The sequence below is a fragment of the Nesterenkonia haasae genome (genome assembly GCF_010119385.1).
Lineage (GTDB): Bacteria > Actinomycetota > Actinomycetes > Actinomycetales > Micrococcaceae > Nesterenkonia > Nesterenkonia haasae.
The window spans coordinates 57,672-143,621 of record NZ_VFIE01000022.1; the positions used below are offsets into that span (position 1 = coordinate 57,672).

Sequence of the window (85,950 nt, forward strand, 5' to 3'; positions counted from 1 at the left end):
CCATCGCGGCGTAGTGCTCAACGTCAACCTCCAGGGTCTTCAGGTTACGAACATTGACGCCGACGATCTTCGCCCCTACCGCCGCAGCTCGTTCAATTTCTTCTTCGGTATGGGCCTCCACCAGAGCGTTCATCCCAAGTTCGTGAGTCATGGCGAGGAAGTCCCGCAACTGCTGATCGTCGAGTGCGGCAACGATGAGAAGCACCAGGTCGGCGCCATAAGCCCGGGCCTCGTGGAACTGGTACTCGTCCACCATGAAGTCCTTGCGCAGCACGGGAATGTCCACGCGTGCACGCACAGCTTCCAAATCTGCCAAAGATCCCCCGAATCGGCGTGACTCGGTCAACACTGAGATGACACTGGCACCACCGGACTCGTATGCAGCAGCCAGTGCAGCAGGATCCGGGATATCGGCCAGCGCTCCCTTAGAAGGGGAGGACCGTTTCACTTCGGCAATGATCCGGACACCGTGCGGATCGTGCCGTCCAGACGTCAGGGCGGTGTGAGCGTCGAGAGCCGGAGCCGCGGCCGCAGCCTGCGCCCTGACATCACGCAGCGGAGTCTTACGGGTGCGCGCCGCGAGGTCTTCGCGGACTCCTTCAATGATTGAGTCGAGGACTGTGGTCATTCACTACGGCTTCAGGTAGTGCTGGCATCGGGCTGACGCTTCTCCGCGCCGCCCTGAGTGTTGTCAGGGGTGGCCGGACCTGAGTAGTCCCGTGGATCTCGTCCGCGGCTCAGCACCGCTGCGGAATCCATCTCCACGCCGTAGCCGGCCTTTTTCAGCACGAGGCCCAGAATGAGCGCGACGGGGATTAGTGCTGCTCCGATGGCGATCGCGATCCACCAGGCATCGGACCAGGCCAGTCCGATAAAGCCCACACCGGCGATGATACTGCCGAGAACGATGGTTCCCGAAAGCGCCCACGCGGCAGGTGTGGAGCCGTGGCCGATGTGGTCATGGTGGATGTACTCGTCATTCGCGGTGGGTTCCTGCTCCACGTCACGAACGGGCCTCTGAGCCTGTGCTGTCGCCTGGCTGGCAGCCATAGACCTACTCCTCTACACGATGTCGAAATCCTTGAGACCTATTCTGCCAGATCAGCAGTCGGCGTTCTGCACGGCCGTCATAGTCAGCGTTTGTCGGTGGGGTCGTCCCCATCAGAAAGATCGTCCCACAGGTCGATCTCATCGGGGTTCTCCGCTTGCGACTGCCCGCGAGAATACTTCTTTGCTGCCTTCTCATCACTCCAACCGGGGGAAAACAGCAACATGCCCAGAGCGCTGAGTACGAGCATGCTGGCCCCCAGAACAGCCAACCAGACGGGGAAACCTGCGCTGTATGTGGCCGCAGGGTCCGTAGTTCCCGTGAACTCTGCCAATGCCGGCGCGGCAGTCGCTGCCGGGTCAATGAGAGTGAGTACTGCACCGATCAGTGAGATCACCCCTGCCCCCAGCAGAACCGCTCCGATGAGGCCCCGCACCCATTTGCGTGCGATCGTGGCGGCCACACCGCCGGCCACTCCGACAAGCCCCATCGCACGGACTGCCGGCGACATATCGCCGCCGAGCAGACCGACTTCATCCACAGCCGCGGTGTCCGGCAGGCCGGTGGCTGTCACCCAGGTCAACGCCGTGGAGATCAGCACGAGCACCGCCCCGACCTGGATGATGAGTATGGTGTTCCGTCGTTGAAAGATAAATGCGAGATGGCCCATCAGTGGTGCAACCTATCAGTAGGAGTTTCGGCGCCCGGTACGTCCCCGTCACCGGGAGGATGCGCAGCGCTGCTTGAGCCGTGGTGGCCTTCAAGCGGGACCAATCGTGCTGCGGCCAACACTGCTCGCAGGGGCGCCGCCGCTTTGCTCACGGTCTCTTTGCGTTCGGTCTCGTCGTCAGAGTCAGCCACGATTCCGCCTCCTGACTGGACGTAGGCGCGGCCGCCGGCCAGTACGGCTGTGCGGATCGCGATCGCTGCGTCCATCCGTCCGGAGAGGTCAAAGTACCCCACCACCCCTCCGTAGATGCCGCGACGCGTCGGCTCCCACTCATCCAGTAGTTGGAGCGCCCGCGGTTTGGGCGCGCCAGACAGGGTCCCCGCCGGGAATGTCGCTGCCAGAACGTCATATGGTGATGACGACGCCGCCACCTTCCCTTGGACGTGCGAGGTCAGGTGCATCACGTGGCTGAAGTGTTCCACCCCCATGAACTTCGTGACTTCCACCGAACCGGGGGTACAGACCTTGGCCAGGTCGTTGCGTGCCAAATCGACGAGCATGATGTGCTCCGCACGCTCTTTCTGATCGGCGAGGAGATCTTCCGCGAGGGTGATGTCCTCCGCAGGCGTCGTTCCACGCGGCCGGGTACCTGCAATGGGGTGGGAGACCACATTGCGCTGGGCGTCCATGGTGACCAGGGCCTCCGGGGAGGCGCCGACCACCTGGTACGGCTCGCCGTCGGGGGTCTGAAAGTGCATCAGGTACATATAGGGGCTGGGGTTCAACAGGCGGAGCATTCGATAGACGGCCAAGGCGTCCACGTCGGTCTCGACTTCGAAGCGTCGGGAGACCACAATTTGAAAGACCTCACCATCGACGATGGCCTGCTTCGCTTTGCTCAGCGTTGCCAAGTACTCGTTCTGATCCCAGCTGTGCTTGACCTTATCCTGCAGGTCCTGCTCCACGGCCTGAGTCCAGTCCCCCTGGGCGGCCGAGAGTCCGGGCTGCACCGGCTGTGCAAGCTGGTCTCTCATGGCATCGAGCCTTGCTGCGGCGTCGTCGTAGGCCTGTTCCGCTCCGGTGGAGCGACCATCTGTATTGATGGCATTGGCGATAAGCGTCACAGTTCCGTCACGGTTGTCGTGGACGGCCACATCGGAGATCAGGTTCATGGCCATGTCCGGTAGGCCGAGCGCATCGGCAGGGGGGTGTGGAAGCCGCTCCCAATTGCGGACCACATCCCAGCCTACGTATCCCACCAGACCGCTGCTCAGGTGAGGAATCTCCTCGGCGAACGCACGGCTGCCCAGGAAATCCAGAGTGTCGCGCAGCACCTCTGCGGTGCTCCCCTGAGCGGGGGCTCCGGCGGGTGGGGCACCGAGCCAGTGGGCCTGTCCGTCTTTTTCCGACAGCGTAGCTAGGGAACTGACCCCGATGAAGCTGTACCGTGACCATGCGGCCCCAGGAGCGGCCGACTCCATAAGAAATGTTCCGGGCTGACCGGTGCCATGCTCATCGGCCGCCAGGGCACGATAAATGCTCAGCGGAGTATGTCCATCAGCGAGCAGCTTCATCGTCACTGGGATGACGCGGTGGCTGCGGGCCAGGTGGATGAACTCATCTTTGGTGGGGGTGACGATACCCAGGGCGTGCATCAGCCGATCTCTCTTCCTGTGAAGCACGTGTCGGATCCTGTGTGGCAGGCCGGGCCAGTCTGGTCTACTACGAGGAGCACGGTGTCGCCGTCACAGTCCAGAGACACGGACTTCACATGTTGGACGTTCCCGGAGGACTCGCCCTTGACCCATAAGGCCTTGCGCGAGCGCGACCAGTAGGTGCCGCGCCGGGTCTTCAGGGTGGCCATCAAAGCCTCCGCGTTCATCCACGCCAGCATCAGCACTGATCCGGTCTTCGTATCCTGGGCGATGGCGGGGACTAACCCATCGGCGTTGTACTTCACATTCTCAAGTGTCGTCATCGGAGCTTCTCCTTCATCGGACGCTGTGTCCGGCCTGGCGGAGCACATCCTTGACCCGGGCGATCATGTCCACCGGCCCAAAGTGGAACATGCTGGCTGCCAGGACGGCATCCGCACCGGCGTCGATGGCTTCAGGGAAGTGTTCGGGTTTTCCGGCGCCGCCGGAGGCGATCAGCGGCACCCAGGTCACCGCGCGTGCTGCTGCGATCATCTCGATGTCGAATCCGTCTTGAGTGCCGTCAGCATCGATGCTGTTCAGCAGGATCTCGCCGACCCCCCGTTCGGAGGCCTCTGCAATCCAGTCCAAAGCGTCAATTCCGGTTCCTTCGCGTCCCCCGTGAGTGGTGACTTCGAATCCAGAATCCGTTGTCAGGCTGCGCCGGACATCTGCAGAGAGGACGAGCACTTGATTGCCGAAACGCGCCACGATCTCATTGATGACCGATGGACGGGCTACGGCGGCCGTATTGATTGAGGCCTTGTCGGCGCCGACCTTCAGGAGCCGGTCCACGTCTTCGACGCTGCGCACTCCTCCACCGACCGTCAGCGGGATGAACACTTCCTGCGCCGTCTGTGTGACGACATCGTAGGTGGTCTCGCGGGCGGAAGAGGAGGCTGTGACGTCGAGAAACGTCAGTTCGTCGGCGCCGGCTAGGTTGTACCTGTGCGCAAGCTCAACCGGGTCACCGGCGTCGCGGAGCTTTTCAAAGTTGACGCCCTTGACGACCCTGCCAGCATCCACATCTAAGCAGGGGATGACCCGTACAGCCAGAGACACGGTACTCCTTCTTGTTTCAACGTCGAGCGCGCTGCTTCCGTCGGTTCAGACGCGGCAGGCGTGAATGGTGGTGACCAGGATAGCCCGGGCGCCCAACTCATAGAGGTGATCCATCAACTGGTTGGTTCGTTTTGCCGGGACCATGGACCGCACAGCCACCCAATCAGGGTCTGCCAGTGGCGAGATGGTCGGCGATTCCAGTCCGGGAGTGATGGCGGTGGCAGCATCCAGATCGGAGCGACGAATGTCGTAGTCCATCATCACGTATTGGCGTGCCACTAGGACGCCCTGCAGTCGACGGATCAGGCGCTCCGTATCCCTTTGGATGACGGTGTCGTCGTCCTGTTCTGCTCCCCTGCCAGAGATGAGAATGGCTTCCGAGACCATGACTGGCTCGCCGAAGGTTTCCATTCCTGCAGCTTTGAGCGTGTTGCCGGTTTCAACGACATCGGCGATGGCATCTGCGACGCCGAGCCGCACCGCAGACTCAACTGCACCGTCAAGGTGTACTACCTCCACATTTGGGATGCCTTGGGAGGCGAACCAGTGACCCAACAACGCGTCGTATGAGGTCGCTACGCGTTTGCCCGCGAGGTCTGCGGCAGCACTGTAATGTCCTTTCGGACCGGCTAGCCGGAAAGTGGAGCGGCCGAAGCCGAGTCCCATGATTTCTTGGGCACCAGTATCAACTCGGGCGTCCTGGAACAGGTCACGGCCGGTGATGCCCACGTGCAGTATGCCGGAGCCTACATACACGGCCACATCACGGGGACGGAGGTAGAAGAACTCGATGCCGTTCTCCTCGTCCACCATCACCAGCTCCTTGCGGTCGCGGCGCTGAAGGTAACCGGCTTCAGAGAGCATGGACATGGCAGCTTCGGAGAGAGCGCCCTTATTGGGCACCGCGACACGAAGCTTCTGGCCGTCCCGTGGCCCAGGGACGGTGGTGGGCTCAGCGGAAAGCTCAGACATTTTTTGGGGCCTTTCTTACAGGTAGCGGTAGACGTCTTGGGGGCTGATTCCCTTGGCGAGCATCATGACCTGCAGATGGTAAAGCAATTGGGAGATCTCTTCTGCGGCTGCGTCGACCGATTCGTATTCGGCAGCCATCCAGACCTCGGCGGCTTCCTCGACGACCTTCTTGCCGATCTGATGGACCCCCGCGTCCAAGGCAGCGACAGTGCCGGAACCTTCAGGTCGTTCGGCGACTTTGCGGGACAGTTCGGTGAAGAGTTCGTCAAAGGTTTTCATCGCCCCCAGCTTACTCTGAGCAATCAGCCGATGGCGCCGATCTGCACAGCTGTGGCAACGGCTGCGTGTGCAGCCTCGTAGCCTTTGTCCTCACGAGAACCCTCAAGTCCGGCTCGGTCAAGTGCCTGCTGCTCGTCGTCGCAGGTCAGCAGCCCGAATCCCACCGGCGTTCCGGTCTCCACCGATACTTGGGTCAGACCGTTCGTGGCTGCGGAGCAGACATAGTCAAAGTGCGGGGTCCCGCCACGAATCACCACCCCTAGTGCTACCACGGCGTCGTGGCTTCGGGCAGCCCGCGCAGCGAGCACTGGCAGTTCGAAGCTGCCGGGGGCAGCGAGCCGGGTGACGGCGTCGTGCTCGATCCCGATCTCCTCCAGAAACCTGTCTGCGCCAGCCGTCAAACCATCCATGATCCGGGTATGCCAGCGCGACGCTATCACCGCCACGCGAAGGGTATTGGCCGATTGGCGAAGAGCCTTCATCTCTTCAGAATCGATGCTCAGCGCTCCTGCTCCACTCATGGTGTCTCCTTCGTCACAGTGCTCTTGTCGGATTCGTTCTGTTCATTGAGCGCCAGATGGTCGAGCATATGGGCCATCTTGTCGCGCTTAGTGCGCAGATAGCGTTCGTTGTCCGGGTGGACCACACCATTGCTGGGAACCTGGGTGACCGTCAGTCCGGTGGCAGCGAGCGCATCAACTTTGGTCGGGTTGTTGGTCAGCAGTCGCAGGTCGCTGATCCCGGCTGCGTGCAGGATGGCTGCTGCCCCGGTGAAATCCCTCAGCTCTGCGGCCAGGCCGAGCATCTCGTTGGCCTCTACAGTGTCGGCGCCCTTCTCCTGGAGCTTATAGGCGCGCAGTTTGTTCGCCAGGCCGATACCCCGACCTTCATGGCCCCGAAGGTACAGCAGGTATCCGCCAGCTTCGTGGATGGTGTCTAGGGCCGAGGCCAACTGTGTGCCGCAGTCACAGCGATGGGAGTGGATGACATCTCCGGTGACACATTCTGAGTGCAGGCGCACCAGCGGCTGATCAGAATCAGGGTTCTGGGCCGAGAGCAAGAGGTGTTCGTGACCTGTGGTGTGCTCGGTCCACACCTGAGCGTTGAAGACGCCGAAGTCGGTGGGAAGGGTGACGACAGGGCCGCCGCTGACGAGCTTAGCCGCCTCATCCTTGGGAGCCTCCCAGGAGGTGAGGTATGACTCTCTGACGGCGTCAGGGCGTGGCGTTCCACCGCGGTACTCGATGAGATCGGCGATGCTGATCAGAGCGAGCTCATGAGTGTCGGCAAACTCACGGAGGGCAGGCAGCCGCATCATCGAGCCGTCGTCGTGGACCAGTTCGGCGATGACCCCCACCTCCGACTGCCCTGAGAGCCGGCACAGATCCACTGCGGCTTCTGTATGGCCGTCGCGTCCGAGTACACCACGTGCGTCGGCGATAAGCGGAAACATATGGCCGGGGCGGGTGAGATCTGCCGGCTCGGTGTCCGAACTGGCCAATACATTCGCGGTCAACGCCCGATCGTAGGCACTGATACCGGTGGAATCCACCGACTGTGCGTCGCAGCTGACAGTGTAGGCGGTGCCTTTCGGATCCTGGTTGCTGGTGACCATCGGCGGAAGATCCAGGTGGCGCGCACGCTCTGCCGTCATCGGCACACAGAGCACACCGGAACTGTGCCGGATGGTGAATCCCATCAGCTCCGCGGTTGCCGCAGAGGCAGGGAAAATGAGGTCACCTTCGTTCTCTCGGTCAGCGTCGTCGACGACCACTACGGGGCGTCCCGCAGCGAGGTGATTCAGCGCCACCTCAATGGGATCCAGCAGGGGTGCCGGGGTCGCAGGTTGCGGGATAGTGGGAAGCGCAGGCCCACGTGAATGAGCGTCCTCGAAGACCGCTGAGCTTGCCGCCTGGGTCTCGAATGTGAGCATGCGACGGACGTACTTGGCCAGGACGTCCACCTCAAGGTTGACGTTGCTGCCCAGCTCCTTGCGCCCCAGCGTGGTGTCCGCAAGGGTCGCCGGGATGAGACCGACCTCGAACCACGCGTGCTCGCTGGCTGGGTCACCACCCGTGGAATCACCGGCGAGGCTGGCAGCTGTGACGGTCAGTGACACTCCGTCGATAGCGATTGAGCCCTTCTCCGCGATGTACTCGGCCAAGTCGGCTGGGATAGCGAACCGGTGCCGACCGTCGTTGAGGTCGCGGTCTACCAAAGTACCGATGCCGTCTACATGCCCCTGGACCACATGGCCGTCCAGTCTTGCTCCCGAGGGCAGGCAGCGCTCCAGGTTCACCGCATCCCCTGACCCGAGTTCACCAAAGGTCGTCCGCTTCAAGGTCTCTGGGATCAGCTCGGCGGTGAGTCGTTCACCGCGGATTTCGACGGCGGAGACACACACCCCGTTGACCGCGATGGAGCCGCCCAATGCTAAATCGTCCACATGGCCCGGTGCCGAGAACACCAGACGCTCCACCCCCTTGGCGGGATCGGGGATGCGGTCGATGACGCTGCCAATGCCGGTAATGATGCCCGTAAACATTTAGCGCGCTCCTTTCGGCTCCGGCTGCAGGTGGATGCAGACATCGTTGTCCATAATGGTCGTAGGTCCTCCGTCAGCGACGTCGAGTGTGTAGCGGCGGGCCTCGGTCAGCGTGCTTACGCCGAGGTCGGCCAGGCTTGACCGACCCGATCCTAGAATCAGCGGGGCCGTGTAGAGAAAAATCTCATCCACCAGATCGGCGGCGAAGAATGCGGAGAGAATGGACTGGCCGCCCTCCACCAGCACATGTTTGACCGGGTGGCCATTGTGCTGGGTGGTGGCCAGATTCTTCAGTGCTGTCAAAGGGTCACGGGTGCGCAGATGGATCCACCCTTCGCCTTCGGGACGTCCCTGTTTGAGCTGGGCCTGATCGGGGATGTCACTCAGTCCCATGACGGCGCGCAGGGGCTGAGCGGGGGTCAGCAAACCCCGTTCGTCTCGGGCTGTGAGGCGCGGGTCGTCCGTTGTCACGGTGTTGGTGCCCACCAGAATGGCGTCGACGCGCTGGCGAATCATGTGGGTGTGTTCACGTGACACCTCAGAGGTGATCCACTGGCTGGTGCCATCTGCCGCTGCGATGCGGGCATCGATGCTCTGAGCGAGGTGGACGGTGACGAAGATTCGCTGCTGTTCGGCCGCTTCATTCCACCGATGGTTGAGCTTTTCGCACTGTTCCTTGAGGACGCCGTTGATGACCTCAGTTCCTCTGGTGCGCAGCACTTCGACTCCACCACCGTTGGGCGATGGGTCTCTGGCCCCTACAAGCACAGTGCGGACGCCCGCCTCGGAGATGAGGTCAGTGCAGGCTGGCTGACGCCCGTAGTGCGTACACGGTTCCAGGGTTGTGTAGAGCGTGGTGGAGGAGAAGTCCGTCACTCCGGCTGCGAGAGCTCTGGTGAGGCAGTCGCGTTCGGCGTGATAGGTGCCAGCTCCCCGGTGATGGCCTGTCGCGAGAATGCGTCCATGAGCATCAACGAGCACTGATCCGACCAGGGGGTTCGCGCCTCGGGGACCCAATATTGCGGCATCCAGGGCAGTCTGCATGTTTTCGTCGCCGCAGGACGGGTGGGCAGTGCCCAATGGACAGTCTCCTTCTGTGCTACTCCCATCCAGACTCTAACTGTCGGTACCGGAATTTCACCGGTTCAACCGGCGCAGTGGGCGCCGGGTCGCGGACTATCACCGCCGGTTCGGACTTGCACCGATCCCGTAAGCACGTGGCATCTATGGTGCCACAAAACAATGACGCCCGGTATCCGAGGAAACCGAGCGTCATATGTGTCGTTCTGAGCGGATGACGAGATTCGAACTCGCGACCCTCACCATGGCAAGGTGATGCTCTAGCCAGCTGAGCTACATCCGCCTTGCTGACCAAAGTCAGCTGTGCGTGATACTGGGATCGAACCAGTGACCTCTTCCGTGTCAGGGAAGCGCGCTACCGCTGCGCCAATCACGCGTACTGCCCGGCCGTGGGGCCGGTGCGAGGTGGGGACGGGAATCGAACCCGCGTTAACGGCTTTGCAGGCCGCTGCCTCACCACTCGGCCACCCCACCGGGGTTGCTCGGGTTATTTCCCTCGCGAGCGGATGACGAGATTCGAACTCGCGACCCTCACCATGGCAAGGTGATGCTCTAGCCAGCTGAGCTACATCCGCTTGTCTTGCTGCCGAAACCGGCAGGTCAACGACATGAAACTCTAACCCACTCCAATGCAGACCGTCCAATCGCCGCGTGGTCTCTGCCGTGTCGAGGCCTCATGGCAGACTGAATGACTATGACAGATCCGCGGCTTGCCCACGCTACAGACTTCGGTCGAATGTACTCTCGCTCCCTGTCGGAACCACCTCTGGTGCCTTCGATCACCACGATAATCGCTCAGGAGTCTCAGGATATGACGGGCTGGTCAGGCCATATGGCGGCAACTGAGCTCATCAATGACGCACGGCTCTCAGGATCGGTCGGGTCCCCGGGTGATCTTCGGAAGCTCGCTCGCGATGCCTCATCCGCCGCGGAGAGGTTCCGTGATGCCGCCGCCGCCCGGGGTGATCGAGTCCATCACTACGCTGAACAGGTCGCGCTCAGCGCTCTCGGCGAGGGGACCGATCCCGACGCCGCCCGCGCCGTCCTTGCCGAACACGGCGAGTCACGGTTTGCCGACCGTTTTGACGAATGGTGGGAGCTGTATCAGGTAAAGCCGCTGGCAGCCGAGGTCACGGTGTGGAATCACACCGTCGGCTACGCCGGCACCTTGGATCTGCTGGCTGAAATTGGTGGCAGGACGTGCATCCTGGACTTCAAGACAAAGGGACTCGGCCGTGACGGGCGTGCGAAACCGGTCCGTGACTCTGTAGTGATGCAGCTCGTCGCCGGAATGCGAGCTGAGGAGGTACTGGTTGACGCGTCAGCCGGCATATGGGAGCCGTGGCCCCACCGCGGTGACGACGGTAATCTGCCGCTGCTGATTGCCGTGGCCGTCTCAGAGGCTGAGGTAGTCCCGGTTCAGGCACAGTCCTCGGCACTTCGGGCACATTGGCGAAAGTTCTGGGCCCTCCGACAGGTCTGGGAGCATTCTCGGTCGGTCTCTGAACAAGGTCACGCGCTGAGACCCATAGGCCCGCCGCCTACCGCTGCTGCCCCGACTGGCTGAGCGAGCACCGGCAGGGGCATTGTGATCAGTGATGAAAGAATGGAGCACATGTCTGTCCTCGGAATCCGGCAGATCGGTGATCCGGTCCTGCGCAGCCCAGCTTCTCCCGTACCGCTCAGCGATGGAGCCCCGGACCAACGCATCAGCCAACTCGTCCACAACATGAACCATACGATGAACTATGTCAACGGTATCGGGCTCGCCGCACCGCAGGTGGGAGTGAGCCTGCGCATCTTTACCTGGCACGTGGAGGAGAACCGGGGCGCGGTCATCAACCCCGAACTCGAGTTGTCCGGGAGTCCCGGATTTGTTCCCCGTCCTGAGAGTGACAACGGCGAGGCGGTACTTCGGGAGGGCTGCCTCTCCATTCCAGGGGGGATATACGCCCCAGTGACGCGCTTCCCGCATGCTGTCCTCACCGGGGTGGGCCCCGACGGCCATAGCCTGCGGATCGAAGCCACCGGCCTGCTGGCTGCGTGCTTTCAGCATGAACTTGATCATCTGGACGGAAAGCTCTTTCTGGACCGTCTGACCGGGGAGCACAAGAAGCAGGCCTATCGAGAACTACGGAATGGAGTGATGGCATGAACGGAATAGTCTTTGCCGGCACCCCGAAGATTGCAGCCGATGTCCTGATGAGCCTTATCACCTCTGATGTTCCGATAGCGGGCGTGCTGACTCGGCCTGACGCCCCGGTGGGCCGGCGCAAAGTTCTCACCCCCTCCCCCGTTGCTGAAGTCGCCAGAGAAGCGGGGCTGCCGCTGCTGAAGGCCTCGAAACTCGATCAGGAAGTCACCGAAGCCGTTCGCCGGCTGAAACCTGATCTCGGGGTGGTCGTCGCCTATGGTGCGCTCTTGCCCGAAGCGGCCCTGCAGGCTCCCCGCCATGGGTGGGTGAACCTTCACTACTCAGAGTTGCCCAAGTATCGCGGAGCATCGCCGGTTCAGCACGCCATCCTCAACGGAGAACGCACCACGGCAGCTACCATTTTCCAACTTGAGAAGGGCATGGATTCGGGTCCTATTCACGCAGCGCGGACATATGAGATCCCTGAGCTAACTTCCGCAGGCAGAGTGTTGGAAGACCTCACGACCTTGGGCGGCCGGATGCTGTTGGATCTGCTTCCAGGCTTGTTGGAGGGAACCGCGAGTCCTGTTCCGCAGGCTGGTGAACCGTCCCTCGCACCTAAACTGACACGCGATGACGCCTTCATCGATCCAACGGCGGCAGCACCCCAGGTTGCTGATCGAATTAACGCAACGATTCCTGAACCCGGTGCATGGACGCTCAACGGTGAGGCGCGTGTGAAACTTGGGGTCGCCCGCACTTTCCACGGTCGTCCGGGCGGTGAGCCCGGGCAGGTTTCTCTGCTGCCCTCCGATCGGCACTCGGGAGACCAGGTCGTCGTGATGAGCACCGGAGACGGGGCTGGTGTGGTACTCACCGAGGTGCAGCCGGCTGGAAAACAGATGATGCCCGCTGCTGACTGGTTGCGCGGCCAACAAGATCGTGTGCGGCTTGGAGGCCAACGGTGAGCGAACATCCACAGCGCCGCAATGACAAAGGTCGACAGCGGCACCGGGGAGGGCCCCGGCAGTTCAGCCAATCAACTCCGTCCAACCGCTCCCGACGTGCCGACCCAGCTCGGCTGACCGCGTTCCGCGTGCTGCGGGCAGTGGCTCTCGACGACGCCTATGCCAACCTGGTGCTGCCCACGGAGATACGCCGCGCCAAGCTGAACAAGCGTGACGCAGCCTTCGCCACAGAACTCACGTACGGCACTCTGCGCGCCCAAGGAACCTATGACACGATTCTCCGGCAGAATGTGGACCGAGGGTTGGAGCAGTTGGATCCCCCGGTGCTCAATGCTCTCCGTTTAGGCACTCACCAGCTGTTGGCTATGCGTGTTGACGACCACGCTGCGGTGAACGAAACCGTAGCGCTGGTCCGCGACCAGGTCGGGGCAGGGCCTTCTGGATTGGTCAATGCCGTTCTGCGGAAAGTCGGGTCAAAAACTCTGCAGGAATGGTTAGACCAACTCACCGCAGAACTTGCGGACCTGGATGCTCTCGCACTGCGCCACGCGCATCCACGATGGATCGTTCGTGCGATGCGTCAATCGTTGAAACTCCACGGCTACGAGGATCAGTTGGTAGAGCTGTTGGAAGCTGATAACGCCGCCCCAGAGGTACACCTGGTGGGCATTCCGGCCGGGGCGGAGCCCAATGGTCTCGAAGCCCTGCAGCAGGCCGTTGAATCCGGTGCAGTGGGCTCTGAGCTCATTGATGGGGCCGCGGTCTTCCGCGGCGGGGACATCGGCCGACTCAGCGGAGTCAGGGAAAACGTGCTCAGGGTCCAGGACATCGGCTCTCAGTGGATAGCCCGGGCCCTCGCTGAACCGACCGTATCCTCCGCAGAGAAGTGGCTCGACATGTGCGCCGGGCCCGGCGGTAAGGCGGCGCTGCTGGCAAGCCTCGCCGCAGAGTATGAGGTCCATCTGACCGCCAACGAGCCTGCACCGCATCGGGCTGAACTGGTCAGAAAGGCTCTGCAGCCGATCAGCCCAGACTTCTGGGACGTCCGCACTGGAGATGGCCAGAGTATCGGTGAGCTGGGCAAGTCCTTTGACCGGATCATAGTTGACGCTCCCTGTACCGGATTGGGTGCGCTGCGGCGTCGTCCTGAATCCCGATGGCGCAGGCAGCCCGGGGATTTGGCTCAACTGACCATACTCCAGGCTGAGCTGATTGACGCCGCTGTCGGCGTGCTTGCCGAAGATGGTCTGCTGGCATACGTGACGTGTTCGCCGCACCCTGCTGAGACTCTGGTTCAAGTAGAAGACGCGCTGAAGAGGCACCCTGAACTCGAGCTGTTGGACGCTCATGAGGTCATGGAGGACCTAGCGCTTCCTGCCGGCAGGAACCTGATCCGGAAGCGTCCCACCGCCGGCGGGGAGACGGCCGCAAAATGCGTGCAGCTGTGGCCCCATACCCACGGAACTGACGCCATGTTTTTTGCCCTGTTGAGGAAAGAGGCCCCATGACCGCTATCCACCCCAGCATTCTCAGCGCCGACTTCGCCAACCTTGCCACAGAGCTTTCGCGCATCCCCTCCGCCGATGCCGTCCATGTGGACGTGATGGACAATCATTTCGTGCCCAATCTGACGCTCGGGCTGCCAGTCGTGAAGGCCATCCGTGCAGCGACGAGCCTTCCGTTGGACGTTCATCTGATGATTGATGACGCCGACCGCTGGGCGCCTGCCTACGCCGAGCTTGGGTCTGAGTCGGTGACCTTCCATGTCGAGGCTGCAGCTCGGCCGGTCCAAGTAGCACGGGATCTGCGCTCTCATGGAGCCAGAGCGGCTATGGCGATGAAGCCCGGGACGCCTCTGGAGCCGCACTTGAGCCTGCTGAGTGAGCTGGACATGCTGCTCATCATGACTGTGGAACCTGGTTTCGGCGGGCAGTCGTTTATGGATGAAATGCTGCCGAAGATCGCGGCTGCCCGTAAGGCCTCGGAGGACCTCGGTGGCCGCATTGCCGTTCAAGTAGACGGCGGTATCAACCGTGAGACCATCATGCGGGCGGCAGAAGCCGGCGCCGACACCTTCGTTGCGGGTTCAGCCGTCTACTCCGCAGATGACCCCGAAGCGGCAATCGCGGGGCTCCGCCGCCTCGCGGGGTGTTAGAGCAGCACCTTCACTGGGTCCCCGCGCATAACAAAACCGGCGGTGGTCTCAACCTTCCCCTGAAGAGACCACCACCGGTGTGTATGAAAGTCTACCTGAAACCGAAACGCGGCTGAACAACTTTCGCCGCGCCGCCCTCTGGTTCAAGTTCTTCGCGACGAAGCTCTTCCACGGCTGCTTCGAAATCGTCAAGATTTTCGAAGCCCCTGTAGACGGAGGCGAACCTCATATAGGCGACGACGTCGAGCCGCTTGAGCGGGCCGAGAATAGCTAGGCCTACGTCATTGGCATCGATTTCTGCATTACCGGACGCGCGGACAGTTTCCTCCACTTCCTGCGCGAGTACGGCGAGATCATCAGGTGTCACGGGCCTGCCCTGGCAGGCCTTTCGCACACCATTGATGACCTTGGAGCGGTCGAATGGTTCAGCGGCACCGGACCTCTTGATGACGCTCAGACTGGTGGTTTCTACAGTGGTGAACCGTTTGGAACACTGCGGACACTGCCGGCGACGGCGTATTCCGGATCCATCTTCCAGCGTCCTCGAGTCCACTACACGAGATGAGTCGTGACGGCAGTACGGGCAGAACATACGTGGGCCTCCTCTCCCTCATCCCAGTGTAGCCACTACATATTGTGTCCAACAACTCGTTCAGATCAACATCTTGTGGTGAGGCGCCTGAAGCGTTCAGCTCTCCAGGCAGGAAGGACCCAGTAGGACTTTTAGGTCACCGTACAGCGAGGGCGAAGGTGAAACCTGGTAGGCCACTCCGAGCTTCATGACTTCGACCTTCTCACCGGTCAGGAGCCTGATGTGAACATCCGAGGTACCCCGGTGCGCCTGAAGTGTAGACCCCAGTTCGGTGACGATGCGCTCTGTTGCCTTCTGCACCGGCATCGACACAACGACGGGGCCCGACGCTCCATCCTCGGTGATCTCCGGGACGGTGACATCCATGGCCTTAAGCACCACTCCCCCGTCTTCCCGACGGTCCACCTGGCCCTTCACTGCAACGATCAGATCCTCAGCAAGAACCATTGACACTGCCTGGTAGGTCTTTCCGAAGAACATCACCTCAATAGATCCGGTGAGGTCCTCGATTTCAGCGCGGGCGTACGGGTTGCCGGATTTGGCGATCTTGCGGGCCAGGGAGGTGATCATGCCGCAGACGGTGACTGTGGCACCGTCAGGGGGGCCGTCCTCGCTCACCACACTGGGCACCGAACGGTCTGCATGGGAGGCTAGCGTGCGCTCCATGCCGGAGAGCGGGTGATCAGAGACGTAGAGCCCGAGCATCTCACGCTCAAAATTGAGCTTGTCCTTCTTCTCGTACTCAGGCAGCTCGGGAACCTTGACGGCTTCGAAGCCTCCTCCGGCCTCGTCATCGGCTTCCGCGAAGGCACCGAAAATATCTGTCTCGTACTGCTCAGAATCTTTTTTCTGCCGTATCGCCTGGTCGACCGCCAACTCGTGGATGGTCACCAGAGACCGTCGCGAATGGCCGAGATCGTCGAAGCCTCCGGCCTTGATCAACGAATCCATCGTGCGCTTATTGCAGACCTGAGCAGGGACTTTTGTGAAGAAGTCCACGAAGGATGTGTACTTTCCCTTCTCCTGACGGGCATCAACGATGCCGGCCACTACATTGGCCCCCACGTTACGAACCGCCCCCATGCCGAACCGGATCGTATCGTCACCGACAGGGGTGAAAGTCAGCGCTGATTCGTTGATGCTCGGCGCGGTGACAGTGATCCCCATATGTCGACATTCGGAGAGATAGATCGCCAGCTTATCGCGGTTCTCACCCACGCTGGTCAGGAGTGCTGCCATGTATTCAGCCGGGTAGTTGGCCTTCAGATAGGCCGTCCAATACGCGATGAGTCCGTAGGCTGCGGAGTGGGCCTTGTTGAACGCGTAGTCGGAGAACGGCAGCAGGATGTCCCAGAGCGTCTGGGCTGCCTGTTCGGAGTAACCGTTGGCTGCCATGCCTTCGAAGAAGCCGACTTTCTGCTTGTCCAGCTCGGACTTCTTTTTCTTGCCCATGGCACGACGCAGAATATCCGCCTGGCCGAGGCTGTAGCCGGCCACTCTCTGGGCGATGGCCATCACCTGCTCCTGGTAGATGATCAGACCGTAGGTGGTGTTGAGAATCTCCGCGAGTGGCTCTTCAAGCTCCGCGTGAATCGGAGTGACTTTCTGCTGCCCGTTCTTGCGCAGAGCGTAGTTGGTGTGTGAGTTGGCGCCCATCGGGCCGGGTCGGTAGAGAGCGATCGTTGCGGAGATGTCCTCAAAGTTGTCGGGACGCATCTGGCGCAACAAGGAGCGAAGCCCCGAACCATCCAGCTGGAAAACACCCAAAGTATCGCCGCGGGACAGCAGCTGGTATGACGGGCGGTCGGTCAGATCCAAAGTCTCCAGATCGATCTCGACACCCTTGTTCAGCTGAATGTTCTCCAGGGCGTCGGAGATGATGGTGAGGTTCCGCAACCCCAGGAAGTCCATCTTGATGAGACCCAGCGACTCGCAGATCGGATAGTCGAACTGCGTGATGATCGCCCCATCCTGCTCGCGGCGCATGAGAGGGATGATGTCAATCAGCGGGTCAGAAGACATGATGACGCCGGCGGCGTGCACACCAGGCTGGCGCTTGAGACCTTCCAGCCCGATGGCGACTTCAAAGATCTCTTTCAACCGGGGATCGGAGTCGACCATTTCGCGGAATTCGCCAGCTTCGGCGTACCGCTTGGAGTCTTTGTCATGAATGTCGGACAACGGGATTGGCTTTCCCTGCTGATCCGGAGGCATTGCTTTGGTGAGCGTCTCACCGGTCTGGAAGGGCTCCCCCATGACGCGGGCCGCGTCCTTCAGCGCCTGTTTGGACTTGATGGAACCATAGGTGACGATCATCGCCACGCGCTCATCGCCATACTTGTTGACCACGTAGTCGATCACTTCGCCGCGCCGACGATCATCGAAGTCGACATCGAAGTCGGGCATGGACACGCGGTCGGGGTTCAGGAACCGCTCAAAAATGAGCCCGTGCTGCAGGGGGTCGAGATCCGTGATGCGCATGGCATACGCCACCATGGACCCAGGTCCGGAGCCACGGCCCGGACCCACTCGAATGCCGTTCTCTTTGGCCCAATTGATGAAGTCAGCGACGACCAGGAAATAGCCGGGAAAGCCCATCTGGGTAATCACGCCGATTTCATAGCGGGCCTGTTCGCGAGCCTCATCTGAGACGCCATCCGGGAAGCGGTAGTGAAGACCTTTCTCCACCTCCTTAATGAACCAAGACTCCTCCGTCTCACCCTCCGGCACAGGGAACCTCGGCATATAGGAAGCGTTCTCATCGAAGGCGACTTCGCACCGCTCGGCGATCGCAAGGGTGTTGTCGCATGCCTCGGGCACTTCGCGGAACAGGTGGCGCATCTCTGCCGGGGACTTGAGGTAGAACTCCTCAGCGTCGAACTTGAACCGGTTGGGGTCGTCAAGGGTGGCACCGGTCTGCAAGCACAGGAGGGCTCCGTGCGCTTTGTGGTCATGCTGGTGTGTGTAGTGCAGGTCATTGGTGGCTACCAGTGGAAGGTTGAGGTCTTTCGACAGCCGCAGCAGGTCCTGTCGCACTCGACGCTCGATCGGCAGGCCGTGATCCATGAGTTCACAGTAGAAGTTGCCTTTGCCGAAGATTTCCTCAAATTCGCCGGCGGCGCGCTTGGCCTCTTCATACTGGCCCAGATGCAGCCTGGTCTGAATCTCGCCGGAGGGACAACCCGTAGTTGCTATGAGACCGCTGCCGAAGTCCGAGAGCAGCTCTCGGTCCGCACGCGGCTTGTAGAACGTCCCTTCCATGGAGGCCCGGGACCCGAGCCGGAAGAGGTTATGCATCCCTTCGGTGTTCCGCGCCCACATCGTCATATGGGTGTAGGCGCCACCGCCGGAGACGTCCTTCTCCCCCACTGATCCTTCACCCCACCGCACGCGCTTTCGCTCCGAGCGGTGAGTGCCAGGGGTCAGGTAGGCTTCAAGCCCGATAATGGGTTTGACATCGTAGTTCTGCGCGGTCTTCCAGAACTCGTAGGCACCGAACAGGAAACCGTGGTCGGTCATGGCCACCGCCGGCATACCGAGTTCTTCTGTACGCGCGAACAGGTCATCGATTTTGGCGGCACCGTCGAGCATCGAGTACTCGGTGTGGTTGTGCAAGTGCACGAAGTTCTCAACCATGGTTCTCCTAGCCCTCTAAGATGCGCAGTGCCTCAGTAAGATCCTGCGGGTAGTCACTGCGGATGGTCAGCCGCTCCCCGCCGACGGGATGATCGATACCCAGCTCATAAGCGTGCAACCACTGCCGGGTGAGCCCGAGATCGGCGGCCAGATGCGGATCAGCACCATACGTCAGATCACCTGCGCACGGGTGCCCGAGAGCTGCGAAGTGCACTCGGATCTGGTGCGTTCGTCCGGTCTCCAGACGAATATCCAGCAGGCTGACGCGTCCGTACGCCTCAATGAGTTGGTAGTGGGTGCGAGCCTCTCGGCCGCCTTCCATGACGGCGAACCGCCAGTCGTGTCCGGGGTGGCGACCAATGGGCGCGTCGATCGTCCCTTCATGCGGGTCCGGAAGCCCCTGAACCAGTGCATGGTAGGTCTTTTCCGGTGTGCGGTTGCGGAAGGCATCTTTGAGGACACTGTAGGCCCGCTCCGTCTTCGCCACCACCATGACTCCTGAGGTTCCAACATCCAGGCGGTGCACGATCCCGCGGCGCTCTTGAGCTCCTGAGGTGGATATCTGCACACCCTGCGCCAGCAGCCCCCCGATGACCGTTGCACCACGCCACCCTGGTGAGGGGTGCGCTGCCACGCCAACCGGCTTGTTGACGGCGACCAGATCATCGTCCTCATACAGCAGCGTCATATCCTGCACAGGTTCCGCCTTAATGTCGGTCAGGTCGACTGGATCTGGCTCATGGACCGTGATCCTCGCGCCTTCGTGGAGCTTCTCCGACTTCTTCACCGGCACACCGGCTTCCCTGCCTTGGGTCCGGTACTGAGCCCAGGTGACTCTGCCATCGGCGATCCACCCAGCTGCCTCAGTCCGCGAAACACCGCTGACGCCCGCAACGACGGCGTCGGCCCGTTTCCCGGCCAGCTCTGCTGGAATGGAGTATTCAGTCATCAGTTCGCCTCTGTGTCTTTTGTTGCGGATGTGTTCTTGGCGTCTCGGGTGCCGTCAACGTTCAGACCAAAGAGCATCAAGGCGCACAGGCCAATGATGGAGCAGACGATAAAACTGTCGGCAACATTGAATACCGCAAAGTGCGGCACTGCGATCATATCCACCACGTGCCCCTGGCCGAACTGCTCAAAACTGCCATCAACTAACGACGGAGCTCGGAACAGTCTGTCCGTCAAATTTCCGGCCACTCCCCCGATCAGTCCGCCCAGTCCCAGAGTCCAGAGCCACGAGCCACCCAGACGGGACAGGTAAAACAGACCGACGGCTAGGACGAGGGCCTGAATGATCGTGAAGACCCAGGTGTGATCAGTCCCCATCGAGAACGCCGCACCGGGGTTGAGGTGGTAACGCCAGAACAGAACCGGCGGTATCGCGTCCACCTGCTGGCCGATCTCCATGGTTCGCTCTACCCAGAGCTTGGTGCCCTGGTCCAGCAGCCACGCGCTGAGAGCGAGGAGACAAGCCACGCCGACGGCTAATCGGCGGCGGGGCCCCTTGGTTTGAAGCTGAGGGGACGTGGGGCGTTCTGGTTCAGGCTGTGAGGGAGTTTCGGCGGATGGCACCTGTCGAGTCTACAAGCACGCCCAGTACCTCAGCACGCAAGAAGGGAGCCCCCAAATATGGGAACCCCCTTCTTGCGTAGTCCAGAGTGCAGACTCAGCCGGACGTCTCTTTTTCGATCGTCCCCTGCGAATTCAGCTCCGCCAGCTGATTCTCAATGTAATCTTTCAGCCGCGCGCGGTAGTCGCGTTCGAATCCGGTGAGTTCGCTCACGCGAGCCTCCAGATCGCCCTTCTTACGCTCCAGTGCGTTGAGAGTGCGAGTGGAGGTTAGCTCAGCCTCTTCGATCATCGACTCAGCACGAGTCTCAGCATCAGTAATCAGCTCGGAGCGCTTTGCTTCACCTTCGGCAATGTACTCAGCTCGGGTTTGCTCACCATCTGCTATCAGTTCAGCGCGCTTGGACGTGCCCTCGTTGATGAGTTCGTCCTTGGTGGTTTCACCCTCGTGGATGAGCTCAGCCCGTTTGGACTCGCCTTCCGCGATCGAGGCCGCACGGTTCTGTTCACCCTCTGCTACATACTGATCGTGAAGCTTCTGCGCCATGGCAAGCACACCTGCTGCCTCAGCCGCTGGGCCGCCTGCTGATGAAGCTGGTTCAGGCTCGGGCCTCTCCTGCGCTGGGCGGGTGCCCAGTGCGTACTCGGGGTAGGCCGTGACATTGGGATCACCCTGCGGCGTCACCGACTGTGTCTGGTCTGGCTCAGACTCTGGAGTCTCAAGACCGGCCGCTGGGTCGTCTGCGATGGATTCGAATGTTCCAGTCACCTCTGAAGAGGTACCGGCATAGCCGGAGAGACCGGCATCTTTGAGTTCGTCGGGCTCCACGAAATCACTGCCGTCAAGCTGCTCTTGCAGCGTGGCGTTCTCTGCCCGGAGCTCTTCGTTCTCCTGAATCAGACGGCGCCATTCGACGACCACCTCATCGAGAAAGTCGTCGACCTCGTCCTTGTCGTACCCAGGGCGGAATTTGGTCTCCGGAAACTCCTTGTTCAGGAGGTCATCTGGCATCAGAGCCATGGAAAGCGTCACCTCATCGTCAGTGGCAGGTTGTGGCATAAAAGCGTCTCATCCCACACAATACCCAGCCAACTTTGGACGCTTCGACCCGAACCTTCAAGTCAGGCTTCACTGGGATTGCGTGGGGCACAGATCAGGCGAAGCCGGCGATCAGCGACTTTGCGATCACAACCGCCAAGAACACGATGATGAACGCCATATCCAGCGAGACACCACCGAGGTTCAATGGCGGAATCTTGCGATTTAGCCAGCGCAACGGCGGATCAGTCACGGCGTAGATACCCACCGCAAGCATGAGCACTAGTCCCTTCGGGCGCCAGTTCCGCGCGTAGGACTCCGTGATGTTGAAAATGATCCGAATAATCAGGGCAAACTGATATACGGTCAGTATGAGATAGAGGGGTGCAGTGATGAGGTCCACGGGTGCTCAGGCTACCTCAGCGAACCAGTTTGATCCATCTTCACGAGCTCGTGTCAGGACTGGTTGAAGAACTTGGCGTTCGTTTCCGGCGCAGCTGCCGCCTTTTCCTCCGCCACAACTTCCACATTCCGAGGCGTCAGCAGGAACACCTTGTTGGTGACTCGTTCAATGGACCCACCGAGGCCGAAGACGAGACCCGCTGCGAAGTCCACGAGTCGCTTGGCTTCACCCTCGCCCATCTCCGTGACGTTCATAATGACCGGTATGTCCTCGCGAAAGGACTCCCCGATGATTTTGGCGTCATTGTAGGAGCGGGGGTGAACAGTGGTGATCTTTCGCATTTCTGAGCTTTCGTCCCGAGAGGAGGGTGCACGCTTGATGGGGGTCACTGGTGCCCGGTAATCCGGGGCCACCGCGAGGTTTGTGCTGTTGTACGAGCCTGCCGGGTCAGCATCGTCGCTGCTTTCGGGCGCTGTCGCCGCGGCGCGGTCCGCCAGCGAGACCACAGCACCTGTCGACTGAGCGCCTGTCGACTGAGCAGCTGCGGGCGCCGGTCGGGTTTTGGTGGCAGTACCACCGGATGATGCTGCGTGGCGGGAGGAGGATCGCTCCTCGCTGCCGAAGCTGTCTTCGTTGTAGTCGTCACCGTCGGCTAAACCGAGGTAGATCATTGTTTTCTTGAATGCACCGGCCATGGTTCAAGCTCCTGGGGAAGGTTTTGGTTGTGTCGCGATTCCGACATTACTAGTGGTGGGGCCGCTCACCCAGGACATCGCGTCCGATCCTCAGGCGTGTCGCTCCACAGTTGACCGCCGCTTCCAGGTCCTGACTCATGCCCGCAGAGATCTGCGTCGCCTCCGGATACTCTGCCGAGAGCAGCTGCGAAAGTTCACCCAGTCGTGCGAACGCAGGTTCCGGGTCCTCGTCCAATGGAGCCACCGCCATCAGACCCCCAAGGTGAAGTTGCTCAGCAGAGGCGATGAGCTCGGCCAGGCTCAGCACGTCGGTGGGGGCTGCTCCCCCGCGGTGGTCATCAGGCAGCGGGCTGCGTAGGTCCACTTGAAGGAGGACTTCCAGCGGTCGGCTGCGCGTCCCCTCATCGGCTGCTCGCACCGCAGCATTGTTCAGTGCATTAATCAGCTTAGAACGGTCTGCCGAATGGACGGAATCAGCGTAACGGACAACGGATTTGGCTTTGTTGGTCTGTAACTGCCCAATGAAGTGCCACCGCAAGGCTGTCTCGGTCTGAGCGGCGCCTGGTGTACTGGGGTGGGCATCGTCGAGCAGCTCTGTCACGGCAGCGGCTTTGGCTGCTGCTTCCTGGTCCTTGTTCTCTCCTACATCCCGCACACCGAGTTCAAAGAGGCGCTGGACATCTTCAGGAGGGAAGTACTTGGTGACCACAATGAGCTCCGGCCGGTCTGCTCGGCCGGAAAAGCCCACCGCCTTATCGATTCTCTCGTGCACGGCTGCGAGGTTCAGCGCCAGCTGGCGGGTGCGAGCATCGTCGGCGTTGTCCGCCGCGGAACGAAAAGCAGTTGTGAAATCCACGCTGCCCAGCCTACTTGGAGCATGGGAGAGCCCCAATGCGGTTAATCGGCTTTCCAGATGAGTGCCGCGATGCGGCCTTCCGGGGTTCCGTTCTTCTGGCTTACTCGGTGCGAGAACAGCGTCGGGTTCTCGATCGTGCAGCCAGCTACGTCAACAACTGCAACGTGGTGCGACTCCAAGATAGCGCGAGCCTCCGAACGCAGGTCCAAAGCAGGTGTGCCCCAGCTTGTCGTGGCGGCCAGGGCTGGACGGTCCACCGTGAGCTCGTCGAACATGGCCTGCGGGACCTCATAACACTCTCCACAGGCACCTGGGCCGATCCAGGCGGTGATGTTGCGGCCGCCGTGGTGCTGCAATGCTGAGACAGTGTTGTGAAGTACTCCACTGATGAGCCCGGGGCGGCCGGCATGCGCAGCGGCGGTCAACACGCCGCCCCCGCGGCTGCTGGCGGTGAACAGCACGGGTAGGCAGTCGGCGACCATGATGGCCAGCGATCGGGACCCGTCAGTGGAGATCCAGGCGTCACCGGTCGGCGTCACGTCACCGCTGTCGGCATCTACCACGTCCGCCGAATGGACCTGGTTCAAGTACCTCAACGGCCTATGCGCCAGACCAAGCTGGTCTTCGAGCCGCCGGCGATTTCCCTCGGCCTCGCCGCCGTCCCCCACATGGTGGGCCAAGTTGCCCGCCGTCACTGAGGTGAAGCCCAGGCGGACTCGCCCGACCTGTTCCTGCCACCAGAGCATCAGCCCGTCTCCCCGGCTTCGGGAGTTCTACTTCAGGAAATCGGGGACATCGAGGTCGTCGTCGTTCTTTCCCGTGTAATCAGACTCGACGATCTCGGGCAGCTTTTCTTCCGACCGCTCTTGAGCTGTTTCTGGGGGGGTGCGCTGGGGCGCGGTGTCCTGAGATCCTGCAGATGCGGCGTAGGCACCTGCGGTGGCTCCAGCAACGGGGGCCACCGGCCGCTGTGGCTGCGCCGGGGCAGCCGGGGCCGCGGGCTTGGACGTCACATCTGCCTGATCGAAACCGGCGGCGATTACGGTGACCCGGGCCTCATCTCCCAGGGCGTCATCAATGACGGCACCAAAGATAATGTTCGCCTCGGGGTGCGCGACCTCTTGGACCAGCCGCGCAGCCTCGTTGATCTCGAAGAGACCGAGATCCGAGCCGCCCTGGATGGAGAGCAGCACTCCGTGGGCACCGTCAATGCTGGCTTCCAGCAGCGGTGAGGCAATAGCGAGCTCGGCGGCCTTGACGGCGCGGTCCTCCCCATTTGCGGAACCGATGCCCATCAGAGCCGAACCAGCGCCCTGCATGACTGACTTGACATCAGCGAAGTCTAGGTTGATAAGCCCGGGAGTCGTGATCAGGTCGGTGATGCCTTGGACACCGGAGAGCAGCACTTGATCTGCGGAACGGAATGCATCCAGAACGGAGACATTCTTGTCCGAAATCGACAGCAGGCGATCGTTCGGGATCACGATAAGCGTGTCGACCTCGTCACGCAGGCCCTCAATGCCGGTCTCGGCGCTGCTGGCACGCCGGCGTCCTTCAAAGGTGAACGGCCGGGTGACGACGCCGATCGTCAGCGCACCCAGGCTCCGCGCGATCCGGGCCACGACAGGGGCGCCGCCTGTGCCGGTGCCGCCTCCCTCTCCTGCGGTGACAAAGACCATATCGGCTCCGCGGAGAACTTCTTCGATCTCTTCGGTGTGGTCCTCTGCGGCTTGCCGGCCCACCTCAGGATTGGCTCCCGCACCGAGACCGCGGGTCAGCTCGCGACCCACATCAAGTTTGACGTCGGCGTCGGACATCAGCAGCGCCTGGGCGTCTGTGTTGATCGCGATGAACTCCACGCCGCGCAAACCGACTTCGATCATGCGGTTGACGGCGTTAACGCCGCCGCCGCCTATGCCGACGACCTTGATCACGGCGAGGTAATTGCTCGGTGTAGCCACGTGTGTTTGTCCCTTAGCTGTTGAAAAGTCACAGATGCACGAAGACCCCCGCCGGTGAGCGAAGCCGAGAACGACTCCTCACTGTCTCCCCGTCCCCAGTACGTCCGATACCTACCGAGACAGTTCGCGGGTGCCTCGGGAAGCTCATCCACCGGAGACGTCGACTCGACATGCCTCTCACCGGCCGGGAGTCTTCGTAACAGGTCTCATTCTTCTGCTCCGCTGGTACCGTCAGCAAGGTTCAAGTTGAGCTTGAACCTTAGCTGATCTGGGGTGCGGCGATCTTCAGTTGTGGCCCCAGCCTACCCGCGAGGTCAGCTCTCACCGCGTAACCGGAGTTGACGGCGTGGATATGTCGATGATGTCCGCCCCCTGAAAGGCTTCCTCCGGTGAACCGAGGATAGCCTGCAAGACCACGGCCTTCTCCTCACCGCGATCATCAGAACCCCAGACCACGGTGCGTCCATCGGCTAGTTGAAGTTGCACCGAGTCGATGGAGTCGGCTGTTGCGGAGTCCAGTTGGGAGCGCGCATCGGGGGGCAGCTCGCCGAGGACAGAAACGATGGTCCCGAACACTGCCTCATCCTCCAGGGCTGCCTCGGAGGAAATCTCCGGGGTGGCATAGTCCTCTGCCTCGAGTTGTTCCGCGCCGGCGAAGGTCCGGATGACTTCTCCATGATCTGAGTACAGCAGGACATCACCGTCGCGGTGCACCTCCGCAACTGGTGGGTGCTCCACGACCTCGACATGCAGTGTTTCGGGAAGCTCGATTCGGCTCGAGACCTCCGCGACCACATTCTCTCCACGGAGCCGTTCGTGGACTGCTCCGCTGCCGACTTGGGCGATCGGCTGACCGTAGAGATCGGCCAGGAGCTCATCTGCCTGCTGGTCGGTGAGCAGCTCATTGCCGTGAACTTCAATGGTGCGCAGGGGTAGGAGCGGTGAGAAGTAGATCGTGGCGACTACGGCTAGCAGCCCGAGGAAGGCAGCTGCCAACGCCATGAGAGAACGACGACGCCGTCGCCTAGCTCCGACCGCCTCGGGTTCAGGAAACTCGAGAGCGGCCTCAGAGTCCACAGTCACCGGTTAGGCTCCTGCAGCTCTTTCACGATCTCGGTTGCCAAGTACGTGACATCCCCAGCTCCTATGGTGAGGACTATGTCTCCCGGCTCTGCGGCGGCGGCAACAGCGGCTGCAGCTTGGGTGCGGCTGAGCACCTGATGGCCGAGCAGTTCGGCGGTGACTCCGACGATGGGCTTCTCGCGAGCTGGGTATATGTCCAGCACGATCGCCGTGTCGGCGGCGTCGAGGGCGAGACCGAATTCTTCGGCGAAGTCGCGTGTGCGGCTGAACAGGTGAGGCTGGAAAATGGCGTGCACCTTGCCTGTCGTAGCGCTGCGGGCGCCACTGAGGACTGCCGCGACTTCTGTGGGGTGGTGGGCGTAGTCGTCGTAGACGGTCACACCGTTGCCCTCTCCGCGAAGCTCGAACCTTCTGGAGCTGCCGCTGAAGCGGCCCAGCGCGGCAGTGCACTCTTCAAGCTCGAGTCCTGCGGCAAGCCCTACGGCAACCGCGGCGGTGGCATTGAGGGCATTGTGCAGACCCGGGACCTGCAACACCATTGTGGAGCTGTACGGCTCAGGCTGGTCATCTCCTTCGCGAAATGTCAGGACGCCTTGTTGCCGAAATCCTGCGGGAGTGACCGCACTCAGCGTGAGGTCGGCGTCTTCCACCGTGCCGTAGGTGATGATGCGCACGCCTCGTTCGGTAAGCGGCTGCTGGACCCGATGGAGGAGTGCGCGGGCTCCTGAGTCGTCTAGGCAGAGCACAAGCGCTCCTGATTTTTGTATGCGCTCGGTGAAGTCGATGAAGACTTGTTCGACTGCTTCAGCGGTTCCGTAGTGGTCCAAATGGTCGGGCTCTACGTTCGTGACAACGGAGATCGTCGGAGAGTAGTTGAGCAGGGACCCGTCCGATTCGTCAGCCTCAGCAACGAACCACTCCCCCGCCCCGAGTCGGGCGTTCCTTCCGAAACCGGCCACATTGGCGCCAATGGCGAAGCTGGGGTCGCGCCCGGCCCCATCCAACATGATGGCCGTCATGGAGCTGGTGGTGGTTTTGCCGTGGGTTCCCGCCACGGCGATGGCCTGCTTGCCTTCCATGCAGGCGGCCAGGCCCTCTGAACGGTGCATCAGGCGCACCCCGGCGGCTGCTGCGGCGTCGTACTCGGGGTTGCCTGCAGTGGCAACCGAGGAGGCGATCACAGTGCTGATGGTCGAACCCGTCTCGGCTTCCAGGGACGTGATGTTGTCCGCGCTGTATCCGACTCTGACCGGGACACCGGCTGCCCGAAATTCGTCGAGCACCGGGAGTTCCTTGGCGTCGGTTCCGGAGATGGGCACACCTGCGGCGAGCATGAGGCGCGCGACCGCGGAAACTCCGACCCCGGCCAGACCGAGGAAGTGGACGCGGCCAAGATTTTCGAGGCTCATCGGGACGCTGCCTCCAGAGCTGCACGAGCCATGCGCTCATCGGCATCGGTGATACCGCGGGCAGCGGACTGCTGCTGCATCGTCTCCAAGAGTCGGGGGTCCTCCAGCAGAGGCAGCAGGTTGCGTCCGATCCATGATCTGGTGAAGTGTTCGTCCTTGACCAGGAGGGCACCTCCGGCATCGACCAGGCCGCGAGCGTTGAGCTCCTGCTCGCCGTTGCCTATAGGCAGCGGCACGAACGCAGCCGGCAGACCCACAGCAGCGACTTCGCATACCGTGGCGGCGCCTGCTCGGGAGACGATGAGATCTGCAGCCGCATACGCAAGGTGCATCCCGTCGAGGTACTCACGCTGGTGGTATCCCGAAGCTGCGAGGAGCGCTCCGGTGTCATCTCTGACTTCTTTGTCCTGTCCGGTCAGGTGCAACACCTGCGCACCGGTGCTCAGCAGGTCCTCCAGGGCGGAGGCGACTGCCGCATTGAGGTTCTGCGCCCCGGACGAGCCTCCCGTGACCACCAGGGTGGTCCGGTCAGTCTCCAGGCCCAGCTCTTGCCGTGCTTGGACGCGCATCTGATCTCGTTCCAGCTGGGAGACGTGCAGCGGCATCGGCATGCCTACGTGGACGGCACCTTTGAGCGGGGTCTCTGGGAACGCTGTCCCCACAAAGGTCGCCTGCCGGGCGCCGATTCGGTTCGCGAGACCGGGCCGGGCATTGGCTTCGTGGACCACCACAGGGATACCGAGCTTCTTCGCGGCCCGGTAGACAGGTGGGCATACGTATCCTCCGACTCCGACGACGACGTCAGCTCCGCGCCTGCGCAGTATCTCCTGAGCCTCGCGACTCGCCTGAGCGAACTGAGAGGGAAAACTCAAGATTGCCCGGTTGGGCCTGCGCGGGAAGGGGACTTTCTCGATCAGGTCAAGCTCGTACCCGGCGGCAGGAACCAGACGAGTTTCGAGGCCCGCGGCAGTGCCGATCATCGACTGGTGGGCCGAGGGGTCGAGCCTTTCGATGGCGGAGGCGATCGCAAGCATCGGACTGATGTGCCCGGCTGTTCCTCCGCCGGCGAGGACGACGCTGGCAGCTGTCATGTGGTTCCTTTGCGTGGTTCAGGAGGTGGCGGTCGTGGCTGGCGGTGTCAGTGTAGACCGCTTGCGCCGTTTTCTGGTGCGCCGTTTCGGAATTCGTGCCTCAATCCGTTGCCTGCGGGCGAAGTTGAGAATCACGCCGATCGCTATCAGGGCAACAGTCAGAGCCGAGCCGCCGTAGGAGATGAAGGGCAGCGGGACACCCACTACAGGAATCAGCCCGGTGACCATCGCGATGTTGATGAAGGCCTGGCCGACGATCCACGCGATGATGCCGATGCAGACCAGTTTGACGAACCGTGCGTGGTAGCTCTCGCCACTGATGCCATTGGCGACTCGGAAGATGCCGACGACCAGGACGGCGAAGAGTCCCAGGACGGTGACTGTTCCTAACAATCCCAGTTCTTCGCCGATGATGGTGAAGATGAAGTCGTTGTGCACTTCTGGGATGTAGTCCCACTTCTGACGGGACTGTCCCAATCCCACACCCCAGAAACCGCCCGAAGCCAGAGCGAATAGGCCCTGCTCTGTCTGGTAGCAAGGCTCCGTGGGGTGGTCGCAGTTCATTCCCAACCACGCGTAGACGCGCATCATGCGGTAGGGGGTGATCCACATCAGCAGCGCCACTGCGGAAGAGGCGAGGAGGCCGGCCAGAGCGAACCAGCGCATCCCAATTCCGGCAGTGAAGAGCAGCGCCGCGGCGATCAGAATGATCACCAGGCTGGTGCCGAGGTCACCTCCGGCGAGCACAAGTACCAGTACAGACAGGGCCCCGGGAGCTACGAACGGCATCATCCAGTGGGTGAACTGGTTGACGAGCTTGCCTTTACGAGCCAGCACCGCTGCTCCCCAGAGGACCAGTGCTAACTTGGCGACCTCTGAGGGCTGCCCCTGGACTGGACCGATGCGCAACCAGTTGGTTGAACCACCTCCGGTGTACCCCCAGGGCGAAAATGCCACCAAGGCCAGCAGGACGCTGGCGACGATCATCGCTGCCCAACCGATCCATCCCATCCATCGGGTGGGAACGACCGTCATGAAGAGCATGCCGATGAGGCCGATTCCTGCCCATACAGCTTGCCGTGTGGCTGTGGTGAAGGGCTGACCACCCCCATCAACGGAGGTGGAGGACAGCACCATAGTGAGGCCAAAAGCGGCCAGCGCGATTGTCGCACCCAGCACAAGCCAGTAGTTGGTGTAGGGGTTGCCGCCTTCAAAGATGCCCCAGAATTTTGTGATGCGTTCAGCACGTCGCTCCGCCTGCCGGGCTTTCCAAGCTCGTCCGAGGGATCCGTCGCCGGGCTCCTCGGTTTCATGTGCACCTTCGGCGGCGTCTTCATCGAGATCGTCTACCAGCCGAAGATGGCCGGCGGTAATGTCACCGGTGTGCTGGTCTTCAGCTTCCTCCGGTGAGGCTGCACTGGGCGGAGTGAGAACTGCTGAGTCTCTGCGAGTGTCGGGCTTTCGGGAGGAGGGTAGGCGCGGGGGCCGCTTGTCCATGGAGCTCCTCCATTACTCGATTGAAAATCCTTTGGCCTGCATCAGCTCAGTCACTGCGGCAATGAAGTGCTCGCCTCGACTGATGTACGAGGCGAACTGGTCCATAGACGCTGCGGCCGGAGCCAACACCACGGCCTGCCCGGGTTGGGCGTACCGGTCTGCTGATTCGACGGCGCTGCGCATGACTGCCTCTCCATCATCACCGCCGGAGACCTCCGTGACAGGCACCTGGGGGGCGTGTCGCTCAAGGCTGGAGCGAAGCTGAGTGGTGTCTGTACCTATAAGGACCACATGCCGTAGACGGGTGGCGACTTGTTGGACAAGAGGATCGTAGTCAACTCCCTTGGAGAGCCCTCCGGCGATCCACACCACATCAGTGAAACTGGCCAGAGAGGCTGCGGCCGCGTGGGGGTTTGTCGCCTTGGTGTCGTTGATCCACAGCACATCGTCGGCCTGGGCGACTGGCTGGATGCGGTGAGCTGCCGGTTCGTAGGCTCGGATCGCCTGCTGCACAGATGCCGGGGCCACATCGACCGCGCGAGCCAGGGCCGCAGCCGCAAGCGCATTGGCGACCAGGTGCTGGGGAGCGAGAGTCCCGAAATCAGCTCGGGTGGCCAGCTCCAATGCCTGATGGCGTCGGTTATCCAGAAAGGCTCGGTCAATCAGGATGTCGTCCACCAGGCCGAGCATCGATACATCCGGTGAGTCCGTCGTAAAGCCGATGGCCCGGGCGCCCTTGACCACATCGGCTGCGGCCACCATCTGCTCGGTTACCGGGTCCTGAGCGTTGTACACGCAGGCCAGCTGGGTCGACTCGTAGATCTTGGCCTTATCAGCCAAATAGTTCTCAAGTCCGCCGTGCCAGTCCATGTGGTCTTCGGCGATGTTGAGCACCGCCGAGGCCGCCGGGTGCAGCGGTTCGGTGTAGTGCAGCTGAAAGCTGGATAGCTCCACGGCGAGTGCGTCGTAGCCCTCTGGGTCGCGGATGACGTCCAGGATGGGCATACCGATGTTTCCGCAGGCCGCGGCGCGGCGGCCATCAGCGGTCAGCATAGCCTCCAGCATCATCACAGTGGTGGTCTTACCGTTCGTGCCGGTGAGCACCAACCAGTCGGGATTCTTCGCGCCGGGGCGGGCGCCGAGCCGCCGGGCGAGCTGGATGTCAGACCAGACAGGCACGTGTTGAGCCGTGGCCGCCGCTATGATCGGGGAGTCTGGCCGCCAACCGGGTGAGGTCACAATAAGCTCTGGGAGCTCACCGGCGTCGTCGCCGGGGCCGAAGTGGCGCAGCGTGGTCGTGTGCGTCTCGCCGAAGCGGAATTCGATCCGGTCTCCCCACATCGTGGAGAGAGCCGCCGCGCCGTCGCGCTTTGTTCTTGTCGCGGTGCCGTCAACAACGACGATCTGCGCCCCGAGTTCAGCAAGTGTGTCCGCAACGGAGAAGCCGGTGACCCCGAACCCAGTGACCAGAACCCGCAGGTCCGCCCATGGTCCGTCCCAGCCGTGAAGCTGTGGGAGGGTTTGCTGTTCGCTCACTGGGCGAGCACCCATTCTCCGTAGAACACGGCGAGGCCCATTCCCACGGCGAGGGCTCCGATGATCCAGAATCTGACGACAACGGTCACCTCAGCCCACCCTTTGAGCTCAAAATGGTGCTGCAGTGGCGCCATGAGGAAGACACGTTTTCCCTTGGAGAGTTTGAAGTAACCCACCTGGATAATCACGCTCACGGTGATGATGACGAACAGACCGCACAGGATGACAAACAGCAGCTGTGTGTGCGTCAGGATCGCGAAGCCGGCCAGCGCGCCGCCCAGGGCGAGTGAACCAGTGTCTCCCATGAAGATCTTCGCCGGTGAGGTGTTCCACCACAGGAAGCCGATCAGCGCCCCTGTGATGATCGCAGCGAGCGTGGCCATGTCCATGGGATCACGGACCGAATAACAGACCGACTCCACTGCACGGACTCCCCCGCAGGACTGGTTGTACTGCCAGATAGAGATGATGACATAGGCGGCAGTGACCATCGCCGTCGCGGCACTTGCCAACCCGTCGAGCCCGTCCGTGAGGTTGACCGCGTTGGTGGCTGCGGTATTGATGACATTGGCCCAGATGACAAAGAGGATCCCTCCGACCACTGTGCCGAGAACGGCGAAGTCCAAGACAGTTTCTCGGACAAAGGAGATGGCGGTGGAGGCCGGGGTGATGTCCTGGTCATTGGGAAACTGGAGGGCGAGGACGGCGAACAGAATGCCCACGGCTGCTTGGCCGGTGATTTTGGCCCAGGGGCTCAGTCCCAGTGACTGCTTTTTGGTGATTTTGGCGGCGTCGTCAAAGAATCCAACCAAACCCATACCTGTCATCAGCAGCAGAAGCAGGAGTCCTGAGGCGCTTGGCCCGGCAGCCATATCATTGGTGAAGAACAGCACGGCGTGGGTCGCCGCATAAGCGATGATCACCGCCAGGATGATCACCGCCCCACCCATCGTGGGGGTGCCCCTCTTGACGTGGTGGGTGGTGGGCCCGTCGTCGCGGATGAACTGGCCATAACCACGTTTGACCAGGAAGCGGATGAACAGTGGGGTACCGAGAAGGGTGAGGATCAGCCCAGTGGCGGCACCGATGACAACGGCGATCACTCAGTTCCTTTCCTCAGTGGCAAATTTGTCCCCCAGAAGTCTAAGCCCAGCGGAGTTAGAAGACTTAAACAACACGATGTCACCCGGCTCCAGCGCGGTGCGCAACCATGACTCGGCTTCATCGAGGGTGGCAACCCACTGCACCTCCGAGCCCCAGGATCCTTCGGCTATCGCCCCGCGGTAGAGGGCGTATGCCCCGTCGCCGACGACCAGCGTAAGGTCGATATTGAGCCTCACGACTGTCTCTCCGATTTTGTGGTGAAGCCAGACCGAATCCTCGCCAAGTTCCAGCATCGGGCCCAATACTGCCACTCCGCGCCGTTTGTTCTCGCGCGTCATGATTGCCAGGGTGCGCAGGGCTTCCCGCATGGATTCGGGGTTGGCGTTGTACGCATCATTGAGGATGGTCACCGCATCCTGCTGACTCGCCCAGGGGATCTCAGTGCGTTCCATCCGCCATCGCGAGCTCGGACCCAGGCCATCCAACCGTGCGGCGATGTCCGACGGTGCCACACCGGCACGGTGGGCGACGGCTGCAGCCGCCAGCAGATTGGTGACGTGATGGGCACCGATGAGCCCACTAGTGGTCCGGAACGCTGACCTGCCGTGCTCGTCAGGCTCGTCGAACACCAGAGTCAGCTCTAGACGCCCATCTGCACGTTGGTGCACCTCATCAGCGGTCACGCCGTAGTCGGCCGAGGCGCCTGGTTCAGAGGCGAACCACGTGACCGGCGCTGAGGCCCGGTCTGCCATGGCAGCGACCTGTGCGTCGTCGGCGTTGAGGATGATGTGGTCAGTGGCGAGTTCGGCGAGTTCACCTTTCGTCTGGGCGATCTTGTCGGCACCCCCGAACTTGCCAGCATGGGCGGTACCGACCATGAGCACCGCTCCAATGTCTGGGCGAACTATGCTGCACAGCTCACGAATGTTCCCTGGCGCGTCGGCTCCCATTTCTATGATGAGATAGCGGGTTTCCAGGTCGGCGGTGAACACCGTGAGCGGCACGCCCACCTCTCCGTTGTAGGAGCCCTGCGGTGCGACTGTGGGCCCCTGCGGACCCAGCAGCGCCGCCAGCAGGTCTTTGGTGGTGGTTTTCCCAGCGGACCCAGTGATGCCGATCACAGTGGTCGGAGAATGCTGCCTGATCCGGGTGACGATTTCCTGCGCCAACATCCCCATGGCCACGATCACGTCGTCAACAAGTACTGCCGGGTGGGGATTACCCGACGGGTCATCAGTTTCGCGCTGGGCCAGCACAAGGGCCGCGCCGGCAGTCTGTGCGTCGTCGATGAAGCGGTGACCGTCGGTGACCTCACCCGGCTTGGCGATGAAGAGCGCCGATGGTCGCATGGTCCGGGAATCAGTGTCCGCATGACTCAGTGTGAGCTGATGAGGATGCTCCACTCCCCGGAGTCGCCCGGAGACCGCCTGGGCGATCTCGGCGGCAGTAAGTTCAATCATCAGGCGCCTCCGTCCAATGTCGCGAAGCCCCTGGCCTGCAGGGCGCGGGCGAGTTCTTCCCTGTCGTCGATGTCGACGCGAGTTCCGGCGACATCCTGATGGACCTCGTGTCCTCGTCCGGCTAGCAGAATGGTGTCTTCGGGATGTGCGGCAGCTACTGCCTGCTTGATCGCATCAGCTCGGGGGGAGATCTCCTCCAACGCGGTGTTGAGGCCGCCAGTAGCGATCGCATCACGGGCCCCATGCAGCAGGCCTGCCCTGATCTGAGCAGGATCCTCCCCGTGCGGGTCGTCGTCACTGATAATCACGTGATCCGCCATGCGCACCGCAATCGCCCCCATCGTCGGACGTTTGGTGGCATCACGCTCCCCCGCGGCGCCGATGACGAGAATGAGCCGTCCGGTGGGCCGCCTGACGGCCTCCAGGGCTCGAATCATCGCATCCGGATTATGAGCGAAGTCCACGATAGCTGCCGGCTGCTCCGCGATCACCTGCATCCGCCCCGGCACCTGAATATGGAAGGGCTGTCCCGTCTCCAGCGCCTTGACCACATCATGGCGCTGAAAGTCCTGGGTCCGTTCGCTGCTGGCTGCCGCCTCAAGCACCATGACGGCGGCGAGGGCAGCATTCGACACGTTGAAAGCACCTGGCAGCGCCGTCGATGTGCGGATCCTCTCACCGTTCTGACGGTTCGCCAGGGTGAATGCACTGCCCAGTCCAGCGGGCTCCACCTCAGTCACCTGCCAGTGCGCCTGGGCCGGCTGTCCTGTGGTGGAGAGGGTGACCACATGGCCAGTCGCCTCCGCGGCCATCTGGTGGCCGGCGGCGTCGTCGACAGTAATCACTGATGTCCTGGTGCGCGCGCGGCGAAACAGGCCGGCTTTGGCGGCGAAATAGTCTTCCATGGTCCCGTGCAGGTCCAAGTGGTCCTGGGTGAGGTTGGTGAAGCCGGCCACGTCATAGTAGAGCCCGGAGATTCGCTGATAGCTGATGGCATGGGAGGAAACTTCCATTGCCGCAGCTGCGACGTTCTTCTCGCGGAAAGAGTGCATCAGTTTGTGCAGCGCGACTGCTTCGGGCGTAGTCATCTCCGAAGCGATTCGCTCTTCGCCTGCAGCAATCTCAATGGTGCCGATGAGGCCGGTTTTCCGACCCCGTGGGGTCAGCACCGCTCTGAGCAGGGAGCGAAGGAAATAGGTGGTGGTGGTCTTGCCGTTTGTTCCGGTGACTCCGAACAGTGCCGGGTCGGATGTAGCTGTGGTGCCGTAGATGGCCGCCGCAGCTGGGCCGGCAGCGTCCCTGACTCCAGCAACTTCAATGACCGGCAGTCGGTATCCTGCGACTTCCCGGACTTTGACGACTCCGGCGGGGTCAGTCAGCACCGCCGCCGCGCCTCGGTCCATGACCTCCTGAATGAAGTCGGCGCCATGGGCCCGCGCCCCGGTGACAGCGACGAACAGGTCACCGGGCTCGACGAGCTTTGGGCTCATTGCGGCACCGGTGAGCCGCACTCGATCTGCACTTGCCGCCACCGGTGTGACGATGGGGTTGTAACCGGCAGCGAGGAGCTGCTCGGCTAGGGTGCCGACATCAGCGCCAACAGCGCCTGAAAGATTCACCACGGATAGTCCTGACGTTCACCCACGAAACCATCATAGGCCCCAGACTCTTCCTCGGAGGGCGGAACGTCATAGCTGGTCAGTGCGTGCGTCATGATGTCGGTAAAGGTGTTGGTGAGGTCCCAGTCGCCGAACTGGCCGGCCGGCCTGTGCACCGTGATGGACACCACGAACTGCGGGTCATCAAGAGGGGCGACTCCGATGAAGTTGACCGTGTAACCGTCAAATCCCCCGGAAGCTCCGGCAGCTTCCGCAGTCCCGCTCTTTCCCCCCACTCGGTAACCGTCGATCTGCGCGCCCATGGCGGATCCGTAGTCCACCACGCCCTCCATGAGTTTCAGCATCTCCTGGGAGGTGTTTGAGGAGAAGATCCGCTCGGGTTCGCTAGTGACGAGATGCTCTTCCCCATCGGGGTCCAGGTGGGCGTCAACGATCCGCAGCGGGTGTTTGACTCCGTCCTGGGCGAGCATCTGGTAGAGCTGCACATTGTGCAGCACACTGCCGGTGTAACCCTGCCCGAATTGAGTGGTGAGCGGCTGCCGGCGGTCCCACTCCTCCGGGGGACGGAGGATTGACTGCCCATCGACTCCCAGACCGATGTCCATGGGCTCCCCGTAGCCGACTTTCCGCAGATAGTCGTAACGGGTCTGTTCCTCCATCCGGTTGCCGATCATCAGCGTTCCGGTGTTATAGGAACGGGCGTAGATACCGGCGGCGGTCATGTCGTAGTCAGCGTGAGTGCGAGCATTGCGGATCGATTCGCCGTTCACAGTGATTCTGTAGGGGACATGGAATTCTGACTCGGGCTCGACGACGCCCTCTTCGAGTGCTGCCGCAAACGTCACCGACTTGCCACCGGACCCTGGCTCAAAGTCCTGGGTCAGCGCCAGTGGTCTGCGAAAGAGCTCATCAGTAGCAGCAGGGTCCGATGGGTCGACAGTCTCCGAGTCCGCCATCGCCAGGATCTCTCCCTCACGGCCTTCTCGGAGGTCCACCACGGTCGCATTGCCCCACTGGGCGTTGTACTCATTGGTTTTTTCAGCGATAGCTTCCTGAGCAAACCACTGGATGTCCTGGTCGATGGTCAGACGCAGATCCTGTCCATCCTCAGCGGGGATTTCTTCGTATGTTGCCGTGGGGATGCGAACACCATCGGCACCAACTTCGTATATCCGTTCTCCGGGCTCACCGGTGAGCGCCTCATTTGCCTCGGCTTCGAGGCCTTCCAAGGGCCCGTCGGAGCCGACGAAGCCGATGATGGACCCCGCCACCGGACCGGAGGGATAGGTTCGCTCGGATACGGGTTCTGCGTATACACCAGGAGCACGCAGCTCCATGATTCGCTGGTGAACTTCGGGGGTCACGTTTCGGGCGATTGTGGAGTAGTGCGTGTTCTCCGCGGTGAGACTTTCCAAGACGTCCTCAGCGTCGGCCTCCAACAGCAGGGCGAGCTCCTCAGCGGTTTGTTCGACGGTGACTGGACGCTGCATCCCCATTTCCTCATCCGGAACGGTGTAGTCCCCGGTGAGCCTAGGGTCGGCAACAATGTCATACCGGTCGGCGCTGCCGGCAAGCAGCCGGCCCTGAGTATCGACAATGTCACCGCGGGCTGCTGGCAGTTCCACCGTGTGAAGCCGGTTGGATATCGCCTGGTGTGCGTGTCCGGCGGGATCAAGCCCCTGGATGTGGAACAGGCGCCCACCGAGGACCACGAGCAGTGCCAGCACAATCGCCAGTCCGATGCGCATCCGCAGCGAGAGGGTTCGCGCCATAGGTGCGGTCTCCTTGCGGTATCAGTCGGTCACTTGCGGGGCCGGTATTGTTCCACCATTGAGCTCGATGGCAGGAGACGTTCCTCCCGTGGCGGTACCGGGACTATTCTCTCCCGCCGGAGGCTGACTAAGTGTGTGCAACGCGCCGGCGCCGAGAAGACCGCTGGCGGAGGTTTCTGTCTGTTCCGCCACGTCAACGGGGGTCTGCTCAGGTTGCCAGGAGGTGGGCGCGCTGACAAAGCTGGACGGAACCTCAGAACTGGACGCTACTTCAGCGCTGCTGACGATCTCCCCTGTGCTCAGATCAATCGTTCCCGCCGGGGCAGGCATGACCATTCCCAGAGTTACGGCGGAGTTCGACAATGCCTGCGGGGACTCCAGGAACTGCACCTGCTGGGTCAGCGCTTGGTTCTGGTGCACAAGGTCACGATGCTCGTTGGTCATCTGGACAACGTCGTACTGAGAGTTGGCCACGTAGATGTTAGTTGCCAAAACTGCGGCAAGCGCGGCAATCAGCAACACCAGTACTCCGGCTATGAGCCCCTTCTGCCGACGCCTCACCGTCGGAAGCGCCCTCAGATTGGGTGCCGGCGAGTTGGGAGAACCTGCTCTTCGACCAGCAGAGCGCTCGGCGGGCTGCGGATCTGCAAGTGGATGAACGCTCATCATGTGTTCCTTGCCGGTGGTTTGGTCTTCTCTACTGCCCGGAGTTTCGCGGAGGCGGCGCGCGGATTAGCGGTAATTTCCTCAGCGGTCGGCGGAACCGCCCCCCGCAGCAGGGGTGCGAACGTCGGCTTGTGCTGCTCAAGCTCAACGGGGAGCCCGGCGGGGGCGGAAGATGTGGTTCGGGCGGTGAAGGCCCTTTTGACGATCCGGTCTTCCAGTGAGTGGTAGGAGAGCACGACGACGGCGCCACCCACGGCGACTGCGTCCATGGCTGCCGGTACGGCGCGCGTCAGGACCTCGAGCTCTCGGTTGACGGCGATACGGATCGCCTGGAAGCTGCGTTTTGCAGGGTGCCCTCCGGTTCGCTTACTGGCTGCAGGCACAGCGGAGTCAATGACTGCTGCGAGCTGGGCGGTGGTGCGCAAGGGGGCCTTTTGGCGTTCGCGCACGATGGCTGAGGCGATCCTGCCGGAGAATCTCTCTTCGCCGTATTCCGAGAGAATTCGCTTGAGTTCTGGTTCGGATATTTCAGCGATGAGTTCAGCGGCAGTGAGGTCCTCCGAGTCGGCTGCGGAGTCCATGCGCATATCCAGTGGCGCATCATAGGAGTAGGCGAAACCACGCTCGGCTTCGTCGAGCTGGAGCGAGGACACCCCCAGGTCGAAGAGGACCCCGGCAAGAATTTCATTCTCCTGCAGTTCGGCGGCAACTTCATCGATTGAGTCGTAGACGGTCCGGACTGCGCGGAATCGCGATCCGAACCGATGAAGGCGCTGACCGGCTAAGTGCAGCGCCTGCGGGTCACGGTCGAGCCCCACCACGACTGCTCGAGGGACTGCGTTGAGCAGCGCCTCTGTGTGGCCGCCCATTCCGAGAGTCGCGTCGATGATCACCGGTACGCGACCGGCCTCGGTACGCCGGCAGGCCTCGGCGAGCAACTCAGTGCAACGCTCCACCATCACCGGCACATGCCGGTTGGCTGCTTGCTGAGTACTCATCGTCACCTCCGCACGTCTGAACGAAATCGGGCCCTTGAATCTGCTCCCCCACCGAATCTGACGCGGCCTGACATCGGGGAAGTGAAGTCAGGATTGCTCAGTCCGGTAAGGAGGCGCACTCAAGGGCCCGTATTGAGTTGTCAGAAGAGGCCTGGGATGGCTTCCTCGTCAGTGGAGGAAAATTCTGATTCCTTCTCCTCCAGGTATGTGTTCCAGGCCGTGGAGTCCCAGATCTCGGCGCGGTCGCCCGCTCCGATCACCGTTACCTCACGGTCTAGTCCCGCGTATTCCCGCAAACCGGGCGGAATGGTGATCCGCCCCTGTTTGTCCGGTGTCTCGTCCGAGGCTCCAGAGAGGAAAACGCGAATGTAGTCACGTGCCTGACGGGATGTCAGCGGCGCCTGGCGCATCTGTCCATGCACTGCCGCGAACTGATCAGTGCTGAAGACATAAATGCAGCGTTCTTGCCCGCGAGTCAGGACCAGCCCTGCTGAAAGCTCGTCCCGGTATTTCGCCGGCAGGATCAGACGGCCCTTCTCATCCAGACGAGGAGTGTAGGTGCCGAGAAACATGGCCCCGTCTCCTCGCTCAATCACGTACCCATTTCTGGACAATCAGGACACTTCGTCCCATCACGCTCCACTTTACTCCACTTTCCCCCACTTTCCAACCACTTTTGATCAGCACTCCCCACTGGAGGACCACACTCGCCCCTTTTTGGTGCTAACGATGGGCTTCTGACAAGGCGTTTAAACGCCAAGATGGCGCGTGGTGCCGGGTGGAGGATGGTGGAGGTCCCGCTCTGACTCACGGCGCAGACAGGTGCCACCAATACGAAAAACCCCCGCCGAAGCGGGGGTTTTTCGTATTGGTGGTGGGAAGTGGAGGTCGCCTAATGCTTAGGAGCGGCGCCGCTCCTCCCACTTCTGTTCGAGGTTGGTCATGAAGTTGCCGCCGGATGGACTGGGCGCGGAACTGCGTGGACCCGATCCACCGGAGCCGCCCCCGTTTCCATTGCCGTTGCCCCCATTGCCCTTATTCTTGGGCCCGACTGAGCCACCTGTGGTGGCGAAATAGACCCCAGCTCCCATGATGACGAAGCCGGCAATCCCAAGGGGGATCCACTGCTGATAGATGCCCGCGATCAAGACTCCGATGCCGGCAACAGTCACCAAGAGACCGAGAACGAGGTTGCGCACATTGAAAGCACCACCCACCGGTGACTCTTCTAGCGAGCTGGCAAAGCCCGGGTCGTCGGACTGGAGCTGCTGCTCCAGCTCTTTCAGCAGCCGCTGTTCGCGCTCCGAAAGTGGCATGGGATGCTCCTATGTCGTCCTGTTGTCTCTAGGTTCCTGGATAACCAGTCTATCTTCTGAGGCCCTCGTCCACCTAGCCCGGGTCTAAGCTGTGACGATTTTGTCACGCAATTCCCAGCCGGGCTTCAGTTTCAATCCGCCGGTCCGCTCTTCCTCGGCTTCAGAAGAGTGGCCGGGAGGAGTGCAGCCTGGGGGAACTTTCCGGCCACATCGTCCAACGTGCGCTGTGCGGTCTGCCAGTCGTCATCATGGGCATCGAAGCTCAATTGGAGGCTCCCGTCACCTCCGCTGAGTCGTTCGGCCCGGACGCCGATCAGGCGCACTGGCTGGACGCGCGTGCCAAGTGTCTCCAGCAGGCGCACGGCGTGCCGATGCAGCTCCGGGGCAGACTGGGTGGGGTGCGGCAAGGACGCGGAGCGAGTCAGCGTGGAGAAGTCCTTCCACCGGAGCTTGAGGCTCACACCACTGGCGCTGAGTTCCACGGCGCGCAGTCGAGTGGCAACTCGATGCGCGAGTCGAAGCAGCTCCCGCCTGAGCTCGGCGTCGTCACTGACGTCCGTCTCGAATGTCTCTTCCGCTCCTATGCTCTTTTCAGCACGGTGTGTCTCCACCTGTCGAGGGTCTATCCCCCAGGCCAGATCATGCAGATGGCCTCCCACTGCTCCGAAGCGGTGAATCAGAACGTCCTTGGGCGTCTCGGCGATCTGCCGGACGGTGCGTAATCCCATCTGTCCAAGGACGTCGGCGGTCTTGGCACCTACTCCCCACAGTTGGTTGGCTTCGAGGCTGTGGAGGAACTGCAGTCTGCGGTGCGGCGGCACCACGAGGAGGCCGTCGGGCTTGGCCTGTGTGGAGGCAATCTTCGAGATGAATTTCCGGTCAGCTATACCCACCGAGGCTGGCATCCCGACCCGCTCTCTGAGGCCTGTGCGGATCAGCTGGCCCATCTCCTCTGGTTCACCGAGGCGGCGTCGTGCTCCGGTGAGGTCCAAGAAGGCCTCATCGACGCTGAGCTGTTCCTTGCGGTGGGTGAGTGTGTCGAAGTAGTTCATAATCTCAGTGGAAATCCGTCGATAGCGATCCATCTGCGGTGGCAGGACCACTGAATCGGGGCTCATTCTGCATGCCCGGGACAGTGGCATCGCCGACCGGACTCCGTCAGCGCGGGCAGGATAGGAGGCCGAGAGAACCACGGAGCGGCCTTCACCCGCCACAATGATCTTCCGGCCCCTGAGCTCTGGCTTATCCAGGAGCTCGGCCTCCACGTAGAAAGCATCCATGTCAACATGCGCGAAGATCGATGAGGCGCGCCCCCGAGACCTGGACTGCTCTGAACCCATAGGATCAAGGGTATGCCCACCTCAGGACATCCCTACGGTCAGGCCGAATTCGTGGCCGCGGTCAATCAGCGCATCGGCGCGTTCCTCGCCGAGAAGAAGGACCAGGTCACTGCCATCGACCCCCAGGCAGCACCACTGGTTGATTCGCTCATCGCCCTGAGTAGCGGCGGCAAGAAGCTTCGGCCTGTTCTGGCATGGATCGGGTGGCGTTCAGCATGGGCCCACTCCCCCAGCGAACCTCAAGGCCTTCAGCCGCTGCTGAATCTGGCGGCCGCTCTGGAGCTCTTTCAAGCTGCCGCTCTGGTCCACGACGACGTGATCGATCGTTCAGCGACGAGGCGCGCTCAGCCCAGTGTGCATATCCAGTTCGAACAGCGGCACCGGGCATCTGGCTGGACCGGCGATACAGCACATTTCGGCACCACAGGCGCCATCCTCAGTGGGGACCTCGCTCTCTCCTGGGCCTCCGAGCTATTCGACCTGGCGTTGGAGGCCATGCCCGCCAACGCCCTCCGCGCCGGACAAGTGTTCCGGCGGATGCATACGGAGGTGATCACTGGTCAGTTCCTCGATGTCGTTGCTGAGGTCTCGGGGCCCACCACCACGGAAGAGGAGGCAGTTCGCCGAGCTCGCACGGTGCTGACATATAAGTCGGCCAAGTACTCCACTGAGTACCCCGTTGAGCTTGGCTGTGCGCTGGCCGGGGGTGGCGCTGAACTGTCCATGGCACTGGCTGAGGCCGCACTTCCGCTTGGAATCGCCTTCCAGCTGCGGGACGACGTGCTTGGGGTCTTCGGTGACCCAGGGATAACAGGGAAGCCGGTGGGCGATGACCTGCGGGAAGGCAAGCGGACAGAGCTGATCGCCTACGGGCTGCACCGGGCGCCGGAACCAGCCGCCGCAGAATTGGAGTCCATGCTGGGTAACCCTGACCTGACGGAGCAGGACGCGGCTCGTATACAGGAGATCCTGATCTCGACCGGAGCTTTGTCCCATGTGGAGGCCGAAATTCAGCGACTCACCGCACGCAGCACGGAGGCCAGAGCGAAGCTGGTCAACCTCGGACTGACCCCGAGCATACTGCGGGACTTCGATGCTGTGGCAGAACTGCTGGTGTCCCGCTCTTCATGACATTTTCATCACAGGCACGGTTGCCGTCTGCCCACCCTGGAACGCCTCCCCCGCCAACTTCGGTACCCTGATCCAATGAGCACCGAAGAAAGCTGGATCGGCGCCACGATCGGGGATCGCTACACCATCGATAAGCGTGTCGCCCGTGGCGGCATGTCCACCGTGTACCTCGCCCACGATGAGCGACTGCATCGCGATGTGGCGATCAAGGTGCTGTTTCCCCATATGGCGGAGGACCGGAAGGTCGTGCAGCGCTTTGAGCAGGAAGCCCGCAACTCCGCCCTGATCAGCCATCCCAATGTGGTGCAGGTCTTGGATCAGGGCCAGACTCGTGAAACTGCGTACATGGTCATGGAGTACGTTCCCGGTGCGACTCTGCGGACGCTGCTCAAGCGTGGCCCGATGACTCCGCGCCTAGCCTTGGCGTACGCACAGGCAATCCTTGGCGGACTGTCCGCTGCCCACCGGGCCGGCTTGGTTCACCGTGACATCAAGCCGGAGAATGTCTTGGTATCACCCGAAGGTCGCATCAAGTTGGCCGATTTTGGCCTGGCCCGGGCAGCTACCCACCACTCAGGCACTTCAACCCTGATGGGCACGGTGGCCTATATCGCACCTGAGCTGCTCTCCGGGGAGGGTGCTGACGAGCGGGCTGACATCTACGCTGTGGGGATCCTGTTCTACGAGCTTCTGACCGGGGTCCAGCCGTTCACCGGAGATTCGCCGGTGCGGGTCGCTTTCCAACACGTCAACTCAACGGTCCCGGCACCTTCGTCCTATGTCCCCGGACTCGCTGCTCCCCTGGATGATCTGGTTCGGAACGCTACCCGTGCAGAGACCGCACAGCGGCCGAAGAACGCCGATGAGATGCTGGAGATGCTGGAGGCGGCCCGGGAACAGCTGTCAGCTGAGGAGCTGGACTTCGACGGCGCCATCCTCAAACATCAGCGGCACCACGGATTTGAACCAGCATACGACGACGCCGCACCCGGCTCCTCTACACACGTCATCCCCGCAGAGTCAGCAGGTTCGGCGCAGGGCTCCACATACCCTGATACGGAAATCGGATGGGAGGAAGACGACGAGTATCAGACACAGGATCCCCAGGAAGCCTCTACTGTGGCCATGGGGGCCGAAGACTTTCCTACAGCTGTAGAGGACCGAGGCGACTGGGATGACGAGGTCACCACCGCGCTTGGAAACTCAGCTCCGCCCCAGGAGGCGCCTGCTCCGCGCCCCCAAGCGCTTGACGGCTCCGCAGCTGAAGGAGAGGCGGCGGAGGATACCTGGAGGAGCCTCGCGGTCGAAGACCGGCAGACGGTAGCGGAGGTACCTCTGCAGCTGGGGCGACTCAGCGTTGAAGAGCCGCAGACAGGTCGCCAGAACGTCTCGTCTGAGCCTCGCCGGCGCAGCTATGACCCCCGCGCCGATAAGCGACAGAGGCAGCGCCCACTGGAACAGTTGAATGGCCCCTCGCATGTGCGTCAGGCAGTGGCATTCGTCATTGTGCTGATGCTCATGGCGGTGCTGATGCTGCTTGGGTATCAGCTCGGCATCAGCAATCGGTTCATCCCCTCATTGGGGGGCTAGCGCCGCCGGCTCAAGTGATTCGAGTCAGTTGCTCTGCGACTAAGAACGCCATCTCCAGTGACTGCTTGTGGTTCAGGCGCGGGTCCACGAGAGATTCGTACCGAGTGTCGAATGCGGACTCATCAATGACGTCTGAGCCTCCCAAGCACTCTGCGACGTCGTCCCCGGTCATCTCCACATGCAAGCCTCCGGGATAGGTGCCCGCAGCCTGGTGGACCTCGAAGAATCCTCTGACCTCGTCCATCACATCATCGAATCGGCGCGTCTTGTAGCCGTTCTTCGCGGTGATGGTGTTTCCATGCATTGGATCCGTCACCCACACCACTTTGGCGCCGGAATCCCGGACAGCTTCGACGAGCGCCGGCAGCTTCTCGCGGACATTGGCCGTCCCCATGCGCACGATGAACGTGAGACGACCCGGTTCGCGCTCGGGGTCGAGCTTTTCGATGAGCTCGAGCACTGTACTCGGGGTGGTGGAGGGGCCGAGCTTCACACCCAGCGGGTTGCGCACTCTGGAGAGGTAGTCCACATGGGCACCATCCAGATCACGGGTGCGTTCCCCGATCCAGACGAAGTGACCTGAGGTCACGTACGGTTTGCCGGTGCGCGAATCGATGCGAGTCAGAGCACGCTCGTAGTCCAGCAGCAGCGCCTCATGGGCGGCATAGAACTCGGTGCGCTTCAGGCTTTCGAATTCCACACCGCACGCGCTCATGAAACGGACCGCCCGGTCTATTTCCCCCGCGATCTGCTCGTATCGGGCATGGGCGGGATTCTCCATAAACCCCTTATTCCACTGCTGCACGGCGCGCAGATCGGCGAAACCGCCCTCAGTGAAGGCGCGAATGAGGTTCAGTGTGGCCGCGGACTTGTGATACGCCTGCACCATACGCTTAGGGTCCGGGATTCGCATTTCCGGAGTGAAGTCGAAGCCATTGACTATTTCACCGCGGAAGCTCGGGAGCGTGACCTCCCCGCGCGTTTCCATATCTGAGCTGCGCGGCTTCGCGTACTGTCCGGCCATGCGACCCATTTTGACCACGGGCAGCGAGGCTCCGTAGGTCAGCACGACTGCCATCTGGAGCAGCGTTTTCACCTTGGCGCTGATCTTGTCGGCGGTGACATCTTCGAAAGTCTCAGCGCAGTCGCCGCCCTGTAGCAGGAAGGCCTCACCGTTGGCCACAAGAGCCAGCCTGCGCTTGAGCTTGTCCACCTCACCAGCAAATACCAGCGGAGGGTTGGAGGAGAGCTCTGCACAGGCTGAACTGAAGTCGGGGTGGTTTCTCCAGTCAGGCTGCTGCTTCAGCGGAAGCTCTCGCCATGAGTCCAAGCCCGGGAACTCGGCGGCACCAGTGTGGACGATCTCACCTGGGGCGGTCAGCGGAGTCTCAGTGCGGGAATCATTTGCGGGAGTCACTCCCATAGCGTAATGGTCTTCTCGACACCACACCTAATGGGCGCTGTGACCGTTCCACATGATGAGCGTCCGATCCTCGCCCAATTCTCAGGAGTTCTCAGATCGGGCCTGCGAAGCCTGTGCGTAGAGGTCCTCCACCACGTCTGCGTAGTCCTTCATCACGTCGGCGCGACGAATCTTCATCGATGGCGTCAAGTGACCGGAGTCAATGGTGAAATCGTCCTCCAGCAGTCTGAATGTTCGGATCGATTCGGCGCGGGAGACCGATTCATTGGCGCGGTCTACGACTGACTGAACGTGGTCAATGATGGTCTGGTTCTTGATCAGATCGCTCATCGGGGTGTCTTCAGGAATACCTTGACGTTGCAGCCAAGCCGGCAGCGTCTCCGGGTCCAAAGTGATGAGCGCCGCCACAAATGGCTTGCCGTCTCCGACGACAACTACCTGGGACACGATGGCATCGGCCCGGATCTGGTCCTCCAGCTGCGCGGGGGCGATGTTCTTCCCAGCAGCGGTCACCAAGATCTCTTTCTTACGACCTGTGATGCTGAGGTACCCCTCATCATCCAAGGATCCGATATCTCCGGTGCGATACCAGCCATCGGCTGTGAAAGTCTCGTCAGCGAGGTCTGGACGGTTGCGGTAGCCGCGGAAGACACAGACACCCTTGCCGAGGATTTCACCATCGTCCGCGATCTTGACTGCACTGCCTGGAAGCGGCTGTCCCACAGACCCGATCTTCGTCGCTGTGGGGGTGTTCACGGTGAGGGGAGCTGTTGTTTCCGTCAGCCCGTAGCCTTCCATAACATGAAGGCCAACGCCGTGGAAGAAGTGCCCCAGCCGAGCTCCCAGGGGGGAACCCCCGGACACAGCGAACTTCACTTCGCCGCCCATCCGGGCACGCAGCTTGGAGTAGACAAGCTTGTCAAAGAGCCCGTGCTTGAGCTTCAGACCGAATCCGGCTTTTCCATCCTGCTCAGCCGTGGAGTAGTCAATGGCGGTTTGGGCTGCCTTCTGGAAGATCTTGCCCTTGCCATCGCCCTCAGCTTTCATCATCGCCGCGTTGTAGATCTTCTCGAAGACCCGTGGGACCGCTAGCAGGAAGCTGGGTTTGAAGGTTCCCAAATCGTCAACGAGATCTTTGATGTCAGATGTGTGGCCGACCCTGGCGCCGGCTGCCACACAAATAACGGAGATGAAGCGTGCGAATACGTGAGCCAGGGGAATGAACAACACTGTGGACGAGCGGGAGTTGATGGCTTCGCTCAACGACGCAGTGCCATTGAGGCTCAGCTCCACGAAATTGCCGTGAGTCAGTTCACATCCCTTAGGTTTCCCTGTGGTGCCGGAGGTGTAGATGATGGTCGAGAGGTCTTCGAGGTTCGCTGCGGATCGTCGAGACTCGACGTCCTCGTCAGCGATGTGACTGCCCGTGCTGCGCAGCTCATTGAGGTCTTCACCGTCGATGGTCAGCAGGTGCTCTACAGAGTCCAGCTTCTCCTGCGTGATGGCCCGATCCACTGCTTTGGCATGCGAGTCAGTTTCGGCGAAGACGAGCTTGACCTCGGAGTCCTCGACGATCCAGGCGATCTGGGAGGGTGAGGATGTTTCATAGATCGGTACTGTGATGCCTCCGGCGTACCAGATCGCAAAGTCCAGCAATGTCCACTCATACCGGGTAGCTGCCATGATGGCGACGCGATCGCCGGTCTCGATACCCTTGGCGATGAGCCCCTTGGCAAGAGCAACGACGTCGTCGCGGAAAGTGGCAGCCGAAACATCGGTCCACTCTCCCGGTGTCAGTTGACGACCGAAGAGGACGTTGTGGGGATTCTCTGCGACCTGCCGCTCCAGCAGGTCCGTGGTGTTGAGGCCCGGATCGACGTCGACCGCTGCTGGCACTGCGTATTCCTTCACAGGTCCTTCTCCTCCCAGGGGATGTACTGGCTATTTGTACTTACTATCCAGTATATGTGCTGCAGTTCACACTACCAGCACCGACTGCCGAGGATAAGTGGAACACGCATCTGATCAGGCCATTAAGCGGCCACTTACATCAGACGCGGGCTCCATCGTCAGTGCCTGTCCGCTTGGAGGGCATCTGCAGGAAGAGCACCACCAGGCCCAGCAGAATCGCGCCGATAAGGGCTGCGGTCGTCCATCCGGGGAAGTTGACGGGGAGGAAGGGAAACACCACCAGGCACAGAATCCCTCCGATGGCGAGCAGAGCGCCGATAACTACCCCTGGCTTGGCCCCGGCAACTGGGTTTTTGGGATTGGGCGGCCGAAAGTCGTCTTCTGGTTCAGCGGGACTGAAGTCGCGGGGACCACGCTGACCGAGATTCTTGGGAACCGGACGCCCTGGTTGTGGCCTTGCTGTTCTGCGCCGGTAGTAGGATCCATCCTCGCGTCGGTTGCTCATATGACTAAGACTATCGGCTCCGCCGTTAGAGTAGTAGCGGTGTCCGCCGGCCTGAGAGGAAGAGTCTGTCCGTGGCGTCCTTGCTGTTCTATCGAAATGCCAAGAGGTTCCTGGTGGGACCGGCAGTTAACGCCGTTTTCCGGCCTTGGGTCAAAGGGTTGGACAATATCCCCTCGTCGGGTGCCGCGATTCTCGCATCGAACCACATGTCCTTCTCCGATTCGGTCTTCATTCCCGTCATCGTGCCTCGCCAGGTGAGGTTTCTGGCGAAGAATGACTACTGGAAGGGCAAAGGTGTTGCCGGCAAGTGGAACCGCTGGTTCTTTGACATTACCGGGCAGATTCCAATGGATCGCTCGGGAGGCGCGGCAAGTCAGAATTCTCTGGCTGCGGGCGAAGAGGCCCTGCGCAATGGGGATCTGCTGGGCATCTACCCGGAAGGTACTCGCAGTCCCGATGGGCGTCTCTACCGGGGAAAGCTTGGCGTAGCACATTTAGCGCTGCGCACCCAGGTGCCGGTCATACCCATGGCGCTGATCGGCACCGATAAAGTCCAGCCGATCAATCGCAATATCCCCCGGATACATCGTGTAGGTCTCATCATCGGTGAGCCGCTGCACTTCGACGCCTACTTCGCCAATGCCGACGACCGCTTCGCTCAGCGTGCGGTGACCGACAGAATCATGTCCCAGATCATGCGGCTTTCAGGACAGGAATACGTTGATATCTACGCCTCAGAGGTCAAACGGACGCTCAGCGAAGGTCCCCACGCGTAATCACAGCCCACAGCGCGCCACAATCTCCCGGCACCGCTCACATGTGCCGTCACTGTCGAAAGCGTCCTCACCGCCTGCGGCGACGACATTTCCCACCCTCAGATCAACTTCCTCGGCCCACAGGGGAAGGCGAACTCAGCCCCGACGCTGACTTTTCCACGATGGGATTTTCGCCGCGTGCGAAGCGTGCCCAGTGCTGCCGCAAGGCCCTGCCCTGCGTGTCGATCTCTTCCCAGGATGCTCCGCGGAGAAGGCCGAGCCCGTCGGTGGTGGCGGGTGTTCCAAAGAGCAGCGCGACATCGATCGCGTGGGCAGCTCCGTATGGATTGCCCGGTGCAGCCCAGCGGACGGTGAATTCATACGCACTGCCACCGGCTCTGCGGTGCCGCTGAGCGAAAGACTGGATGGCTGTGGTGTAGACCTTCCGGGTCAGAATCCAGCTGACGAATGTCGCAGCTCGTTCACCGATCAGCGGCAGCGCCCGCAGCTTACGCGTGGCGGGGACCATCGGCAGGAACAACCTGGTCTCGTGCCTGGTGTGCGTCACCATGATGTCGATACGCGGAGCGACAGCGCGCCAAGCCGCCTCAATGTCCTGCTCCTGCGGCAGCGGCGCCGCCCCATACTGGGTCCCGAAAGGCATGATTCCTTTGAGACCGTAGCGCGCTGCCGCAGCTTTGGCAGCATCCTGGGCCGTGAGCACGTCTTCTATGGGCGTGTGTGAGCTGACCTCTGAGGCGGACTCCGCCATGACTTCCGTCATCTTTTCTCGTCCCCGTGAGATGCCCAACGGTGGACTTTGGATGATGGCTCGACAGAAGAGGTCGTGAGCGTTCTTGACCGCCATGAGGTGTGCTACTGCATCCCCTCCGGCTGACTGCCCAAAGACCGTGACTCGCCTCGGGTCACCACCGAATGCGGCGATGTTCCGCTGGATCCACTGCAAGGCTGCCAGTTGGTCGAGCAGCCCAAGGTTGGCGGGGCGCTCATTGCCACCAAGGAATCCCAGAAGTCCGAGACGGTAGGTGATGGACACCACGATGACGTCCTGTTCCGAGACCAGGGCGCGGGGGTTGTAGACGGGGGCATCTCCTGCCCCGGCGATGTAGGAACCACCGTGAATCCACACCATGACCGGCAGTGCTTCCGATCCACCACGACGCGAGGGCATAGTGATCGAGAGGTTCTGGCAGTCTTCGTTCTGCGGCAGACCGCCCGTCTGACTACCGATCACTGGGTCAAGGTCTGAGACCTCAGTCTGGGGACAGGCGGGGGCAGGCTGTATTGCCTCATAGGGGGCTAGCCAGTCTTCGACCGGCTGAGGCTGCTCGAATCGTCGAGCTCGCGCATAGGGGATGCCGGTGGCCCTGACCACGTCTGCCTCGACCCATCCCTGGACGGGCCCGCAAGGAGGACTGAACTGCGCATCGGTTGTCATGGGCCACCAATCTACCCGCGCCGATTGTCCTGCCACTTGTTCGGCAACACCTACTCGGGGCTTCGTTCAGCCACTGGTGTAGTGAAGACAGAAAAGGTGAAGCCCGGAACCTAAAGGTTCCAGACCCCACCTTTTCGATCCGTTGAGACGTTCAACAACGTGTCTCAGCAGATTCACAACTGTGCGCGAGGGGGGACTTGAACCCCCACGCCCGTGAAGGCACTGGCACCTGAAGCCAGCGCGTCTACCAATTCCGCCACTCGCGCAATGGCCCCCGTTATCCCGGATTTCTCCGAGCCCCTGGGGGCCTCAAACTGCTGAAAACAGCGAAAATTATCCTAACCCGATCAGTGCACAAGTTCCTAATCCTGCTGACCGATAGACTTTGGGAGATATGTCCGTGACATCCTCCCTCTCCCCCGCCTTTACCGCTGAGAACCTCAACTATCCTGAGCATCTGCCGGTCAGCAGTGAGCGCCCGAGGATCCTCGAGGCCCTCCGCGAGCATCAAGTGGTGGTCATCGCCGGGGAAACTGGCTCAGGAAAGACTACGCAGCTGCCCAAGATGCTGCTGGAACTAGGCCAGCACGAGTCCGGACTCATCGGGCACACCCAGCCACGCCGACTCGCGGCACGCTCGGTGGCTGAGCGGCTCGCCGATGAGCTCGGCTCGGAGATCGGCAGCACCGTCGGCTACCAGGTCCGTTTCACGGCGGAGGTGGGGCAGGACACCTCTGTGAAGCTGATGACCGACGGCATCCTCCTAGCAGAGATTCAGCGTGATCCGCTGTTGCGGAAGTACTCCGCCATCATCATTGACGAGGCCCACGAGCGCAGTCTGAACATCGATGTGATTCTCGGATATTTGAAACGAATCCTCGCCAAGCGCCCCGATCTGAAGGTCGTTGTCACCTCGGCCACTATTGACCCTGAGCGTTTCAGCGAGCACTTCGACGGCTGCCCCATCATCGAGGTCTCAGGCCGCACCTATCCAGTCGAGGTGCGCTACCGGCCCGTAGTGGATGTCGAAGCCAGCCCGGAGGATGGGACAGCCCCGCCCGACGACCGGGATGAATTGGATGCGATCTGTGACGCCGTCGTGGAACTCAGCGCAGAACCGGACGGCGACATCCTGGTGTTTTTCCCCGGGGAGCGGGAAATCCGCGACGCCGCCGAGGCACTGGCCGAGACCATCAAGAGTCACCGGCGCCTGAACGGCACGGAGATTCTGCCTCTCTTCGGCCGGTTGTCGCTGCAGGAGCAGAAGCGCGTGTTCAACCCAGGGGGTCGTCGTCGGATTGTGTTGGCGACCAATGTGGCCGAAACCTCGCTGACCGTTCCGGGGATCAAGTATGTCGTCGACACTGGTACGGCGCGTATCTCCCGATACTCCACGCGCACCAAGGTTCAGCGACTGCCGATCGAACCGGTCAGCCAGGCCAGTGCGAACCAGCGGGCCGGACGGTGCGGACGAACCAGTGACGGCATTTGCGTCAGGCTGTATTCGCAGGAGGACTTCGATTCACGCCCGGAGTTCACGGATCCGGAAATCCTACGCACCTCGCTCGCCAGTGTGCTGCTGCAGATGTCTTCGATGGGGATCACCAAAACCCCGCAAGAGCTGTTGGACTTCCCCTTCGTCCAGAAGCCAGAGGCCAAGGCAGTCAACGACGCTGTCCGTCTGCTCTCCGAACTCGGTGCCCTGGAGCGCTCTGGGCGCGTGACAGCAACCGGCCGCAGGATCGCCCAACTGCCGGTGGACCCGCGACTGGCCCGCATGATGGTGGAGGCTTCCAGCAGAGACTGCCTCACAGAGGTCACGGTGCTGGCGGCCGGACTCTCCATCCAGGACGTCCGCGAGCGCCCCACTGAGCACCGGGATACCGCCGATCAGCTGCATGCGCGGTTCGCTAACGATAAGTCCGACTTCTCCGCACTGTTGAACCTGTGGCGATACATCGGAGAGAAGCAGACAGAGCTTTCCTCCAGTCAGTTCCGGAAACTGTGCCGGCGCGAGCATCTGAACTGGCTGCGCATCCGCGAATGGCAGGATCTGGTCCACCAGCTCGGGGAGCTCGCCCAGCAGGGCAAACTCTCCAGACGGCGCATCCGGACCAGAGATCCGGTGGAGCATGTGCGCAAGCATGAGGAGATCCACAAATCTCTGCTGGCCGGTCTGCTGAGCCACCTGGGCCTCTACAGTCCGCGGACCCGCGAGTACCTCGGTGCGCGTGGAGCCCGTTTCGCCATTTTCCCTGGCTCGGGTCTGTTCAAGAAGAACCCTGACATGGTGATGGCCGCAGAGCTGGTGGAGACCTCCCGGCTGTGGGCACGCGGGGTGGCGGCAGTGGAACCGGCTTGGGCGGAGGAGCTGGGCCAGCATCTGGTCAAGCGCAGCTACACAGACCCCGTGTGGTCCTCCAAAAGGGGTGCGGTGGTGGCCACTGAGCGGGTCACCCTGTTCGGGGTCCCGATTATCGCCGACCGGCCCGTCCTGTACGGAAAGATCGATCCTGAGTTCGCTACTCAGGAGTTTATTCGTCACGCATTGATCGAGGGCGACTGGAACACCCGTCACCACTTCGACAAGCGCAATCGTGCCCGGTTCAAGGAGATCGCGGAGCTCGAGGACCGCACTCGTCGTAAGGATCTGCGCGCGGCCGATCACCACCTGGTGGAATTCTTCGCCGAACGCCTTCCCAAACACATCACCTCTCAGCAGGCGTTCGACGTCTGGTGGAAGAAGCAGCGCCACCAGACCCCTGATCTGTTGGACCTTCCGGATTCGGCGCTAATGGCTCCGGAGGCCGACCAGGTGGATTTGGAGGCATTCCCGGAACACTTCGACCACGACGGCCTGAAGTTGGAGCTCACCTACGCCTATGAGGCCGGCGTCACGGTGCGAATTCCCGTCCTGTTCCTCAATCAGCTGGAACCGCATCGTTTTGAATGGTTCATTCCGGGCAGACGCACCGAGATGATCACGGCCCTGATCAGGTCCATGCCCAAGCAGTTGCGGAGGAACTTTGTGCCCGCCCCGGATGTGGCAGCTCAGGCTCGCCATCAGGTGGAGGCGGAGTACGACGCCGCATCCTCGCCTTTCCGAGCAGCACTCGCCACAGTCCTCAAAAGGCTCAAAGGCACAGTGGTGGAACCGGAACACCTGAACTTCGAGTCGCTTCCGGACCACCTGCGCTTCACCTTCGGGGTGGTCAGTGACCGGGGCCGGGTCTTGGACTCCGGGTTTGACCTCACTGAGCTGCAAATTCGTTTCAGTGGCGAGAATCGTGAGGCCATCGGCCGTTCGGTCAGTGGCCGGGCCGCCCGCTCCCCCACTCCAGCGACACACGCTCCCGACCCCGCCTCTTTGGGCGTCGACCTCTCCCAACGCCGTCAAACATCCTGGACCTTCGGCACTGTCGTCCAGCAGGTCACCAGCACCGCCGAAGGGCGCCAGATTACCGGTTATCCGGCGCTCACCCCGGATCAGTCCGGCACCTCCGAGCCGGACGGGGTCAGGCTCACCATCACCCAATCCCCTGCCGAACAGGCACGTACCCACCGCCGCGGCGTCGTCGTGCTCCTCAGGGCGGTGCTGCCCTCCCCCCAGCGCTACGTGGTGGACCACTTGAGCAACCGCGAGCGGCTGGCATTTGGTCAGTTCGGGGAGGTGGAGGAACTGGTCAGCGAGTCGACCACCGCTGTGCTGGATCATTTGGTGCCGGCAGATCTGCCGTTCACGGCCGAAGACTTTGACCAGCTGTCCCGACACGCACGAGCTGAGCTTATCGAGACGGTGCTGACTCTCACGGATCTATTGGCTCAGGTGCTCACGCTCAACACTGAGCTGCGAGCCCGACTGAGCGCGGTGAAATCCGCAGCTTTGCGGCCTGCGGTGGCCGATCTGCAGGCGCAGGTTGAGCAGCTGGTATTTCCCGGGTTCGTGACCCGCACGGGCTTCGCACAGATGCGGCATGTTCCCCGCTATCTCAAGGCGATGCACCTACGGCTGGACCGGCTGGAGGCCGGGCAGGGCGTCGCCCGCGACACTACAGATATGCAGCAGGTCCAAGAGGTGGAGGATGAGTACGACGCCGCCGTGGAGGCTGTGCCTGAACAGCTCCCGGTGCCGGCTGAGCTCACTGAGGTGAAGTGGATGATTGAAGAGTTGCGGGTGAACCTGTTCGCCCAGCAGCTGGGTACGGCCCAGACTGTGAGCCCCAAACGGATTCGCCGCGCTATCAAACACGCTGGCTCGTCCGCCCCATGAGTTCTTCCGCCGGAATCGTCCCAGACCGGCTCCCCCGCTGCCCGTGGAGCGCAGCGGGTCAAGAAATGCTGACCTACCACGACACTGAGTGGGGGTTCCCGGTGGACAGTGACCAGCGGCTCTTTGAGAAACTTTGTCTGGAGAGCTTCCAGTCCGGGCTCAGTTGGCGCACTATCCTCAACAAACGGCAGGCCTTCCGCAGTGCGTTCGAGGACTTCAACATCGCCGTCGTGGCTCGATTCAACGATGACGACGCCGCTCGACTGGTTCAGGACGCCAGTATTGTGCGAAATCGGCGCAAGATCGCAGCGGTGATCAACAATGCTCGTGCGGCTGAGCGTTTGATTGAGCGTGAAGGCTCTCTCGCAGCATTCGTATGGTCCTATGAGCCGTCCGCTGAGCAGACTGACCCGCCCCAAACGGTCTCCATTTCTCCCGCCTCATCAGCCATGGCCAAGGAGTTGAAGCGGCGCGGCTGGGCGTTCCTGGGACCCACCACGGTGTTCGCCTTTATGGAGTCGATGGGACTGCTCAACGATCACACATACGACTGCGTGATACGGCCAGCGGTCGACGCTGCACGGTCAGATTTCGTACGTCCCAGCCGCTAGGAGCCGGAATCACTGCCCCCGGCCAGCTGCTCAGCGAACTGCAGCTTCTGCTCCACTGCCCGGTGCGCAACCACCACTGCCCGCCACACGTGAAGTAGCACTGCTGCGGTGAAAATGCCGATGACCACCATGATGAAGGTCCCGGCGGCCTCCTCACTGCGCACTACTAGCGCAGCGGCGAAACATGCGGCTATGGCCCCATACGTCCAATAGGCCAAGGCATACAGGTGTGGCTGGGCAGCCCTGTGACCGATGTCCCACGCTTCGTCGGAGGATTGCAGCTTCCTGGTTCGCAGGCCCCATAAGAGATTGCGTCGCAGTGTGCCGGACTTCACCTGAGCCGCCAGCATATGGAGGATCAGTACCGCTGGTGCCAAGGAAAGCCCGGTGATCAGGAGCAGGACGCCACCGTCCATCAGTGGTCCTCTGCGGGGACGTTTTCTGTGTCGCCCATGAGACGCAACGCAACGCGCAATTTTTCCGCCGCCTGATCCATCTGGGCCGGATCGGGGTCGTTGATCGCCCGCGAGAAGTCGAAGTCTGCCATGGAATTTGACGGCCACACATGCAGGTGAAGATGGGGGACCTCATACCCGGCGATGACCAAGCCTGCGCGAGCTGAGCCGAACGCCTCCACTTGGGCCTTGCCGATTCGGTGCGCCACGGTGCTCAGATGTGCCATCAGCTGAGGTTCTGCATCGGTCCACAAGTCCACCTCAGACCGTGGCACCACCAGCGTGTGACCGTAGACCAGAGGTGCTATGGAAAGAAATCCGACGCATTGCTCGTCCTGCCAGACGAATCGGCCCGGGAGGTCACCGTTGATCACCTTGCTGAAAACAGTAGTCATGACCACCACCCTATAGCTCTCATAAGGCCTGTGAACAGGGTTGCCTGCTACCCTTATCGCACCATGAGCACAAGCATCTCAACTACTCAGACGAAGGGCAGATCCACCCGTCAGAAGCGTGCGGTGTGGGCTGTCCTGAGCGAGCTGGAGGATTTCGTCTCCGCTCAGGACCTCCACCGAATCCTCAGCGACCGCGGTGAAAAAGTCTCCCTTGCCACGGTCTATCGGGTGCTGCAGGCCCACCAGGAAGAGGGCCTGCTCGACGTCTTACGGCCCGATGATGGCGAAGCGATCTTCCGGTTATGCGCGGGCCAGGAACACCACCATCACTTGGTCTGCCGCAGCTGCGGGCTCGCCGTGGAGTTTGAGGCACCAGATATGGAGACCTGGGTCAGCAAACTGGCGGCTGAGAACGGGTTCAATGAAGTCCGGCACACGCTAGAGGTCTACGGACTCTGTCAGAACTGTTCCGCCACGTAGGCCGGCAGTGAGCACGACGAGGGTCCGATCCGCAGGCGCCTTGGTGATCCACGGCTTCACCTCCACGGTGGAGTCGATGCGGCCTGTCGCGGAGGCAGTGGCTGATGCTGGCTATGAGGTCGAGCTGCCGCTGCTTCCCGGACATGGAACTCATTGGCAGGATCTGGCGGCGACTCCGGCCGAAGCCATTCTCGATGCGGTATCTGAGGCCTATGACCGGCTATCCGCACGCTGTGACGTCATCGTCCCGGTGGGCCTTTCCATGGGAGGGGCCCTGGCGCTGTGGATTGCCGCGCAGAAGGAGGCTGCGGGCTGCGTCGTGATCAATCCCGGTCTGCGTCTGACGCCCGGCACGGGTTTACTGACCAGAGCCCTATGGCGATTCAAACCCACAATCCCCGCTATTGCCGGCGATATCGCCAAGCCCGAAGTGGTTGAGGAGGCCTATCCGCTCACTCCGCTGCGCGCGGTGGGAGAACTGAACCGGATCTTCGCCAGAGCTCGGGCTGAGCTGCCGATACTGTCAGACCGGGGCACTCCGGTTCTGCTGCTGCGCTCACCCATCGACAATATTGTCGGTTCGGCCTCGTCAACACTGTTGAAGCGGCGCGTGCCACAGACCCGTGAGGTGATTCTGCGGCGTAGTCGCCACGTTGCTCCACTTGATCATGATGCCGAACTGGTCGGCCGACGCACCGTTCAGCTCATTGCGGCGGCCGCTTCGGACGAGATGCGCGCGCGCTGACGCCTACCCACCAGCAGGCACACCACATAGATCAGGAAGCTGATGGTGGTGATGTACGGACTGATGGGAACGGTACCCATGATGGCGATCATGATCCCGGCAACGGCCGAAAACAGGGCGAACCCGCAGGAGAGCAGCACCACGATCAGCGGACGGCGAGCGACTTTCAGCGCCGCCGCACTCGGCACCACCAGCAGCGCCAGCACCAGCAGTGCGCCCACCACCTGCACGCTCATCGCCACAGCGCCGCCCAGCAGCACCATAAATACGATCGTCAGGATGTTGACGTGCACCCCGCGCGCCGCGGCAAGCTGGGGATCCACTGAGGAGAACATCAGAGGTCTCCATATGAGGATGAGGATGACGCTGATCAGCACCGCCACCGAGATCAGAGTCCGAGTCTGGATGTCGTCGACACCCACGATCTGGCCAGTGAGCAGCCCAAACTGATTTGCCGTCCGCCCCTGATACAGGTACAGGAAGAGAATGCCGAGTCCCATGCCGAAAGGCATCAACACAGCCGTGACCGCACTGACTTCGCGATCGCGGATGCTCAGGACGCCGATCAGTGCCGCCGCGGCCACAGCACCGAGGGTCGAACCCAGCACCACATCCAATCCCATCAGCAGAAACAGTGCCGCACCCGCAAAGCTGATCTCAGCGATCCCGTGAACCACCAGACCGGCTCGGCGCAGATTGATGAACACGCCGATGATTCCGCCCATCAGTCCCAGAACTGCCGCAGTCAATACCGAGTTCTGCACCAGCGCAAAGAGTTCCCAGTAGTTGTCAGTGCTGAACGATGAGGCAATCCGCTCAATCATGGTGAACCCCTTCGGAATGCTCGCCCATCACAACGAGCCTGCCCTTATGTTCGATGACCTCAACCGGTGATTGGTACAGCTCGGAGAGCACATCTGAGCGCATCACCTCCTGCACAGTTCCCATCCGGTGGTCGCCTCGGGCGAAATACAGGACCCGGTCGACGTGCTCGATGACCGGATTGATCTCATGGGTGACGAACACCACTGCGGCCCCACGGTCCACAGCCTGGCTGCGAATGAGTTCCGTGATGGCGCGTTGGTGATTGAGGTCCAGGGAATGCAGTGGTTCATCGCACAGCAGCAGTCCAGGGTTGCCGGCCAGCGCCTGAGCCGCCCGCAGCCGCTGCTGCTCCCCACCTGAAAGTAACCCCACGGGCCGTTGGGCATAGTCTGTGGCCCCGACCTGTTCAATGAGCTCATCGATACGGCTCCGCGCCCGCCGAGTGACCCATGGAAGGCCGTATTTGTGACCTTCCAGCCCTAGTGCCACGAGGTCCCGGGCGCGCAGCGGAGTTTCCAGTTCGAGTTGGTGGTGCTGCGGAATGTAACCCACCTGGTGGGAGCCTCGCCGCACAGGCTTCCCCAGTACCTCCGCGTTCCCGGAGTTCAGCCGCTGCAGGCCGAGCAGTACTTTCAGAAATGTGGACTTTCCGGCACCGTTGGGGCCCAGGACGGCTAGGAACTCACCGCGCTCAAGTGAGAAGTTCACGTCTGACCAAAGAGTCCGAGCCCCGAACCGGACGGTGGCGGCGTCCAGTCTAAGTGCTGGCTCGGTCAACGGATCTCCTGCAGGGCGTTCTCAATAATGTCGATATTTGCGTCCATCCAATCGATGAACCCGTCAGCGTCCTCCGGAAGGGTCTCAGTGAATTCGACCACGACTGCGTCAGCATCCTCAGCGGCGTCACGGATGCGTGCGGCTTGCTGTGTCTCCGTCTGGGGGTTGAAGGACAGGATGTCGATCTCCTCAGCCAAGTCCAGCGCCTCTGAGTACAGGCGCGGGGAGACGTCGTCGCCGTGTTCTACGGCGTTGAGAAACTCCAGAGGGGTGAGATTGTCGAATCCAGTGTCGTCGAGAAGGAAACCGCTGACGGCCTCAGTGGCGAAGTAGCTCAGTCCGTCAGCATCGAGTGCACGGTTGCGCTCAGCGAGGTCGTCGATCTCTGCAGCCAGTGCCTCAGAATTCTCTGCGTAGTATTCAGCGTTCTCAGGGGCCAGCTCACCCAAGTGGTCGCCGAAGTCGAGGACGAATTCGCTCATCCGGTCCAAGTCATACCAGATGTGCTCGTTCTCCCATGTTCCGTCAAACTCGTGGCCGTGGGTGTTCTCCCCTGGGATCAGCTGGTAGACCTGATCCTCCTTGTCCGCAGCGGAGGCCAGCAGCGTGATGAAGGAGTCGTAGCCGCCCCCGTTGGCGATGACGACATCTGCGTTTTCCACTGCCAGGCGGTCCTGCGGAGTGGCCTCATAGGAGTGCGGATCAACTGCAGTGGAGTCGACCAGCGGCTCAACATCCACAGTGTCCCCCGCGATGCCCTGGACCAGGTCGGTGTACACATCAATCGAGGCCAGGACCGTCAGTCCTGTGTCCTCAACACCGGCGTCATCAGCCTGCGGAGCTGTGCCTGATTCCTCAGCTCCACAACTAGGAATCAGCAGGAGGCCGGCGCAGGCAGCAGCGGCAAGAGAAGTTTTTCGCATCCCTCCACAGTACATTTGTTGCAAACTGTTCTCAAAATCAGGCGTTGTCCACTGAGTGCTGCCTTCGGCTGTCGCGCGCCTGGGTGATGTCATGAATCTCTCCGACGAGAACTTCCAAAATATCTTCCAGAAAGAGGATGCCCACTGTCATGCCAGCGTCATCCATCACACGGGCCAAGTGTGAGCCTGAGGCCTGCATCGCAGCGAGACAGCTGTCGAGATCATCATGGGTGCGCATATTGCCCAGAGAGCGCACTACGGTGACCGGCACCGGGGAGCTCACCGACGCCTCCGGCAGCGCCATGACGTCCTTCAAATGCAAGTATCCCGAGTAGGTTCCGGAGTCTGACTCGACCACGAATCGTGAAAAGCCGGTGCGCCCTACGGCTTTCTCAACTTTCTTCGGCGTCACATCCTGGGGCACGGTGACAAGCTCCTGCACGGGAACCATAATTTCCTCCGCAGTGTGCTCAGTGAAGTCCAGGGCACCTGCGATGATGCCGGCGTCGTCGGTGACGGTTCCGCCACGTTTGGACTCCGCCACAATCGATTCCAGCTCATCCAGTGTGAAAGTCGATATCACCTCATCCCTCGGAGTTACCCGGAAGGCCCGAAGCACGAGGTTGGCAAAGCTGTTCAGCATCCAGATCACCGGCATGAAGACCTTGTACAGAAGCACCAGAGGCGGGGCCAACAGCAGCACCGCACGGTCGGCCACAGAAACCGCGAAGTTCTTGGGCACCATCTCGCCGAAGGTCACATGCAGGAAACTCACCAGCATGAGCGCGACCACCAAACTGACCGCGTAGCTTGCGGCATCTGGAAGTCCCAGCGCTTCGAACGGGACAGCCAGCATATGATGAATCGCCGGCTCGGCCATCAGCAGCAGCAGCAGTGAGCAGACGGTGATTCCGAGCTGAGCAATGGCCAGCATCTGGCTGACATGTTCCATGGCGTAGAGGGCTGTTTTGGCACGCTTTGAACCGGCGTCCGCTTTGGGCTCAATTTGGCTGCGCCGGGCAGAGAGTACCGCGAACTCACCGGCAACGAAGAATGCGTTACCGCCCAGCAGCACCACCAACCAGACCAGTCCGAAAAGATCCGAAGTCATCGCCCACCGGTCCTCTGCCGTTCGGCGCGTTCCTCCGCCAGCTTCTGGACGCGTTCAGCATGGGCCTCAAGTGCAGCTCGCCGAGACTCGACGTCGGGGATGAACTTCACCCGGTCGATGCGCCGGCCGTCAATGCCGACAACCTGCAATCGTCCGGCCGTGAACTCGACCTCATCGCCCAGAGCAGCCACCCGGCCCAGCTCATACAGGATGAATCCGGCGACCGTCTCATAGGCGGAGTCTTCAGGAATGTTCAGCTCAAGAATCTGCGAGTTGATCTCATCGGGACGCATCAGGCCGGGGAAGTACCACTCTCCCGAGGCGGACTGCAGGACACCTGGAGTCAGTGCGTCATGTTCATCAGCGACTTCACCGACGATTTCCTCCACCAGGTCCTCGAAGGTGACGACACCTGCGGTACCGCCGTATTCATCCTCGACCACCGCGATCTGCAGCGGGGCTCGCCGGAGCTCGGAGATCAACGCATCCAAGTGGATGGTCTCCGGCACCCGGGTCACCTCACTCATCAAGGTGGCGGCCACCAGAGGTTTACGCTTGCCCCGAGGGACTGCCACGGCCTTCTTCACATGGACGGCCCCGCGCACCTCATCGATCCCAGACTCCCCCAGCACAGGAAAGCGTGAGTGTCCGGTGCGTCGGGCTGTGACGATCAGTTCATCGAGTGAGGCGTCGGCATCGATGGTGACCATACGTGGCCGCGGAGTCATCACATCTGTGGCCGTCTGCTCCGAAAACCGCAGGGTACGGTCCAAGAAGGTCGCAGCCTGCTCGTCCAATGTGCCGAGGCTCGCCGAGCGGCGCACCATGGCAGAGAGCTCTTCAGGCGTGCGAGCTCCAGAGAGCTCCTCTTTGACCTCGAGGCCAAATCGGTTCAGGACCTTATTGGAGAAGCCGTTGAGCACGATAATGAGGGGCTTGAACACCGTGGTGAACACCAACTGGGGACGTGCCAGCGCCCGGCCGATCCTGAAGGATTCCGCGACCGCGAGGTTCTTCGGCACGAGTTCGCCTATGAGCATGGTGGCCAGTGTGGCAATGAGCATTGCGACGAACAGTGACACACCGAACGCCGCGGCATCCGGGACACCGACCGCTTCAATCACCGGTCTCAGGATGCTCCCCAGTGCTGGCTCGGTCACATAGCCGATCAGCAGAGTGTTGAGCGTGATGCCCAACTGACAGCTGGATAGCTGAGTGGACAGGGATTTCAGGCACTTCATCAGCGGAACCGCGCGCTTGTCACCCAGGTCGATGGCGCGCTGCACTGTGGGTTGGTCAAGCGCCACGAGGGCGAATTCGACGGCCACGAAGAATCCGTTGCCGAGAATCAGCAGGATGCCGACCAGAAGGAGGATCCACTCCACTTACTGGAAGCACCTCCGCGGAGAGCTGATGAGAGAGAAAAAGTCAGTCCGGTGCGAGCCGGGTTGTCGATACTCCATAAGGACTCAGATTCTACACCGCCATCGCGGGGATGAGCACCCGCACAGAACACCCCTGGCGTTACGTCCAGCCGGTCGGAACGGGTTTGCCCTCTTCATATCCTGCGGCTGACTGAACTCCGGCCACAGCGCGCTGTCTGAACTCCTCCTGGGTGCGGGCGCCAGCATAGGTGAAAGATGACCGAACCCCCGCTGTGATGGAGTCCATAATGTCCTCAACTCCGGGACGGGCCGGGTCCAAGAACATTGTGGAGGTGGAGATGCCCTCTTCGAACATCCCCTTGCGCGCGCGCAAGAAAGCGGACTCTGCAGAGGTTCGGTGCTGCACAGCACGGGCGGATGCCATGCCGTAGCTCTCTTTGTACCGTCGGCCATCAGCGGCGGTCAGGAGGTCACCCGGGGATTCGTAGGTACCAGCAAGCCAGGAGCCAATCATGACCTGAGACGCACCGGCGGCCAGCGCCAGGGCGATATCCCGCGGGTATCGCACTCCCCCGTCGGCCCATACGTGGGCACCCAGCTCACGGGCGGCGGCTGCGCATTCCAGCACGGACGAGAACTGCGGACGGCCTACGGCAGTCATCATGCGCGTGGTGCACATTGCGCCAGGCCCCACTCCGACTTTGACAATGTCAGCGCCAGCTTCTACCAGCTCGCGGGTACCTCCGGCGGTGACAACATTGCCGGCGACGACGGGCACCGTGCGCGAGCTGGATTCCACCGCGCGGCGCACTTCAGTGAGCGCCTCGATCATTTTCTCTTGGTGCCCGTGGGCGGTATCGACCACCAGCACATCGACGTCGGCTTCCAGGAGTGCCTCGGCGTTGGCGCGCACGTGGCCATTGATGCCCACTGCGGCTGCGACCTTCAGCCTCCCGGACTCATCCAGATTAGGGCGGTAGATAGTCGAACGCAGGGCACCGGCGCGGGTGAGCACGCCAAGCAGCTCCCCGGAGGATGTGGTCACCGGAGCGTAGTTCGTTCCAGCGGCCTCCATGGCAGCGAAAGCCGGCTCAAGGGCAGCAGCTGAGGCGGCGTCGTCGTTTTTGAAAAGATCCTGGTGAGTGAACTGCACCTGCGGCATACGCATCACGGAAGCAACCGAGGAGAAGCGGTCCACTCCCACCGTGTCAGCGGCTGTGACCACTCCAGCCAGCTGACCTGCCTCGTCCAACACACACACGGCACCGTGATTGCGCTTGTCAAGCAGGTGCAGCACATCGAGAGCGGTATCCGCCCCGGTGACTTTCAACGGCGTCTCCAGCAGGGGGTGACGGGTCTTCACCCAATCGGTGACCTCCCGGATGATTTCGGTCGGCACATCCTGCGGAAGCACCCCGAGGCCTCCGCGGCGGGCCATCGTCTCGACCATGCGTCGCCCTGTAACAGCTGTCATATTCGCGGCGATCAGTGGGGTTGAGCTGCCGGTTCCGTCACCTGCTGAAAGGTCCACGTCAAAGCGCGAAGACGCCTGAGAGCGCGACGGAATGAGGAACACATCCGCATAGGTGAGGTCGTAACCGGGGTCATTCATCAGTTCCATCACGGACACGATACCGCGAACGGTGGCAACTCCCAGCAGAAAGTCACTATGCTGGAGTGCGAATGATCCACTGAGGCACGACGCTGTGCCCGGCAACCAGATCACAATGGAAGAGGCGTATCCACAGTGCCAGAGCTAACGTCCAGCCGTCTCGCGGAAGAATTTCCCGGCAATGAATGGTTGGTCGCCGACATATATGACAAGTACCGCGAGGACCCTGACTCGGTAGACCGCAAATGGGCGGACATCTTCAAGAACCTGGAGTCAGAGTCCACCAACGGTGCCGGCGAGAGTACCCAACAGGCTGAGAAGCCTGCGAAGAAGGACGCCGCCACGGCCGAGAAGGCACCTAGGGACAGCGTCGATTCTGAGCCCACGGCGAGCAATCAGAAGCCGCCGAAGGACGAGACCACCCCCGCGACCGCGAAGCCCGCGGAACCGGAAAGTGCGCAGAAACCCAAGGGTGAGAAGACCTCCAAGACGGAGACGAAGCCGCAGGCTCCGAGCCAGCCTGCCACCCGTAGGGCCGACCCCACGCGTCCTATTCCTTCAGAACCCTCCGCAGCCGAGGCCTCTGAGAGCAAGAAGGAAAAGCCCAAGGAGGACGAGCACAAGGTCCTGAAGGGCATTTCGAAGGCGATCGCAGCGAATATGGACGCCTCTCTGGAGGTTCCCACTGCCACCACGGTCCGGGCTGTGCCTGCCAAGCTGCTCATCGACAACCGCACTGTGATCAACAATCACCTCAAGCGCACTCGGGGCGGGAAGGTTTCCTTCACCCACCTGGTCGGCTTTGCCATGCTCAAGGCACTGCGGGAGCACCCGTCAATGAACGTCACCTATGACGTCATCGACGGCAAGCCCACCGCTGTCCACCCGGCACAGGTGAACTTCGGGTTGGCCATTGACATGCCGCGGCCGGACGGCACCCGCGCACTGATCGTGCCGAACATCAAGGGAGCCGAAGAACTCAGCTTCACCGATTGGTGGGCCGCCTATGACGATCTGGTCAAGCGGGCCCGGGACAACAAGCTCACCCCGGGTGACTACTCCGGGACGACTGTGAGCCTGACCAACCCCGGCGGCATCGGAACGGTCCATTCAGTTCCGCGGCTTTCCAAAGGCCAAGCCGTCATCGTCGGTGTCGGCGCTCTGGAGTACCCGGCGGAGTTCCAGGGTGCCTCAGAGAAGACGCTGAACAATTTGGCGGTCTCCAAGGTCATCACTCTGACCTCCACCTATGACCACCGTGTGATCCAGGGCGCTGGCTCCGGGGAATTCTTGAAGACCATTCACGAGCTGCTGCTGGGCAGAGATGATTTCTACGAGGAAATCTTCGAAGCGCTGCGCATCCCCTACCAGCCCATTCACTGGTCGGCTGACATACAGGTCAATCCTGAAGAGCAGATCAATAAGGTCGCTCGGATCCAGCAGCTCATCCACTCCTACCGGGTCCGGGGGCACCTCATGGCCTCAGTGGACCCCCTGGAATACAAGATGCGCGCCCACCCGGACCTGGATATCGAAAACCACGGTCTGACCCTGTGGGATTTGGACCGAGAGTGGCCCACAGGTGGCTTCGGCGGCAAGCAGTCGCTGCCGCTGCGGTCCATTCTGGGTGTGCTGCGTGACACCTATTGCCGCAACACCGGCGTCGAGTACATGCACCTGCAGTCCCCCGAAGAGCGGCATTGGTTTCAGGAGGAGATCGAACACCCCTACACAAAGCCAAGCCGCGACGAGCAGTTCAGGATTCTTGGACGACTCAACTCGGCAGAGGCCTTCGAAACGTTCCTGCAGACCAAATTCGTGGGGCAGAAGAGGTTCTCTCTCGAGGGCGGCGAGGCGCTCATTCCGCTGCTTGACACCATCCTGTCCGGGGCAGCCGATGAAGGCCTCGACGAGGTCGCTATCGGCATGGCTCACCGTGGCCGGCTCAATGTGCTCACCAACATTGCCGGTAAGACCTACGCCCAGGTCTTCCGCGAATTCGAAGGCCGCGAAGCGGGCTCCAGCTCAGGCTCCGGAGATGTGAAATACCACCTGGGCACGCGAGGCTCCTTCACCTCCGACCGAGGAAACACCACCCGGGTCTACTTGGCCGCCAACCCTTCACACCTGGAAGCCGTCAACCCAGTTCTCGAAGGTGTAGTCCGCGCTATGCAGGACCGTCTGGACCGCGGTGCGGATAACCTCAACAGTTTCTCGGTGATGCCACTGCTGATCCACGGCGACGCTGCCTTCGCGGGCCAAGGAGTCGTGGCAGAGACGCTGAACATGTCGCAGCTGCGCGGATACCGCACAGGTGGCACCGTGCACGTGGTGGTCAACAACCAGGTCGGTTTCACGACGGCGCCGTCTGCGGCGAGGTCCATGACCTACTGCACGGACATGGCGAAGGCCATCCAAGCCCCGGTGTTCCACGTCAATTCAGATGACCCCGAATCCGTAGCCCGGGTTGCTCAACTGTCCTTCCGCTACCGTCAGCGGTTCAACAAGGATGTTGTCATTGACCTCGTCTGCTACCGACGCCGTGGTCACAACGAGGGTGACGACCCCTCGATGACTCAGCCCAAGATGTACAACCTCGTGGAGGCCAAGCGCACTACCCGCCGGCTCTACACTGAGGCGCTGGTCGGACGTGGCGATATCACCCAGGAGGAAGCAGACCAGGCACTGGCGGACTACCGTCAGCGGCTGGAACGTGTCTTCACCGAAACGCACGCTGCTCAGACTCAGCCGGTCTCCACCGTCGAAGCGAGTGGCGGGTCTTCAAACAATGAGGTTGCCCCCACCGCTTCGCAGGAAGAGGACGAAAAGCCGGAACGCTCGCCAGATGACACCGCCATCAGCAGTGAGACGCTGGCACATATCGGTGAAGTGCACACCAACATTCCAGAAGGCTTCACCCCGCATCCTAAGCTGAAGTCACTGCTGGAGAAGCGCGCCAAGATGACCCGCGAAGGTGGTATCGACTGGGGGTTTGCGGAGATCGCAGCCTTCGGTTCACTGCTGATGGAAGGAATCCCTGTCCGGATGTCCGGTCAGGACTCCCGTCGCGGTACATTCGTTCAGCGTCACGCTGTCTTCCACGACCGCGCAAATGGTGACGAGTGGTATCCGCTGAAGAACCTCACCGATGACCAAGGCCGGTTCTTCATCTACGATTCACACCTCTCCGAATACGCCGCCCTCGGGTTCGAATACGGCTACTCCGTGGAGAATCCCAGTTCCCTGGTGCTCTGGGAAGCTCAGTTCGGTGACTTTGTCAACGGTGGCCAGATCATCATTGACGAGTTTGTTGCGACTGCGGAGCAGAAATGGGGCCAGCGCTCCTCGCTAGTGATGCTGCTTCCGCACGGATATGAAGGACAGGGCCCGGATCACTCCTCAGGACGCCCGGAGCGTTTCCTGCAGCTGTGCGCTGAGGACAATATGACAGTGGTCATGCCCTCAACAGGTGCCAATGTCTTCCATCTGCTGCGTCGCCAGGCTGTTGCACGTCCTCGCCGCCCGCTGATCGTGTTCAGCCCCAAACAACTGCTGCGCCTGAAGGCTGCTGCGAACTCGGTGGAGGATTTCACGACTGGTACTTTCCAGGAAGTCATCCCCGACCGGGACGTTGACCCCGCAAAGGTCAAGAGGGTGCTTGTGGTCTCCGGCCGGTTGTACTACGACCTCGTCGCCAAGCGCACCAAGCATGAGGACGAGACCACCGCCATCGTGCGCCTGGAACAGCTGTATCCCATGCCGGTGGAGACGCTCCAAGCCGAACTCGATAAGTACACCAATGCCGAGGCCTTTGTTTACGCTCAGGATGAGCCAGAGAACCAGGGTCCGTGGCCGTTCTTCGGAATGAACTTTGCCCCTCGAATGTCTCAGGATTTTTCTTTGGTGGCACGGTCCGAATCTGCGGCCACATCGGTGGGTCAGGCTAAACGCCACGCCAAGGAGCTGGACACGCTGCTCTCGCAAGCCTTCACGCACTTGGACCTGTGATGGAGGGTGACACGCTTCCGCGGAGGGTCCGATTAGTGGCCGTCGGCGACGAGCTGCTGACCTCTGCTGCGGATCCGCGGGCTCTGGGCTGGCTGGGCCGGGTGTTGTCGAAGACGCCACTTGAGGACATCCAGCTGGAGCCTTATGTGCTGGCGGTTCCCGGGGAGGGCGTCGAAGCGCTCTCCCGACGCTGGGAGGCGGAGGCTGCTTCACGTTTCGGTCCGATCGCCGGAGAAGACGCCGTCGAGCGGTACCTACTGGTGACCCTCAATGACAAAGATCTCCGCTCGGCGTCCTCCGCGCGAGCTCGGCTGAACTTGGCCAACATTCTTGACCGGGCTTCCCAGCAGGGAATCAGATGCTTCGTAGTGGGCCCAGTACCGGGACTCGAAGAGGATCACAACAGGCGCATCGGTGAACTCAACCGCGCCTATATGGATGTTGCCGAGCGCCGAGGTCACACCTACGTTGATGTCTTCACCCCTCTGGTGGACCACGCTCAGTGGCGTACCGACCTCACCGCCAACGAGGGTCGACCCGGTCAGGCAGCGTTCGGCCTCATTGCATGGCTGGTCCTCCACCGTGGATGGCACGGCTGGCTGGGGGTTAACGAGTAAGGCTCCACCAGCATTCACTGGTGGAGCCTTACTCTGCTGGTGACGCTCAGGCGTTTGGCCGCTTGCCGTGATTGGCGCTGTTCTTGCGGCGTGCCTTGCGTTTACGTCCACGCTTACCCATAGTGGACTCCTTTCGTTGACAACCCGAGCTAGTTTACAGGACCGGGCCCAGGGCTGGGGAAAGCCACAGCACCAGGGCCTGGCTCAGGTCAGTGCCGGGCTTCGATTTTGATCTGGCTGATCCGTTGGATAATGGTCAGCTTCAGCGTCTCAGGGGCCTGCTCAGTACACGACCGTTTGACCACCGACCGGATCAGACATTCCAGATCGTAGTCTGAGGCGCACTCCGGACAGTCGCTCAGGTGGTTCTGAACTTCACCGATGTCGTCACGGGATAAGGCGCCGTCGAGATACTCGTAGATACGCTCCAGGCGTTCTACGGCCTCGGCCGTCGACTCACAGTCTCTGCAGTTCTCCGTGCCCATCAGCTCTCCTTCCCCCGCGTGAATCCTCGCTCGCGCGCGTACTCAGACAACAGACTGCGCAGTAGTTTCCGCCCCCGGTGAAGTCTGGACATGACCGTACCGATCGGGATGTTCAGAATTTCGGCGATCTCTTTATAGGCGAATCCTTCAACATCTGAGAAGTACACGGCCAAGCGGAACTCTTCGGGGATCTGCTGAAGGGCTTCTTTCACGTCGTTATCCGGAAGGTGATCCAGGGCTTCGGCCTCTGCCGACCGCAGTCCAGAGCTCGTGTGCTCAGCAGCCTGGGCCATCTGCCAATCCTCTACAGTGTCCGTATTGGCTTGCAGGGGCTGGCGCTGCTTCTTCCGGTAAATGTTGATGTACGTGTTTGTCAGGATCCGGTACAGCCACGCCTTGAGATTGGTGCCGGGCCTGTACTGGTGGAAAGCCGAATAGGCTTTGGTGTAGGCCTCCTGAACCAGATCTTCAGCATCCTGGGGGTTGCGGGTCATCCGCATCGCAGCCGAGTACAACTGATCGACGTACTGCAACGCCTCGCTCTCGAACCTTGTTCGTCGCGCAGCGTCTGTCTCTGCGGAGACGTCGATCTCCTCGGACAGGGTGGAAGCAGGGGCAGGGCGCTCACTCATCACATCTGAGTCTACGCCCACCGCCTGATACTTCGCGGGACGGTCTAGTACTGCGACATTCATGCTAGTCAGAACCACGGCGAAGGCTCCCACATTCCTGACCACTTGATAGATTAGTGTTGGACAAGCGTTTTTACGCGCGGGATTCCCGCCTCAAGGAGGAACTAGCATGACTCTGATCCGCAAAATTGCCCGGCCGCTGCTCGGCGCAACCTTCATCTACGACGGCGTGGAGAAGCTGCGCAACCCCGATGAAGCTGCGCAAGAGCTTTCACCCGCCTTGGACGAGCTCGCCGGCTTAGTCTCACAGGCTGATCAACTCGCTGCGAAACCTCGGCTCACCGCTCAGGTGATCGGCGGCGTTCAAGTTGCTGCCGGCGTGTCATTGGCATTCGGAAAGTTCCCCCGCGTAGCTGCACTGACCCTGTGCGGGGTTCATAAGCTCAACTCTTACGCAGAGTTTCGGTCGGCGCAGCTTCAAGCCGCAGGGGATGAGGTCGCCCAGCGGAAGACGCTGCTGAAGAACATCTCAATCCTGGGTGGATTGAGCCTTGCCGTGGTGGACCTGGACGGCAAACCATCCTTGGGCTGGCGAGCAGAGCATATCTCCAAACGCGCCAAGAAGAAGGGCGCGAAGTTCGGCGACAAGACCCGCAAGTGGGCAGAGGATCTGGGCGACGACGCCACCAGCGCGCTCACCGCCTGGGAAAAAGACGCCAAGAAGAACTTCAAGAAGGCTGAGAAGCAGGCAAAGAAGGCTGTGAAGTCCACAACCGCTGAAGCACGGAAGGCAAAGGACAAGGTCTCCTGAACCGACTTCAGATTCCGTTGAAGGACCACCACCGGAACACTGTGAACGCTGGGCTAGGCGCTGGCGGGCACTCCAGCGGCTGGGATGCACCCTTCGCAGACTCACCCGTCAGCGGAGAAGCAACTGTTCCTGCGTCAAAGTCCCTCACGAACAGGTACTTGCTGCTCGCAGCACTTGCCGAGGGCCCCTCTGTTGTGGTGAACCCCCTCGAATCCCGTGATTCGGCGCTCATGCTCGCGGCTCTGGAAGCCCTGGGCGCTCAGGTGGAAGCCATCACCGACTGGGAGGGATCTGGGGAGAACGCAGTTCGGATCACTCCGTTCAGCCCGGGTACTGGGCCCATCACAGTCGACTGCGGGCTTGCCGGGACAGTGATGCGATTCCTCCCCGCAGTTGCGGCACTTTCACAGCGTCACGTGCAGTTCGACGGGGATCCTGAGGCGAGAGTGCGCCCCATGGGTGCCGTATTGGACGGTCTGCGATCTCTTGGGGTGCCCATTACCGAAGACGGTGCGCCGGGTCATCTCCCCTTCACCGTCAACTCTCCGCACGGGCTCAGAGGCGGTGAGGTCACGATCGACGCCTCCGAATCGAGTCAGTTCGTCTCCGGGCTGCTCTTGGCTGCCTCTCGTATGCCGGCTGGCCTGACGCTTCACCACGCCGGCACTCAGGTGCCGTCACTGGAACATGTGGAGATGACGCTCAAAGTCCTCGCCGACCTGGGAGTAGGAGTCAGCAGCCCCAAGCCGTTCACGTGGCGAATTGAGCCGGGGCCGATCCTTCCTTTCACCATCCGAATTGAGCCTGACTTGTCCAACGCGGGGCCGTTTCTGTGCGCAGCTGCAGTCACCGGTGGCGAAGTGACCATGCCCGGTTGGCCGCTGGAATCCACGCAGATTGGACGCCGCTGGCCACAGTTGCTGAGTGACTTTGGGTGCCAGGTGACTTTGGCCCCTACATCAGAAACTTCCGGTTCCCTAACGGTCAGGGGTCCGGAGCGGTTGACCAGCCCGGGGACGGTGGACGGCACCGCCGAGCTCACTCCAACGGTGGGCGCCCTGGCAGCCCTGTGCTCGGAAGAGACCAAATTCACCTCAGTGGGGCATCTGCGAGGTCATGAGACTAACAGGATTGCTGCACTGGTGAATGAAGTTCGCCGCCTGGGAGGAGCCGCAGAGGAGACGGACGACGGTTTTCGCGTGCTCTCCCCTGTGAACCGTGCAGATACTGTCCTCAGCTACGCCGACCACCGGATGGCTACCTTCGGAGCCGTACTCGGGCTTGCCGTCCCCGGTGTGGTGGTCGAAGATATCGGCAGCACAGCTAAAACGATGCCCGATTTCCCAGACCGGTGGTCCGCCCTGGTACAGGCATGAACCGCTGGGACTCATGGGATGAATCCCGCGTGCGCGTGCGGCCGAATAAACGCGGCTCCCGGCCACGGACTAAGGAGACTCCTGACTACTCTGATGCCGAGTTGGCCCGCGTTGTTCAGGTAGACCGCGGAAGGTACACCTGCTTCTTGGAAGCCCGAGGATCTGCGCCAGACCGGGTGGTCACCGCCATGCGCGCCAAGGCGCTTCGGCGCTCACCAGTAGTCCCCGGGGACATGGTGAGGCTGGTCGGCGACACGTCAGCCACCGCAGGCACTTTGGCCCGGCTGGTCCGGGTGGAGGAACGCCGCACGCTTCTGCGCCGTTCTGCCGACGACACCGACGAAGCCGAGCGGGTCATCGTGGCAAACGCGGATCAGCTGCTGATCGTGGTTGCCTCAGCCGATCCTGAGCCCCGCACAGGCTTTATCGACCGCGCCCTGGCCGCTGCCTACGATGCAGGGGTGGAGCCGATCCTCCTGATCACGAAGGCCGACCTGGCGGAAGACCCGACTGACCCAGCGGGCCTCGTCTCACACTACTTGGAGCTTGAATTCCCCATCGTCATCTCAGGCCACGAAGAGCAGCAGCAGCTCTCCCGTGTCACGCTGGATCGGTTGGGCGAACTGTTGGCCGGACAGGTCACCGTCCTCATCGGACACTCCGGAGTGGGAAAGTCCACCATGGTCAATGCGCTCACCGGCGCCGACCGCGCCACCGGCGGAGTCAACGCTGTCACCGGGCGGGGTCGTCACACCTCATCCTCAGCAGTGGCACTGCGGGTTGACCCGGACGGATGGGTGGTGGACACTCCCGGGGTACGCAGCTTCGGCTTGGCACACGTTCACCCTGATGCTGTGCTGGCAGCCTTCGAAGACCTCGTCGAGGGGTCCGCCTCGTGTGAACCGGGCTGTCTCCATGAGTCTCCGGCGGGGGGCTGCGCGCTGGATGCATGGGTGGAGCAGGGCCATGCTGGAGACAACGGGCCAGCTCGTCTCTCAAGCCTGAGAAATCTGCTCCACTCACTCTCCGGAAGTCCTGAGGATGAGAGGGAGAAACGCCTCGGCGCCCCGTAGAGTGAGGTCATGAGCCTCGCTTCCAGCCCCTACACCGAAGACCTCCGTCTGGCCCATATGATCGCCGATGCGGTTGATGCGAAGACTATGCAGCACTTCAGCCGGATGGACTTCACTGTGGAAACCAAGCCCGACCTGACTCCGGTGACCGTGGCAGACCGTGAGGCTGAGGAACTGATCCGCTCCCAACTGGCCAGGGCGCGCGGTCGAGACGCGGTCTATGGTGAGGAGTTCGGCGAAACTGGCTCCGGCCCACGTCGATGGGTCCTGGACCCCATCGACGGGACGAAGAACTTCATCCGGGGTGTTCCCGTCTGGGCGACGCTGATCGCCTTGGTCGACCATGGTGAGCCAGTGGTCGGGCTCGTCTCTGCCCCGGCCCTCGGGCGGCGCTGGTGGGCGGCCAAAGACGGTGGTGCCTACACCGGTAAGTCACTCTCAGCCGCCAAACAGCTACGCGTCTCCCAGGTCTCCTCCCCCGCTGATGCGAGCTTCTCCTACTCATCATTGGACGGTTGGCGTGATATTGACCGTCTCGAGCAATTCCTCGCTCTGACGGAGAGAGTCTGGCGTACCCGTGCCTACGGCGACTTCTGGTCTTATTGCATGGTGGCCGAAGGCAGTGTGGACATCGCCGCCGAACCCGAGCTAGAACTCTACGATATGGCTGCGCTGGTACCGATCGTCACGGAGGCCGGGGGCCAGTTCACATCCTTGGACAATGATCCGGGATGTTCAGGTCCCAATGCCCTCGCTACCAACGGGTTGCTCCACGCACACGCTCTGCATGCCCTCCATGCACAGCCGAACGAACCAACATTCGACTTTTAGGCATGACTAACTTTAGAGTGTAGGCATGCCGAAGTACCTCCTGACGATTCCTTGCATCAGCGCCCTTGCCCTCAGCGCCTGCGCCCAGGAAGAGGCGGACACCGATCACTCGCCCTTGGTGGTCACCACCTTCTCTGTGCTCGGTGATATGACCGAGAACATCGGAGGGGACAGAATTCAGGTGCGTTCCATTACACCCATCGGTGCGGAAGTACATGAATACGACCCCACCCCATCGGATGTCCAGGCGGCTGCCGATGCTGACCTCATCATTGAGAATGGTCTCGGCCTGGAGGAGTGGTTCGGCCAGTTCACCTCCCACTCCGAGGCGCCCACAGTGAGCGCCTCAGCGGGCATTGAGGCCCGCCCGATCACTCGACTTCCGGGGCACCCTGATGATCCAGGTGCAGGCTCCGACTTACCTACCGACCCTCATGGATGGATCTCAGCAGAACAGTCGATGACCTACGTGGACAACATTGAGGCGGCCCTGAGCGAGCTTTCTCCTGAGGACGCTGAGCACTTCTCGGAACGCGCAGGGAAGTACCGGCAGGAGCTGCAGCAGTTCGTCGATGAGTCCAGGGTCGCCGCCGCCGAACTCGCCGATCCTGTCCTGGTGACCTGCGAGGGAGCATTCGGATACTTGGCCGAGGACCTGGGACTCACCGAGCACTATTTGTGGCCGCTCAACGCCGAGAACGAAGGAACGCCACAGCAGGTGGAAGCGCAGATTCGCTTCGTCGAAGAAAACAGCGTGGAGACGATATTCTGCGAATCCACCGTCAACGATGCTGCCCAGGTCCAGGTCGCTGAGACGACAGGCGCTGAACTCGCTGGCCCACTCCACGTGGATTCACTGACCGACGCCGACGGTCCCGCACCGACACATCTGGAGCTCCTGGAACACACCACCCACACCATCTTGGGTAAGGCCGAGTGACCCACCGATGAGCACAGCGGAGACACCGGTTCACGTTGAATCGCTGACGGCGGGATACCCCGGAGTGACCGCGTTGGAGGATGTCAGTCTGCGCCTGAGTCCGGGCACGATCACCGCTCTCCTAGGAGCCAACGGGTCAGGGAAGTCCACGCTGTTCTCCGCACTGCTCGGTATGGTGCCCGCCGCTCAGGGCCGAATCAGCATTTTCGGCACGGATTCAGCAAAGGCACGACGCCGCAACCTGGTCTCGTATGTGCCGCAGCACGAACAGATTGATCCCACATTCCCCATCACGGTCGAACAAGTGGTCATGATGGGCCGGTACCCACATATGGGTTTCGCCCGCTTCACTCGGCCCGCTGATCGGGATGCGGTTGACCATGCGCTGGAGCAGACGCGGCTCATCGACTTTCGAAAGCGGTCAATCGGTGAACTGTCCGGCGGGCAGCGCAAACGGGCCTTCGTGGCCAGAGCGTTGGCACAGCTTGCTCCACTCATGCTTCTCGATGAGCCCTTCGCGGGCGTGGACCGCACCAGCGAACACCTCATCACGCACGTCCTGCGGAACCTCAGGACCGCTGGCACGACTGTGCTGATCTCCACCCATCACCTCGAGGGTGTGCACAGCCTGGCCGATGAGGTGATTCTGCTTCACCGCCGAGTCTTGGCGGCAGGACCGCCGTCGCAGGTACTGACCGACGAGCAGCTCGCCCAGGCCTTCGGGGAGGCCCTGTCATGATCGACCTGCTGCTTACGCCCCTGCAGTACCCCTTTATGCAGAACGCCTTGGCTGTGGCAGTCATCTCTGCAGCGGTCTGCGGCATGCTCTCCGCGTGGCTGGTGCTGATGGGCTGGTCGCTCATGGGCGAGGCAGTGGCGCACTCGATCCTGCCCGGCGTTGTTCTTGCCTTCCTCCTCGGTATCCCACTGGGTATCGGTGCATTCGTCTTCGGGTTAGCCGCCGTGGCCCTGATAGGAATTCTCAGTCAGACCACCTCGTTGAAGCGCGACACCACTATCGGTGTGGTGTTCACCTCTCTCTTCGCCTTGGGACTGGTCCTGATGTCAACAGTGACGACACAGACCCATCTGCAACACATCCTGTTCGGGAACGTCCTAGGCACCTCACGCATCGATCTCTATCAGGTGGGCGTGCTCGCAACTGTCACTGCCACCATTCTCCTGATCAAACGCCGGGACTTCACCCTGGTGGCGTTCGACCGGACCTACGCCCGGGCCATCGGACTGCCTGTGGGTGTGCTGACCGGGGTGCTGCTGATGCTGCTGGCCCTGACCACCGTGACAGCCCTGCAGACCCTTGGAGTGATACTCGTGGTTGCCGCACTCGTAATCCCCGGGGCTACGGCCTTCCTGTTGGTTCGGAGCTTTGGGGCGATGCTGGCGGTCTCCGCAGGGGTCGGTGCCTTCGCCGCAGTAGCCGGGGTCTACGCAAGTTATTGGTGGGATGTGTCCACTGGTGGAGCTATCGTTCTGGCCGCGACCGCCCAGTTCGCCCTCGCGTATCTGCTGTCTCCCAGACAGGGGCTGATCGCTCAAGCGTGGCGGCGTCGTCGTCCTGCACGGATTGTGGAGGTCTGAGCAGCCGCCGCCTGTGGCGACGATGCTGGCAGAATAGTCCTATGCCACGCACATCAGCTCAGGGCCGTTCGACCCTTCCCTCCAGCGGGGCGGCCGCACCGGCGACCACGTCGGTCGAGGACTACGCCAAGACCATCTACGGTTTGGCCGAATGGGAAGGTGCTGATGTCACGGCCAGCGCATTGGCGAAGACTCTAGGAGTGTCAAACCCGTCGGTGTCGCTAATGATCCGCAAGATGGCGGAGCAAGGTTTGGTCGACCACACCCCGTATGCTCCCGTCCGACTCACAGAACAGGGACGCAAGCTCGCGTTGGCTATGGTGCGGCGGCATCGGCTGATTGAGACGTGGTTGGTCCGGGAAATGGGTTATTCCTGGGATGAGGTCCACGATGAAGCGGAGCGCCTGGAACACGCCGTCTCCGAGACATTCATCGAACGCCTCGATGTCAGACTCGGACACCCCGTGACGGACCCGCACGGCGATCCGATCCCCACCAGGGAGCTGAGCCTGAGCTACCCGGAGACAACACTGCTCTGCCAGGTCCCGGCGGAGGTGGAAGTGCGGGTGGAACAGGTCGATGACAGTGTTCCGGCGGCATTGCGCGTGCTCGATGAGCAAGACGTGCCGATCGGTGCGCAGGTCACAGTAGTGGCCTCGGCCGACGGGAATGTTGTCATCAGCGGACCACACGGGGAACAGAACGTACCAATCGGACATGATGTCGCGCATGCCGTGCGCGTCAGTGTCACAGCCCGCTGACCAACGGTCTATCCTGTACCCCGTGCCCACAACCGAGGAAGAACCCGCACACGGATCAACCGGCAAACCAGATTTGCCGCTGCCCGCCATGCTCGCGTGCATTGCCGCCGCCGGTGCCTGCGGTGCGGTCTTGAGACTGCTGCTCATCGAGCTCTCCGATGAACAGTTCATGCGGTTTCCTTGGATCACCCTGGTGGTGAACCTCACCGGCTCAGGTGGGCTCGGTTTGCTCTTCGGGGTAGCCCACGCCTGGCCTCGACTCCCCGGCTGGACACTGCCGGTCGTGGGGACTGGTTTCCTCGGCTCCTACACCACCTTCTCCTCCGTGATTTTGGCCGGCACCTCGGTTCAGCAGCCGGACGTCTTCACCCAACTGGCCTCCGCTGAGGTGGTACCGCCGGAGCTGTGGGAAGCGGGGGCCTACCTGCTGATTTCCATGATTTTCTGCACGGCTGCCGCTGCTGCGGGCATTACAGTGGGCCGGGCCATCTTCGGCTATACGCGTGAGGGCAGCGCTGCGCCTCAGGAGGACAACGCATGATGATGCCCGAACTCACCATTGCCGTAGTGGCAGCAGGAGCACTCGGTGGCGCCGTTGGGGCCATCGCTCGCTTCCTGCTGGACCGTTATCTGCGCGCCGGGATACTCCTGGCCAACACTATTGGATGCTTATCGCTGGGCGTACTGGTCGGGATCCTCAGCGCTTTCGCTGCCGACAGCGCCGGTGGCGATCCGGCAAGCTGGCAACCACTCGTGGTGGGGTTGCTGGCCCTGGGGTTGACCGGCGCCCTGAGTACGTTCGCGACTGTCTCCCTGCGGGCTGCCCAGCAGTGGATCGCAGGTTCCCGCTGGATGGCCGTGGGAATGTGGACTGTTCATGTGGTCTGCGGCGTCGCTGCAGCAGTGGCTGGTTTGGCTATCGGGTGGCAGTTGGCAGGTTAGTTCAACGGCAATGAGGAATGGTGGCGAGCCATTCTGTGTTGCGATAGACTGATACACCCGCTACTGGCGGGGGTACGAGTTTGATAACTCCATACGGGGACGATCGGTTTCGACGATCTGAGGTGATCGTGGAGAAGCGTGTCGTGGACGCCAAGTGACCACGTAAATACCCCTTGCGCAACCCAATAAGTGCCGAATCTAAGCGCACTGACTTCGCCCTCGCTGCATAAGTAGCGACGCGAGTCTGTCAGCCTGAGTTTGCCATCGACTCAGTGCCTGGCATCAGCTAGATGGCCAATGGAGTGCTCTTCTCGCCGCAAGGAGAGTACTCGACACTAAATGCGGCTGGGTCCGTCAGGTGCTTGTCCGTGAGACACCTGGGACCGAGTAACACGCTCAGCGGACTACACACGTAGAAGTCCACGAAAATCCAGATCGGACGCGGGTTCAATTCCCGCCGTCTCCACAAACTGCCCGAGCGGGTTCGCCTGCTCGGGCTTTTTTGTGCCCCGGTCACGGAGATTTTTCAATGTCACAGGGTCAGGTCCGATTCCCGCTAGACTCCAACCGCCGGAAGCGGTGGAATAAGAGCATGCACATTACAGTCGCCACACCGGATGGACCCTTCACGATCATCGCCGATGACCACTACGTGCTGGCCTCCGGTTGGACTAGCGATCCCGCGGCCCTGAGGGCGCTCATTCACCCCGAGCTGCGTGTCCGCGTCAATTCCGCAGACTCAGACCGGGTGCTGACCCAGGCGCAAGAGGCCGTGCAGTCATATTACGGCGGGCATGTGGCAGCGCCGAGCGCCGTGCCCGTCCGGCAAAAGTCGGGCCCATACCGGGAGCACGCCTGGGATACGCTCCGTCAGGTAGCACCTGGCGCGCCCGTGACGTACGCAGAGTTCGCGCGGCGTTCGGGAAGCGCGGCTGCCGTCCGCGCGGCTGCTGGAGCCTGCGCTAAGAACGCCGCAGCACTTTTTGTGCCCTGCCACCGTGTCATGCGCACAGATGGCACGCTTGGCGGCTTCCGCTATGGTCTTGACCTCAAACAGAGCCTGCTGGACCGAGAGGGTCGCTAGTAGCTGCTCGCCACAGGTGCATGGCGGCGTAGGAACGCCAAGGTGCCCATCGCTGGGCAAGCTCCTCCAGCTCCAGATGCGCCCTTGCCGTTGAGGTCCCCTCCGCGACAAGTCCCAACCTGCGGGCACCAGCCACCAGGGCGACGTCGCCCGTCATCCAGTCATTGGGGTCTCCCAGCACCCGGAGCGCCAGGTATGCGGCAGTCCACTGCCCGATCCCGGGAAGCGCGAGCAACTGTTCCCGCATCTGGTCCGGGTGGACTCCCGGGTGGACATGCAATGACCCTTGTGCCAAGACCTGAGCAGCTGCCCTGACGGTTCGGATTGACCGTCGGGGCAGGCGAAGTGGACGATCCGGGTCCAGTGGGCCTTCCAACGGCGGATCGGGTACCGACGCTACGATGTCCTCGGGTGCTGGAAACAATCTGTTGAGCCCGTCGAACGTTGAATCCACTGGCGTGCCGAGCAGCTGCGCCAGCCGGCTCAGGTGCGTCCGTGCCGCCTTAACTGATATCTGCTGGCCGACCACTGCTCGGACCACGTATTCTTCGGCCTCGGCTGTCCCCACCAGTCTCGTCCCCGGAACCTCAGCCACGAGCGGCCTCAACACATCGTCCTGACTGAGCGCGGAGTCCACCGCGGCCGGGTCAGCATCCAGATCGAACATCCTGCGGATCCGCGCCAGAACGACGCCGACATCCGCCAGAGAGCCCACTTCACACCTCATGGACAACCGCCACTCGCCCGCCCCATCGGCAACTGCAGTGACCTCCACAGCTCCGGGCCCATGGGGCAGCCGCAGAGTGCGCCCATAGCGGAGGTGCCCACTTTCAAGATGTGTCGATTCCACCCCAGACAGAGTGCGCTCAGCCAGAAACCGGAACACACCTTCGGCGTCGAAGGGTTGGCGGACCGGGAGCATGAGCTGCAGCTGAAGCCGGGACCCCTCGGGTCCGCGAGTTAACGCGGAGCGGCCTGCCTTCTGACGAATCTCTGTGGGCGTTACTGCATAGACCTCACGGATGGTGTCGTTGAATTGGCGTACCGAGCCGAACCCGGCGGAGAACGCGATATCAGCAAGTTTGAGGTCCGAACTGACCAGCAGATTCCTAGCGATCTGGGCCCGATGCGCCCTAGCCAGAGCTGCTGGGCCAGCTCCGAGTTCAGCGACGAGTGTGCGGTGAATGTGCCTGCTGCTGTAACCCAGCTGACTGCTCAGCGCATCAACGTTCCCATTGTTCAACGCCCCTTCCCTAATGATCCGCATTGCTCGGCCTGCTAAGTCCTGACGCAGGTTCCATTCGGGGCTTCCCGGGGACGCCTCCGGCAGGCAGCGTTTGCAGGCGCGGAAACCAGCTTCATGAGCTGCCGCCGAGGTGGAGAAGAACTGCACATTGGATGCCTTGGGCGTCATGGCCGGGCACGAAGGCCTGCAGTAGATGCCGGTTGTCTTCACCGCCGTGAAGAACTGGCCGTCGAAGCGGCGGTCCCTCGACTGCACCGCTCGGTAACGTTCATTGGCACTGATCTGGGCATCCATAGGGACATTCCACCCTGACCCACACCCTGTGTCTAGCGGTAATCGGACACGGCATTTTGCTGGGGGTCAGAGAGAAGCTTGGCGGTTCTTGACCCGCATGGCCCGCTGCGCCTCGCGGTTATCCTGTTTCTCACGCAGCGTGTGCCGTTTGTCGAACTCGCGCTTACCCTTGGCGATGCCGATCTCGGCTTTGGCTCGGCCGTCCTTGAAGTACAAGCGCAGCGGGACGATAGTCAGGCCTGGGTCTTCAACCTGCCTAGAAATCTTGATGAGCTCTTTGCCGTGGAGCAGGAGTTTCCGTTTCCGCCGGGTGGCATGGTTGGTCCACGTTCCGTTGAGGTACTCAGGGATGTGCACCTGCTCCAGCCACAGCTCGTGTCTGCTGTCGAAGGCAGCGAATCCGTCCACCAGAGAAGCTTGTCCTTCGCGCAGTGACTTCACTTCGGTGCCGGTGAGGACTATTCCCGCCTCGTAGGTGTCGAGGATAGTGAAATCGTGGAAGGCACGCCGATTTCGGGCAATAGTGTGATTCTTGGGGTCTTTGACCTCAGGCTTCTTCTTCTTCGCCACAGTGCACCTCCTCTTCCATGGGTCTCGGCACCAACAAAGTCAGCCTTCTACTATACCCGCAGGTGCTTCCGGACTGTCACCCAGGACGATAAACCGGCCAGGAGGACAGCAGCCAGCACCAGGCCGGGCATCACGATCCATGATTCTGCAGCTCCGATGAACACGATCCCCGTGACCTGCTGGGCCAGCCACTGACCGATCAAAAACTCTGCGACCACCCAGGTGGCGCCACAGGCTAAGAGTGACCCGGCCAGAGCGGCGATAATTCCCTCGAAGATAAACGGAGTGCGAATCATGGATTTGGACGCCCCCACCATGCGCATGATGGAGGTTTCTCTGCGGCGGCTGAACGCTGAGAGTCTGATGGTCGTAGAGACCAGCAGCACAGTGCATAGAATCATCACCCCGGCGATGATCAGTGCTACGACGGTGAGCCCGTTGAGTATGCCGAATATTTGGTCCAATACGGCCTGCTGGTCAGCCACGTTTTCCACTCCGGGGACGCCGGCGAACAGCTCATTGACGATCCCGAAGTCCTGCGGGTTCTCCAGCAGGATCCGGAAGGATTCGGTCATGTCTTCCGCTGTCACATTGGCTGCTCGCACGCTGTCTTCGCGATCAGCTAGGAAGTTCTCCAGCGCCTCCTCCTGGGTTTCATACCGGTAGGAGTCGACATACTGGTTGGCGGCACCAGTGTCGAGCATCTCTTCGATGGAGTCCCTTTGGGATTCAGTGACCGGACCAGTGGGGCAGGAAGCTTCTGCCGATGATTCGGTGCAGAGGAAGACAGAGATCTCCAACCGGTCATAAAAGTCCTCGGTCATTTGGTTGACCTGCAGCTGCATCAGGGCGGCGGTGCCCACGAAGGTCAAGGAAATGAACGTCACCAGCACCACGGAGGCGACCATTGCCACATTCTTGCGCAAGGAGCTGAGGGTCTCTCCCAACTGGTACATCAGCTGGCTCATTGCTTCCTCCTGCCGAAAATACCCCGAGGTTTGGAGGCCCTGAGCTGATCTGCGGTGTGCTGGGTGTCCGCATAGGTGGACTCCGCGGCTGATGCCCGCGGACGGGGAACATGGGGGCGTTCAGAGTTTCGGGGCCCTTCCGGGGACGGCAGTGCAGAGGGCTCAGTCACCGGCTCTATAGTGTCTGTGGCCTCGTCGTCGTCAAAGTCCGGAACTGCTGCAGCGTCCACCTCTGCTCGGGATTCCTCGGGTTCAGCCTCGTAGTGCTGTGGGTCATCTTCCGGGAAGGTGACCTGATATTCGCGTACCCGAAAACCTGGTTCTTCCTCTTCTTCAGGTTCGCTGGGCTGGTCGTGGGCGACGGTTGGCACGGCTTGAGTGACCATAGGCATGGGATCAGATGCCTGAAGCCCGGTTTCTTCGAGTTCGGAGGACAGCACCTCCCAGGCAGGTGAACCCACCGGCGGATCGTAGGACCCGTGCTGCTCATCGCGTACCAATCGACCCTTGTGCAGCTGCACCACGCGGCGTTGAGTCTGATCGACGATCGCCCGATCGTGGGTGGCCATGACTACAGTGGTGCCAGCGGCGTTGATCCAGCGCAGAATCTTCATGACTTCTTCGGACGCGCGAGGATCTAGGTTCCCAGTGGGCTCGTCGGCCAGCACAATCGCTGGCTGATTGACGATGGCTCGCGCGATGGCAGCTCGCTGCTGCTCACCGCCGGAGATTTCGTGAGGATAGCGGCGGGCCAGATGGTCCAGTTGCACCCGTTCGAGGGTTTTCATGACCTGTTTCTTAATGTGCCCACGCGGTGCGGCGATCACTCGCATCGCAAATGCGACGTTTTCGTAGATGGTTTTGTCAGGCAGCAGTCGGAAGTCTTGAAAGACCATGCCGATGCTGCGCCGGTAGTGCGGTACTCGGCGCTCAAGCATCAGCACTAGGTTTTGCCCGGCGACTGTGACCTTGCCTTTCTGCGGCAGGCCTTCACGGAGGATCATGCGCAGCAGGGTGGACTTTCCGGATCCTGAGGCACCGATGAGGAAGACGAAGTCTCCGCGATTGAATTCCACGGAGACATCGTCAAGGGCCGGTTTACCTCCGGAGCGGTAGGTGCGAGTGACGTGTTCGAAGCGGATCATAGGGGAAGTCAGCCTTGAATGTCAGCTGGTGGAGGAGCCTTGAGCGCGCCAGCGGATGCCGGATTCGATGAACCCGTCGAGGTCCCCGTCGAACACTGCTTGGGCATTGCCAACTTCGTGGCCGGTGCGGAGGTCTTTGACCATCTGGAACGGGTGCAGAACGTAGGAGCGCATCTGGTCACCCCAGCTTGCTTTCACATCGCCCTTCATCTCGTTCTCCTGAGCCTTTTCCTCTTCTTTTTTCTTCAGCAGAAGCCTGGACTCCAGGACACGCAGCGCGGCGGCCCTGTTCTGGATCTGGGACTTTTCGTTCTGCATGGACACTACGATCCCTGAGGGAAGGTGGGTGATGCGCACTGCCGAATCAGTGGTGTTGACGGATTGTCCGCCGGGCCCGGAGGACCGGAAGACGTCGATCTTGAGATCGTTTTCGTCGATGTCAATGGACTCGGTTCCTTCGAGCAGCGGGATGACTTCCACGGCTGCGAACCCGGTCTGGCGACGTCCCTGGTTGTCGAAGGGGGAGATTCGCACCAGCCGGTGAGTGCCTGCCTCCACCGACAGTGTCCCGAACGCGTAGGGTGCTTGGACTTCGAAGGTGGCGGACTTGATGCCGGCTTCCTCTGCGTAGGAGGTGTCGAGGATTTTGACGTTCCAGTCGCGGCGTTCAGCCCAGCGCGTGTACATGCGCAGTAACATCTCGGCGAAGTCTGCGGCGTCCACTCCCCCGGCCCCTGAACGGATGGTGACCACGGCGTCGTACTCATCGTATTCACCGGACATGAGAGTGACGATCTCCAGCGAGGCCAAGGCTTTGCGGATGGAGATGAGTTCTGCGGTGGCCTCGGCAGCGGTATCGGCGTCGTTTTCCTCCGCGGCCATCTCTGCCATGACTTCGGCATCTTCGATGCGCGAATCAAGGGACCGAACGCGGTTGAGTTGGGCCTGCTTGTGGCTGAGCTGGGAGTTCACCTTTTGGGCGTTCTCTTGGTTATCCCAGAGGTTGGGGTCGGCGGCCTCCTGCTCGAGGTCGGAAACCTCAGCAGTAAGGGCGTCGACGTCGATGACGTCGGTAATGCGCCGCAGGGTGTCGCGCAGTTCAGCGAGCTCGGCGGGAAAGTCTGTTTCTGCCATAACGTGTCTACAGTACCGGGCTCACCGGGTTGGAGGTGTCAGGCAGAGCCGTAGCGCGACCTCATCAGAGACGGACGTTCATCACAGGCTTGGGCGTCTCGCCGGCTGACCCACAGGGTGAAGGCAACGGCGATCAGTGCTGCGAGGCAACCGTGGCCCCACACCAACGCTGAGATCAGTGTCATCTCGAGGACTGAGACGACGGACGCATGATTGTGGGGGAAGGAGGTCTACACATAGGAGACCACTGGTCCCGAGACACATCCGAGCAGCGCGAGTGAGCTCACGTCATGAGCACGCCAGTGACGTAGGGCGCCGGTTGAGCGACGAAGAGGACGAGCCCCGACGGCAAGGCAAGGGCCCAAGCGGGCAATCGGCGACTTTTTACCTCGCACCTCTCATGACCAGAGTCAGCCTTCTTAGACCCAGCTTATGGAAGGAACCACCCGGCGTCACAGCATCACTTCTTCATCAGGGTGGCTAGTATTTGATGGGTATTGAGGCCCATATCATGGTCGCTCTCACCTGGGCAGTCTCTGTTGGGGCAGGCGTGGGTCGCTTCTGGGTGGAGTGTTGATGGTGTCTGGTTGGCGGTGGTCTATGCCGTGGTGGGGACTGTGCACGATTTCCCCTAGTGGGTGGGGGTGGGGTCAGGTGGCCGTGGGATTTCATTCGGTGATGCCTCCGGCACAGCGCCCAGAGGTTCTCCCCGGTGGTTTCCCCACCTGCTTCCCAGGGGTGTTGGTGGTCGATATCGCAACACTGCGCGGCCACCGTGCACCCCGGGGCCTGACAGGTCCCATCACGGAACACCAACGCATC

Annotated in this window: 82 protein-coding genes, 5 tRNA genes, 1 other RNA gene and 1 riboswitch (1 of these 89 cut by a window edge); of the genes, 26 read left to right on the forward strand and 62 right to left on the reverse strand. The window is 61.5% G+C overall.

Annotated elements, in window-relative coordinates:
• The 15 genes from trpC to FH975_RS10940 all read right to left on the reverse strand — a co-directional run.
• A protein-coding gene (trpC, locus tag FH975_RS10870; protein WP_162321371.1) for an indole-3-glycerol phosphate synthase TrpC crosses the window boundary here: on the reverse strand, positions 1-628 show its 5' portion. The gene continues 188 nt to the left of window position 1, outside the view; the window shows 628 of its 816 coding nt (coding positions 1-628); its start codon is at positions 626-628; the stop codon falls past the left edge of the window.
• Positions 629-639: 11 nt separating this feature from the next.
• Complete coding sequence (locus tag FH975_RS10875) at positions 640-1,050, reverse strand: HGxxPAAW family protein (protein WP_153078566.1); 411 nt, start codon at positions 1,048-1,050, stop codon at positions 640-642.
• A gap of 83 nt (positions 1,051-1,133) precedes the next feature.
• Entirely contained in the window at positions 1,134-1,718 is a 585-nt protein-coding gene (locus tag FH975_RS10880) for a Trp biosynthesis-associated membrane protein (RefSeq protein WP_153078565.1), read from the reverse strand.
• Entirely contained in the window at positions 1,718-3,373 is a 1,656-nt protein-coding gene (gene trpE, locus FH975_RS10885) for an anthranilate synthase component I (RefSeq protein WP_162321372.1), read from the reverse strand. Before trpE ends, FH975_RS10880 begins: the two co-directional genes overlap by 1 nt.
• On the reverse strand, positions 3,373-3,696 hold the full coding sequence (gene hisI / locus FH975_RS10890) for a phosphoribosyl-AMP cyclohydrolase (RefSeq protein WP_153078564.1): 324 nt from the start codon (positions 3,694-3,696) through the stop codon (positions 3,373-3,375). Before hisI ends, trpE begins: the two co-directional genes overlap by 1 nt.
• A 13-nt stretch (positions 3,697-3,709) precedes the next feature.
• Positions 3,710-4,474, reverse strand: coding sequence for an imidazole glycerol phosphate synthase subunit HisF (gene hisF / locus FH975_RS10895; protein ID WP_153078563.1), 765 nt, complete (start codon positions 4,472-4,474; stop codon positions 3,710-3,712).
• 45 nt (positions 4,475-4,519) lie between these two features.
• Positions 4,520-5,446 (reverse strand): ATP phosphoribosyltransferase, encoded by a 927-nt coding sequence (hisG, locus tag FH975_RS10900; protein ID WP_153078562.1) that lies wholly within the window; start codon positions 5,444-5,446, stop codon positions 4,520-4,522.
• 15 nt (positions 5,447-5,461) lie between these two features.
• Positions 5,462-5,725, reverse strand: a complete 264-nt coding sequence (locus tag FH975_RS10905) for a phosphoribosyl-ATP diphosphatase (protein ID WP_162321373.1) — start codon at positions 5,723-5,725, stop codon at positions 5,462-5,464.
• 23 nt (positions 5,726-5,748) lie between these two features.
• Positions 5,749-6,246, reverse strand: coding sequence for a 6,7-dimethyl-8-ribityllumazine synthase (gene ribH / locus FH975_RS10910; protein WP_162321374.1), 498 nt, complete (start codon positions 6,244-6,246; stop codon positions 5,749-5,751).
• Entirely contained in the window at positions 6,243-8,270 is a 2,028-nt protein-coding gene (gene ribB, locus FH975_RS16960) for a 3,4-dihydroxy-2-butanone-4-phosphate synthase (protein WP_162321375.1), read from the reverse strand. The genes ribH and ribB overlap by 4 nt, the downstream gene beginning before the upstream one ends.
• On the reverse strand, positions 8,271-9,350 hold the full coding sequence (gene ribD / locus FH975_RS10920; protein WP_235928672.1) for a bifunctional diaminohydroxyphosphoribosylaminopyrimidine deaminase/5-amino-6-(5-phosphoribosylamino)uracil reductase RibD: 1,080 nt from the start codon (positions 9,348-9,350) through the stop codon (positions 8,271-8,273).
• 14 nt (positions 9,351-9,364) lie between these two features.
• Positions 9,365-9,489: riboswitch (FMN riboswitch) on the reverse strand.
• Between the two features lie 70 nt (positions 9,490-9,559).
• Positions 9,560-9,633: transfer RNA gene (locus FH975_RS10925), tRNA-Gly, on the reverse strand.
• A gap of 21 nt (positions 9,634-9,654) precedes the next feature.
• Positions 9,655-9,726, reverse strand: a tRNA-Val gene (locus tag FH975_RS10930).
• A 27-nt stretch (positions 9,727-9,753) separates the two neighbouring features.
• Positions 9,754-9,824, reverse strand: a tRNA-Cys gene (locus FH975_RS10935).
• A gap of 27 nt (positions 9,825-9,851) precedes the next feature.
• Positions 9,852-9,925 (reverse strand) — tRNA-Gly (locus tag FH975_RS10940).
• A gap of 119 nt (positions 9,926-10,044) precedes the next feature.
• On the opposite strand from FH975_RS10940, the gene FH975_RS10945 reads away from it, so the two are divergent.
• From FH975_RS10945 to rpe, 5 genes are read left to right on the forward strand one after another with little or no spacing between them, the layout of a single operon-like run.
• A complete protein-coding gene (locus tag FH975_RS10945) occupies positions 10,045-10,917 on the forward strand; it encodes a cytochrome (RefSeq protein WP_162321376.1) in 873 nt (290 codons plus the stop codon).
• Between the two features lie 48 nt (positions 10,918-10,965).
• Positions 10,966-11,505 (forward strand): peptide deformylase, encoded by a 540-nt coding sequence (gene def / locus FH975_RS10950; RefSeq protein WP_162321377.1) that lies wholly within the window; start codon positions 10,966-10,968, stop codon positions 11,503-11,505.
• Positions 11,502-12,452, forward strand: a complete 951-nt coding sequence (gene fmt, locus FH975_RS10955) for a methionyl-tRNA formyltransferase (protein ID WP_162321378.1) — start codon at positions 11,502-11,504, stop codon at positions 12,450-12,452. Before def ends, fmt begins: the two co-directional genes overlap by 4 nt.
• Positions 12,449-13,960, forward strand: coding sequence for an RsmB/NOP family class I SAM-dependent RNA methyltransferase (locus FH975_RS10960; RefSeq protein WP_328821865.1), 1,512 nt, complete (start codon positions 12,449-12,451; stop codon positions 13,958-13,960). The genes fmt and FH975_RS10960 overlap by 4 nt, the downstream gene beginning before the upstream one ends.
• Positions 13,957-14,607 carry a ribulose-phosphate 3-epimerase gene (gene rpe, locus FH975_RS10965; protein ID WP_162321379.1) on the forward strand — a complete coding sequence of 217 codons (651 nt, stop codon included), beginning with the start codon at positions 13,957-13,959 and terminating at the stop codon, positions 14,605-14,607. Before FH975_RS10960 ends, rpe begins: the two co-directional genes overlap by 4 nt.
• A gap of 91 nt (positions 14,608-14,698) precedes the next feature.
• On the opposite strand, the gene nrdR is transcribed toward rpe, so the two are convergent.
• The 24 genes from nrdR to dinB form a co-directional block, all read right to left on the reverse strand.
• Positions 14,699-15,199, reverse strand: a complete 501-nt coding sequence (gene nrdR / locus FH975_RS10970) for a transcriptional regulator NrdR (RefSeq protein ID WP_153078554.1) — start codon at positions 15,197-15,199, stop codon at positions 14,699-14,701.
• A gap of 96 nt (positions 15,200-15,295) precedes the next feature.
• Positions 15,296-18,835 carry a DNA polymerase III subunit alpha gene (dnaE, locus tag FH975_RS10975; RefSeq protein WP_153078553.1) on the reverse strand — a complete coding sequence of 1,180 codons (3,540 nt, stop codon included), beginning with the start codon at positions 18,833-18,835 and terminating at the stop codon, positions 15,296-15,298.
• A 7-nt stretch (positions 18,836-18,842) separates the two neighbouring features.
• Positions 18,843-19,784, reverse strand: a complete 942-nt coding sequence (locus FH975_RS10980) for an RluA family pseudouridine synthase (RefSeq protein WP_153078552.1) — start codon at positions 19,782-19,784, stop codon at positions 18,843-18,845.
• Positions 19,784-20,407 carry a signal peptidase II gene (locus FH975_RS10985; RefSeq protein ID WP_153078551.1) on the reverse strand — a complete coding sequence of 208 codons (624 nt, stop codon included), beginning with the start codon at positions 20,405-20,407 and terminating at the stop codon, positions 19,784-19,786. Before FH975_RS10985 ends, FH975_RS10980 begins: the two co-directional genes overlap by 1 nt.
• Before the next feature lie 94 nt (positions 20,408-20,501).
• Positions 20,502-21,464, reverse strand: a complete 963-nt coding sequence (locus tag FH975_RS10990; RefSeq protein WP_153078550.1) for a DivIVA domain-containing protein — start codon at positions 21,462-21,464, stop codon at positions 20,502-20,504.
• A 94-nt stretch (positions 21,465-21,558) separates the two neighbouring features.
• Complete coding sequence (locus tag FH975_RS10995; protein ID WP_153078549.1) at positions 21,559-21,846, reverse strand: YggT family protein; 288 nt, start codon at positions 21,844-21,846, stop codon at positions 21,559-21,561.
• Positions 21,847-21,899: 53 nt separating this feature from the next.
• Positions 21,900-22,541 carry a cell division protein SepF gene (locus tag FH975_RS11000; protein ID WP_162321380.1) on the reverse strand — a complete coding sequence of 214 codons (642 nt, stop codon included), beginning with the start codon at positions 22,539-22,541 and terminating at the stop codon, positions 21,900-21,902.
• Positions 22,542-22,590: 49 nt separating this feature from the next.
• Positions 22,591-23,397 (reverse strand): YggS family pyridoxal phosphate-dependent enzyme, encoded by an 807-nt coding sequence (locus tag FH975_RS11005; protein WP_162321381.1) that lies wholly within the window; start codon positions 23,395-23,397, stop codon positions 22,591-22,593.
• 41 nt (positions 23,398-23,438) lie between these two features.
• Positions 23,439-24,143, reverse strand: a complete 705-nt coding sequence (locus tag FH975_RS11010) for a polyphenol oxidase family protein (RefSeq protein WP_162321382.1) — start codon at positions 24,141-24,143, stop codon at positions 23,439-23,441.
• A gap of 27 nt (positions 24,144-24,170) precedes the next feature.
• Positions 24,171-25,358, reverse strand: a complete 1,188-nt coding sequence (gene ftsZ, locus FH975_RS11015; protein ID WP_162321383.1) for a cell division protein FtsZ — start codon at positions 25,356-25,358, stop codon at positions 24,171-24,173.
• A gap of 321 nt (positions 25,359-25,679) precedes the next feature.
• Positions 25,680-26,441 carry a cell division protein FtsQ/DivIB gene (locus FH975_RS11020; RefSeq protein ID WP_162321384.1) on the reverse strand — a complete coding sequence of 254 codons (762 nt, stop codon included), beginning with the start codon at positions 26,439-26,441 and terminating at the stop codon, positions 25,680-25,682.
• Positions 26,438-27,850, reverse strand: coding sequence for a UDP-N-acetylmuramate--L-alanine ligase (gene murC, locus FH975_RS11025; RefSeq protein ID WP_162321385.1), 1,413 nt, complete (start codon positions 27,848-27,850; stop codon positions 26,438-26,440). The genes FH975_RS11020 and murC overlap by 4 nt, the downstream gene beginning before the upstream one ends.
• On the reverse strand, positions 27,847-28,941 hold the full coding sequence (locus tag FH975_RS11030; RefSeq protein WP_162321386.1) for a UDP-N-acetylglucosamine--N-acetylmuramyl-(pentapeptide) pyrophosphoryl-undecaprenol N-acetylglucosamine transferase: 1,095 nt from the start codon (positions 28,939-28,941) through the stop codon (positions 27,847-27,849). The genes murC and FH975_RS11030 overlap by 4 nt, the downstream gene beginning before the upstream one ends.
• 18 nt (positions 28,942-28,959) lie before the next feature.
• Positions 28,960-30,438, reverse strand: a complete 1,479-nt coding sequence (locus FH975_RS11035) for an FtsW/RodA/SpoVE family cell cycle protein (RefSeq protein ID WP_162321387.1) — start codon at positions 30,436-30,438, stop codon at positions 28,960-28,962.
• A 12-nt stretch (positions 30,439-30,450) separates the two neighbouring features.
• Positions 30,451-31,989 (reverse strand): UDP-N-acetylmuramoyl-L-alanine--D-glutamate ligase, encoded by a 1,539-nt coding sequence (gene murD / locus FH975_RS11040; protein WP_162321388.1) that lies wholly within the window; start codon positions 31,987-31,989, stop codon positions 30,451-30,453.
• Entirely contained in the window at positions 31,971-33,077 is a 1,107-nt protein-coding gene (gene mraY, locus FH975_RS11045) for a phospho-N-acetylmuramoyl-pentapeptide-transferase (protein WP_153078539.1), read from the reverse strand. The genes murD and mraY overlap by 19 nt, the downstream gene beginning before the upstream one ends.
• Entirely contained in the window at positions 33,078-34,538 is a 1,461-nt protein-coding gene (locus FH975_RS11050; protein ID WP_162321389.1) for a UDP-N-acetylmuramoyl-tripeptide--D-alanyl-D-alanine ligase, read from the reverse strand.
• Positions 34,538-36,160 (reverse strand): UDP-N-acetylmuramoyl-L-alanyl-D-glutamate--2,6-diaminopimelate ligase, encoded by a 1,623-nt coding sequence (locus tag FH975_RS11055; protein WP_153078537.1) that lies wholly within the window; start codon positions 36,158-36,160, stop codon positions 34,538-34,540. Before FH975_RS11055 ends, FH975_RS11050 begins: the two co-directional genes overlap by 1 nt.
• The gene (locus FH975_RS11060) at positions 36,154-37,929 is read right to left on the reverse strand and encodes a peptidoglycan D,D-transpeptidase FtsI family protein (protein WP_153078536.1); all 1,776 of its coding nucleotides are present in this window, start codon (positions 37,927-37,929) and stop codon (positions 36,154-36,156) included. The genes FH975_RS11055 and FH975_RS11060 overlap by 7 nt, the downstream gene beginning before the upstream one ends.
• Before the next feature lie 21 nt (positions 37,930-37,950).
• Positions 37,951-38,598 (reverse strand): hypothetical protein, encoded by a 648-nt coding sequence (locus FH975_RS11065; RefSeq protein WP_162321390.1) that lies wholly within the window; start codon positions 38,596-38,598, stop codon positions 37,951-37,953.
• On the reverse strand, positions 38,595-39,593 hold the full coding sequence (rsmH, locus tag FH975_RS11070; protein WP_162321391.1) for a 16S rRNA (cytosine(1402)-N(4))-methyltransferase RsmH: 999 nt from the start codon (positions 39,591-39,593) through the stop codon (positions 38,595-38,597). The genes FH975_RS11065 and rsmH overlap by 4 nt, the downstream gene beginning before the upstream one ends.
• 140 nt (positions 39,594-39,733) lie before the next feature.
• Entirely contained in the window at positions 39,734-40,165 is a 432-nt protein-coding gene (mraZ, locus tag FH975_RS11075; RefSeq protein ID WP_138252458.1) for a division/cell wall cluster transcriptional repressor MraZ, read from the reverse strand.
• A gap of 327 nt (positions 40,166-40,492) precedes the next feature.
• Positions 40,493-40,909 (reverse strand): DUF3040 domain-containing protein, encoded by a 417-nt coding sequence (locus FH975_RS11080; protein ID WP_153078533.1) that lies wholly within the window; start codon positions 40,907-40,909, stop codon positions 40,493-40,495.
• A 131-nt stretch (positions 40,910-41,040) separates the two neighbouring features.
• Entirely contained in the window at positions 41,041-42,249 is a 1,209-nt protein-coding gene (dinB, locus tag FH975_RS11085; RefSeq protein ID WP_153078532.1) for a DNA polymerase IV, read from the reverse strand.
• 12 nt (positions 42,250-42,261) lie between these two features.
• Between dinB and FH975_RS11090 the strand changes: the two genes are divergently transcribed.
• On the forward strand, positions 42,262-43,380 hold the full coding sequence (locus tag FH975_RS11090; protein ID WP_162321392.1) for a polyprenyl synthetase family protein: 1,119 nt from the start codon (positions 42,262-42,264) through the stop codon (positions 43,378-43,380).
• Positions 43,381-43,455: 75 nt separating this feature from the next.
• Positions 43,456-44,970, forward strand: a complete 1,515-nt coding sequence (locus FH975_RS11095; protein ID WP_162321393.1) for a protein kinase domain-containing protein — start codon at positions 43,456-43,458, stop codon at positions 44,968-44,970.
• A 10-nt stretch (positions 44,971-44,980) separates the two neighbouring features.
• Here the strand turns inward: FH975_RS11095 and FH975_RS11100 are convergent, their stop codons facing one another.
• The 3 genes from FH975_RS11100 to FH975_RS11110 form a co-directional block, all read right to left on the reverse strand.
• A complete protein-coding gene (locus FH975_RS11100; protein ID WP_235928679.1) occupies positions 44,981-46,351 on the reverse strand; it encodes a class II 3-deoxy-7-phosphoheptulonate synthase in 1,371 nt (456 codons plus the stop codon).
• 123 nt (positions 46,352-46,474) lie between these two features.
• Positions 46,475-48,304: an AMP-dependent synthetase/ligase gene (locus FH975_RS11105; protein ID WP_153078528.1), complete on the reverse strand. Its 1,830-nt coding sequence runs from the start codon at positions 48,302-48,304 to the stop codon at positions 46,475-46,477.
• A gap of 139 nt (positions 48,305-48,443) precedes the next feature.
• Positions 48,444-48,809 carry a hypothetical protein gene (locus FH975_RS11110; RefSeq protein ID WP_153078527.1) on the reverse strand — a complete coding sequence of 122 codons (366 nt, stop codon included), beginning with the start codon at positions 48,807-48,809 and terminating at the stop codon, positions 48,444-48,446.
• Between the two features lie 83 nt (positions 48,810-48,892).
• On the opposite strand from FH975_RS11110, the gene FH975_RS11115 reads away from it, so the two are divergent.
• Positions 48,893-49,585: a lysophospholipid acyltransferase family protein gene (locus FH975_RS11115; protein WP_162321419.1), complete on the forward strand. Its 693-nt coding sequence runs from the start codon at positions 48,893-48,895 to the stop codon at positions 49,583-49,585.
• 103 nt (positions 49,586-49,688) lie between these two features.
• On the opposite strand, the gene FH975_RS11120 is transcribed toward FH975_RS11115, so the two are convergent.
• Together FH975_RS11120 and FH975_RS11125 are read right to left on the reverse strand one after the other, a co-directional pair.
• The gene (locus FH975_RS11120; RefSeq protein ID WP_162321395.1) at positions 49,689-51,023 is read right to left on the reverse strand and encodes a carboxylesterase family protein; all 1,335 of its coding nucleotides are present in this window, start codon (positions 51,021-51,023) and stop codon (positions 49,689-49,691) included.
• 182 nt (positions 51,024-51,205) lie between these two features.
• Positions 51,206-51,289, reverse strand: a tRNA-Leu gene (locus tag FH975_RS11125).
• 128 nt (positions 51,290-51,417) lie between these two features.
• On the opposite strand from FH975_RS11125, the gene hrpA reads away from it, so the two are divergent.
• Both hrpA and FH975_RS11135 read left to right on the forward strand, forming a co-directional pair.
• Positions 51,418-55,293: an ATP-dependent RNA helicase HrpA gene (gene hrpA, locus FH975_RS11130; protein ID WP_162321396.1), complete on the forward strand. Its 3,876-nt coding sequence runs from the start codon at positions 51,418-51,420 to the stop codon at positions 55,291-55,293.
• On the forward strand, positions 55,290-55,904 hold the full coding sequence (locus FH975_RS11135; RefSeq protein WP_162321397.1) for a DNA-3-methyladenine glycosylase I: 615 nt from the start codon (positions 55,290-55,292) through the stop codon (positions 55,902-55,904). The genes hrpA and FH975_RS11135 overlap by 4 nt, the downstream gene beginning before the upstream one ends.
• Here the strand turns inward: FH975_RS11135 and FH975_RS11140 are convergent.
• Together FH975_RS11140 and FH975_RS11145 are read right to left on the reverse strand one after the other, a co-directional pair.
• Positions 55,901-56,320, reverse strand: coding sequence for an SdpI family protein (locus FH975_RS11140; protein ID WP_162321398.1), 420 nt, complete (start codon positions 56,318-56,320; stop codon positions 55,901-55,903). The two genes, FH975_RS11135 and FH975_RS11140, sit on opposite strands and share 4 nt — an antisense overlap.
• Complete coding sequence (locus FH975_RS11145; protein WP_162321399.1) at positions 56,320-56,754, reverse strand: HIT family protein; 435 nt, start codon at positions 56,752-56,754, stop codon at positions 56,320-56,322. Before FH975_RS11145 ends, FH975_RS11140 begins: the two co-directional genes overlap by 1 nt.
• Positions 56,755-56,817: 63 nt before the next feature.
• On the opposite strand from FH975_RS11145, the gene FH975_RS11150 reads away from it, so the two are divergent.
• Positions 56,818-57,234, forward strand: coding sequence for a Fur family transcriptional regulator (locus tag FH975_RS11150; RefSeq protein WP_162321400.1), 417 nt, complete (start codon positions 56,818-56,820; stop codon positions 57,232-57,234).
• A gap of 7 nt (positions 57,235-57,241) precedes the next feature.
• Positions 57,242-57,979 carry an alpha/beta hydrolase gene (locus tag FH975_RS11155; RefSeq protein WP_153078520.1) on the forward strand — a complete coding sequence of 246 codons (738 nt, stop codon included), beginning with the start codon at positions 57,242-57,244 and terminating at the stop codon, positions 57,977-57,979.
• Here FH975_RS11155 and FH975_RS11160 read toward each other — a convergent pair.
• The 6 genes from FH975_RS11160 to guaB1 all read right to left on the reverse strand — a co-directional run bounded on the left by FH975_RS11160 (position 57,934) and on the right by guaB1 (position 64,621).
• Positions 57,934-58,803 carry a metal ABC transporter permease gene (locus FH975_RS11160; RefSeq protein WP_153078519.1) on the reverse strand — a complete coding sequence of 290 codons (870 nt, stop codon included), beginning with the start codon at positions 58,801-58,803 and terminating at the stop codon, positions 57,934-57,936. The two genes, FH975_RS11155 and FH975_RS11160, sit on opposite strands and share 46 nt — an antisense overlap.
• Positions 58,796-59,581 carry a metal ABC transporter ATP-binding protein gene (locus tag FH975_RS11165; protein WP_153078518.1) on the reverse strand — a complete coding sequence of 262 codons (786 nt, stop codon included), beginning with the start codon at positions 59,579-59,581 and terminating at the stop codon, positions 58,796-58,798. Before FH975_RS11165 ends, FH975_RS11160 begins: the two co-directional genes overlap by 8 nt.
• A complete protein-coding gene (locus FH975_RS11170) occupies positions 59,578-60,504 on the reverse strand; it encodes a metal ABC transporter solute-binding protein, Zn/Mn family (RefSeq protein ID WP_162321401.1) in 927 nt (308 codons plus the stop codon). Before FH975_RS11170 ends, FH975_RS11165 begins: the two co-directional genes overlap by 4 nt.
• Before the next feature lie 37 nt (positions 60,505-60,541).
• On the reverse strand, positions 60,542-61,615 hold the full coding sequence (locus FH975_RS11175; protein WP_153078516.1) for a hemolysin family protein: 1,074 nt from the start codon (positions 61,613-61,615) through the stop codon (positions 60,542-60,544).
• Positions 61,612-63,000, reverse strand: coding sequence for a hemolysin family protein (locus FH975_RS11180; protein WP_162321402.1), 1,389 nt, complete (start codon positions 62,998-63,000; stop codon positions 61,612-61,614). The genes FH975_RS11175 and FH975_RS11180 overlap by 4 nt, the downstream gene beginning before the upstream one ends.
• A 139-nt stretch (positions 63,001-63,139) precedes the next feature.
• A complete protein-coding gene (gene guaB1 / locus FH975_RS11185; RefSeq protein ID WP_153078514.1) occupies positions 63,140-64,621 on the reverse strand; it encodes a GMP reductase in 1,482 nt (493 codons plus the stop codon).
• A gap of 126 nt (positions 64,622-64,747) precedes the next feature.
• Here guaB1 and FH975_RS11190 point away from each other — a divergent pair, with 126 nt between their 5' ends.
• Together FH975_RS11190 and FH975_RS11195 are read left to right on the forward strand one after the other, a co-directional pair.
• Positions 64,748-68,620 (forward strand): multifunctional oxoglutarate decarboxylase/oxoglutarate dehydrogenase thiamine pyrophosphate-binding subunit/dihydrolipoyllysine-residue succinyltransferase subunit, encoded by a 3,873-nt coding sequence (locus tag FH975_RS11190; RefSeq protein ID WP_153078513.1) that lies wholly within the window; start codon positions 64,748-64,750, stop codon positions 68,618-68,620.
• Positions 68,620-69,237, forward strand: coding sequence for a GDSL-type esterase/lipase family protein (locus FH975_RS11195; RefSeq protein WP_153078512.1), 618 nt, complete (start codon positions 68,620-68,622; stop codon positions 69,235-69,237). The genes FH975_RS11190 and FH975_RS11195 overlap by 1 nt, the downstream gene beginning before the upstream one ends.
• Before the next feature lie 46 nt (positions 69,238-69,283).
• Here the strand turns inward: FH975_RS11195 and FH975_RS17090 are convergent, their stop codons facing one another.
• The 3 genes from FH975_RS17090 to FH975_RS11205 all read right to left on the reverse strand — a co-directional run bounded on the left by FH975_RS17090 (position 69,284) and on the right by FH975_RS11205 (position 70,354).
• Positions 69,284-69,358 carry a 50S ribosomal protein bL37 gene (locus FH975_RS17090; protein ID WP_373868394.1) on the reverse strand — a complete coding sequence of 25 codons (75 nt, stop codon included), beginning with the start codon at positions 69,356-69,358 and terminating at the stop codon, positions 69,284-69,286.
• 88 nt (positions 69,359-69,446) lie between these two features.
• Complete coding sequence (gene rsrA / locus FH975_RS11200; RefSeq protein ID WP_153078511.1) at positions 69,447-69,722, reverse strand: mycothiol system anti-sigma-R factor; 276 nt, start codon at positions 69,720-69,722, stop codon at positions 69,447-69,449.
• Positions 69,722-70,354: a sigma-70 family RNA polymerase sigma factor gene (locus FH975_RS11205; protein ID WP_153078510.1), complete on the reverse strand. Its 633-nt coding sequence runs from the start codon at positions 70,352-70,354 to the stop codon at positions 69,722-69,724. The genes rsrA and FH975_RS11205 overlap by 1 nt, the downstream gene beginning before the upstream one ends.
• A 169-nt stretch (positions 70,355-70,523) precedes the next feature.
• Between FH975_RS11205 and FH975_RS11210 the strand changes: the two genes are divergently transcribed.
• The 12 genes from FH975_RS11210 to FH975_RS11265 all read left to right on the forward strand — a co-directional run bounded on the left by FH975_RS11210 (position 70,524) and on the right by FH975_RS11265 (position 79,771).
• Positions 70,524-71,165 carry a DoxX family protein gene (locus tag FH975_RS11210; RefSeq protein ID WP_153078509.1) on the forward strand — a complete coding sequence of 214 codons (642 nt, stop codon included), beginning with the start codon at positions 70,524-70,526 and terminating at the stop codon, positions 71,163-71,165.
• A gap of 41 nt (positions 71,166-71,206) precedes the next feature.
• Positions 71,207-72,541 (forward strand): 3-phosphoshikimate 1-carboxyvinyltransferase, encoded by a 1,335-nt coding sequence (gene aroA / locus FH975_RS11215; protein ID WP_328821867.1) that lies wholly within the window; start codon positions 71,207-71,209, stop codon positions 72,539-72,541.
• Positions 72,538-73,614: a ribosome small subunit-dependent GTPase A gene (gene rsgA / locus FH975_RS11220; protein WP_153078507.1), complete on the forward strand. Its 1,077-nt coding sequence runs from the start codon at positions 72,538-72,540 to the stop codon at positions 73,612-73,614. Before aroA ends, rsgA begins: the two co-directional genes overlap by 4 nt.
• Before the next feature lie 9 nt (positions 73,615-73,623).
• Positions 73,624-74,445: a histidinol-phosphatase gene (gene hisN, locus FH975_RS11225; protein ID WP_153078506.1), complete on the forward strand. Its 822-nt coding sequence runs from the start codon at positions 73,624-73,626 to the stop codon at positions 74,443-74,445.
• Positions 74,446-74,470: 25 nt separating this feature from the next.
• Positions 74,471-75,385, forward strand: coding sequence for a metal ABC transporter solute-binding protein, Zn/Mn family (locus tag FH975_RS11230; RefSeq protein ID WP_162321404.1), 915 nt, complete (start codon positions 74,471-74,473; stop codon positions 75,383-75,385).
• A 7-nt stretch (positions 75,386-75,392) separates the two neighbouring features.
• Entirely contained in the window at positions 75,393-76,124 is a 732-nt protein-coding gene (locus FH975_RS11235) for a metal ABC transporter ATP-binding protein (RefSeq protein ID WP_162321405.1), read from the forward strand.
• The gene (locus tag FH975_RS11240) at positions 76,121-76,984 is read left to right on the forward strand and encodes a metal ABC transporter permease (protein WP_162321406.1); all 864 of its coding nucleotides are present in this window, start codon (positions 76,121-76,123) and stop codon (positions 76,982-76,984) included. Before FH975_RS11235 ends, FH975_RS11240 begins: the two co-directional genes overlap by 4 nt.
• A gap of 41 nt (positions 76,985-77,025) precedes the next feature.
• Entirely contained in the window at positions 77,026-77,745 is a 720-nt protein-coding gene (locus tag FH975_RS11245; protein ID WP_162321407.1) for a metal-dependent transcriptional regulator, read from the forward strand.
• 22 nt (positions 77,746-77,767) lie between these two features.
• On the forward strand, positions 77,768-78,286 hold the full coding sequence (locus FH975_RS11250; RefSeq protein ID WP_162321408.1) for a fluoride efflux transporter FluC: 519 nt from the start codon (positions 77,768-77,770) through the stop codon (positions 78,284-78,286).
• Positions 78,283-78,687 (forward strand): CrcB family protein, encoded by a 405-nt coding sequence (locus FH975_RS11255; RefSeq protein WP_153078500.1) that lies wholly within the window; start codon positions 78,283-78,285, stop codon positions 78,685-78,687. The genes FH975_RS11250 and FH975_RS11255 overlap by 4 nt, the downstream gene beginning before the upstream one ends.
• 95 nt (positions 78,688-78,782) lie before the next feature.
• Positions 78,783-79,156: a transfer-messenger RNA gene (ssrA, locus tag FH975_RS11260) on the forward strand.
• Between the two features lie 123 nt (positions 79,157-79,279).
• Positions 79,280-79,771 carry a methylated-DNA--[protein]-cysteine S-methyltransferase gene (locus FH975_RS11265; protein ID WP_153078499.1) on the forward strand — a complete coding sequence of 164 codons (492 nt, stop codon included), beginning with the start codon at positions 79,280-79,282 and terminating at the stop codon, positions 79,769-79,771.
• Here FH975_RS11265 and FH975_RS11270 read toward each other — a convergent pair.
• The 7 genes from FH975_RS11270 to FH975_RS11300 form a co-directional block, all read right to left on the reverse strand.
• Positions 79,737-81,311 carry a DNA-3-methyladenine glycosylase 2 family protein gene (locus tag FH975_RS11270; protein ID WP_162321409.1) on the reverse strand — a complete coding sequence of 525 codons (1,575 nt, stop codon included), beginning with the start codon at positions 81,309-81,311 and terminating at the stop codon, positions 79,737-79,739. The genes FH975_RS11265 and FH975_RS11270 overlap by 35 nt on opposite strands.
• Positions 81,312-81,377: 66 nt before the next feature.
• Complete coding sequence (gene smpB / locus FH975_RS11275) at positions 81,378-81,881, reverse strand: SsrA-binding protein SmpB (protein ID WP_153078497.1); 504 nt, start codon at positions 81,879-81,881, stop codon at positions 81,378-81,380.
• A 50-nt stretch (positions 81,882-81,931) separates the two neighbouring features.
• Complete coding sequence (ftsX, locus tag FH975_RS11280; protein WP_162321410.1) at positions 81,932-82,849, reverse strand: permease-like cell division protein FtsX; 918 nt, start codon at positions 82,847-82,849, stop codon at positions 81,932-81,934.
• Positions 82,846-83,994: a cell division ATP-binding protein FtsE gene (ftsE, locus tag FH975_RS11285; RefSeq protein WP_162321411.1), complete on the reverse strand. Its 1,149-nt coding sequence runs from the start codon at positions 83,992-83,994 to the stop codon at positions 82,846-82,848. The genes ftsX and ftsE overlap by 4 nt, the downstream gene beginning before the upstream one ends.
• Positions 83,995-84,015: 21 nt before the next feature.
• On the reverse strand, positions 84,016-85,128 hold the full coding sequence (prfB, locus tag FH975_RS11290; protein ID WP_162321412.1) for a peptide chain release factor 2: 1,113 nt from the start codon (positions 85,126-85,128) through the stop codon (positions 84,016-84,018).
• A 38-nt stretch (positions 85,129-85,166) separates the two neighbouring features.
• Entirely contained in the window at positions 85,167-85,313 is a 147-nt protein-coding gene (locus FH975_RS11295) for a hypothetical protein (protein ID WP_162321413.1), read from the reverse strand.
• Between the two features lie 295 nt (positions 85,314-85,608).
• Complete coding sequence (locus tag FH975_RS11300; protein WP_328821868.1) at positions 85,609-85,941, reverse strand: HNH endonuclease signature motif containing protein; 333 nt, start codon at positions 85,939-85,941, stop codon at positions 85,609-85,611.
• Positions 85,942-85,950 lie beyond the last annotated feature (9 nt).

What these genes read in the sequence shown, in the direction of transcription:
- FH975_RS11120 (WP_162321395.1), bottom strand. Translation starts at nt 51,023, where the DNA reads ATGACAACCGATGCGCAGTTCAGTCCTCCTTGCGGGCCCGTCCAGGGA.
- FH975_RS11210 (WP_153078509.1), top strand. Translation starts at nt 70,524, where the DNA reads ATGACTCTGATCCGCAAAATTGCCCGGCCGCTGCTCGGCGCAACCTTC.
- rpe (WP_162321379.1), top strand. Translation starts at nt 13,957, where the DNA reads ATGACCGCTATCCACCCCAGCATTCTCAGCGCCGACTTCGCCAACCTT.
- mraZ (WP_138252458.1), bottom strand. Translation starts at nt 40,165, where the DNA reads ATGTTTCTCGGCACCTACACTCCTCGTCTGGATGAGAAGGGCCGTCTG.
- FH975_RS11050 (WP_162321389.1), bottom strand. Translation starts at nt 34,538, where the DNA reads ATGATTGAACTTACTGCCGCCGAGATCGCCCAGGCGGTCTCCGGGCGA.
- FH975_RS11080 (WP_153078533.1), bottom strand. Translation starts at nt 40,909, where the DNA reads ATGCCACTTTCGGAGCGCGAACAGCGGCTGCTGAAAGAGCTGGAGCAG.
- FH975_RS10945 (WP_162321376.1), top strand. Translation starts at nt 10,045, where the DNA reads ATGACAGATCCGCGGCTTGCCCACGCTACAGACTTCGGTCGAATGTAC.
- FH975_RS10980 (WP_153078552.1), bottom strand. Translation starts at nt 19,784, where the DNA reads ATGACTGAATACTCCATTCCAGCAGAGCTGGCCGGGAAACGGGCCGAC.
- FH975_RS11150 (WP_162321400.1), top strand. Translation starts at nt 56,818, where the DNA reads ATGAGCACAAGCATCTCAACTACTCAGACGAAGGGCAGATCCACCCGT.
- FH975_RS11160 (WP_153078519.1), bottom strand. Translation starts at nt 58,803, where the DNA reads ATGATTGAGCGGATTGCCTCATCGTTCAGCACTGACAACTACTGGGAA.
- hisN (WP_153078506.1), top strand. Translation starts at nt 73,624, where the DNA reads ATGAGCCTCGCTTCCAGCCCCTACACCGAAGACCTCCGTCTGGCCCAT.
- FH975_RS11000 (WP_162321380.1), bottom strand. Translation starts at nt 22,541, where the DNA reads ATGGCCGGTGCATTCAAGAAAACAATGATCTACCTCGGTTTAGCCGAC.
- FH975_RS11010 (WP_162321382.1), bottom strand. Translation starts at nt 24,143, where the DNA reads ATGCTCTGGTGGCAGGAACAGGTCGGGCGAGTCCGCCTGGGCTTCACC.
- FH975_RS11140 (WP_162321398.1), bottom strand. Translation starts at nt 56,320, where the DNA reads ATGGACGGTGGCGTCCTGCTCCTGATCACCGGGCTTTCCTTGGCACCA.
- FH975_RS11270 (WP_162321409.1), bottom strand. Translation starts at nt 81,311, where the DNA reads ATGGATGCCCAGATCAGTGCCAATGAACGTTACCGAGCGGTGCAGTCG.
- ftsE (WP_162321411.1), bottom strand. Translation starts at nt 83,994, where the DNA reads ATGATCCGCTTCGAACACGTCACTCGCACCTACCGCTCCGGAGGTAAA.
- FH975_RS11175 (WP_153078516.1), bottom strand. Translation starts at nt 61,615, where the DNA reads ATGACTTCGGATCTTTTCGGACTGGTCTGGTTGGTGGTGCTGCTGGGC.
- FH975_RS11255 (WP_153078500.1), top strand. Translation starts at nt 78,283, where the DNA reads ATGATGATGCCCGAACTCACCATTGCCGTAGTGGCAGCAGGAGCACTC.
- fmt (WP_162321378.1), top strand. Translation starts at nt 11,502, where the DNA reads ATGAACGGAATAGTCTTTGCCGGCACCCCGAAGATTGCAGCCGATGTC.
- FH975_RS11230 (WP_162321404.1), top strand. Translation starts at nt 74,471, where the DNA reads ATGCCGAAGTACCTCCTGACGATTCCTTGCATCAGCGCCCTTGCCCTC.
- def (WP_162321377.1), top strand. Translation starts at nt 10,966, where the DNA reads ATGTCTGTCCTCGGAATCCGGCAGATCGGTGATCCGGTCCTGCGCAGC.
- hisG (WP_153078562.1), bottom strand. Translation starts at nt 5,446, where the DNA reads ATGTCTGAGCTTTCCGCTGAGCCCACCACCGTCCCTGGGCCACGGGAC.
- FH975_RS11060 (WP_153078536.1), bottom strand. Translation starts at nt 37,929, where the DNA reads ATGGCGCGAACCCTCTCGCTGCGGATGCGCATCGGACTGGCGATTGTG.
- FH975_RS11110 (WP_153078527.1), bottom strand. Translation starts at nt 48,809, where the DNA reads ATGAGCAACCGACGCGAGGATGGATCCTACTACCGGCGCAGAACAGCA.
- FH975_RS11240 (WP_162321406.1), top strand. Translation starts at nt 76,121, where the DNA reads ATGATCGACCTGCTGCTTACGCCCCTGCAGTACCCCTTTATGCAGAAC.
- FH975_RS10880 (WP_153078565.1), bottom strand. Translation starts at nt 1,718, where the DNA reads ATGGGCCATCTCGCATTTATCTTTCAACGACGGAACACCATACTCATC.
- FH975_RS11145 (WP_162321399.1), bottom strand. Translation starts at nt 56,754, where the DNA reads ATGACTACTGTTTTCAGCAAGGTGATCAACGGTGACCTCCCGGGCCGA.
- prfB (WP_162321412.1), bottom strand. Translation starts at nt 85,128, where the DNA reads ATGGCAGAAACAGACTTTCCCGCCGAGCTCGCTGAACTGCGCGACACC.
- FH975_RS11195 (WP_153078512.1), top strand. Translation starts at nt 68,620, where the DNA reads ATGGAGGGTGACACGCTTCCGCGGAGGGTCCGATTAGTGGCCGTCGGC.
- FH975_RS11295 (WP_162321413.1), bottom strand. Translation starts at nt 85,313, where the DNA reads ATGACACTGATCTCAGCGTTGGTGTGGGGCCACGGTTGCCTCGCAGCA.
- rsmH (WP_162321391.1), bottom strand. Translation starts at nt 39,593, where the DNA reads ATGAGTACTCAGCAAGCAGCCAACCGGCATGTGCCGGTGATGGTGGAG.
- ribH (WP_162321374.1), bottom strand. Translation starts at nt 6,246, where the DNA reads ATGAGTGGAGCAGGAGCGCTGAGCATCGATTCTGAAGAGATGAAGGCT.
- FH975_RS11135 (WP_162321397.1), top strand. Translation starts at nt 55,290, where the DNA reads ATGAGTTCTTCCGCCGGAATCGTCCCAGACCGGCTCCCCCGCTGCCCG.
- hisI (WP_153078564.1), bottom strand. Translation starts at nt 3,696, where the DNA reads ATGACGACACTTGAGAATGTGAAGTACAACGCCGATGGGTTAGTCCCC.
- murD (WP_162321388.1), bottom strand. Translation starts at nt 31,989, where the DNA reads ATGGGTGCTCGCCCAGTGAGCGAACAGCAAACCCTCCCACAGCTTCAC.
- FH975_RS11095 (WP_162321393.1), top strand. Translation starts at nt 43,456, where the DNA reads ATGAGCACCGAAGAAAGCTGGATCGGCGCCACGATCGGGGATCGCTAC.
- ftsX (WP_162321410.1), bottom strand. Translation starts at nt 82,849, where the DNA reads ATGAGCCAGCTGATGTACCAGTTGGGAGAGACCCTCAGCTCCTTGCGC.
- rsgA (WP_153078507.1), top strand. Translation starts at nt 72,538, where the DNA reads ATGAACCGCTGGGACTCATGGGATGAATCCCGCGTGCGCGTGCGGCCG.
- FH975_RS11030 (WP_162321386.1), bottom strand. Translation starts at nt 28,941, where the DNA reads ATGACAGCTGCCAGCGTCGTCCTCGCCGGCGGAGGAACAGCCGGGCAC.
- trpE (WP_162321372.1), bottom strand. Translation starts at nt 3,373, where the DNA reads ATGCACGCCCTGGGTATCGTCACCCCCACCAAAGATGAGTTCATCCAC.
- FH975_RS11090 (WP_162321392.1), top strand. Translation starts at nt 42,262, where the DNA reads ATGCCCACCTCAGGACATCCCTACGGTCAGGCCGAATTCGTGGCCGCG.
- FH975_RS11035 (WP_162321387.1), bottom strand. Translation starts at nt 30,438, where the DNA reads ATGGACAAGCGGCCCCCGCGCCTACCCTCCTCCCGAAAGCCCGACACT.
- FH975_RS11245 (WP_162321407.1), top strand. Translation starts at nt 77,026, where the DNA reads ATGCCACGCACATCAGCTCAGGGCCGTTCGACCCTTCCCTCCAGCGGG.
- guaB1 (WP_153078514.1), bottom strand. Translation starts at nt 64,621, where the DNA reads ATGGAACTGATGAATGACCCCGGTTACGACCTCACCTATGCGGATGTG.
- rsrA (WP_153078511.1), bottom strand. Translation starts at nt 69,722, where the DNA reads ATGGGCACGGAGAACTGCAGAGACTGTGAGTCGACGGCCGAGGCCGTA.
- nrdR (WP_153078554.1), bottom strand. Translation starts at nt 15,199, where the DNA reads ATGTTCTGCCCGTACTGCCGTCACGACTCATCTCGTGTAGTGGACTCG.
- FH975_RS11205 (WP_153078510.1), bottom strand. Translation starts at nt 70,354, where the DNA reads ATGAGTGAGCGCCCTGCCCCTGCTTCCACCCTGTCCGAGGAGATCGAC.
- FH975_RS10990 (WP_153078550.1), bottom strand. Translation starts at nt 21,464, where the DNA reads ATGCCACAACCTGCCACTGACGATGAGGTGACGCTTTCCATGGCTCTG.
- FH975_RS10905 (WP_162321373.1), bottom strand. Translation starts at nt 5,725, where the DNA reads ATGAAAACCTTTGACGAACTCTTCACCGAACTGTCCCGCAAAGTCGCC.
- hrpA (WP_162321396.1), top strand. Translation starts at nt 51,418, where the DNA reads ATGTCCGTGACATCCTCCCTCTCCCCCGCCTTTACCGCTGAGAACCTC.
- ribB (WP_162321375.1), bottom strand. Translation starts at nt 8,270, where the DNA reads ATGTTTACGGGCATCATTACCGGCATTGGCAGCGTCATCGACCGCATC.
- FH975_RS11235 (WP_162321405.1), top strand. Translation starts at nt 75,393, where the DNA reads ATGAGCACAGCGGAGACACCGGTTCACGTTGAATCGCTGACGGCGGGA.
- dnaE (WP_153078553.1), bottom strand. Translation starts at nt 18,835, where the DNA reads ATGGTTGAGAACTTCGTGCACTTGCACAACCACACCGAGTACTCGATG.
- FH975_RS11265 (WP_153078499.1), top strand. Translation starts at nt 79,280, where the DNA reads ATGCACATTACAGTCGCCACACCGGATGGACCCTTCACGATCATCGCC.
- FH975_RS11170 (WP_162321401.1), bottom strand. Translation starts at nt 60,504, where the DNA reads ATGCGAAAAACTTCTCTTGCCGCTGCTGCCTGCGCCGGCCTCCTGCTG.
- dinB (WP_153078532.1), bottom strand. Translation starts at nt 42,249, where the DNA reads ATGGGTTCAGAGCAGTCCAGGTCTCGGGGGCGCGCCTCATCGATCTTC.
- FH975_RS11065 (WP_162321390.1), bottom strand. Translation starts at nt 38,598, where the DNA reads ATGATGAGCGTTCATCCACTTGCAGATCCGCAGCCCGCCGAGCGCTCT.
- FH975_RS10875 (WP_153078566.1), bottom strand. Translation starts at nt 1,050, where the DNA reads ATGGCTGCCAGCCAGGCGACAGCACAGGCTCAGAGGCCCGTTCGTGAC.
- murC (WP_162321385.1), bottom strand. Translation starts at nt 27,850, where the DNA reads ATGAGCCTCGAAAATCTTGGCCGCGTCCACTTCCTCGGTCTGGCCGGG.